The 90,767-nt window shown below is 55.3% G+C and carries 86 protein-coding genes, 1 tRNA gene and 4 pseudogenes; 50 read left to right on the forward strand and 41 right to left on the reverse strand.

Annotated elements, in window-relative coordinates; all coding sequences use genetic code 11:
• Positions 1-637: 637 nt before the first annotated feature.
• Positions 638-1,237: a protein-methionine-sulfoxide reductase heme-binding subunit MsrQ gene (gene msrQ / locus ABJL60_RS11935; RefSeq protein WP_348286648.1), complete on the reverse strand. Its 600-nt coding sequence runs from the start codon at positions 1,235-1,237 to the stop codon at positions 638-640.
• A 146-nt stretch (positions 1,238-1,383) separates the two neighbouring features.
• Positions 1,384-2,292 carry a protein-methionine-sulfoxide reductase catalytic subunit MsrP gene (msrP, locus tag ABJL60_RS11940; RefSeq protein WP_348374361.1) on the reverse strand — a complete coding sequence of 303 codons (909 nt, stop codon included), beginning with the start codon at positions 2,290-2,292 and terminating at the stop codon, positions 1,384-1,386.
• 243 nt (positions 2,293-2,535) lie between these two features.
• Between msrP and ABJL60_RS11945 the strand changes: the two genes are divergently transcribed.
• Positions 2,536-3,015: a fasciclin domain-containing protein gene (locus tag ABJL60_RS11945; protein WP_348374362.1), complete on the forward strand. Its 480-nt coding sequence runs from the start codon at positions 2,536-2,538 to the stop codon at positions 3,013-3,015.
• Between the two features lie 140 nt (positions 3,016-3,155).
• Here the strand turns inward: ABJL60_RS11945 and ABJL60_RS11950 are convergent.
• Positions 3,156-4,128, reverse strand: a pseudogene (locus ABJL60_RS11950) (FMN-binding glutamate synthase family protein); the annotation flags it as partial.
• A 106-nt stretch (positions 4,129-4,234) separates the two neighbouring features.
• Here ABJL60_RS11950 and ABJL60_RS11955 point away from each other — a divergent pair.
• The 4 genes from ABJL60_RS11955 to ABJL60_RS11970 all read left to right on the forward strand — a co-directional run bounded on the left by ABJL60_RS11955 (position 4,235) and on the right by ABJL60_RS11970 (position 7,819).
• Positions 4,235-4,522, forward strand: coding sequence for a hypothetical protein (locus ABJL60_RS11955; protein WP_348286643.1), 288 nt, complete (start codon positions 4,235-4,237; stop codon positions 4,520-4,522).
• A gap of 3 nt (positions 4,523-4,525) precedes the next feature.
• Positions 4,526-4,975: a hypothetical protein gene (locus ABJL60_RS11960; RefSeq protein ID WP_348374363.1), complete on the forward strand. Its 450-nt coding sequence runs from the start codon at positions 4,526-4,528 to the stop codon at positions 4,973-4,975.
• Between the two features lie 228 nt (positions 4,976-5,203).
• A complete protein-coding gene (locus ABJL60_RS11965) occupies positions 5,204-6,406 on the forward strand; it encodes a calcium-binding protein (protein ID WP_348374364.1) in 1,203 nt (400 codons plus the stop codon).
• Positions 6,407-6,649: 243 nt separating this feature from the next.
• A complete protein-coding gene (locus ABJL60_RS11970) occupies positions 6,650-7,819 on the forward strand; it encodes a calcium-binding protein (RefSeq protein ID WP_348374365.1) in 1,170 nt (389 codons plus the stop codon).
• A 9-nt stretch (positions 7,820-7,828) separates the two neighbouring features.
• On the opposite strand, the gene ABJL60_RS11975 is transcribed toward ABJL60_RS11970, so the two are convergent.
• Both ABJL60_RS11975 and clpB read right to left on the reverse strand, forming a co-directional pair.
• Positions 7,829-8,473, reverse strand: coding sequence for an HAD family phosphatase (locus ABJL60_RS11975; protein ID WP_348374366.1), 645 nt, complete (start codon positions 8,471-8,473; stop codon positions 7,829-7,831).
• Between the two features lie 101 nt (positions 8,474-8,574).
• On the reverse strand, positions 8,575-11,190 hold the full coding sequence (gene clpB, locus ABJL60_RS11980) for an ATP-dependent chaperone ClpB (protein WP_108827072.1): 2,616 nt from the start codon (positions 11,188-11,190) through the stop codon (positions 8,575-8,577).
• A 255-nt stretch (positions 11,191-11,445) separates the two neighbouring features.
• Between clpB and ABJL60_RS11985 the strand changes: the two genes are divergently transcribed.
• Together ABJL60_RS11985 and pyrF are read left to right on the forward strand one after the other, a co-directional pair.
• On the forward strand, positions 11,446-11,754 hold the full coding sequence (locus ABJL60_RS11985) for an orotidine 5-phosphate decarboxylase (RefSeq protein WP_348286632.1): 309 nt from the start codon (positions 11,446-11,448) through the stop codon (positions 11,752-11,754).
• A gap of 219 nt (positions 11,755-11,973) precedes the next feature.
• Positions 11,974-12,663 (forward strand): orotidine-5'-phosphate decarboxylase, encoded by a 690-nt coding sequence (pyrF, locus tag ABJL60_RS11990; protein WP_348374367.1) that lies wholly within the window; start codon positions 11,974-11,976, stop codon positions 12,661-12,663.
• A 156-nt stretch (positions 12,664-12,819) separates the two neighbouring features.
• Here the strand turns inward: pyrF and ABJL60_RS11995 are convergent, their stop codons facing one another.
• Positions 12,820-13,257 carry an NUDIX hydrolase gene (locus tag ABJL60_RS11995; RefSeq protein WP_348374368.1) on the reverse strand — a complete coding sequence of 146 codons (438 nt, stop codon included), beginning with the start codon at positions 13,255-13,257 and terminating at the stop codon, positions 12,820-12,822.
• Positions 13,258-13,308: 51 nt separating this feature from the next.
• Between ABJL60_RS11995 and ABJL60_RS12000 the strand changes: the two genes are divergently transcribed.
• On the forward strand, positions 13,309-14,562 hold the full coding sequence (locus ABJL60_RS12000; protein ID WP_348374369.1) for a DNA polymerase IV: 1,254 nt from the start codon (positions 13,309-13,311) through the stop codon (positions 14,560-14,562).
• 114 nt (positions 14,563-14,676) lie between these two features.
• Here ABJL60_RS12000 and ABJL60_RS12005 read toward each other — a convergent pair whose 3' ends face one another.
• Positions 14,677-15,786, reverse strand: coding sequence for a class I SAM-dependent RNA methyltransferase (locus ABJL60_RS12005; RefSeq protein WP_348374370.1), 1,110 nt, complete (start codon positions 15,784-15,786; stop codon positions 14,677-14,679).
• A gap of 36 nt (positions 15,787-15,822) precedes the next feature.
• Positions 15,823-16,683: an N-formylglutamate amidohydrolase gene (locus ABJL60_RS12010; protein ID WP_348374371.1), complete on the reverse strand. Its 861-nt coding sequence runs from the start codon at positions 16,681-16,683 to the stop codon at positions 15,823-15,825.
• Between the two features lie 152 nt (positions 16,684-16,835).
• On the opposite strand from ABJL60_RS12010, the gene ABJL60_RS12015 reads away from it, so the two are divergent.
• Positions 16,836-16,910: transfer RNA gene (locus ABJL60_RS12015), tRNA-Val, on the forward strand.
• A gap of 115 nt (positions 16,911-17,025) precedes the next feature.
• Positions 17,026-17,151 (forward strand): type B 50S ribosomal protein L36, encoded by a 126-nt coding sequence (gene ykgO / locus ABJL60_RS12020; protein ID WP_005850168.1) that lies wholly within the window; start codon positions 17,026-17,028, stop codon positions 17,149-17,151.
• A gap of 93 nt (positions 17,152-17,244) precedes the next feature.
• Here ykgO and ABJL60_RS12025 read toward each other — a convergent pair whose 3' ends face one another.
• The gene (locus ABJL60_RS12025) at positions 17,245-18,099 is read right to left on the reverse strand and encodes a nitroreductase family protein (RefSeq protein WP_348374372.1); all 855 of its coding nucleotides are present in this window, start codon (positions 18,097-18,099) and stop codon (positions 17,245-17,247) included.
• Between the two features lie 132 nt (positions 18,100-18,231).
• On the opposite strand from ABJL60_RS12025, the gene ABJL60_RS12030 reads away from it, so the two are divergent.
• The 7 genes from ABJL60_RS12030 to ABJL60_RS12060 are packed head-to-tail and all read left to right on the forward strand — an operon-like array spanning position 18,232 to position 23,342.
• Positions 18,232-18,981 carry a 2Fe-2S iron-sulfur cluster-binding protein gene (locus ABJL60_RS12030; RefSeq protein ID WP_348374373.1) on the forward strand — a complete coding sequence of 250 codons (750 nt, stop codon included), beginning with the start codon at positions 18,232-18,234 and terminating at the stop codon, positions 18,979-18,981.
• Entirely contained in the window at positions 18,982-19,329 is a 348-nt protein-coding gene (locus ABJL60_RS12035; protein ID WP_348374374.1) for a succinate dehydrogenase, read from the forward strand.
• Positions 19,326-19,676 (forward strand): succinate dehydrogenase, encoded by a 351-nt coding sequence (locus tag ABJL60_RS12040; protein ID WP_348286614.1) that lies wholly within the window; start codon positions 19,326-19,328, stop codon positions 19,674-19,676. The genes ABJL60_RS12035 and ABJL60_RS12040 overlap by 4 nt, the downstream gene beginning before the upstream one ends.
• A gap of 3 nt (positions 19,677-19,679) precedes the next feature.
• Positions 19,680-21,437, forward strand: coding sequence for an FAD-binding protein (locus ABJL60_RS12045; protein WP_348374375.1), 1,758 nt, complete (start codon positions 19,680-19,682; stop codon positions 21,435-21,437).
• The gene (locus tag ABJL60_RS12050; protein WP_348286610.1) at positions 21,434-21,727 is read left to right on the forward strand and encodes a hypothetical protein; all 294 of its coding nucleotides are present in this window, start codon (positions 21,434-21,436) and stop codon (positions 21,725-21,727) included. The genes ABJL60_RS12045 and ABJL60_RS12050 overlap by 4 nt, the downstream gene beginning before the upstream one ends.
• Positions 21,724-22,680 carry a fumarate hydratase gene (locus tag ABJL60_RS12055; protein WP_348374376.1) on the forward strand — a complete coding sequence of 319 codons (957 nt, stop codon included), beginning with the start codon at positions 21,724-21,726 and terminating at the stop codon, positions 22,678-22,680. The genes ABJL60_RS12050 and ABJL60_RS12055 overlap by 4 nt, the downstream gene beginning before the upstream one ends.
• Positions 22,677-23,342 (forward strand): fumarate hydratase C-terminal domain-containing protein, encoded by a 666-nt coding sequence (locus tag ABJL60_RS12060; RefSeq protein WP_348374377.1) that lies wholly within the window; start codon positions 22,677-22,679, stop codon positions 23,340-23,342. The genes ABJL60_RS12055 and ABJL60_RS12060 overlap by 4 nt, the downstream gene beginning before the upstream one ends.
• On the opposite strand, the gene ABJL60_RS12065 is transcribed toward ABJL60_RS12060, so the two are convergent.
• Both ABJL60_RS12065 and ABJL60_RS12070 read right to left on the reverse strand, forming a co-directional pair.
• Positions 23,339-24,082: a sulfite exporter TauE/SafE family protein gene (locus ABJL60_RS12065; protein WP_348374378.1), complete on the reverse strand. Its 744-nt coding sequence runs from the start codon at positions 24,080-24,082 to the stop codon at positions 23,339-23,341. The genes ABJL60_RS12060 and ABJL60_RS12065 overlap by 4 nt on opposite strands.
• Positions 24,079-24,960 (reverse strand): LysR family transcriptional regulator, encoded by an 882-nt coding sequence (locus tag ABJL60_RS12070; protein WP_348286602.1) that lies wholly within the window; start codon positions 24,958-24,960, stop codon positions 24,079-24,081. Before ABJL60_RS12070 ends, ABJL60_RS12065 begins: the two co-directional genes overlap by 4 nt.
• 130 nt (positions 24,961-25,090) lie before the next feature.
• On the opposite strand from ABJL60_RS12070, the gene ABJL60_RS12075 reads away from it, so the two are divergent.
• From ABJL60_RS12075 to ABJL60_RS12085, 3 genes are all read left to right on the forward strand, one after another.
• Complete coding sequence (locus ABJL60_RS12075; RefSeq protein WP_348374379.1) at positions 25,091-26,068, forward strand: tripartite tricarboxylate transporter substrate binding protein; 978 nt, start codon at positions 25,091-25,093, stop codon at positions 26,066-26,068.
• 81 nt (positions 26,069-26,149) lie between these two features.
• Positions 26,150-26,638, forward strand: a complete 489-nt coding sequence (locus ABJL60_RS12080) for a tripartite tricarboxylate transporter TctB family protein (RefSeq protein ID WP_348286598.1) — start codon at positions 26,150-26,152, stop codon at positions 26,636-26,638.
• A complete protein-coding gene (locus ABJL60_RS12085) occupies positions 26,635-28,119 on the forward strand; it encodes a tripartite tricarboxylate transporter permease (protein WP_348374380.1) in 1,485 nt (494 codons plus the stop codon). The genes ABJL60_RS12080 and ABJL60_RS12085 overlap by 4 nt, the downstream gene beginning before the upstream one ends.
• A 25-nt stretch (positions 28,120-28,144) precedes the next feature.
• Here ABJL60_RS12085 and ABJL60_RS12090 read toward each other — a convergent pair whose 3' ends face one another.
• Complete coding sequence (locus ABJL60_RS12090; RefSeq protein ID WP_348374381.1) at positions 28,145-28,834, reverse strand: YafY family protein; 690 nt, start codon at positions 28,832-28,834, stop codon at positions 28,145-28,147.
• 99 nt (positions 28,835-28,933) lie between these two features.
• Between ABJL60_RS12090 and ABJL60_RS12095 the strand changes: the two genes are divergently transcribed.
• Both ABJL60_RS12095 and yghU read left to right on the forward strand, forming a co-directional pair.
• Entirely contained in the window at positions 28,934-29,815 is an 882-nt protein-coding gene (locus tag ABJL60_RS12095) for a DMT family transporter (protein WP_348286592.1), read from the forward strand.
• Between the two features lie 306 nt (positions 29,816-30,121).
• On the forward strand, positions 30,122-30,991 hold the full coding sequence (gene yghU / locus ABJL60_RS12100; protein ID WP_348286590.1) for a glutathione-dependent disulfide-bond oxidoreductase: 870 nt from the start codon (positions 30,122-30,124) through the stop codon (positions 30,989-30,991).
• Between the two features lie 78 nt (positions 30,992-31,069).
• Here yghU and ABJL60_RS12105 read toward each other — a convergent pair whose 3' ends face one another.
• The 5 genes and pseudogenes from ABJL60_RS12105 to ABJL60_RS12125 all read right to left on the reverse strand — a co-directional run.
• Positions 31,070-32,746 (reverse strand): iron ABC transporter permease, encoded by a 1,677-nt coding sequence (locus tag ABJL60_RS12105; RefSeq protein WP_348374382.1) that lies wholly within the window; start codon positions 32,744-32,746, stop codon positions 31,070-31,072.
• A gap of 65 nt (positions 32,747-32,811) precedes the next feature.
• Positions 32,812-34,032, reverse strand: a complete 1,221-nt coding sequence (locus ABJL60_RS12110; RefSeq protein ID WP_348374383.1) for a phenylacetate--CoA ligase family protein — start codon at positions 34,030-34,032, stop codon at positions 32,812-32,814.
• 43 nt (positions 34,033-34,075) lie between these two features.
• Positions 34,076-34,900, reverse strand: a complete 825-nt coding sequence (locus ABJL60_RS12115) for an ABC transporter ATP-binding protein (protein ID WP_348286650.1) — start codon at positions 34,898-34,900, stop codon at positions 34,076-34,078.
• 69 nt (positions 34,901-34,969) lie between these two features.
• Positions 34,970-36,247, reverse strand: coding sequence for an ABC transporter substrate-binding protein (locus ABJL60_RS12120; RefSeq protein WP_348286584.1), 1,278 nt, complete (start codon positions 36,245-36,247; stop codon positions 34,970-34,972).
• A gap of 355 nt (positions 36,248-36,602) precedes the next feature.
• A pseudogene (locus ABJL60_RS12125) lies at positions 36,603-37,580 on the reverse strand (branched-chain amino acid ABC transporter permease); the annotation flags it as partial.
• 183 nt (positions 37,581-37,763) lie between these two features.
• Between ABJL60_RS12125 and ABJL60_RS12130 the strand changes: the two are divergent.
• A complete protein-coding gene (locus ABJL60_RS12130; protein ID WP_348286582.1) occupies positions 37,764-38,084 on the forward strand; it encodes a hypothetical protein in 321 nt (106 codons plus the stop codon).
• Here the strand turns inward: ABJL60_RS12130 and ABJL60_RS12135 are convergent, their stop codons facing one another.
• From ABJL60_RS12135 to ABJL60_RS12150, 4 genes are all read right to left on the reverse strand, one after another.
• Complete coding sequence (locus ABJL60_RS12135) at positions 38,085-39,071, reverse strand: branched-chain amino acid ABC transporter permease (protein ID WP_348286580.1); 987 nt, start codon at positions 39,069-39,071, stop codon at positions 38,085-38,087.
• Positions 39,072-39,086: 15 nt separating this feature from the next.
• On the reverse strand, positions 39,087-39,548 hold the full coding sequence (locus ABJL60_RS12140) for a hypothetical protein (protein WP_348374384.1): 462 nt from the start codon (positions 39,546-39,548) through the stop codon (positions 39,087-39,089).
• A gap of 22 nt (positions 39,549-39,570) precedes the next feature.
• Positions 39,571-40,389: an ABC transporter ATP-binding protein gene (locus ABJL60_RS12145; protein ID WP_348286576.1), complete on the reverse strand. Its 819-nt coding sequence runs from the start codon at positions 40,387-40,389 to the stop codon at positions 39,571-39,573.
• A gap of 63 nt (positions 40,390-40,452) precedes the next feature.
• Positions 40,453-42,423, reverse strand: a complete 1,971-nt coding sequence (locus tag ABJL60_RS12150; RefSeq protein ID WP_348374385.1) for an AMP-binding protein — start codon at positions 42,421-42,423, stop codon at positions 40,453-40,455.
• Positions 42,424-42,718: 295 nt separating this feature from the next.
• Here ABJL60_RS12150 and ABJL60_RS12155 point away from each other — a divergent pair, with 295 nt between their 5' ends.
• The 3 genes from ABJL60_RS12155 to ABJL60_RS12165 all read left to right on the forward strand — a co-directional run bounded on the left by ABJL60_RS12155 (position 42,719) and on the right by ABJL60_RS12165 (position 45,656).
• The gene (locus ABJL60_RS12155; protein ID WP_348374386.1) at positions 42,719-44,626 is read left to right on the forward strand and encodes a PAS-domain containing protein; all 1,908 of its coding nucleotides are present in this window, start codon (positions 42,719-42,721) and stop codon (positions 44,624-44,626) included.
• Entirely contained in the window at positions 44,623-45,324 is a 702-nt protein-coding gene (locus ABJL60_RS12160; RefSeq protein WP_348374387.1) for a response regulator transcription factor, read from the forward strand. The genes ABJL60_RS12155 and ABJL60_RS12160 overlap by 4 nt, the downstream gene beginning before the upstream one ends.
• A 104-nt stretch (positions 45,325-45,428) precedes the next feature.
• Positions 45,429-45,656 (forward strand): WGR domain-containing protein, encoded by a 228-nt coding sequence (locus ABJL60_RS12165; protein ID WP_108827034.1) that lies wholly within the window; start codon positions 45,429-45,431, stop codon positions 45,654-45,656.
• Here ABJL60_RS12165 and ABJL60_RS12170 read toward each other — a convergent pair.
• Positions 45,653-46,840: a hydantoinase/carbamoylase family amidase gene (locus ABJL60_RS12170; protein ID WP_348374388.1), complete on the reverse strand. Its 1,188-nt coding sequence runs from the start codon at positions 46,838-46,840 to the stop codon at positions 45,653-45,655. The genes ABJL60_RS12165 and ABJL60_RS12170 overlap by 4 nt on opposite strands.
• A gap of 87 nt (positions 46,841-46,927) precedes the next feature.
• Here ABJL60_RS12170 and ABJL60_RS12175 point away from each other — a divergent pair, with 87 nt between their 5' ends.
• Together ABJL60_RS12175 and ABJL60_RS12180 are read left to right on the forward strand one after the other, a co-directional pair.
• The gene (locus tag ABJL60_RS12175; protein WP_348286564.1) at positions 46,928-48,631 is read left to right on the forward strand and encodes an Hsp70 family protein; all 1,704 of its coding nucleotides are present in this window, start codon (positions 46,928-46,930) and stop codon (positions 48,629-48,631) included.
• Positions 48,621-49,799, forward strand: coding sequence for a hypothetical protein (locus ABJL60_RS12180; protein WP_348374389.1), 1,179 nt, complete (start codon positions 48,621-48,623; stop codon positions 49,797-49,799). Before ABJL60_RS12175 ends, ABJL60_RS12180 begins: the two co-directional genes overlap by 11 nt.
• 77 nt (positions 49,800-49,876) lie before the next feature.
• Here the strand turns inward: ABJL60_RS12180 and fdhF are convergent, their stop codons facing one another.
• Positions 49,877-52,639: a formate dehydrogenase subunit alpha gene (fdhF, locus tag ABJL60_RS12185; protein ID WP_348286560.1), complete on the reverse strand. Its 2,763-nt coding sequence runs from the start codon at positions 52,637-52,639 to the stop codon at positions 49,877-49,879.
• A 212-nt stretch (positions 52,640-52,851) separates the two neighbouring features.
• Here fdhF and ABJL60_RS12190 point away from each other — a divergent pair, with 212 nt between their 5' ends.
• From ABJL60_RS12190 to ABJL60_RS12200, 3 genes are read left to right on the forward strand one after another with little or no spacing between them, the layout of a single operon-like run.
• On the forward strand, positions 52,852-53,505 hold the full coding sequence (locus ABJL60_RS12190) for a histidine phosphatase family protein (RefSeq protein ID WP_348374390.1): 654 nt from the start codon (positions 52,852-52,854) through the stop codon (positions 53,503-53,505).
• Positions 53,506-53,518: 13 nt separating this feature from the next.
• Positions 53,519-54,136: a glutathione S-transferase family protein gene (locus ABJL60_RS12195; protein ID WP_348286556.1), complete on the forward strand. Its 618-nt coding sequence runs from the start codon at positions 53,519-53,521 to the stop codon at positions 54,134-54,136.
• Entirely contained in the window at positions 54,133-55,188 is a 1,056-nt protein-coding gene (locus ABJL60_RS12200) for a saccharopine dehydrogenase (RefSeq protein WP_348374391.1), read from the forward strand. Before ABJL60_RS12195 ends, ABJL60_RS12200 begins: the two co-directional genes overlap by 4 nt.
• Positions 55,189-55,274: 86 nt before the next feature.
• On the opposite strand, the gene ABJL60_RS12205 is transcribed toward ABJL60_RS12200, so the two are convergent.
• On the reverse strand, positions 55,275-55,631 hold the full coding sequence (locus ABJL60_RS12205) for a dihydrodipicolinate reductase (RefSeq protein WP_348374392.1): 357 nt from the start codon (positions 55,629-55,631) through the stop codon (positions 55,275-55,277).
• A gap of 127 nt (positions 55,632-55,758) precedes the next feature.
• Positions 55,759-56,571: a 4-hydroxy-tetrahydrodipicolinate reductase gene (gene dapB, locus ABJL60_RS12210; RefSeq protein ID WP_348286550.1), complete on the reverse strand. Its 813-nt coding sequence runs from the start codon at positions 56,569-56,571 to the stop codon at positions 55,759-55,761.
• A 91-nt stretch (positions 56,572-56,662) separates the two neighbouring features.
• Here dapB and rbfA point away from each other — a divergent pair, with 91 nt between their 5' ends.
• From rbfA to ABJL60_RS12250, 8 genes are all read left to right on the forward strand, one after another.
• Positions 56,663-57,058: a 30S ribosome-binding factor RbfA gene (gene rbfA, locus ABJL60_RS12215; protein WP_348286548.1), complete on the forward strand. Its 396-nt coding sequence runs from the start codon at positions 56,663-56,665 to the stop codon at positions 57,056-57,058.
• Positions 57,055-57,801, forward strand: coding sequence for a phosphodiester glycosidase family protein (locus tag ABJL60_RS12220; RefSeq protein WP_348286546.1), 747 nt, complete (start codon positions 57,055-57,057; stop codon positions 57,799-57,801). Before rbfA ends, ABJL60_RS12220 begins: the two co-directional genes overlap by 4 nt.
• A gap of 57 nt (positions 57,802-57,858) precedes the next feature.
• Positions 57,859-58,764 (forward strand): tRNA pseudouridine(55) synthase TruB, encoded by a 906-nt coding sequence (truB, locus tag ABJL60_RS12225; protein ID WP_348374393.1) that lies wholly within the window; start codon positions 57,859-57,861, stop codon positions 58,762-58,764.
• 212 nt (positions 58,765-58,976) lie between these two features.
• Positions 58,977-59,471, forward strand: a complete 495-nt coding sequence (locus ABJL60_RS12230; RefSeq protein WP_348286542.1) for a hypothetical protein — start codon at positions 58,977-58,979, stop codon at positions 59,469-59,471.
• A gap of 63 nt (positions 59,472-59,534) precedes the next feature.
• Positions 59,535-60,041: a DUF1643 domain-containing protein gene (locus ABJL60_RS12235; RefSeq protein WP_348286540.1), complete on the forward strand. Its 507-nt coding sequence runs from the start codon at positions 59,535-59,537 to the stop codon at positions 60,039-60,041.
• Positions 60,042-60,153: 112 nt separating this feature from the next.
• A complete protein-coding gene (locus tag ABJL60_RS12240) occupies positions 60,154-61,257 on the forward strand; it encodes a calcium-binding protein (protein ID WP_348374394.1) in 1,104 nt (367 codons plus the stop codon).
• 155 nt (positions 61,258-61,412) lie between these two features.
• Positions 61,413-61,682, forward strand: a complete 270-nt coding sequence (gene rpsO / locus ABJL60_RS12245) for a 30S ribosomal protein S15 (RefSeq protein WP_108827019.1) — start codon at positions 61,413-61,415, stop codon at positions 61,680-61,682.
• Between the two features lie 102 nt (positions 61,683-61,784).
• Positions 61,785-62,501: a hypothetical protein gene (locus ABJL60_RS12250; RefSeq protein ID WP_348374395.1), complete on the forward strand. Its 717-nt coding sequence runs from the start codon at positions 61,785-61,787 to the stop codon at positions 62,499-62,501.
• A gap of 20 nt (positions 62,502-62,521) precedes the next feature.
• Here the strand turns inward: ABJL60_RS12250 and ABJL60_RS12255 are convergent, their stop codons facing one another.
• The 3 genes from ABJL60_RS12255 to ABJL60_RS12265 all read right to left on the reverse strand — a co-directional run bounded on the left by ABJL60_RS12255 (position 62,522) and on the right by ABJL60_RS12265 (position 66,548).
• Entirely contained in the window at positions 62,522-64,486 is a 1,965-nt protein-coding gene (locus ABJL60_RS12255; RefSeq protein ID WP_348374396.1) for an ABC transporter permease subunit, read from the reverse strand.
• Positions 64,486-65,502 carry a betaine/proline/choline family ABC transporter ATP-binding protein gene (locus ABJL60_RS12260; protein ID WP_348374397.1) on the reverse strand — a complete coding sequence of 339 codons (1,017 nt, stop codon included), beginning with the start codon at positions 65,500-65,502 and terminating at the stop codon, positions 64,486-64,488. Before ABJL60_RS12260 ends, ABJL60_RS12255 begins: the two co-directional genes overlap by 1 nt.
• 98 nt (positions 65,503-65,600) lie before the next feature.
• Entirely contained in the window at positions 65,601-66,548 is a 948-nt protein-coding gene (locus ABJL60_RS12265) for an ABC transporter substrate-binding protein (protein WP_348286531.1), read from the reverse strand.
• A 303-nt stretch (positions 66,549-66,851) separates the two neighbouring features.
• Here ABJL60_RS12265 and ABJL60_RS12270 point away from each other — a divergent pair, with 303 nt between their 5' ends.
• The 5 genes from ABJL60_RS12270 to ABJL60_RS12290 all read left to right on the forward strand — a co-directional run bounded on the left by ABJL60_RS12270 (position 66,852) and on the right by ABJL60_RS12290 (position 72,836).
• Entirely contained in the window at positions 66,852-68,102 is a 1,251-nt protein-coding gene (locus ABJL60_RS12270) for a sarcosine oxidase subunit beta family protein (protein ID WP_348374398.1), read from the forward strand.
• Positions 68,103-68,147: 45 nt separating this feature from the next.
• Complete coding sequence (locus ABJL60_RS12275) at positions 68,148-68,432, forward strand: sarcosine oxidase subunit delta (protein WP_348374399.1); 285 nt, start codon at positions 68,148-68,150, stop codon at positions 68,430-68,432.
• The gene (locus ABJL60_RS12280) at positions 68,429-71,368 is read left to right on the forward strand and encodes a sarcosine oxidase subunit alpha family protein (RefSeq protein WP_348374400.1); all 2,940 of its coding nucleotides are present in this window, start codon (positions 68,429-68,431) and stop codon (positions 71,366-71,368) included. The genes ABJL60_RS12275 and ABJL60_RS12280 overlap by 4 nt, the downstream gene beginning before the upstream one ends.
• Positions 71,361-71,933, forward strand: coding sequence for a sarcosine oxidase subunit gamma (locus tag ABJL60_RS12285; protein ID WP_348374401.1), 573 nt, complete (start codon positions 71,361-71,363; stop codon positions 71,931-71,933). The genes ABJL60_RS12280 and ABJL60_RS12285 overlap by 8 nt, the downstream gene beginning before the upstream one ends.
• A 273-nt stretch (positions 71,934-72,206) precedes the next feature.
• The gene (locus tag ABJL60_RS12290; RefSeq protein ID WP_348286523.1) at positions 72,207-72,836 is read left to right on the forward strand and encodes an XRE family transcriptional regulator; all 630 of its coding nucleotides are present in this window, start codon (positions 72,207-72,209) and stop codon (positions 72,834-72,836) included.
• A 6-nt stretch (positions 72,837-72,842) separates the two neighbouring features.
• Here the strand turns inward: ABJL60_RS12290 and ABJL60_RS12295 are convergent, their stop codons facing one another.
• The 7 genes from ABJL60_RS12295 to ABJL60_RS12325 all read right to left on the reverse strand — a co-directional run bounded on the left by ABJL60_RS12295 (position 72,843) and on the right by ABJL60_RS12325 (position 79,150).
• The gene (locus ABJL60_RS12295; RefSeq protein ID WP_348286521.1) at positions 72,843-73,463 is read right to left on the reverse strand and encodes a methyl-accepting chemotaxis protein; all 621 of its coding nucleotides are present in this window, start codon (positions 73,461-73,463) and stop codon (positions 72,843-72,845) included.
• 77 nt (positions 73,464-73,540) lie between these two features.
• Positions 73,541-74,608: a DUF3445 domain-containing protein gene (locus ABJL60_RS12300; protein WP_348286519.1), complete on the reverse strand. Its 1,068-nt coding sequence runs from the start codon at positions 74,606-74,608 to the stop codon at positions 73,541-73,543.
• 12 nt (positions 74,609-74,620) lie between these two features.
• On the reverse strand, positions 74,621-75,583 hold the full coding sequence (locus ABJL60_RS12305; protein ID WP_348374402.1) for a PDR/VanB family oxidoreductase: 963 nt from the start codon (positions 75,581-75,583) through the stop codon (positions 74,621-74,623).
• Positions 75,580-76,176 carry a dimethylamine monooxygenase subunit DmmA family protein gene (locus tag ABJL60_RS12310; protein ID WP_348286515.1) on the reverse strand — a complete coding sequence of 199 codons (597 nt, stop codon included), beginning with the start codon at positions 76,174-76,176 and terminating at the stop codon, positions 75,580-75,582. The genes ABJL60_RS12305 and ABJL60_RS12310 overlap by 4 nt, the downstream gene beginning before the upstream one ends.
• A 66-nt stretch (positions 76,177-76,242) precedes the next feature.
• Entirely contained in the window at positions 76,243-77,394 is a 1,152-nt protein-coding gene (locus tag ABJL60_RS12315) for an aminomethyltransferase family protein (protein ID WP_348286513.1), read from the reverse strand.
• A gap of 158 nt (positions 77,395-77,552) precedes the next feature.
• A complete protein-coding gene (locus ABJL60_RS12320) occupies positions 77,553-77,723 on the reverse strand; it encodes a hypothetical protein (protein ID WP_348286511.1) in 171 nt (56 codons plus the stop codon).
• A gap of 29 nt (positions 77,724-77,752) precedes the next feature.
• Complete coding sequence (locus ABJL60_RS12325; protein WP_348286509.1) at positions 77,753-79,150, reverse strand: ammonium transporter; 1,398 nt, start codon at positions 79,148-79,150, stop codon at positions 77,753-77,755.
• Between the two features lie 203 nt (positions 79,151-79,353).
• On the opposite strand from ABJL60_RS12325, the gene ABJL60_RS12330 reads away from it, so the two are divergent.
• The 5 genes from ABJL60_RS12330 to ABJL60_RS12350 all read left to right on the forward strand — a co-directional run bounded on the left by ABJL60_RS12330 (position 79,354) and on the right by ABJL60_RS12350 (position 85,093).
• Positions 79,354-80,283 carry a glutamine amidotransferase family protein gene (locus ABJL60_RS12330; RefSeq protein ID WP_348286507.1) on the forward strand — a complete coding sequence of 310 codons (930 nt, stop codon included), beginning with the start codon at positions 79,354-79,356 and terminating at the stop codon, positions 80,281-80,283.
• A gap of 2 nt (positions 80,284-80,285) precedes the next feature.
• A complete protein-coding gene (locus tag ABJL60_RS12335) occupies positions 80,286-80,969 on the forward strand; it encodes a protein GlxC (protein ID WP_348286505.1) in 684 nt (227 codons plus the stop codon).
• A 12-nt stretch (positions 80,970-80,981) separates the two neighbouring features.
• Complete coding sequence (locus ABJL60_RS12340) at positions 80,982-82,328, forward strand: FMN-binding glutamate synthase family protein (RefSeq protein WP_108827003.1); 1,347 nt, start codon at positions 80,982-80,984, stop codon at positions 82,326-82,328.
• A gap of 71 nt (positions 82,329-82,399) precedes the next feature.
• Complete coding sequence (glnT, locus tag ABJL60_RS12345; protein ID WP_348286503.1) at positions 82,400-83,728, forward strand: type III glutamate--ammonia ligase; 1,329 nt, start codon at positions 82,400-82,402, stop codon at positions 83,726-83,728.
• Positions 83,729-83,758: 30 nt separating this feature from the next.
• Positions 83,759-85,093 (forward strand): NAD(P)/FAD-dependent oxidoreductase, encoded by a 1,335-nt coding sequence (locus tag ABJL60_RS12350; RefSeq protein WP_348374403.1) that lies wholly within the window; start codon positions 83,759-83,761, stop codon positions 85,091-85,093.
• A 5-nt stretch (positions 85,094-85,098) separates the two neighbouring features.
• On the opposite strand, the gene ABJL60_RS12355 is transcribed toward ABJL60_RS12350, so the two are convergent.
• The 6 genes and pseudogenes from ABJL60_RS12355 to ABJL60_RS12380 form a co-directional block, all read right to left on the reverse strand.
• Positions 85,099-85,533, reverse strand: coding sequence for a hypothetical protein (locus tag ABJL60_RS12355; protein WP_348374404.1), 435 nt, complete (start codon positions 85,531-85,533; stop codon positions 85,099-85,101).
• Positions 85,533-85,928 (reverse strand): hypothetical protein, encoded by a 396-nt coding sequence (locus ABJL60_RS12360; protein WP_348374405.1) that lies wholly within the window; start codon positions 85,926-85,928, stop codon positions 85,533-85,535. Before ABJL60_RS12360 ends, ABJL60_RS12355 begins: the two co-directional genes overlap by 1 nt.
• Positions 85,925-86,323: a cyanoglobin gene (locus ABJL60_RS12365; protein WP_348374406.1), complete on the reverse strand. Its 399-nt coding sequence runs from the start codon at positions 86,321-86,323 to the stop codon at positions 85,925-85,927. The genes ABJL60_RS12360 and ABJL60_RS12365 overlap by 4 nt, the downstream gene beginning before the upstream one ends.
• Positions 86,320-88,692, reverse strand: a complete 2,373-nt coding sequence (locus tag ABJL60_RS12370; RefSeq protein ID WP_348374407.1) for a DUF1989 domain-containing protein — start codon at positions 88,690-88,692, stop codon at positions 86,320-86,322. The genes ABJL60_RS12365 and ABJL60_RS12370 overlap by 4 nt, the downstream gene beginning before the upstream one ends.
• Positions 88,693-88,791: 99 nt before the next feature.
• Complete coding sequence (locus ABJL60_RS12375) at positions 88,792-89,820, reverse strand: helix-turn-helix domain-containing protein (RefSeq protein WP_348374408.1); 1,029 nt, start codon at positions 89,818-89,820, stop codon at positions 88,792-88,794.
• 441 nt (positions 89,821-90,261) lie between these two features.
• A pseudogene (locus ABJL60_RS12380) lies at positions 90,262-90,402 on the reverse strand (IS3 family transposase); the annotation flags it as partial.
• Between ABJL60_RS12380 and ABJL60_RS12385 the strand changes: the two are divergent.
• Positions 90,393-90,767, forward strand: a pseudogene (locus ABJL60_RS12385) (DDE-type integrase/transposase/recombinase); the annotation flags it as partial. The pseudogenes ABJL60_RS12380 and ABJL60_RS12385 overlap by 10 nt on opposite strands.

Consider the following 90,767-nt stretch of genomic DNA (forward strand, 5'->3'; position numbering starts at 1 on the left):
TACAAACAGTGAAGCTGACACCGGTCATCGATCAACACATAAATGCGTCTCTCTACCGGCGTTGATATACAGAAGGTTGATCCATCGAATGAACCAAACCGCCCACATATCTCTTCAGATATTCAATTTTCAAACAACGTGAAAGCTGTGCTTCCGAATTCTCTTGCGTCTCGTTTCCGTCCGTCTGCGTCTCCGCTTCAGTGTGGCCCGTCTGGCGCCCCGTTGTGCATCTCTGCGTCTCCGGTGAGGTGGGTTCTACGGTTAGTGCCCCAGACCCGCAACCCCTTTTTTACAAAAACATCATCTTTTTTGCAGAAACCTGATTTTTCCATAAAAATCAGCGCCCTACGTAAGATAGTTGCTATGACTTACCCTGGCTTTTGCCTAAAATTGCGCGACTCTGTTATCGCTAATTTTGGGCGTGTCTCAACATATAGACTTATCCACAGACATATCCCCAAGACTGGCCATTTTGGGCACCAAATCACTTCGGAATCAGCCCGTTTGATTCAGTGAATCGCGCCCAATGCCATTTCCATTGATGTGAATCACCGCAATGCGCCTGCAAACGGCTGTCTCTGGCCATCGTATCTCTACAATGCGCAGGAAACGCCGGATCTTGGGTGCAAAAATCCCGTTACGCGGCTGGCCTCTTGCGCGGTTTGTAGAAACGCAGCCCAATCAAGGCCAGAATCGTGGCCATATACAGCAACGGCTCAAGTTGAATGCCCCGTGACACCATCAGGAAGTGGGCCCCGCCCAAAACTGCTGCAAGATAAGTCGCTTTGTGAAGCGTGCGCCACTTTGGCCCCAATGTGCGGACAGACCGGTTGTTGGACGTCACGGCCAACGGCACCATCACTAAGAACCCGACCATACCTATAGTAATGTAGGGACGCTTTAGGATGTCCTGCCAGATCTGGCTTAGGATTTGCACGTCCAGCACCAGCCAGACCAACAAATGTAGCGCGACATAGGTAAAGGCCAGCAACCCGATGGCGCGGCGGAACTTCAGAAGGTTCAACCCGATGAAGCGGCGCAACGGCGTAAGACACAGTCCAATAATCAAAAGCTGCAATGCGATTTCGCCCAGCTCGTGTTCCAGTGCCTTAATCGGCTCACGACCCAGACCGCCAGTCATACCCATGTATAGAAGAACAGGCACAGGGATCAGGTACAGCACCCACACCAACCAGACCGGAATTTTGCGGAAGATGGTGTTGAGTGCGTCGATCATGGGAATGCGTCCAGCTTTCGGGCAAGGCACATCGCGAATTGGAAGGCGATGGTTCATCGGATTGTAAAGGCGCCCCTACAAACGCCTCTACTATATAGAACAAATGTCATGTCATCGGGCGAAGCAAGCCATGACGCCCGCGTCGGTCAAAAGTTCTTGGAAAGATCCATGCCTTCATACAGGCTGGCAACGTCATTTTCATACCCGTTGAACATCAGCGTGGGCACACGTTTGGAAAACAGACCGCCCCCCACAACACGTTCACTGGCTTGGGACCAACGGGGGTGGGACACGTCGGGGTTCACATTACTATAGAACCCGTATTCCCGCGCGTTGGCTTTGTTCCAGGACGTGGGCGGTTCTTTGTCGGTCAAGGTGATCTTCACAATGGATTTGATGGACTTAAAGCCATACTTCCAAGGCACCACCAAACGCATCGGCGCGCCGTTTTGGTTTGGAATGGGTTTGCCGTAGATTCCCGTGGCCATCATTGTCAGGGGATGCATGGCCTCGTCCAGACGCAGACCTTCTACATAGGGCCAATCCAAAGACCGGAACCGCTGACCCTGCATTTCCTCAGGACGGTACAGCGTTTCAAAAGCCACATATTTCGCGCCATCTTGCACGCCGGCCAAATTCAACAAGTCCGCCAGCTCAAAACCGTTCCAGGGGATGACCATGGACCATGCTTCAACACAACGAAAACGGTAGATGCGTTCTTCGATTGTCATGGCGTCCATGATGTCCTGCATGGCGTAATCGCCGGGATTGTCGACAAGGCCGCCGATCTCAACGGTCCAAGGGTCCGTGGTCAGGGCTTTGGCATACAATGCCGGGTCGGTCTTGCCTGTGCCAAACTCATAAAAGTTGTTGTATTGGGTGATGTCTTCCCAAGAGTTGGGCACCAACTCTTCCGTGGCGGCCGCAGATGCGCCTGCGACACCGGCCAAACCAAAGCCAGCCGCAGCGCCCGCAATCAATTGGCGGCGGTTCATAAATGTCGCCTCGGGGGTGACGTCTGCGTGGGTCAAAGTGTTGGTCCAGCGATATGCCATTGGGGTCGTGCTCCTCATCCGTTTGGAACGTTATGTAGCAAACTTGGAACCAATTCATGAAAAACCCATGCACATCACACGAAGTTTGGATGTTGTAACAATCGACACCGGGCTTCGATGTGCAGAAAACCGCCACCATAAATAAGTGTGCAATTTTTACACATCCAAAATCCAACAGGCTACGTATCCTTTTTGACTGCACCACTGATGGGGCAGAAATTATGACAACGAGAGGAAAAACCTATGCTTCGCAAGACACTTCTGACAGCCGTTGCCGCCGTCGCCATCGCAGGCTCTGCCATGGCCGGATCGAAAAAAGACATCGTCGACACCGCAGCAGGTGCAGGCACATTTGAAACATTGTTGGCCGCAGCCACAGCCGCAGGTCTTGTGGATACGCTGAAAGGCGACGGGCCGCTGACAGTCTTCGCACCCACAGACGCCGCTTTCGCAGCCCTGCCAGAAGGCACCGTGGAAACACTGCTGCTGCCTGAAAACAAAGACCAGCTGACAGCGATCCTGACATACCACGTTGTCGCCGGTAAAGTGATGTCGACAGACCTTGTGGACGACATGAAGGCGGCCACAGTAAACGGGGCTGATTTGACAATCGATTTGGACAACGGCGTGATGATCAACGACGCAACAGTGACAGCCGCAGATATCGAAACGTCAAATGGCGTGATCCACGTAATCGACAAAGTGATTTTGCCCGCATCCTAAATCCAGGCGAAAGCAAAACAAAGGCGGCTCCAAGCGGGGCCGTCTTTTTGCATCGCATTCACCCACAGACCGACGCTTGTTTTCTTTTCGCCAAAAATATCCCGGGGGAGTCCGCAAGGACGGGGGCAGCGCCCCCCTGACTACTCAGCGGCAATCGGAAGTCTGGGATAAATCTGGTTCATAGGAACAGACACCCCACTGTCTTGCATAATGCGCACATGGCGTCGGCGCATCAGACGGGGTTCTGCCACACCAACCGAATGGGCAATGGGTTCGACCTCTTTTATAATCTCTTTGGCATACAATGCGACACGCTTGTATTTGTCCTGCACGACAAGACCTTTCTAAAAGCGCGGATCATGAGTGGTGATGCCAGTGGGGCAAGTGTTCTTGTTGCACTTTAAGGCCTGAATACAGCCCAGCGAAAACATGAACCCACGCGCCGAAGTGACAAAATCAGCACCCGCAGCCAACGCCTAGGCAATATCACCGGGATTGACCAGTTTGCCCGAAGCAACCAGCCGCACACGTTCTTTTAGACCTGCGGCATCGCGCATGTTGGCCAACAAAGGCAGCGCCTCGCGCACGGACATACCCACCAGATCGATCAAGGGCATTGGGGCAGCGCCCGTGCCGCCTTCGCCGCCGTCGATTGTGATAAAGTCGGGGGTGGCGTCGGCACCTCGGCGCACGATCGTGTCAAAAACCCCTTGCATGCCATCCTCTGATCCCATGACCGTTTTGATGCCAACAGGTTTACCCGTGACCTCGCGGATATGACCAATCAAATCCAGCAGATCATCCCAATCATCGACTTCGGCGTGGCGGTTTGGAAATAGCGCCGTAACTCATGCCCGAGATATTGAAAAATGTCAGCGCCATAAATAGCGTACGCACCCCCACCCCGATGACCATAGGCTCGGTACACGCAAACTGGTTGTCCAAAGGCGGAAAGGGGTCATTGGCAAAGATAGGCGTCCCGACAACACTTAGGTTGCGCGATGATCCAAAGGCAACCGTGTTTCCATGCCCCTCACCTGCCCGTTTCACCCATTCCCGTTGTGCGCGATTGAACGGCAGTTCTTCGCGGTTCATTGCCAAGAAATATTGACGGGAAGACGCAACCTGCGAAGTGCTTGTTAACATTCATGAATTCGACCATCGGCTACTTTTCGGCCAACCGGGGCTGCCACTCCGATGTATATTGGGGACAACGCATATGCCGACAACTTACACCGAAGCACAATTAACCTTTGGGCCCATTGGCGACGAAGACTTTGGACCAACTGCACCTTGTTCTTTGGCCGCAGGTGATCAGATCATGGGTGCTTTGGGTCAAGACATCGACGATCCCGCGGGTGGCACGGACGGGTTCACATTCAATGGCATCGCCGGGCTGGTCTATACCTTTCATGTGATCGCTACCCCCAGCGATCCGAACCCTGCGTTCTTGGGCATTGCTTTCGGCAGCCAGTCCGCAGGCGGTTTGATCGGTGACGGGGCTTAAACCTTGAGCCTCCTTGTGACCGAAAGCGACCCCACCACGCTCGTGATGTTTGGCGACACCGACTATACTGTTACGTTTCAAGGCACCGTTGGCGATCCGCTTGCCGCAACGCCAATGGAAGGGGCTGACGACCTGATGGGAAGCGCCACATCCGACACAATCGACGGCGGTCAAGGGGACGACTTGATGACCGGTGACTTTGGACGTGACGTGTTTGTATTTGATGACCGGTCACGGGCCGATACGATCACGGATTTCAACAATGGCGCAGACCGCTTGGAGTTTACCTTCTTTGGACCGAGCTTTGGTATGGACGACATGACAATCACGCAAATCGGGGCGGATTTGGAAATTCGCACACGCGTGCGCGATACCGTCACGTTGGAAAACTTCGATCTGGCAGATTTGGATGTGTCGGACTTCATCTTCGACGAGATTTTTGTGGTCGGCTAACACCACATCCACAAAGACCAAGACAAAAGGGCGCATCACACGGTGCGCCCTTTTGCGTTTTACCACCTCAGATAGATTGTTTCTTTGTCGCTGAAACAAAAACAATGCGTTTCCCGAAATTGCCTTATTCGCGTCCAATTGCTGTCAAAGATTTTAATCAAATGCTGTTCATCAACCGCCGGGATCATCCGGCAAGTTTAAACCGAGCAGAAAGACAGACATTTTAAAATGGCACATTTTACAGAAACATCCGACACATCCATCAGCGCACATGCAACTGCGAACGCAGGCATTCTGGTCGGTGACAGCTTTTCCGGCACAATGAGTGCATCAGATACCAGTGACGGGGTCAATTTGGGCGGCATGACAGTTGGCGATTCCTATACAGTCTCCGTCGATTTTGGCGATCTCAGCGGCAATTCCTCTTTGGTTCTCATAAACCATGCTGATTTCCATTCAATCAGCTATCACGTGGCCGACGGCGTTTTGCTCGGTGCGAATGAGTGGTCACGATCATTCTTGACGTCAACAAACGCACGGGTCGAGGGCACGTCATTTGTGTTTGACTTTACGCCGCTGACCGCAACCAGCTTTGCACTTCAGATCAACGGCGACGGTTCAAATACAGCTTACAATGTCTCTTTTGAAACCGCTGCCGACCCGATCAACATCATCACAGGTACAATTGCCAATGACGCGTTGTCAGGCACGGATGGTTCCGACCTCGCAACACTCGATGATGGCGATGACCGCTTTCTGGGCGGCGACGGCAACGACGAAGTGAATGGTGGTGCGGGCCGCGATCGCATCAACGGCAACAACGGCGAAGACACGTTGAATGGCGGCGATGATGATGACCAATTGCATGGTGGCTCTGGCGCCGACGAGCTGAACGGCGACGCAGGTCGCGACAATCTGATTGGCGGCAGCGGCGATGACGTGATCACAGGCGGCACAGGCAACGACCATTTGCGTGGCAATTCTGGCAACGACACAATGGACGGCGGCAACAACAACGACCGCATGTTCGGTGGTGACGGCAACGATGTGATGACGGCAGGCCACGGCAACGATAAAATGTGGGGCGAAGACGGCAACGACAACATGTCGGGCGGTGTCGGCCACGACGTCGTCAAAGGCGGGGCTGGCAATGACACAATCGACGGTGGGGCTGGCCGCGACAAGTTGGAAGGCGGCGCAGACGCAGATGTGTTTGTGTTTGGGCCAGGTGCCGGACGCGACATCCTTGTGGATTTCGAGGATGGTATCGACCAAATTGATCTGTCCGCCTACGGCTTTACGGATGTGAGCGAACTGACATTTGTCACCCAAGGCGATGCCGTCCGTGTTTACACAGCGGGCGCAGACAGCTTCCTGATGCGCGACACGGATGTTACCGATCTGGGCAACGACGACTTTATCTGGGCCTGAACGGTCAACGGATCCTGATCAAAGCAACGCCCGCACCCGAAATGTGCGGGCGTTGTAAAGACAGCGGAAGCGGCGGGAAACTGTGTTCAAATTCGCAACACACTATTTCCAAAAATGGCCCAAATCACGCCCAGAGAATGACGAATACAACAATTAAAACAGCACTATAGGCGACCTGCGCCAAAAGGATGGGACCACAAGGTCAACACATGCGCAGGTTATCAAAGCAGAAACGAGGACAACATGGCAACGATTTTTGAGACAGGCGATTCAGACATTTTGGACTTTCCCGGTCAAACAATGACCGTCGGAGATACCTTTGAAGGCATTTCTACCATCAACGACACAAACGACACATTTTTTGTAAGTTTGGTAGAAGGACAAAGCTATACGGTGACATTGACAGGCCTGCCTGCAAACAGCACTGCATTTTCGCTGTTCTATAGCAACTTCACGACCCACACCGGTGACGTAAGCGAAGAAGGTAAAGGCCAGGATACAGGTGAGCTGATCAAGGATCTGGTCATTTCCGAAGACGGTTACAGTTTTTCCTTAACAGCACCCAACACAGGCAACTTCGCCTTCGGACAAGAGCGCGACAATTGGGACGATGGCGATGTCACGTACCAGCTGACTGTCGAAGATTTCACACCCACGGCCACAACGGACGGCGACGATCGCCTTTGGGGGTCAGACATCGCAGAAAATCTGGACCTTGGCCTTGGCCACGACTGGTTTGCGGGCGGCGACGGCAACGATGTTATCGTCGGCAACACCGGGAACGACCGGATTTATGGCAATCAGGGCAATGACACGTTGCGCGGCGGCGGTGACAATGACCAACTCAACGGCGGTGACGGCGATGATATTCTGAACGGCGGCAGCGGCCGTGACAAACTGCGCGGCGGCGACGGAGAAGACCGTTTGCGCGGGCACACAGGCAACGACCACATGCAAGGTGGCAACGGAAATGATTCCCTTGATGGCGGCGATAACAATGACCGCGTACACGGCGGCAATGGCAACGACACAGTCAACGGCGACAAAGGAAACGACAAGCTGTATGGCAACCAAGGCGACGATCTGTTGTCTGGCGGCTTGGGCAAGGACGTTATGATGGGCGGCGATGGCGCCGATACCTTGGACGGCGGAGCGGGTCGCGATGTTCTGACTGGCGGATCAGGCGCTGACGTCTTTGTCTTCGGCACAGACATGCAAAAAGACTTCATCATGGACTTCGAAGACGGCGTCGACATGCTTGATTTTTCAGCCCACGGGTTAACCGACATCACCGATTTGCGGATAGTACAGTCAGGCGACAATGCCCGCCTGTTCATTGACGCGGCCAACTTTGTGACCATCCGCGACACGGATATCGCAGACATCACGGCAGATGATTTGATCTTTGCCTAGAACTTGGGCCTAAACCCCAAGCAAATCCGGCAAATCTGACATCCGCGCAAAAAGCGCGTCGCAATGCGGCGTTAGCTTTTTGCGCGGTGTGTCTGCGTGAAATCCAAAGCAGCGCATTTTGGCCGCCACAGCGGCACGCGCACCTGAGGCGCTGTCCTCGATAACCACACAATCCGCCGGGGCCACGCCTGCGTCTTGCGCCGCTTTCAGGTAAACATCCGGTGCGGGTTTTGGTGCTGCCACATCTTCGCGTGAGTAAATCCGCCCTTCAAATCGCGCTTTGATCGCAGTTTTTGTCAGGGTGATGTCCATCTTGGCGTGTGGCCCATTTGACCCAATTGCATAGGGTATCCCCGCCGCGTCCAATCGGTCCAGAACGGTGTCCACCCCCGCAACAAGTTCCACATCGCGGCTTAGGGCTACAAACATTTCGCCGTAAATCTCATCCAACCAGGCCTCTGGCAATTCCGCCCCCATGTCGCGCGCCAGCTCCATGACGCCTTGCATGGTGCCACCCACAAACAAATCCATGATCTGCGCGATGCTTAGGTTCAGACCATACCCCGCCAGATTGTCGCGCATCACCGCATTGGTGAGTTTTTCACTGTCCACGATAACGCCGTCGCAATCGAAAATAACCAGTTTGGGTCGCATGGAAACCTCATAAGAAAAGGCCGGGACTGCCCCGGCCTTTTCCGTTTCTCACATCTTGGGCGTGTGCGCACATGACAACATGTTGCGCATCGTTTCAGCGGTCAGTGCACCGTAGCTTCGTCCGGCTTGGCGCGGTTTGACGACCCGATGCGATCACCAATGACCAACCCTTCAACACCCGCACTGACGGCAAGCGTATCGCCATCCTTCAAATCCCCCGCCAACAGCATTTCAGCCAACGGATTTTGCAAGGCGTTCTGAATGACCCGCTTCAAAGGACGGGCCCCGAACACCGGATCATAGCCTTCGTCCGCAAGCCATGTACGTGCGCCATCATCCAGATCCAGCGTGATTTTACGCGCCGCCAATCGGCGCAGCAAACGCGCCATCTGAATGTCCACGATCCCGTCCATGTCCTTGCGGTTCAGGCGGTCAAAGATGATGGTTTCATCAAGACGGTTCAGGAACTCGGGACGGAAATGCGCCCGCACCGCGTCCATCACATCGCGCTTCGCATCGCTGGCATCGGCCCCGTCCGGCAACTGGCTTAACGCCTGCGCCCCAAGGTTGGATGTCAGAATGATCAACGTTTGTTTGAAATCCACCGTGCGCCCCTGACCATCAGTCAGAACCCCATCGTCCAGCACCTGCAAAAGCACGTTGAACACATCGGGGTGCGCCTTTTCGACCTCGTCAAACAGCACAACCTGATACGGTCTGCGCCGCACGGCTTCGGTCAAAACACCGCCTTCGTCGTACCCAACATAGCCCGGAGGCGCACCGATCAGACGAGACACCGCGTGTTTTTCCATGAACTCCGACATGTCGATGCGCACCATTGCACTGTCATCATCAAACAAAAATTCTGCCACGGCTTTGGTCAATTCGGTTTTCCCGACACCCGTTGGCCCAAGGAACAGAAATGACCCCAGCGGCCTGTCTTCATCATTCAAACCCGCACGCGAACGACGCACAGCGTTGGACAAAGCCTGAACTGCCTTGTGCTGGCCAATGACACGGGAATGCAATTGGTCTTCCATGCGCAACAGCTTTTCACGATCACCTTCCAGCATCTTGGCCGTTGGAATACCCGTCCAGCGTTCGACAACCGACGCGATTTGTTCCGGGCGTACGGCCTCTGCCACCATAGCTTCGGTTTCGGCCCCTTCGGCTTCGCCTAGTTTGCGTTCCAGTTCAGGGATCACGCCATACGAAAGCTCTCCTGCTTTTCCAAGGTTGCCTTCACGTTTGGCGATGTCCAGCTCTGCGCGGGCACGGTCGATCTGTTCTTTCAGATCACGTGCGCCCGCCATCTTGTCGCGCTCCGACTGCCACTTCGCTGTCATTTCAGCACTGCGGTCCTGCAAATCGGCAAGGTCTTTTTCCAACGTCTCCAGACGGTCCACCGATGCGGCGTCATCTTCCAGCCTCAGGGCTTCCGCTTCGATCTGCTTTTGCAGGATTTCGCGGTCCAGCGCGTCCAGCTCTTCGGGTTTACTGTCGACTTCCATACGCAACCGGCTTGCCGCCTCGTCCACCAGATCAATGGCTTTGTCCGGCAGGAAACGATCGGTGATATACCGATGGCTCAACGTGGCCGCCGTCACCAAAGCACTGTCGGAGATGCGCACACCGTGGTGCAATTCGTATTTTTCCTTGATGCCGCGCAAGATGGACACCGTGTCCTCGACCGTCGGCTCTGCAATCACAACGGGCTGGAAACGTCGTGCCAACGCCGCGTCTTTTTCGACGTATTTGCGGTATTCATCCAAGGTGGTCGCCCCGATGCAGTGCAATTCGCCCCGCGCCAAGGCAGGCTTGATCAGGTTGGCCGCATCCATTGCACCATCAGCTTTACCTGCGCCGACAAGCGTGTGCATTTCGTCGATGAACAAGACAATTTCGCCTGCAGCTTCGGTGACTTCGGTCAAGACCGCCTTCAGGCGTTCTTCAAATTCACCACGGTATTTTGCACCCGCAATCAACGCGCCCATGTCCAACGACAACAGGCGTTTGTTGCGCAACGATTCCGGCACATCGCCGTTTACGATGCGCAAGGCCATGCCTTCGGCAATCGCTGTCTTACCAACGCCCGGCTCACCGATCAGCACAGGGTTGTTTTTGGTGCGGCGCGACAAGACCTGCATAGCGCGGCGGATTTCCTCGTCGCGGCCGATGATCGGATCAATCTTGCCTTCCTCGGCGCGAGACGTCAGATCCTGAGCGTATTTTTTCAACGCATCATACCCGTCTTCGGCACTGGCGCTGTCCGCTGTGCGGCCCTTGCGAATGTCATTGATGGCCGCGTTCAAAGCCTGCGCGTTTACTTTTCCAGCTTCCAAAGCAGTTTTTGCGCCTGACTTCACCATGCAAAGCGCCATCAAAATACGCTCAACAGGAACAAAACTGTCGCCTGCTTTCTTGGCGATGGCCTCGGCTTCGGCCAAAACCTTATTGGTTGCTTGGTCCAGATACACTTGCGCTGCGTCACCGGACACCTTCGGCAATTTATTCAAACCGACGTCGACAGCCGTCAAAACAGCTTTGGGATCACCACCGGCGCTGGCAATCAAATTGCTTGCCAGACCTTGGTCGTCGTCCATCAGTGCTTTTAGTATGTGATCAGGCACCAGACGTTGGTGGCTGTCGCGTGTGGCGATCGTTTGGGCGGCTTGAATGAAACCGCGAGACCGCTCCGTGAACTTGCTTAAGTCCATGGCTATTCTCCTTTTTAAAGCGCCCGTTGTCATATTTCACGCCCGCCAGGCAGCACGTGAATTGTTGGGCCTCGTGCTTGATTTGGACAAAAAGCTGCGCAATTCAAGGGGCTGAAAATGGTTAAAATACCCCTAATAATATGGAATCACACGGCGATTCACAAAAAGTTCACTAAATTCCCCCTACACAGACGGAACAAAATCCCCACATCTATTGGTAGTTAACCAAGATCAAACAAGATACAGGTGTACAAGATGATCACGGCAAAAGTTGAACTGAACAACGTTTTCTACAACGCAGCCAACCAAAGCTTCGAAGCATTGGCCACAGTTTCTGACGGCACAGCATCGCGCAAAATCGCATGCGCCATCGACGCCCCCATCGACATGAGCTTTGAAGACGCCGCCGCTGGCCTGACCACACACGCGCTGCGCAGATATGCTGGCAAACCCGGTCTGGCATCGCACCGCATTGCAGGTCCAATCGCGCCACAACGCGCAGGACGCACCGTTCCAAAGCCAGTCTTTGACGCAATTGCAATGCTGCGCCAGCTTGCAGCCTAACCCGCATTCTCGTCCGCAGGCCTCTGCCAACGCGCGATCTGTCCTCGCGCACCAACGGGCCTGCCTCCAGAGACAAGCTGCCTGCCTGCAACGTCTCTGATACCTGCCCGGTCACCTTTGGTGTACCGGGCCTTTTTATGCGTGAACTGCGGCCAGACATGGACTTGGCCCCGCCCATCCGGTAGCACCCGCCAAAGCATAATTTGAAGGGACACGCACATGGCAGATGACAGATTAATCGTGGCACTTGATGTGCCCAATGCCCATGCAGGGTTGGAGCTGGCGGCAAAAATCGGGGACGCCGTGAGCTTTTACAAAATCGGTCTTGGCATGCTGACAGGCGGCGGACTGGCGTTGGCCCATGAGTTGAAACAAGAACACGGCAAGCGCATCTTCTTGGACATGAAACTGTTCGACATCTCGGCCACAGTCGAAACCGCCGTGCGTGGACTTGCACAGTTCGATCTGGATTTTCTGACAGTGCACGGAGACCCCCATGTGGTCAAAGCCGCCAAAGAAGGGGCCGCCGGTTCAGATATGAAAATCCTGGGTGTTACAATCCTGACGTCGCTGGATCGCAAGGATCTGGATGCGTGTATGATCCAAGCCGGGGACATCCCCGATCTGGTGACAACCCGCGCAGCACGCGCCCTTGAGGCGGGGGCAGACGGCGTTATTGCGTCCCCTCAGGAAGCAGCTTTGATCCGCGCGTTGCCCGAGGCCAATGGCAAGCTGATCGTGACCCCTGGCGTCCGCCCGGCGGGTGCCGCCCTTGGGGATCAAAAACGTGTCGCAACACCAGAGCAAGCCGTGAAAGACGGTGCAAACCATATCGTTGTGGGGCGCCCCGTTTGGCAGGCGGACAACCCGGCGACGGCGGCACGGGCCATCATCGACAGCTTGAAGTAATACTATAGTCTGTGTGATTTGCACCACACGCCACCGTATCTTGATTAGGTCAGGATATCCTGACTAGGTGATTTCGCCTTTTGGTGGTAACTTTGTGTCAGGTGATACTCCCCGACGAACCGCATCTTCCTGAGGTTCGTCAACTCCCCCCGCCAATCAGCGGGGGGGTTTTTCGTAGAAATCCCCCGCGATACCGGACAGATACAGCCGCAGGCGTGCCGCAAATTTTGGCACGGCTTTGGGATGTGCCACAAATACATCCGGCGCCATCAACGCCCAGCGCTGGCCTTCGTCACCAAACACGACGCCATCCGCCAAAACAGCAGGCAAATGCGCCACAAACAACCAAACCTCGCCCTGACCACCTTCAAATCGTTTGCCCCAAGACACGTCTTCGGGCGCGATCGCCAGCCCCAACTCTTCGTATGTCTCGCGCAAAGCACATCCCAACGGCACCTCGTTCCCTTCCCGTCCGCCGCCGGGCAGATCCCAATGGTCCGGGAACGGGATATGGTCAAAATCGTCGCGCAACAGAACAGCCAGATCATCACCCAGAAACAACGCCAGCTTTGCACCGTGAAACGGCATGTTCATCTGTGTATCCCTTCGTTAAACTGGCGCCATCACAGCCAAAGACCTATCCAAATGCCAGCCCTTTGTCGCGATTGCCTGCACGAATTTGACACCGGACGGCGCTGCCCGGCCTGTTCCAGTCCGCGCACAGTACATCACGACGAACTCACAACGCTGTCCATTGCCCATATGGATTGTGACGCGTTTTATGCGTCGGTGGAAAAGCGCGACGATCCAAGCCTGACCGACAAGCCGGTGATCATTGGCGGTGGACGTCGCGGTGTCGTGTCCACGGCCTGCTACGTGGCGCGTATTCGCGGTGTACGCTCTGCAATGCCCATGTTTCAGGCGCTGAAATTGTGCCCTGATGCGGTGATCATCAAGCCCCGTATGCAAGCCTATGTCGACGCATCCAAGGCAATCCGCGCCATGATGGAAGAATTGACCCCTGATATCGAACCATTGTCGCTGGACGAGGCTTTCATGGACCTATCGGGGACCGCGCGGCTGCATGGCGCCCCCCCTGCCGTTATGCTGGCGCGTTTGATCAAACGAATGCGGACCGAATTGGGCCTGACAGGATCTATTGGCCTCAGTCACAACAAATTCCTCGCCAAGGTGGCTTCGGATCTGAACAAACCGCACGGGTTCTCGGTGATCGGAAAGGCCGAAACCGATGGCTTTTTGCGGGACAAACCCGTCAGCATGATTTGGGGGGTCGGGGCCGTCACACGCGCATCGTTGGACAAGGCAGGTATTCGCACCTTTTCAGACCTGTTGCGCTGGGACCGCAGCGACCTGATTGCACGATTTGGCGGGATGGGCGACAGACTTTGGCATCTGGCGCGGGGGGAAGACAAAAGACGGGTTTCGGCACATGAACCTGTGAAATCCATCTCCAAGGAAACCACCTTCAACGAAGACACCGCCAGCACCGACATCCTTGATGGGCACATCTGGCGGCTGGCTGAACAAGTATCAGATCGGGCCAAAGCCAAAGGCATAGCTGGCAAAGTGGTGACGCTCAAACTGAAACGGGCCAACCACAGTTCGCTCACGCGCAGGCTTACCCTGAATGGGGCCAGCAATATGGCGGACACAATCTACCGCACGGCGCGGGCCTTGTTCGATCAGGTGGGTGACGAAGGCCCCTACCGGCTGATCGGTTGCGGCATCTCGCACCTTGTGGACGCAGAGACGGCAGACATGTCGCCAGACCTGCTGGACCCGGAGGCCGGAAAGCGCTCGGCTGCGGAACAGGCCACAGACGAAATCCGCAAAAAATTCGGCCAAGATGCAATCCTCAAAGGCAGAGCACTGAGGTAACACGGCCCCTTTCTCTTTGCGAAAAATATCCTGGGGGAGTCCGCAAGGACGGGGGCAAAGCCCCCTAAAACATGAAATCGCGCAGCGACAACCGGATCAAGAAAAGAAACGGGGTCACAAGGGTCCGGTCTGGAACAGGTTCACCCGCAACCCGCCGTGGGCCACAGGGGCACCCGGTTTGGCAAAGGGCAAACCGGACGCACGGGCCAACCCCGGCTCTGACGTGACCATGCCGACACGCCACCCTTTGAAACGCGTCTTCAATGCATCACCAAGGCCCGCATAGACAGAATACAGCACTTTTTTGTTTCCGATGCGTGCTCCGTAAGGTGGATTGACCATGACCAAACCCGTTGGACCATCCAAAGGTGACGCTTCCGCAAACGGCATCATGGAAAAGGCTGCACACCCGGCGACGCCAGCCCGTTCTGCATTGGCGCTTGCCATACGCACGGCACCTGCGTCACGATCAGATCCGGCGAACTGGACCTGAACGTCATTAAGTTGGGTGTGATGCGCCTTGATCTCTGACCAAGCTGCCGCATCAAACGACGCCAACTGTTCAAACCCGAACGACCGCGCCCGACCCGCAGCAAGCCCCATCGCCATTTCGGCGGCTTCTATAACAAACGTGCCCGACCCGCACATCGGATCGTAGACCGGCACAGTGCCGTCAAACCCCATCTGGCGTAAAAACAGGCTGGCCAGAGTTTCGCGCATCGGTGCTTTGCCAACCGCTTCTTTGTGGCCACGTTTGTGCAAAAGTTCACCCGACGTGTCCAAGCTGATGGTGCACAGATCGTCTTCGATCCGCACCATGATGCGCAATTCTGCGTCCTTGGACACAGTGGCCCCCAGTTCTTCAACCAAAGCCTTTTCAATGCGTTGGGTCGCGGCGCCCGCGTGATAAACACGTGACTTTTTGCAAACGACGTCAACTTTTACCGGCACATCCGGGCGCAGAACGTTGGCCCATGGAAACTTGCGTGCACGTTTGTCCAACTGCGCCAAATGCATGACGCGAAAAGACCCCAGACGCACCAACACACGGTTTGCCCCGCGCAACAGCAAATTGGCACGCCAGACGTCATGCCAACTGCCACGAATGTTCACGCCGCCGGGCACGGCCTCGGACACGGCAAACCCCAAGCTTTCTGCTTCGGCCTGCAAAACTGGTTCCAAGCCCGGCGCTGTGGCCAGAAAAATTTCAAATTCGGTATCCATGCACGCCTTTACCGCGCCAAAGCGCACAAAGCGAGACTACTCTGCCGCCAAAGGCACACGGTCCTGACCAATCGCCGCGACCTCGGCCACGACGGTCCGCAAAGCCTTGCGCACGTCTTCAAAGGACCCGTTGGGCCGAATAAGCTGTTCGTTCATGTAAATGGAACGGTCGATCTCGACCTGCACAGCATGTTGCGCACGTGAAGGGCGCCCGTAGGCTTGGGTGATATAGGCCCCGGCAAACGGCGCATTTCGCGTCACAATAAAGCCCGCCGATGCAAAAGCCGCTTCGATCCGGTCGACAATCTCGCCTCCTGCGGCGGCCCCGAAACGGTCACCCAACACGACATCCGGCCTGCGCATACCACCACGTGCAACACCGTCCATGGCTTCATGCGGCATGGAATGGCAATCAATCAAAACCGTTTGCCCGTGCCGTTGATGCGCCGCATCCAGCATCTTTTGCAACTGTGTGTGATAGGGGTGCCAGTATCGATCGATGCGTTGATGCGCCTCGGCCAAAGGAATTTTGCCCCGGTAGATAGACCGCCCGTTGGCCACCACACGCGGAATCACCCCAAGTCCAGACGCGATGCGCGGGTTGTGCCCGGATTTACGCACCCCTTCGATCAAGGCCGGATCAAGTTCATCAGAGCTGCGATTCAAATCGATAAAAGCGCGCGGCGCACCGGCTTTCAGGAAAGACGCCCCGAACTTGGGGGCGCAGTCAAACAGTTGATCTACAAAGGCATCTTCGGATGAACGGATGGTGTGTTCATCCAACACTGTCTTGCGCAAAAAGCTCCACGGATAATCGCGCCCGGAATGGGGCGATGCAAAAACCACACAGGACGTATGGCGGTCGGGATGCAGAACTTCATAAGCAAACTTGGGCATTTTGGCTCCTGATCTCGACTTTAACATAGACTGAAAGATACATTGTCCAAAAGCCCTTGATCCTGCTTGCGACTCCTTTTATACGCCCCCGTACCGGCGCGTGAATTCGCGCCCCATTTTATTTGGGGCATGGGTTTCGCAAGGGTAAAAGTGGGCGATTAGCTCAGCGGTAGAGCACTTCGTTGACATCGAAGGGGTCACAAGTTCGATCCTTGTATCGCCCACCATTCTTTCTTGTCAGGCTTCGGTCTGACATCCGACACACCGCCAGACCGCAGGGTTTGGCACAAAATTAACCCGGCGCTGGTTCTCGCGCCCAGACAGACAGGAAGGATTCGTACCATGAAGGTTCGCAACTCGCTCCGCTCGCTCAAGAACCGGCACCGTGATTGCCGCGTTGTGCGTCGCAAAGGCCGTGTTTATGTGATCAACAAAACACAGCGCCGGTTCAAAGCGCGCCAAGGTTAAGTCCTTAGCGCTGAACACCACGCTTCAGTATTTTAGAAAAAACCGTTCCTTTTGGGGCGGTTTTTTCGTTTCAGGTCCGCGTCCGGTCCGCGCTTAATCCAAAGCAAAGCCCCGGGCCCTCACAAACTGCGCAAAATCAGCACGTTCCGGTTGGCTGTACTGACGCACTTTGTCTTCCGACCACCCATAGGTATCGCTGTGCCCGAACGTCTCCACAAATCGCTGTTGGGCATATGGTTGGCGCTGGGTCCTGTCGCGGTCATATTTTTCTACGACCTCCTTCACACCGTCTTCACAATAGCGATCTTTGTGCACCGTAACCGCCATCGGCAGGCGCGGTGAAATCTGACAAGGCACGGACGGAAACCCAATGGCAAGCCCGGCGAAAGGAAACACATGCTGCGGCAAGTCCAACATATCAGACACCCCCTGCGCCTGATTGCGCACAGCGCTTATCGGACAACATCCAAGGCCAAGCGCCTCTGCGGCTGTAACGAAAGCACCAAGCGCGATAGCCGCGTCTGTGGCGGCATTGAAAAACGCATCAAGATGATCATTGGCAAACGGCACATCCTGCCATTCATGCAACAGTCTTTGGCGGCGATTGTTGCCGCAAAAGACTGCAATCAGCGGGGCCTGTGCCACCCATGCCTGCCCTGCCACAAGCTGTGCCAAAGCGGCACGCTTGGTTTGATCCTGAACCAGAACGATGTCGCGCTGTTGCAAATCGCTTTTGGTCGGGGAAGCCAAAGCTGTCGCACACAGCACCTGCACCATCGCGTCTGGCACCGGTGCATCTACAAAGCTGCGACACGATCCGCGCCCCGCGATGCCGCGCAAAGTCGGAATATCATGTGCTGCATCCACAGCGGGGGCATCACTATACCTGCTTTCCAAAAGCTGCTGCAATGTCGGGACCGATACTGTCGGAGCCTGTGATGATGACATGATCACCTCTTGATGAGCTGTTTTTTGTTAGGGCGCCTAACGAAAATAGAAAGAAATTGTCGCGTTTATAAAGCGTAACTTTAGTCTACACTGTGCCACAAAACGAACATCTGTTGAAAGACAAAGCCGCCTATGCCCACCGATCCGCCCTTTGACCATCTAAAAGTCACCATTGACCGTGGGCCAGATGCCAATGGCGCACAGACCACATTCAAGGTCCCCGCCTACGAAAATCAAACCGTGCTGGATGTGGTATCTTGGGTTCAGCAAAACGCCGACCCCACCCTAAGCTACCGCTTTGCCTGCCGTGTGGGTATGTGTGGCAGCTGCGCGATGATGGTAAACGGTGTGCCACGCTGGACGTGTCGCACCCACATTTCAAAGGTTCTGGATGGCAACGCCGTCACAATCGGCCCCTTGCGCAACCTGCCCGTTATCAAGGATCTGGCTGTGGACATGGACCCGTTTTTTGACAAATGGGTCGCCGCAGAAGGGGTGCATCACGGCGCATTGACCCGTGACGATCCCATCGCCCCCATCGACGAAACAGCCCCTGCACGGGTTGAGGCGAACGCAGGTATCGAATGCATCAACTGCTCAGTCTGTTACGCGGCCTGCGACACGGTGGCAGGCAACCCCGACTACCTTGGCCCCGCCGCCTTGCAGCGTGCATGGACGCTTTTGAACGACGCAAAAGACGACGGTCGCGTGGCCATTCTGGACGCCATTTCAGGTACGGGTGGCTGTCACAACTGTCATTCGATGGGGTCCTGCACCACCTATTGCCCCAATGATCTGGATCCGATGTCCGCTATCGCGGGGCTGAAACGCGAAACGGCGAAATCCTTTTTCAACACCTTCTTTCTCAAGAAAGACCGTTAGATGCTGACCCTGCGCCTTTACATGCTGCAACGGATCACCGCCCTGTTAATGGCGCCGCTGGTTCTGGGCCATCTGGCTGTGATGATCTACGCCATCCAAGGCGGCGTGTCGGCAGCGGAAATTCTGGGTCGCACCCAAGGGTCGCTGGCATGGTTCTTGTTTTACGGCACCTTCGTGATCGCCGTGTCCGTACATGGCGCAATCGGGCTGCGAACTGTGGCGCATGAATGGGGCGGGCTAAAAGGTCCTGTGCTTGAAGGGGTCATGTGGGGCTTTGGTCTTATCCTGTTGTTGCTGGGCGCACGCGCCGTTTGGGCCGTGACCTTCGCCACAGGTGTCAGCGCATGAGCAAACCCACCATCACATCACGTGCCCACCCATTGTGGTTGGCTTATGTTTTACACCGCCTGTCCGGTATCGGGCTGGCGCTGTTTCTGCCCCTGCACTTTCTGCTTCTGGGTCAAGCCCTGCACGGGGCCGCCGCGTTGGATGCAGGTTTGCAGTTTTCGGAGATGTTTGTCTTCAAACTGGCAGAATTCGGGCTGGTGTTCCTGCTCGCGGTGCACTTGTTCGGAGGCCTGCGCCTGATGGCAATGGAATGGTTGCCCTGGACCCCACCCCAAAAAACACTGGCCGCCTTGGCAACTGCGACATCCTTCGCCGTTGCCTGCCTGTTTTTTATGAAAGCGATCTGACCCATGCGCGTCTCTGACATTGAACGGCACGACACCGACATCCTGATCCTTGGCACGGGCGGCGCGGGCCTTTTCGCGGCCCTTCACGCTGGGCAAACGGCACCGGAAGGCACCAAAATCACCATCGCCGTCAAAGGATTGATCGGAAAATGCGGCTGCACGCGCATGGTGCAAGGCGGCTACAACGTTGCCCTTGGTGGCGGCGACACGGTTGAACGACATTTTATGGATACCATTCAGGGGGGCAAATGGCTGCCCAACCAAGACATGGCATGGCGGCTGTGCGAACAAGCCGTGGTGCGTATCCGCGAATTGGAAAACGAGGTCGGCTGCTTCTTTGACCGTAATCCAGATGGGTCACTGCACCAAAAGGCCTTTGCAGGCCAAACCGCAGACCGCACCGTGCACAAAGGTGATTTGACGGGCATCGAAATCATCAACCGTTTGATGGAAAAGGTCCTCGCTTCTGGCGTGGAAAAATTACAGGAACACCGCGCCGTGGGATTGATCCCCACAAAAGACGGCAGCGCCTTAGCAGGTGTTTTGATGATCGACATGCGCACCGGAAAGTTCCGTTTGGTGCGCGCCAAGACCGTGCTGATGGGCACCGGCGGCGGCCCGACCATGTACAAATACCACACGCCTTCCGGCGACAAAACGATGGACGGGCTGGCGATGGCGTTACGCGCGGGCCTGAAACTGCGCGATATGGAAATGGTGCAATTCCACCCCACAGGGCTGCTGGCGGGGGATCACACCCGCATGACCGGCACCGTGCTGGAAGAAGGACTACGCGGCGCAGGTGGTCAGCTAATTTCCCATGCAGGGCAACGGTTTATGTTCGACTTTGATCCCAAAGGTGAACGCGCCACACGCGATGTCGTCAGCCGCGGCATCTACGCGGAAATGCGCAAAAACAACAATCCCGACCAAGAGGGCGTGTTCATTTCCATGTCGCATCTGGGGCCGGATTTTGTGCGTCAGAAATTCAAAGGCATGGTAAACCGATGTGCAGATTCAGGTTTTGATCTGGCCGCAGGCAAGGTCGAGGTCGTGCCAACCGCGCATTATTTCATGGGCGGTGTGGTTGTGGACGTGAACACACGCACGGCCATGGAAGGGCTTTATGTGGCAGGCGAGGACGCGGGCGGCGCGCATGGGTCAAACCGTTTGGGCGGCAATGGTGTGGCCAATTCCACCGTCTATGGCGGCATCGCAGGCGACACGATGGGGCGTGATATCGTTGGCATGACCCTGCGCGACCCGGATGAGGAAGTATTGGCAGCCGAATTGGAACGCGCCCTCTATCCCCTGACGCAAAAGCCCGATCTGGTGCTGCCACTGCGCAAACAGCTGCAAGATTTGATGTGGGAAGAGGTCGGCGTAATGCGCACCGAAGCTGGCATGAAACGCGGGTTGGCAGGCATCACGCAGGTGTCGGACGCGCTTATGGACGTGGGCGTGGACGACAGCAATCTGGCGTTTAACCTGACATGGCACGATTGGCTGAACCTGCGGTCGCTGTGTGATATTTCCGAAGTCATCACCAAAGCGGGCATCACACGCGAAAACTCACGCGGCGCACATTTCCGCGAAGATTTCCCCGATCCCGGCGCCATGGAAGACAGCGATTTTACCGTGGCACAAATGAGTGGCGATGCAGTCCAAGTCACCCGCGAACCCGTTCAATTCACAATCGTTAAACCGGGGGAAACCGTCTTGCCTGAGGATGCGCCTGAGACTTTGGTGGCAGTACCATGAAGTTATTTACTTTTGTTGTCGATCGAGACGGTGAAACGTATATTTCGCAACAGCGCGAAACAACTTACGAACTCGCAGCTTTGGCATTTGTTGAAGAGTCAGTGTCATGCGAGTTTCGCAATCTTCAGGACAATGCAAAGCCAGATTTGTTCGAGCAGATGGTTGACTATACGCCTATCACCAACACCGAAAACACGTTTTGCGTGAGCTTTGTAGACAACCGCAAAAAGCTTTGGCTCATAACTATTGTCGAAACAGTCCCGGCACAGGAAAAAGGAAACGGAACGTGATCCCTATCGACCTCATCCAATCCACCGCCGAAACCCTCATGGACAAGGCCGCGATTGAGATCCCTCAGGACTACCTTGATGGGTTGAAACAAGCTGCCAAGACCGAAGATGGCGACCTGTCGTCCTTTGTTCTCAAGGCTATGTTGGAGAACTATGAGGCCGCCAAGGAAGACCGCCGCGCGATGTGCGGCGACACGGGCGTGCCGCGCTGGTTTGTGAAGATGGGCAATGAGGCACAGGTCGAGGGCGGCATGGTAGCACTTGAAGCCGCCCTGCGCCGCGCCACCGCCAATGCCACCAACGGCGTGCCTTTGCGCCCCAATCGCGTACATCCTTTGTGGCGCACGGATCACAACAACAACGTTGGCATCGGCGCGCCCGAAATCGAATACGGGTTTGAGCCGGAAGGCGCGTGGATTGATCTGGTCACCGTGCACAAAGGCGGGCTTTTTGGCAGTGATTACAGGATGCTATTTCCTAGCGACGGCATTCAAGGCATCAAACGGTTTTACCTTGATAGCCTGATGGCTTTCGGCAAACGCGGCCTTGCCTGCCAGCCTGCGATCATCGGCATCGGGCTTGGCGGATCAAAAGACATTTGCATGACTTTGGGAAAACGCGCCTCAACGTTGCGCATCGTCGGCAGCCGCAACAGCGATCCCGAAATCGCCAAGATGGAGGACGAGTTCAAAGAACTTGGCAACTCTATCGGTATGGGGGCTATGGGCTTTGTTGGCAAAAACATGGTGATCGATTGCAACATCGAGGTCGGCTATTGCCACACGGGCGGGATGCCGATGTCTGTGCATGCTTTCTGCCTGTCATCGCGCCGCGCCGTGGCCCGCATTCACGCAGACGGACGGATCGAACATCGCACTGACCCCGATTGGTTCACACCTTATCAACGGCGCGAAACCGTCGATTGGGAACCCCTGCAGGAGGCCGCGGAATGAGCTTGCGCGAGGTTGAACTGTCCACCACCCCCACAGACGCCGCCATCGCGGACCTGCGCCTTGGTGATATCGTGTACCTGACGGGGCTGATGTATACCGCGCGCGAAGGGGTCTATATGCGCGCACTTGAGGAAAAAGCCAACATTCCCATGGAATTACCAAGCCAGTCGGCGGCAAACTTCCATTGCTCTCCTGCGGCACGGATCAACGCGGATGGCAGTTTTGACATGGGGGCAGTCACGGCAACCGCGTCTTTCCGTTTTGCCAAATGGTTGCCTGAATGGATGGCCAAAACGGGCGCAAAACTGATCGTCGGCAAAGGGGGCATGACCTCAAAGGACTATAAGGACTACTTCGTGCCCAATGGTGCTGTGTATCTGTCCACCGTGGGTTACGGTACAGGCGCGTTGCTAGGGCGCGGCGTCGAAAACGTAGAAGCCGTGCACTGGAACGAAGAACTGGGCATCGCGCAAGCCATGTGGGTCATAAAATGCAACCGCATGGGGCCTTTTATCGTTGCGTCTGACATGAACGGCGATTGCCTGTTTGAACGTGAAAACGCAAAAATCGCACATAATGTGGAACGGATCTATGAAGGCACACGCCCTGCAACCCTGAAACGGTATGGTGAAAGCGACGACCGCACGGATGAAGTGATCTAAAGCACTTCGCTGACCATAATGCCTATCCCCATCAACAAGGTCAGCCCGATCAAAAGCCGCCGAAATGCGATGTCGCTCAGCCTGCGAAACACCATGATGCCCACTTGCGCCGCAATCAATCCGCAAGGAACCGTAACCATCAACGCTTGAAACGCGACTGCATCGTAGGCCCCTTTGAAGGCCAAAAGCGTGACCGTGGTGCACAGCGTGGCCATGTTATAGGGCTGCAAAACGGCCCGCATTTCCGACTTTGTCCAAGGGCGCAAAGACAACCACATGGACGGGATCGCCCCCGATACGGACGCAGCCCCGCCCAAGACCCCACCAATAAACCCCACAGCTGCATCCAACAGCGGCGTTTTGCGTGAGAACGCGGGCAAAGCGGCCCGAAAAGTGAAATATCCACCATACACAATCAACAAAGTGGCAATCGCGATGCGCAGCAAGCTTGCGTTGATCAGCCCCAACAACAGCAACCCCAACGGCACGCCCACAAGTCCTGGAACAACATAACGCAACAAGCGGCGCGGCTCATTGAAAATCTGCGCCCGCACAATCCAAAGGCCCTGTATCCCAGCAAGCACCGCCATAAAGGCGACAACAGCAACGGCCGTTATCGGCTCTAGCACAAACAGATAAAAGCCCAGCGCGAACAAGGCCGTGCCGGTCCCTGCAAGACCATTGATAAACCCGCCCGCGACGGCCCCAAGCACCAGATAAAGCAGAAGATCAAAATTCATGATCCCGCCTTTTCGACAACACGTTCCAGAATGGCGAAAAGTTCATCCAGAAGGCGGATTTTCAACTGATCTTTGCGATATGCCAGCCCCAATATCCGCGTCGGCGCGTCCTGCCCCAATGCCAATCGCTTCACCGGCACACTTTCCAGCGGTTTGACGGCAAGACTGGGCACGATGGACACCCCAAGGTTGGCGCGCACCATACTTGAGATGGCCTCGGGGCTGTCCAACTCCATGGTTTCGGTCACACGTAGCCCTTTCGACAAAATCCAGTTGTCGATCAGGGTGCCGACCACGGCATTGCGGTTAAATCGAATAAAGGGGCGGGTCTTGAGCAAGGCAATAGGATCATCACCTTGTTCCTCCATGGCAGCGATCAGCTCCATCGGTTCTTCTGTCAGGTCGCGGAACTGAATGCCGTCTGGCATCAGATGCGGTTTTGTAACGATGGCCGCGTCCAGATCACCGCGTGCGACATCGGCCAACAATGTACCCGTCAAACCCGGACGGATGCGCAATCCGACATCGGGAAAATTGGTTTTCAAAATGGCCATGGCCTGTGGCGTCAATCCGGTCAAAGTGGTGCGCAACACCCCCAATGTCACCAACCCGTTCAAGCCGCCATCCCCCAAAACCGACGGCACCAGATTGTCATAATCCGCAACCAGTTTGCGGGCCTTGGCCACAATTTGATGCGCCACCGGAGTTAATTCAGGGGTGCGTGTGCTGCGATTGAAAAGGGCGACACCAAGGTCAGCTTCCAAGGTTTGCATTTGTTGGCTGACAGCCGCGTGGGTCACATGCACGACGCCAGCGGCTGCCGTAAACGTGCGTGTATCGGCAATCGCAATCAAGGTGCGCAACAAGCGAATGGTCATTTCAGGCTCCGACACATCATAAGCTATTCTTTCAGTAGCTGTAAGATATTTTAACTACTTTTAAGCACAGCTTACGCCTACACTTCCCTCAAGCCTGTTTCAACTGGCACAGAACAATAGGGAGGACATCATGACATTTCACAAATTGACATCCGCACTTGCATTGGGCGCGGCATTATCCGCGACGACGGCAGCCGCTGAATACCCCGAGCGGGCCATCAAGATGGTGATCCCCTACGGCGCAGGTGGCGCCACAGACATTTCTGCACGCACCATTGCCGAACCTTTGGGCGATGCGGTGGGCCAGCCCCTGATCATGGCCAACGTGACTGGCGCGGGTGGTGCTACCGGATCCGTGACGGTCCAAAATGCCAAGGCCGACGGCTATACCATGTTGTTCGCCCGTGTCGGTTCCCATTCGGTGAACCCCGCGATGAAAGCCACATTGCCTTACACGCTAGACGATTTTCGCTTTGTAACGGTCTATGAAATCAACCCTGTCGCATGTGCGGTAACCCCTGCGTCAGGCATCAATTCCATGGACGAACTGATTGCCAAAGTCGCCGAAGGTGGCGTCAGCTACAGTTCTTCCGGTGTCGGGTCGTTGTTGCATTTGGCGGGTGCCATGGTGCTGAAGGAATTTGGCGTGGATGATCCCCTTACGGCCGCAACGCATATCCCACAAAAGGGTGGCGGTGCTGCCGCGACGGCTGTTTTGAACGGCACTGCGACGTTTCTATGCACCAACTCTTCCGCTTTGGCGGGCTTTGTGGCCAATGGTCAGCTGAAGCCTTTGATGGTGACAACGCCGGAACCCGTTGTGGGTTTTGACGCCCCGACCGCCAATGATCTGGGCAAAGACCGCCTGAACAAGCTGGTTGGTTGGACAGGCATTGCAGGGCCGGATGATCTGCCTGACGATGTTGCCGCAAACTGGGGTGAATGGATGGCCGCAGCCACCCAAGATGCCAAGTTCAACGAAACCATGAGCGCAAGGGGATCAGTCATCGAATTGATGAACCCCGAAGAAGCCAACGCCTTTATTCAAGGCCAATACACAATCTTCCGCGATCTTGTGGACGAATTGGGTATGCGAATCGAAGGCTGACATCCGGTCATTTTTCAAGCACTGCGACCTGACGCGGCCCCCGACACCGGGCGGCCGCGTCCTTAACAAGGGACAGCTGATATGTCACCAAAAGTCGTTCAGCTTAGGCTGGGGATCGGCGCGTGTATCGCGGCACTTTTTTTGGGGTTTCTTGCGATCCCCACATGGGTGTCATCGCCCAGCAACGTGTCCAACATTGTGCTGTCTCCGACATTTTGGCCTTATGTTCTGACGGGGCTTACGGGATTGATCGGTTTGGGGCTGATCCTTGTGGGGCGCTTCGCCAGCCCTGACGTCACACCGGATGCAGCAACCGAAACCGATGGCGCGTCATGGCTGCGTTTGGCGGCATTGGCAGTCATCATGGCGTTGACCATGTTGGCGCTGCCCCGCCTTGGCATGGTCTGGACCACCATGCTGGTCTTCTTCGTCACGGCGATCCTGTTTCGCACACGGCACCCACGCATCGCATTGGCCTGCGCAATTCTGATCCCGTTGGGATTGTACATTTTCTTTGCGCATGTCGCCGGTGTCGCCATCCCGCAAGGCAACTTTGTGAGACTGCCATGAGCTTTGCCGACAGCCTTATGACAGGGCTTGGCCTTGTCGCATCATTCGAAGCCTTTCTGGCGCTTTTTGCGGGCATCTGCATCGGCGTTGTGGGTGGCGCCATTCCGGGTTTGTCCGCGACGATGGCTGTCGCGTTGACCTTGCCCTTTACGTTTTCACTGCAACCCATCACCGGCATTTTGTTGCTGTTGGGTGTGTACAAAGGCGGCATTTTCGGGGGATCGATCCCTGCCATCCTGATCAAGACACCGGGCACGCCCGCGTCATCGGCCACAATTCTGGATGGTTATCCCATGGCCGAAAAAGGCGAAGCGGGTCGTGCCTTGGGTATGGCGCTTTGGGCGTCTTGCACCGCCGATTTGGTATCAAACCTAGCGCTGATCCTGTTTGCGGGATGGCTGGCATCCTTTGCCCTTAGTTTCGGACCGCCGGAGTTCTTTGCACTTATTCTGTTTTCACTGACCATCATCGCGGGTGTGTCCGGCGAAAGCCTGTTGCGTGGCGCTTTGTCGGCGATGTTGGGGTTGCTGCTGGCGACTGTGGGCCTTGATCTGGTCTATGGCACGAACCGTTTCACATTTGGCGATCCCAACATGATGGGCGGTTTGAATTTCATCGCCGTGTTGATCGGGTTGTTTGCCATCCCCGAAATCATCGCAATGGCGTGGAACCCTGTCGCACATTTGGGAAAGGCCCGCGCTTTGGGCCAAAGCAAGGTCAGCTTCAAAGACTACCGCCGCAGCTTCAAATCCATCATCCGTGGCAGCATGATCGGGGTGTTCCTTGGTTCTATTCCAGGCATCGGCGCCGCCCCGTCTGCGTTTCTGAGCTATTCAGAAGCCCGGCGAAAATCACCCAACAAAGACAAGTTTGGCATCGGTGAAATCGAAGGCGTTGCCGCCTCTGAGGCCGGCAACAACGGCGTGGCAGGGGCGACGCTGATCCCGTTGTTGGCGCTTGGCGTGCCCGGTGATGTCATCACGGCCATCATCATCGGCGCCTTTATGGTGCATGGCCTGCAACCCGGACCCATGATGTTTTTGCTGAACGCGGATATTGTCTATGGGTTGTTCATCGGTTTGATCGTCAGCTCGGCCTTTTTGTTCGTGGTCGGCAGCGTTGCCATCAAGGGGTTCCGCTTTGTGGCAGACGTCCCCAAACGCATCCTGATGCCTGCCGTTTTGGTGCTGTGCATTTACGGCGTGTACGCGGTAAACAACAACATCTTTGATGTGGGTGTAATGTTCGTCATGGGTTGGGTCGGGTATCTGATGATGCGGTACAGCGTCCCCGCAGCGCCTTTCCTGATTGCATTCATTCTTGGCCCTTTGCTGGAAGACAACTTTCGACAATCCATGTTGATGTCGGGCAGCGACCCCGCGATTTTATTGCGTGGCCCAATCACATGGTTCTTCTGGGGGCTGACCGTGCTGACAATCTTTGCGATTGTGCGGGCTTTGGTAAAAAGCAAAAAGGTCTGAGCCGGTCGCGAGTCAAAGCCTAGGGTTATGACCCTCTAAGCGCACGGGTGGACACCGTTTCATCCTTTTGGGTGGCTTCCCAAAGCGCAAGCAATGCGGCCCCTTGTCCCGCGAAATGGTGTTCTGTTTCAACGCATGTGGGCATGCGATCCATGCGAAAGTGTCGTAGACCACAGCGCAATTCACACCACGCGACAGCCATAGCAGCGTCCATGTAATAGACCATTGCGATGGGCCAAATCACACGTTCGGTCCGGTGGTCGTTCACATCACTATAGGTGATGCGCAGCTTGCGTTCATCGCGGATGGCGCGACGCACCAACCCCAAATCCACCGGCGTCGCTTCGACCCCGTAGGACGACGCCACAAGCTGGCGCGTGCCCGGGGCCACCTGATGCAATTTACGTGCAGCCCGCACCGCCGCACGCCACAGGCCAGCATCACCGGTCCGTGCAATCATGCTGAGGCCCACAGCGACAGCTTCGGCTTCTTCCATATCCAGATTGAGACTTGGCAAATCATACCCTTTGCGCATGACATAGCCTACCCCCGCTTCCCCATAGATCGGGGTCTGGCGGGCCTGCAACGTCGCAATATCACGGTAGATCGTCCGCACCGAAACCTCTAACGCATCGGCCAAGTCCTGCGCCAACACCGGTCGGGAACTCATGCGCAACATTTGAATGATTTCAAAAAAGCGATTGGTTTTAGACACAGGCTTGTCCCTTTTTTGTGCCCTCATAGACTAACACCACTGACACGCAGATGTCAGGAGACATGCATTATTGCTGCTCTAAACAACAGGACAGCACCTATGCCAGATCATCAACAACACCCCCAACACCGCATCGGTGTTATTCTTGTCATTGTCTCAGCGATGGTTTTCTCAAGCGCGGGTATCTTCACCAAAGGCGTAGAGACCGCCGCATGGGACATCATTTTCTGGCGCGGGGTCTTTGCTGCGGGTTTCACGTTGCTGTACCTTGGGCTGCGCGGTGCGTTGCGTCGGGAAGTTCGGGCAATGACCCGGCCTGCCTACGGCGCGGCCTTGCTGCTGGCCTCTGGCACAGCGGCCTTCATTCCGGCCTTCAAGCTGAGCACCGTGGCCAATGTCGCCATCATCTACGCTGCTGCCCCTTTTGTCGCCGCCGCTTTGGCGTGGGGTCTGATCCGCGAAGCGCCCACAAAAACCGTCATGATCGCAAGTACCGCAGCGTTTGCAGGCGTGTTTGTCATCCTGTCAGGCTCACTTGGATCGTTGCACATTGCAGGGGACGCGCTGGCTTTGTGGATGACATGTATGATGGCAGGCAGCATGGTCATCTACCGTCGCTTCCCCGAAACGCCAGCAGCGCTGCCAGCAGCACTGTCTTCCATCATTCTGCTGCCCATCGCCGCCATTCTGGGCGCCCCGTTTGAGGTACCAGTTTCGGATCTTCCCGTTCTGGCAGCGTTTGGACTGGTGTTTGCCGTTGCATCCGTCACCTTATCTGAAGGCGCGCGACGCCTGCCTTCGGCAGAAACCGCATTGCTTTCAATTTTGGAAATGCCGCTGGCCCCGGTTCTTGCCCTGCTGATCCTGAACGAACACCCTGCCCTACAAACGCTTGCAGGCGGGGCGATCATCTTGATTGCAATTGTCTGGTCGCAACGCAAAGGGGCCGCTTCTGGCGGGGGGCAGGCCAAAGCCCCCTAGAACCCGATGGCCCAAGGCGGCCAGCATCATCCCCCCAATCAAGAAAGCCAGCGTGGGCTTTTGCATCTGAGCGATGATCGTGGTGGCAACGTCTGCAAGCATACCCATGGCGCGTTCCTTTATGTGCGTTGGAACACGATGTAGCTGTGATCAAGTCATTATAAAAATATAACTTTTTGAGATTTTTGTTCACTTTAATAAATCAATGACGCGACGGATGTTATCACTTCTGCGTGCCACCCTCCTTGCGCCGCGCACCACATGACATAGGTTAGGCCGACAGAATTTACCCGAAAGGCACGTCACATGAGCGACCCAACATACACCCCCCCCGCAGTCTGGACATGGGACACGTCTTCAGGCGGGAAATTCGCCAACATCAACCGCCCCATCGCAGGGCCCACCCACGACAAGGAACTGCCGATCGGCAAGCACCCCTTGCAGCTGCATTCACTGGCGACGCCAAACGGCGTTAAAGTGACCGTACTTTTGGAAGAGCTTTTGGAAGCGGGCCACAAGGGCGCGGAATATGACGCCTATCTGGTGAACATCGGTGAAGGGGATCAATTCGGGTCCGGTTTTGTCGACATCAATCCGAATTCCAAAATCCCCGCTATGATGGACCGATCCGGCGACACACCTGTGCGCTTGTTCGAAAGCGCGTCGATTATGCTGTATCTGGCGGAAAAATTTGACGCCTTCGTCCCGACAGACGCAGCAGCCAAAGCCGAAGTTATGAATTGGGTGTTCTGGCAAATGGGCAGCGCCCCGTATCTGGGCGGTGGCTTTGGGCATTTTTATGCCTACGCGCCAGAAAAGTATGAATACCCCATCAACCGTTTCACAATGGAAACCAAGCGCCAGCTGGATGTGTTGGACCGGCAACTGGCGGAAACGTCTTACATCGCGGGCGAAGACTATACGATCGCGGATATGGCGATTTGGGCCTGGTACGGCCAGTTGGTGCTGGGACGTCTTTATGAGGCCGCTGAATTCCTGGATGTGAAAAGCTACAAGCACGTCGTGGCTTGGGCCGAAAAAATCGATGCACGACCTGCCGTGACGCGCGGACGTATGGTGAACCGTCCGTTTGGCGAGCCGTCCATGCAATTGCATGAACGTCACGATGCGTCAGATTTCGAAACCAAGACCCAAGACAAAATTGGCGACGCATAGAACGGAATGCTGGGGGCTCTGCCCCCGGCGTTTCACGCCTCCCCCGAGATATTTTTAGCGAAAAGAGGCACGGGTATCTTAAGTTTGCCGTCCGACCTGTCGGCAAATCAGAATAACGGGCAACAACCCCATTGCCACAATCACCAAGCTGGGGACCGCGGCCCCATCCAACCGTTCATCCGATGCAAGCCGATATGCCTGTACTGCCAATGTGTCATAGTTGAAGGGGCGCATGATTAAAGTTGCAGGCAATTCTTTCATCACATCCACAAATACAATCAGCAATGCCGTCAACAAACTAGGTGTCAGAATCGGCAGATGAACCCGTCGCAATGTACCGATTGGCGTTTGCCCCAATGACCGACTGGCTGCATCCATATTTGCATGCACCAGCGCCTGCCCCCCTTCATATGCCCCCAGCGCCGCCGCGGAAAAGCGCACCAGATAGGCGCCAATCAACAACCAGATAGACCCTGTAATCAGCAACCCTGTCGACACATCAAACGTCGCACGCATCCAGCCGTCCAGCGCGTTGTCAAAGGCCGCAAATGGCACCAGAAGCCCCACGGCAATCACGCCGCCCGGCACAGCATATCCCAACCGTGCCGCATAAGCCGCACCCGCTGATATACGCCCCGGCTGCAAACGTTGGTAGAACCCAACGACAATCGCAGCGCACACCGTGACCACGGCTGCAGTTCCCGCCAATGTCAGCGAATTTTGCAAAAAGCCCAGATAGCGGGCGCTTAGCAAATTCTGCTCTGATCCCAGCCCCATCCAAAACAAGACCGCAGCCGGAAGCAAAGCCCCCAGAACCACGGGCAACAGGCACGCAGCACACGCGGCCCAACCGGCCCAGCCCTTTAGTAAAATGAGCGTTTTGTCCTGAGACCGTCGCGCAGGGTCATAGTATTTTGAACGGCCGCGTTGCATGCGTTCCAACACGGCCAACAACAAGGCGAAGCTAAGCAAGCACAAAGCCAGTTGCGCAGCCCCTACCCGATCCGCCAATGAAAACCAGCTTGTGTAGATCCCTGTGGCAAAGGTCTGCACGCCAAAATAGGCAACGGTTCCGAAATCCGCGATGGTTTCCATAACCGCCAACAATACCCCCGCGGCAATTGCAGGTCGTGCCAACGGCAAGCTGACGCGAAAGAAAGCTGACCACGCAGAGCTTCCCAACGCACGCGCCGCCAGAAATGTCGTGCCGCTTTGCTGCAAAAACGATGCCCGTGCCAAAAGGTAAACGTAGGGGTAAAGCACCAGAACCAACATCAATGCAGCCCCCCCCAAAGATCGGATTTCAGGGAACCAATAGTCGCGCGGACCGTAGCCCATCACATCACGCAATGCCGTTTGAACAACGCCGGGATGATCCAGAATATGGGTGTAGGCATAGGCCAGAACATAGGCTGGAAACGCCAACGGCAGAACCAGAACCACCTCGATCCAGCGCACGCCTGGGAAGCGGGTCATCGTCACAAGCCAAGCCGCACCTACGCCAATCGCAAAAGTGCCAAACGACACAATCAAAGCCAACAGCAACGTGTTGCCCGCATACCGCGGCAACACAGTGCTTACCAAATGCGCAACCGTATCTGTGCCCCCGCTAAAGGCCGCCACGACAACGGCAAGCATCGGCAGCAAACACACCATCGCCACACCAAGCGCTACAACGCTAAGCCCGCGCGGCGCAAAGCGCGCACGGCGATGTGGCCGGACGCGCGGTGTGTCGGGAAGGATTTGATCAGTCATACCGCTATTTCGACTATTTTAGTCAGAATATCCAGTGTAAGAAACCGCACCTCAAAACAAGGTCCTCAGTCGTAACTGCGTTGGTCCTCAATAACCAACCCGTCTTTTGGCAAACTACCGGGCGCGCAAATCTCTATGCGGCCTTTCATTTTCAGGGTCTCGATGACGCTGGATGCATAGGTGTCCACTGTGCCGCCGCTGCTTTCAACATGGACCGTCAGCACGTCCATTTCACCCTCACGAGAGGCCACGACGCGCGCTTTACCCACCTCAGCGTGGCGGGCCACAAGGGCCGCGACTTGTTCGGGACGCACAAACATCCCCTTGATCTTGGTGGTTTGATCGGCCCGCCCCATCCAGCCTTTGATGCGCATGTTGGTGCGGCCACACGGGCTTTCGCCATCCATCACCGCGCTCATGTCGCCGGTTGCAAACCGGATCAGCGGATAATTGGGGTTCAAAGACGTGACGACGATTTCGCCCACCTCGCCCGGCGCCACAAGATCACCTGTGCCCGGAGTGACGATTTCCACGATCACGCCCTCGTCGACGATCATGCCACCTGTCGCATTGCTTTCATAAGCGATGTTGCCCAGATCGGCGGTTGCATAGCATTGCAAACACGCGATACCGCGGTCCGCATACCAGCTGCGCAACGATGGAAACAACGCACCGCCACCGACGGCGGCTTTGGAAATGCCCAAGGACACACCCATCTCGTCGGCTTTTTCCAGAATGATCTTCAGATAGTCAGGCGTGCCCGCATAGGCCGTGGCACCCACATCCCGACCCGCAATGACCTGCAATTCTGTTTGGCCGGTACCCGCAGGCAAAACGGTGGCGGATACGGCCCGCGCACCGCTTTCAAACATGTGGCCCGCAGGGGTCAGGTGATACCCAAAACAGTTTTGCACTACGTCGCCCTGTCCGATGCCTGCGGCATGCAGAAAGCGTCCCATGCGCCACCAGTCAGCACCTGTGTGGCCCGGTTCATAGATTGGTCCCGGTGATTGAAACACATGGGAAAACCCGGCAGCAGGCGCCGCAGCAAACCCCCCAAACGGGGCGGCAGCGGCCTGTGCGGCACCCAATTCCGATTTGCGCAGCACAGGCAATGCCGCCAATGCTGCGGCATCCGTGACGGACGCAGCATCAACACCTGAAAGGCTTTGGGCATACCCCGCCAACGCCTGTGCACGTGCGATTTGCTGCGGCAAAGCCACCGCCATATCCGCAGCCCGCGCATCAGCGCTGCGGCTTTCTAAATCATCAAAATACGCAGACATTGGCGTCACTTTCTTTGAAACGGTCAGGTCAGGGAAAAGCGGATTAGCTCAGCCAACGCTTGCGACGGCGGTAAGACCGGACATCGCGGAAAGACTTTCGACCTTCGTCCGACATACCCAGATAGAATTCTTTCACGTCGGGATTTTCGCGCAGTTCGGCGGCAGGACCGTCCATAACAACGCGACCCGATTCCAGAATGTAACCGTAATGCGCAAACCGCAGCGCCACATTGGTGTTTTGTTCAGCCAGCAAGAATGTCTTGCCTTCGCCTTCATTGATCGACTTCACGATCTCAAAAATCTGTTCCACCAGTTGCGGCGCCAACCCCATCGACGGCTCATCCAGCAGGATCGTTTCCGGACGCGACATCAGGGCACGGCCAATGGCACACATCTGCTGCTCACCCCCCGATGTGTAACCCGCCTGGCTTTTACGACGCTCACGCAGACGCGGGAAATAGTCGTAGACCATCTCAAGATCTCGCGCGATGGCTGCGTTGCCATCCTTGCGGGTGTAGGCACCTGTCAGAAGGTTTTCTTCCACCGTCAGGTGTTCGAAACAATGGCGGCCTTCCATAACTTGCACGACGCCGCTTTTTACGGTCTCAGCGGGATCTTGATGCTGGATGATGCCACCACGGTACTTGATGGAACCCTTGGTGACTTCGCCACGTTCGGATGCCAAAAGACCAGAGATCGCTTTCAGAGTGGTCGTCTTGCCCGCGCCGTTGCCGCCCAACAAAGCGGTGATACCGCCTTTGGGCACCTTCAGGCTCACGCCTTTCAACACAAGGATCACGTGATTGTAGATCACTTCAATGTTGTTGACCTCCAACAAGGCCTCGTCTGTATGTGCGCCGTCCAGCATGTTCATCTCATCCCAAATACTCAAAGAGCCCCGGCGGCAACGACAGGTCGCCGCCGGGTGTAGTACAGCTTAGTTGCAGCTTGCTTCGATGTTGTTCTCGGCTGCGTAGGCGGCTGAGTCTTCGTCGATCAGTGGCTGAATAACATCCATGTCGGATGGTGCGAAGTTGTTGATCAAAGACCACGTTTTCGCAGATGCATCCCATTGCGTCATACCCACAAGGCCCGGGCCGCCGTGGTTTTCACAAGACACGTTGAACTCAGGACCAAAGCCCGGCAAACCAAGGGCCGCCATCTTTTCTTCGGTGATGACCAAAGCTTCCATACCGTCGCGCATCATCGCAGGTGTGATGTCTGCCACGCCATGGATTTCTTGGGCCGTTTTGGCAGCTTCTGCAGCCAGCATCGCGGCATACAGACCACGGTTGTACAAGACAGTACCGATCTGGTCACCGTTGCCTGCGGCATTGCCCGCATCCACAACGTGCTTCTGGATGTCCGCAAAGACAGGGAAGTCATTGCCAACGCCGTGGAAAGTCAGTGCTTTGTAACCGTTGGCTTTTTCGCCGGCGGGCAGCACGTCGTTCTCAGAACCTGACCACCAGATGCCGATGAAGTTTTCCATGTCGTAACGGATGTTTGCAGCTTCTTGAACCGCAACCTGGTTCATGACGCCCCAACCATACATGATGACATTGTCTGGCTTTTCACGACGGATCTGCAGCCACTGGGATTTCTGTTCCTGACCGGGGTGGTCAACAGGCAGCAAGACCAATTCAAATCCGTGCTTTTTGGACAGTTCTTCCAAGGTGCGGATCGGTTCCTTGCCATAGGCAGAGTTGTGATAGACCAACGCGATTTTCTTGCCCGCGATGTCACCTTGTTCCATCAAATAGTTGATGGCACCGGATGCACCGTTCCAGTAGTTCGCAGGGTAGTTAAAGACGTTCGAGAACACTTTGCCGTTTGCGGCAGAGGTACGACCATAACCCATGGAGTGGATCGGAATACCGTCCGCTGTGGCTTTTGGGATCAACTGGTACGTGATGCCTGTGGACAGCGGTTGATACACCAACGCGCCTTCGCCTTTGGTGCTCTCATAGCATTCAACGCCTTTTTCGGTGTTGTAGCCGGTTTCACATTCCAGAACGTTGGTCATAACGCCACCGATGCCGCCATCGCGTGCATTCAGCATGTTGAAATAGTCAGCGTAGCCATCTGCAAACGGGATACCGCCCGCAGCATATGGGCCAGTCCGGTAGCTTAGCGATGGAAAGACAAGGTCCGCCATCACAGGGCTTGCGGCCATCACTGCCGCAACTGCGGCTGTTCCTAGTTTCATTTTCATCGGTATTCCTCCCTTGGTGTTCCGATTTGTCGTAAGGTGGGGTTCACCCCACCCATTCTTGGTGGACGCGCCCTTAGTGCGGGAACGGCCACAATCTCAGTTTCTCTTTGGCCACGCGCCACAACTGGGCGATGCCATGCGGCTCAGCGATCAAAAAGATGATGATCAATGCGCCAACAATGACAAGCTGCAAATGCGCGACGATGTCCGTGGGCCAGCCCATGCCGCCAATGGTGATCGTGTATGCGATGAAGGCCGCGATCATGGCAAAGATCCAACCCACCATGCCGTTGTCGGGCACACCGCGTTTAAAAATGGCGGCCCGCAACATCATAATGAAGCTGACCAACAAAGCGGCCAGGAACACATAGCCAAAGGCGTATTGCAGGGTAGAGATATCTCCATCCGAATCCGCCAACATGATTTTCAACAACACCGGCAGCACCACCAAAAAGGCGGCACCGGCAAAGGCGCCAAAGATTGATCCAAGGCCACCGATGATGATCATGAACAACACGATAAAGGATTTCTGGATGCCGAAGGCCTCACCAACTTCAACAGCTCCCAAATACACCGAGAAAAACAGCGCACCGGATATGCCGATGAAGAAAGAACTGACAGCAAAGGCGCTCAACTTCGACGCTAAGGGATTCACACCAATGATCTCGGCGGCAATGTCCATATCACGGATGGCCATCCATTTGCGCCCAAATGACCCGCGTGTCAGGTTGCGGGCAATGACAGCGCTCAGCACCACAAAGAACAGACAGAACATATACTCTGCCCAAGCGGATGAATTGGGACCTGTGATGATGACACCAAAGACCTCGCGCTCGGGGGCGTTGATCTGACCTGAGGCGGAATAGTTGTAGAACCAGGACACACGATTGAACAACCAAACCAAAAAGAACTGCGCAGCCAGGGTCGCAACAGCCAGATAAAAGCCTTTGATGCGCAACGACGGCAAACCGAACAACACGCCGACGCCCGCGGTAATCAGCCCGGCAATCAAGACATGGATCAACATGCTGACATCGGGAAAGGCGGTCATCAGCTTGTAACAGGCATAGGCACCCACAGCCATGAAACCACCGGTGCCCAAAGACACCTGCCCGCAATAGCCTGTCAGGATGTTCAGCCCGATGGCAGCGATCGCATAGATCAGGAAGGGCAGAAAAATGGCGCTGACCCAATAGTCGTTTGCCAGCAACGGAATGACAACGGCTGCAACAAACAGCACAAAATAATACCGGTACCGGTCGAACTTGATCGGAAACGTCTGGCTGTCTTCAGGATATGTGGTGCTGAAATCACCTGCTTCACGGTAAAACATTAACCCATTCCTCCGCAGATCACATCGGATCCATCTTCATCTGGCAAATTAAACCTCGGGGTTTGGGGCAGGGCCCCAAGTCCGCAGCGCACCGCATTAACCAACAGTTCAGGTTTCCGCGTTTTGCCACATTCTGCCCCATTTCCTTTGGCACCTTGGCCACGGGAAAAGTGAGTGGATGCCATGACGGCAATTTTAAAAGAACTGCGGCTGCTGGAAGCCGAACACGCGCGTGGCCGGATCACCGACGCGGACCTCGCGCGGCGCAAATCTGCGTTGATGCAAGAAATCCCCGACGCATTCGAGGTGGCCAACACAGATGTTGAACCCAAACCTGCATCGGAAAACAATTCGTGGGACATGCTTGTGCTCTTGCTCATCGCCGCGGCCCTCTGCGGATCAGCCGTTTTGCTCATCGTGGGAGATATCTTCATGGCAATGACCTTCGGCATCACCGTGCTGGCCGCGCTGACCATCAAGCTGTTCCTATCCATCGAGGATTGATCACACACGTTCAATGATCTTCTCCCCGAACAGGCCCTGCGGACGGAACACCAAGAAAATCAGCGCTAGAACATAAGCGAACCAGTTCTCGGTCGCACCACCCAACATCGGGCCCAGCGCAAATTCAAACAGCTTCTCGCCCACACCAATGATCAAGCCACCCACGATGGCGCCTGGAATGGACGTAAACCCACCCAACATCAAAACTGGCAAAGCCTTCAATGCGATCAGGGACAGCGAAAACTGCACGCCGGATTTTGCGCCCCACATGATGCCCGCGACCAAGGCGACAAAACCGGCAACAGACCAAACCAAAATCCAAATGTAGTTCAGCGAAACCCCAACAGACAGCGCCGCCTGATGATCATCCGCCACAGCGCGCATCGCGCGCCCCTGCTTTGTATACTGCGAAAACAGCACCAGAACCGTGACCAAAAGAATGGCGATAACCGTCGCAACAATATCCAGATTGTCGATGAAAAATCCGTAGTCAAAGATGACAAAAGTGGTCTCATCAATCCACTCATTGATGCCTTGGGGCAGACCCACATCCATCTTCTTGATCTCGGACCCCCACATCAAATCGCCCACACCTTCAAGGAAATAGGCAAGGCCGATGGTGGCCATGAACAGAATAATCGGCTCTTGCCCAACCAGATGGCGGAAAATCAACCGCTGCACCAATATGGCAAACCCGACCATCACAGCCATGGTTAACAGAATGGCCAGCAACGCAGGCACCTCCCAGCCAAAGTGGTGAATCTTGGTCCCGAATGTCGCGTTGATCAGATGCGCAAAGGGCACCTGCCCCTCCATAATCCCGACCAAGGTCAGGGCGGCAAACAGCGCCATAACACCTTGGGCATAGTTGAAAATGCCCGATGCTTTGAAGATCAAAACAAACCCCAAAGCGACAAGCGCATACAGCACCCCGGCCATCAGACCGTTCAGGAACACCTCCATCGCAAAGATTAACTGCTCAGGCATAGGCCCACTCTCCCATTAACTCTCAAGTTCCGTCTCGATGACGTAATATTGCGTGATCTCGTTGGACCGATAGATTCTGACGGCAATCCTAGGCTCAATCCATTCATTGCTTGCAAACCAATCGTCGTTGTCGATCATCATCGGCACATACCGCCCACTTTTGAGACTGGCTTCTACCCAGCCCTCCGCTTTGTCCGGACTATTTTCGCGACCAATCACGGCGCAAAATCGTGTTCCTGCAATGTCGCCTGTCGACATGCTGATAAACGGCTCATCGAACCCGCGAAATGCGGCAACGGTCCCATCTTGCAATCCCAAAACAAGACCATCCACATCCGCCGACGCCTGTTTCTCAAACGGCATCAAACATCGAGCCTCAAATTCAACCCACGCACCAGCCTGCGCTGTTGCGCCGAACATCGTTGCCGCGCACGCAGCGGGAATACAAATTCCATACGCATGGAATACGCGGATCATACCCCTTATTCCGGCCAAAACCCTAGTCATGCGACACGCCTAGATAGGCATCAATCACGTCTTGGTTGTTGCGCACCTCGTCCGGCGTGCCGTCGCCAATCTTCTTGCCATAATCCATGACCACAACGCGGTCGCTGAGGTCCATAACCACGCCCATATCGTGCTCGATCAGGGCAATCGTGGTGCCAAATTCGTCATTCATCGACAGGATAAAGCGGCTCATGTCCTCTTTTTCCTCGACGTTCATCCCCGCCATCGGCTCATCCAAAAGCAAAAGGTTCGGTTCCGCCGCCAAGGCACGGGCCAATTCTACACGCTTCTTCAGACCATACGGCAAACGCGCGACAGGGGTTTTGCGAATGGCCTGAATTTCTAGGAAATCGATAATCTTTTCAGCAACTTCCCGGTTCTCGGTCTCTTCCGCCTCAGCACGCCCTTTCCAAAGCGCCTGTGAAAACATACCCGTCTTCATATGGGTCAAACGCCCGGTCATAACGTTGTCCAGAACGCTCATGCCCTCAAACAAAGCGATGTTCTGAAAGGTCCGCGCGATACCTTGCCGCGCAACCTCGAACGGTTTCATCGAGGGACGCGGTGCGCCCTTATACAAAACTTGCCCCTCTTGCGGGACATAGAAACCAGAAATCACGTTCAACATGGATGATTTGCCAGCACCGTTGGGGCCAATAATTGCGCGAACCTCGCCCTCACGAATATCAAAAGAGATATCCTTGATCGCTTCGACACCGCCGAACCGCAGGGTAATATTTTGCATTTCCATGACAACAGGCCCAATCTGGCGCCCATCCGCGGTCACATATCCGTCCGCCTGATCAAGCATGAAACCGATCCCTCTTCATCTCGCTAAATAAACCTCCGCCGGAGGCTCCAACGTCAAAATCCATCATTCCGCAGCCATTTTTTGCGCCACGGGTTGCACCGCCGCACTGCGAATATCCAACGTCGCGGAAATCGCACCTTTGCGACCGTCCTCATACGTCACTTCCGTGGTGGTCGAAACGTCAGTGGAGCCATTGTAGAGGGCATCAATAATATCCGAGAACTTGTCCTCGATTATCCGGCGACGGACTTTTTGCGTCCGGGTCAGTTCGCCGTCGTCCGCGTCCAACTGCTTGTGCAACACAACAAAACGATGGACCTGGCAGTCCGACAACATCTCGTCCTGCGCAACAGAGGCGTTGACCTCCTCAACATGGGACTGGATCGTTGCAACGACCTCAGGGTGTCCGGCCAGTTCCTGATAAGACGCATACGCAATGTTGTTGCGTTCCGCCCAGTTGCCGACTGCATTCAAGTCGATGTTGATAAAAGCCGTGCATTCATCGCGCTCATTCCCGAACACAACCGCTTCCAGAATATTGGGGAAAAACTTAAGCTTGTTCTCGACATACTTAGGCGCAAACATCGACCCAGACGCCATTTTTCCCACATCTTTTGCACGGTCAATGATGCGCAAGTGACCCGAGCTTTCTTCGATGAAACCCGCGTCTCCCGTCGCAACCCAACCTTCGGCATCTTTGGTGTCGGCGGTGCTGTCTGCGTTTTTGTAGTATTCAACAAAAACGCCGGGGCTTCGGTAAAACACCTCGCCATTGTCTGCGATACGCAGTTCAACACCGGGGCACTGCACACCGACCGTATCAGATCGCACCTGGCCATCTGGTTGCGCTGTGATGAACACGGTGGCCTCGGTCTGACCGTAAAGCTGTTTCAGATTGATACCCAAAGACCGGTAAAAATCAAAAATTTCGGGCCCGATTGCCTCACCCGCAGTATAGCCGACGCGGACACGCGAAAATCCAAGGGTATTCTTCAATGGCCCGTACACCATCAACTCGCCGATGTTGTACAACAGACGATCAGATGCGCTGACGCTTTCGCCGTCCAAAATCGCAGGTCCCACGCGACGTGCCACGCCCATGAAATAGTCAAACAGACGCTTTTTGAAAGGTGACGCGTCTTCCATGCGGATCATCACATTGGTCAACTGGGTCTCGAAAACGCGGGGCGGTGCGAAATAATAGGTTGGTCCGATTTCACGCAAATCTGTGTGCATGGTTTCGGCGCTTTCAGGGCAGTTTGTACAAAACCCTGTCCACAACGCCTGCCCCACAGAAAAGATAAAATCACCGACCCAAGCCATCGGCAGATAGGCCAAAATGCTATCAGACTGGCGCAAACCATCGAATTCGGATGACGATTTGGACGTCTCAATCACATTGCGGTTGGACAAGACGACGCCCTTGGGCTTGCCGGTTGTGCCGGATGTGTAAAGCATCACGCAAGTGCTGTCGTAATCCAGCTTCGCGATGCGAGACTTCATCTCTGGCTCAAGGGCGCTGCGCTTGTCACGGCCCGCAGCCTGCACTGCACTATACTGCGTCAGGGCGGAATGATCGTATTTGCGCAGACCGCGTGGGTCCAGATAAATCATAGCCTCGAAATCAGACAACTCTGCCTGAACTTCCATAACCTTATCGACCTGTTCCTGATCGCCTGCGATGACAAAACGCGCACCACAATGGGATAAGGTATATGCCATCTCCTCGGCGGCGGCGTCCTGATACAAGGGGACCGGAACCGCGCCGACCATTTGCGCGGCCATCATGGACCAATACAAATAGGGGCGATTGCGCCCGATCACGGCGATAAAATCACCTTCTGCAACGCCGAGGTCCAACAAACCAAGCGCCAAGGCCTCAACCTCTTCGCAGGTTTGCGACCATGTCCAGCTTTGCCAGATGCCGAACTCTTTTTCACGATACGCAGGCGCGTTACCGAATTCGGATGCGTTGCGATACAAAAGCGCCGGTACGGACACCAGCCCGTTTGCGCCATCAGACGTTTTAGACAATTCTACTTCCTCCCAAACCAACCACTCCCACGGTCGGCCCCGATCGCTCAGGCGATTCTTTGATCCCCCAAGGATGATGAGAACAGACTGGGCGTCAACTTTTTCCTGAAGTTTTCCCAAACCTTTCGAATTGTAACAGGGCAAAATCGACGCTTGATCTTAAGCGGAACAGCCCCTCACAGTACCAGCACCCGACTGCGCCCAAAGGGCAAAGACGGGGACGTGTCATGCGCGTCAGCGCCCCTTTTCTTCAAACAGCCACATCAAAGCATGTGCATCACACAGGGTCCAAGCATTGCCCCAAACCCGTTCAGACACACAGACGTTGACTGCCGCAGGCCTCAATCTGATCGGGCAGGCTTTGACCATTTACGACCACGACCTGAAACTTGCGGTATGCAACGCACCGTTCCAGCAAATGTTCAATTTACCCGACAAGCTTGTGACACCCGGCGCTACGTTTGAGGAAACAATTCACCACCTTGCGACACTGGGCGAATATGGGCCTGTCGACGATGTCGACGACTTTGTGCGTGAACGCGCCGAAGTGGCCCGCGCATTTCACCCCCACTACATGGAACGCACCCGCGCGAACGGACGCACAATTTCTGTCGAAGGATCACCCCTGCCAAACGGCGGATGGGTGACAGTCTACACCGACATAACACCCAGCAAACAACAAGAGGCGCTTTTGCGCGCACGTTCCGAAGAACTTTCGGATCAGGTGTTGGCACATGCAGAAGAACTGGCCTCGACCAACCGTGCGCTTGCCGCAACTGTAGGGGCGCTCGAAGAAACAAAGCGCCACCTGACCGATCTCGAAGCGCGGACCCGCCTGACAACCGAAATGATGCCCGCGCATATCGCGCATGTCAGCAAAGGCGGGCACTATACATTCTCCAACAACCGCCTGTCCGGCATCGTGCCAGGTCGCCCCAGCGATATCCTGGGACACCATATTGCAGACATTCTTGGGCCATTCATTTATGCCCGCATCGAAGATCAGCTTGCCTTGGCCTATGCGGGACAGGACGCATTGACCGAATTCACAGACGTAGACAGCGCCCGCAGGATCAGGGTGGCCTTTGCGCCAGATGCAAACGGCGGGGCCTATATTCTATCGACAGACGTGACAGAAGAAACCCAAGCCCGTGTCGCCCTTCAGCAATCACGCAGGCGCGCATTGGCCGCGCAGCTGACATCGGGATTGGCGCATGACTTTTCCAATCTTTTGACGATTATCCTTGGGCTACAATCCAAGCTGGCCCGTATGGGCACTCTGCCCGACGACGCCCATCCCTTGGTTGAAGGCACAATGGCAGCCGCAAAACGCGGCGGGCAACTGCTTGGAAGTATTGCCGACATGACGGGACAGCGCATTCCACGCCCGCGTGCCACGCATCTGGAAAGCTTGTTGCAAGACTTGCAAACCCTCACAGAGCCTACGCTGCCACACGGTGTGACACTGTCGATCCACAACGCAGGGCCGCAATCGCCTGTGTTGGTCGATCCAGGTGCCGTTCAAGACAGCCTTGTCAATTTGATCCTGAACGCCCGCGATGCTTGTGGGGCAGCAGGAGAAATCACTTTGGACGTTGAAACGGTGCAGGACACATGGATTGACTTTACTGTCAGCGACACCGGTTCCGGATTTTCTGACGCGGCACTGGAGCAGGCATTTGATCCGTTTTTCAGCACCAAAGGCAGCGAAGGATCCGGGCTGGGATTGCCCATGGTCTATGACATCACCAAACTGGCGGGTGGCGATGTGCGTGTGCGCAATACAGCAAAAGGCGGGGCAGCGGTACATATGCGTTTGCCGCTCAGGTATAGCCCCTCCACCCAAGGTGGATTGGCCTTGCTGGTCGAAGACAACAGCGCGTTGCGGGATCTTTACCGCGAAATGTTGATGAACCTGCGCTTCTCGGTCATTGAGGCGACCAGTGTCGACGAAGCTGTAGCGCTTGTCGCTGACTTGCCTGATATCGCATTGGTGCTGTCGGACATTCGATTGGAAGGACAAGCGACAGGTCTGGATTTGGCGGACAGATTGAAAGCCGCGCAAATTCCGGTAATTTTGATGACTTCGCTTCCAATGTCGGACCCTTTGCACCAAACCGCACAAAAGTGCGCTCCGGTGTTGTGCAAACCTTTTGACGAGGCCGCCCTGAAAATCCTGTTGACCCCGAAAGCTGCGACATGACCAAACCACTGGTAACTATTCTGGACGACGAACCTGCCATCCGGACAATGCTGGCCGATGCATTGGAAGACGCCGGGTTTCGAACGATCGGGTTCGGGCGGGCGCGTGAATTTGAAGCCGCCCTAAAGCACCAGACACCGGATGTGTGCCTTGTGGATCTGTCGCTGCCCGACACAGACGGGCTGACGGTGGTGCATAAGTTGGCACTGGAAAAAGGGGCCATCGTCATCATCATATCGGGGCGCGCCAAGGTGCAGGACAAAGTGACCGGACTGGAACTGGGGGCGGATGATTACATCATCAAACCCTTCGATCCGGCCGAAGTCGTGGCCCGCATCAGGGCGCGGCTGCGATCTAGCAAAGCAGAACAACAAAGCAGTAACTCAGCCATCTTCAACGGATGGGTGGCCCATTTCGACAGCTATCTCTTGATCGATGCGCAGGGGGTTGAGACACCGTTTTCACATGCAGAAGGCGAAGTGCTACGCCTGTTTCTCAATAGCCCGAAGCGTCTGATCAGCCGCAGCCAAATGCAGCAAAGCCTTGGGGGGGCCGCTGGCGAAAGCTTTGACCGTGCCATGGATGTACGAATCTCACGATTACGGACAAAATTGCGCGAAGATCCCAAAAACCCACAATTGATAAAGACGATCTATGGGGCAGGATACATCTTCCTCGGCGACGTCAGTTGGACATAAGGGCCAGGGCGCAGTTTCTTTTCGCCAAAAATATCCCGGGGGAGTCCGTAGGACGGGGGCAGAGCCCCCTTCACATCGCCAAAATCGCTGCTAGAATCACGACAATGCTCGACGTTGTCCTATATCGCCTTGGCCGCGCAGCCAGACCGCATTTCTACCGGGTGGAAATCGCAATGAACCTGTTTTCAGAAGTTTCGGTGTTGCGCGAATGGGGCATGCAAGGCGGTGCCCCCCGCGAGGTCATCACCTGCTATGGCAATCTGCGCGATGCGTCGGTCGCTGCGGATACGTTCCGCAAAAAGGCTTTGAAACGCGGATATGAACGCGGTTAAAGCGCTGAAACCGCATCTGCCAGAACAGACAAGCCCGCGACCAGATCCTTGCGCTCAGTGTCTTCCGCAAAATCGTGGCTGATCCCGTCAATCGATGGCACAAACACCATTGCCACAGGCATAAGACGCGCCACATTTGTAGCGTCGTGCAATGCCCCTGACGGCATCGTTTGCCAGGCATTTGGCGCGGCACGTTGCGCCGCCAGCTCCAACGCGCCGCGCAAACGCGCATCCATCGCGACAGGCTCAAGCCCAAGCATGTCGCCGAACTCAACCGTAAATCCACCAGCCTCAGCCACTTCAATGGCGGTGTCGCGCACAATCTTTTCCATCTGCGTCAGACGCTGCACATCCGCGTCACGCCATTGCATCGAAAACGTCGCACGGCCTGGTACAATTGACGACGCATTGGGGTGCAATGTGACATGCCCGATGGTCCAAACCGTTTGTGGCGTTACAACATTGCGAAACCGATCATTCAGCACTGCATTGAATTGTGACACAGCCTGAAAAGCGTCGCGGCGCAGCGCCATGGGTGTAGTCCCTGCGTGGTTTTGCTGCCCTCCAAAAGTGATCTTCATATCGCGAATACCCACGATGTCTGTCACAACACCAATCTGTAATCCACCTTGGTCCAGCGCCGGACCTTGTTCGATGTGCATTTCAATGAACCCGGTAAATCGGGACGGATCAACATGCGCACCCGCAACCGAAGCCATGGCTTTTCGCGCGTCCCCCAAAGCCACACCCGAATGATCGGTCAACTGATCCGCCATATCCAAAGACAACAGGCCAGACCAAACCGCACTTCCTGTTGTCACGCCAAACCGGCCCTCTTCATCCTGAAAGGAAACCACAGACACAGCAGGGCCGCCTTGTTCACGAGACGCCCGCGCAATTTCAAGCGCTGCAACAACACCCAAGGCGCCGTCCAGCCAACCGCCTTCGGGCTGGCTGTCGCTATGTGACCCCAGCAAAAGGGATGGACCATCGACCAAACCGAACAGATTGCCCATCGCATCGAACACCGGCGTCAATCCTGCGTCCTCCATCCGCGTCGCCAACCAGTGACGCGCCGCAATGTCTGCGTCCGAATACGCAGGGCGCACAACCCCGGTGCCTTGCGCCCCAAAGCTGCGCAGGTGGTCCAGATCTTGCAAAAAACGGTCTGCATCAACGATCATTTGGCGCAATTCCTTTGGATTGGTTGACCCGGTGAGACGGGCAGTAAATAACGAAGGCACACTAACCGCGCATGCAAAGGCCTGTCTATGGAACATCCACCCATCGGGATTGATCTGGGAACAACAAATTCGCTGATTGCGGTCTTTGAGAACGGGGCGCCGCGACTGTTGTCCAATGTTTTGGGCCATCCACTGACCCCGTCCGTGGTGTCCATGGATGGCAAGGACGTGTTGGTCGGTGAAGCGGGCCGCGACCGTTTGGCCACGCATCCACGCGACACGGCGGCGGCCTTCAAGCGATCCATGGGGACCGACAAAGTGTTTTCGTTGGGTGGCAAACGCCTGCGTGCAGAGGAATTGTCTGCGTTGGTTCTGCGCAAGCTGAAAGAAGACGCGGAACAGGCCTTGGGGATGCCCATCCGCGATGTGGTTGTGTCGGTACCGGCCTACTTCAACCAATCCCAACGCCAAGCGACGATGGCGGCTTGCGCTATGTGCGAATTGAACCCCGTACGGTTGGTCAATGAACCGACAGCTGCGGCATTGGCGTATGGCTTGCAAGACCGGGACGGCGAAAGCCAGTTTCTGGTGTTCGATCTTGGCGGCGGTACATTTGATGTGACCGTATTGGAACATTTTGATGGTGTGATGGAAGTCAAAGCCTCGTCTGGCGACGCCTTTTTGGGCGGAGAAGATTTTTCCGAAGCCTTGGCCAAAGGGCTGGCCGACAAGATCAACAGCCCATGGGCCAAACTCGGCAGCGATGACCAGAACCAGTTGCGCTTTGTGGCCGATGGGCTGAAACGGCGTCTGGGGACAGCGGACAGCCACGACGTCACCTTGAAACTTGGCGGCGAAAGCCACGATCTGACAATCACCCGCACCTTCTTTGAAACTGCGTGCTCCGGTCTATTGAAGCGGCTGTTGCGCCCGATTGAACGCTGCTTTTATGACAGCAATGAAAGCATGGAGACGCTGGACCGTGTCGTTTTTGTCGGCGGTGCCACCCGCATGCCGATGATCCGCCAACTGGTGGCCCGGCAATTCAAAAAACTGCCTGATATGTCCATTGATCCGGATCACGCCGTGGCACTTGGGGCCGCCATTCAAGCGGGGCTTGTCGCTGAAGACCGCGCATTGGACGATGTGGTCATGACAGATGTTAGCCCTTTTTCCGTCGGCATCGAAACCGCAACCCAATTGCGCGACGGATCTTCCATGGAAGGGTTCTTTACCCCAATTATTGAACGTAATACTGCCCTGCCCGCCAGCCGCGAGCGGTCATTTTCCACTATGGCGGACAACCAGACGGTGCTTGGGGTTGATGTCTATCAGGGCGAAGCCCCAATGGTGTATGACAACGTCCATCTGGGGCGTTTCGACCTGACGGTGCCCCGCGCCAAGGCCGGCATGGAAAGCATGATGGTGCGGATCACCTACGATCCGTCCGGTCTGATCGACGTGGAAGCCGTATCCACATCAACCGGCAAAAAAGCAGGTGTTGTGATCCGTGACAACGTCGTGGGCCTTAGCGACGCTGACATAAAGTCCAAGCTGAAAGCGATGCAAAAACTAAAGCTGCACCCGCGTGAAGATGAAGAAAACACAGCCCTTCTGGCGCGGATCAAACGCCTTTATGAAATGGCGTCCGGCGATGATCGCACCATGGTGCAAAATCTGTTGGTTGAATTCGAAACCGCATTGACCAAACAAGACCCTGACCTGATTGAAACGACCCGCGGCGAAATCTCCGAGGTCCTGAACCGCATCGACGACTACTATGTCAGCTAAATGGCCGTGGTCCGAATTGGATCTGGACGGGCGAACCGATGTGCGATCGGTCAAACGCGCCTACGCCCAAAAACTAAAAACCATCGACCGCAACGACGCCAATGTCTTTCAAAGCCTGCGCACGGCCTTCGATGAGGCAAAGTTTCTAGCCAGCCCAAGCCCCAAAAAACCCAGCATGCGGCAAGCAGCAAACGGGGTGGAAACCGTGCCTGGCGTTGTGTCTTACACCTTAGATTTCGACGACCTTCCGGCAGCATCGCAGCCCGAACAAGACCCCAACCCGCAATCCGAAGGACCTGACCTTTCCAAGGCGCCACCGGAGGACTTGGACACAGAAGACACAATCGTTCCCCTTCCTACCGCCCCCCTTCCTACCGCGATGTCGACCGCATCCAACCCTTGGTCCAAACCAGAAGAAGAACCACAAAGCGACGCGGACAAAGAAGCCGATTTTTTCCGGGATCTCGCAGCAACTTATAACACAGGCGTGTGGAAGCTGACCCCGCTTCAAAACTTACTTGAACGCGACATCGCCATGGATCGTGGCGTACGGGATCACGCAGAATATCTATTGTTTGACCGTCTGCGCGAAGCTGTTGTGGAAGAGGGACGTTCCATTTCGCAAGGTGTCGCTAAGCTGATGGAACAGAACTTTGGATGGGCCAGCGACGGCGTTCGGTTCAACAAGAAATTTGGCTGGCATGAAGGCTCTGAGCTGGTGGCCTATGACGTTGCGCGGGCCGTGCAATCGCAAAACGTCAAAGCCCAACCGCGCCCACAAAAGACACCGCTACATGCCAAGCGTGCCCGCATTTTCATGTGTTTGATTATGTATATGGGGGGCGTTTTTGTTCTTTATCCAGATGGACTTACGGCGGAAACCTTTCTGTTCGGAACCTTCGTTGCAGCCATCAGTTTTGGCATCATTTGGTGTTTCGTTTTGTTCCTCTATCACTGGGGCAACGCCCTGATCAGCGCGGTTCGTCGAATTGGTATGATCGACCGATACATCACACGGGTTTGGCAAGCGTCCGTGGAACGCGCCGCATGGTTCGACCGCATTGACACGGTCCTTCACTTGCCGGGTCCAAGGTCTACAATGTTGTTTAGCGTCTCCTGCGCAGTGACGCTTTTGGTGCTGATCTCTTGGGGTCTGTCGCGAATTTAACGGTCTGATGCTACGTCAAAAACAAAGATGGCGCAGAGTGTCCCCCGCGCCATCTTTGTAAATTTTTCCGTGTAGGATCACTCAGCCGCAATCGCACCTTCCGCTTTCTCGACCTTCACAGCAGAGAATTTGAATTCCGGAATTTTGCCATAGGGATCAATCGCAGGGTTCGTTAAGATATTGGCCGCCGCTTCAACGAATGCAAATGGCAAGAACACCATGTCCGGGGCCACCGCACGGTCCATCCGCGCCATGATCTCGATGGAACCGCGCTTGGTGGTCAGGCGCACATGTCCACCCGGCTCCACACCCAACTTGCGCAAGGTGGAAGGGTGCAAGGAACAGTTTGCTTCAGGCTCTAACCCGTCCAGCACACTTGCACGGCGGGTCATGGACCCCGTGTGCCAATGCTCAAGCTGCCGACCTGTGGTCAGGATCATCGGATACTCCGCATCCGGCGTATCATCCGGCGCAATCACGTTTGCAGGGGTGAATCGTGCGCGCCCTTCGGGACGCGGGAAGCCGTCACCAAACACAACGGCTTGGCCCGGGTCGGTCGGCGTCAAGGACGGATAGGTCACCGCCTCAGTCGCCAAACGGTCCCAGGTGATGTTGTCCAAGCTGCGCATGTTCACCTTCATTTCGGCGAACACCTCAGAGGGGTCCGTGTAGGTCCAAGGCAATCCGCAGCGCTTGGCCAGCTCAACCTCGATCCACCAATCTTCACGCGCGTCGCCGGGGGGCGTGACCGCAGGGCGCACGCGCTGCACTTGACGGTTGGTGTTGGATACTGTGCCTGATTTTTCATAAAGCGCCGAGGCTGGCAAAATTACATCCGCATAGTTGGCTGTTTCGGTGATGAAAATATCCTGCACCACCAGATGATCCAGCTTTGCCAAAGCATCGCGTGCATGTTCAACATCGGGGTCCGACATGGCGGGGTTTTCGCCCAAGACATACATCGCCTTGATGTTGCCCGCATGCACGTCATCCATAATCTCGGTGACGGTCAGGCCTTTTTCGGCTGAGAAGTCATCGGACCCCCAAACTTCGGTAAAGGCAGATCGCACACCATCATCCATGACCGACTGATAATCCGGCAAGAACATCGGCACGAGGCCCGCATCAGACGCCCCTTGCACGTTGTTCTGACCACGCAATGGGTGCAGACCCGATCCCGGACGGCCCACTTGGCCCGTCATCAGCGCCAAGGAAATCAAGCACCGCGAATTGTCGGTGCCGTGGATGTGCTGGCTGACGCCCATACCCCAGAAAATCATACCCGCCTTGGCACCGGCAAAATCACGGGCCACAGCGCGCAGCGTCTCAGCATCAATGCCGCAAATCTCGGACATTTTCTCGGGGGTAAAGTTCTTCAGATGCTCTTTTTCAGCGTCCCAGTTTTCGGTGTAGGCGTCGATGTACTGCTGGTCAAACAGACCCTCTTCCACGATCACATGCATGATCGCGTTCAACATGCTCACATCCGCGCCCGGGCGGAATTGCAGCATATGTGTCGCAAAGCGTTTTAGCGCCTGACCGCGGGGGTCCATCACGATCAACTTGCCGCCGCGTTTGGTGAACTGCTTGAAATAGGTTGCCGCAACGGGATGGTTTTCAATCGGGTTCGCCCCGATGACGATCGCTACATCGGCGTTTTCAATCTCGTTGAAGGTCGCGGTCACGGCACCCGATCCTACGTTCTCGATCAAAGCAGAAACGGAAGACGCATGACAAAGCCGCGTACAGTGGTCGACGTTGTTGTGCTTGAAACCCTCGCGGATGAATTTCTGAAACAGATACGCTTCTTCATTGGTGCATTTCGCAGAGCCAAAGCCCGCTACTTCACGGCCACGGCCCTTCAGCCCGTTAGCTGCGGCATCCAAGGCCTCGTCCCAAGTTGCTTCACGAAAATGGGTTTGCCAGTTGCCGGGATCGACGTTCAGGCCCTTGGCAGGCGCATCATCACGGCGGATCAAAGGTTTGGTCAAGCGGTGGTTGTGGTGGATGTAGTCATAGCCAAAACGGCCTTTCACACACAGACGACCTTCGTTCGCAGGGCCATTGATGCCCTCAACGTATTTCACCTTACCGTCTTTGACCTTGATCGAAATCTGGCACCCAACACCACAAAACGCACAAACGCTTTCGGTCTCGGAATCAAAATCCTTGCTGTCGCCAACCCCTGCGCCTTCCGTCACGGCTGCAGGCATCAAGGCACCCGTTGGGCAGGCTTGCACGCATTCACCGCAAGCCACACACGTCGAGGCACCCATGGGATCCGCCATATCAAAGGTGGGATAGCTGTCGTGACCACGGCCAGACATGCCAATCACATCGTTGACCTGAACCTCGCGGCACGCACGGACACACAAGCCACATGAAATACAGGCGTCCAAGTTCACTGACATCGCAACGTGGCTGTCATCCAACAGCGGAATGCGGCCTTCTTCCAGTTTTGGAAAGCGGCTCTCAGAAACGCCATTCAAGTCCGCCATGTCCCACATGTGCGCGGACTTGTCATGGGCCACATCGCGGTCGGGAAGATCAGAAACCAACATCTCGACAACCATCTTGCGGGCACTTTCGGCGCGCGCAGAATTGGTCGTCACAACCATGCCCTCATTGGGCTCACGAATGCAGGACGCCGCCAATGTGCGCTCGCCCTCGATCTCGACCATACACGCGCGGCAATTGCCATCGGGGCGATACCCCGGCGCCGGTTTGTGGCACAAATGCGGGATCACCAGGCCACGGCCATTGGCCACTTCCCAGATGCTTAGACCTGCGTCCGCTTCAACTTCCACACCATCCAGAGTGAATTTTACCGTGCCAGACATGCCGCGCTCCTTATGCCGTCGCGCCCTCATAGCAAATTTAACAAAGCGTAAGGACTCCCAATCCCGACACAGAGGGCCGAATTTGCGCCACGCTTGTTTCCGATATGGCACATTCCTCCCTGCTTCATCTCGCAAAATAAACCTCCCCCGGAGGGTCCAGCACCTTCCGCACGCGCCAACACTGGCCTATCAAGGAAAAAACAGGAGCCCCAATGTCGCACATAACGTTGATCCGCCACGGACAAGCCAATTCGGAAGCCAAGGATGAAGCCAGCTACGACCAGCTCAGCACATTGGGTGCACAGCAATCCAAATGGCTTGGGCAGCATCTAAAACAGACCAAAAGCCATCATATGCGACTTTTCACAGGGACGCTTCAGCGGCACATAGAAACCGCAAACAACATGGATACAGGGTTAGATCCGATACGCGACAAGCGGCTGAATGAGCTGGAATATTTCACTTTGGCGCAAGCCTTGGAAAAAGAACACGGCGTTCCCATGCCAACCGCACAGCCAGATTTCGCACACCACCTGCCCAAGGTATTTGCAGCGTGGAAGGACGGTATTCTGAACGGTGCGCCCGAAACCTTTGAGGCGTTTGAAAACCGGGTAAACGGCGCAATCAATGACATCGCTCAGGGCGATGGCCCTGCATTGGTGGTCACTTCCGGCGGTCTGATTTCAATGGTGATGCGCCAGCATCTGAAACTGGACATATCGTCCATGGCAAATGTGGCTTTGGCGATTATGAACACTTCTATACACCGGTTGTATCCGGTGGGCGGCACGTGGTCTCCTGTGATGTTCAACGCCGTGCCTCACCTTGAAGATCCAACGCGGCACCACGCACAAACACACGTCTGAAGGATGCATCCGCATGAAGTTATATTTCGCACCAAATACAATCGCAGTCGCTGTGGCAGTGACACTTGAAGAAGCAGGGCAAAGCTACGATCTGATTCCGGTGGATTTTGCCAATGGCGCACAAAGCAGCCCCGCATATCTCGGGGTCAACTCCAAAGGGCGTGTCCCGGCGTTGGTTGTTGGCGATACTGTGTTAACCGAAACAGGGGCTTTGCTGGACTATATCGCCGCATTAAATCCAAAGGCCAACCTTGTGCCAAGCGATCCGATGGACGCGGCTAAAATGCGATCCGTTATGTATTATCTGGCTTCTACGGCACACATCAACCACGCCCATAAAATGCGCGGTCATCGCTGGGCCGACACCGAAGCCAGCTTTGCAGACATGAAGGCGAAAGTTCCAGAAACGATGACAGCAACAGCGCAGTATCTTGAAACCGAATGTCTGGCCGGACCGTTTGTTTTGGGTGCGCATATCTCGATCGCTGACTTCTACCTTTATACAGTGTCCCGATGGCTGGAAGGAGACGGCGTGAATATGGCTGATTTCCCAAGAATAACGGCATTCCTGTCCATGATGGAACGCCGCGACAGCATTCAGGCCGTGCGCGCAGCAGGAGTCATTACATGACACATGTTTGGGTGCGCAGCGAACAACGCAACTTTGAAACCCGCGTCGGCCTCACCCCCGAAGGCGCCGCCAAATTGATCGCATCGGGCATCAAAATCACAGTTGAGCACAGCACAAACCGTTGCATTCCCTTGCAAGGTTACATTGATGCAGGCTGCGACGTGGCCGAAGAAAACAGTTGGCCGGATGCCCCCAAGGATGCGATTATCTTTGGTCTGAAGGAACTGCCCGACGATGGAACACCCCTGCATCATCGCCATATTATGTTCGGTCATGCCTATAAGGGCCAGCCATCCGGAATCCGGTTGCTACAGCGTTTCAAAGACGGCGGTGGCACACTCTATGATCTGGAATATCTTGTAGATGACAACAACAGACGCGTAGCGGCCTTCGGCTATTGGGCGGGATACGCGGGGGCGGCGGTGGCCCTAAAGTGCTGGGCCGCACAGCAACGGGGCCAAGTGGCAGGTGCAGTCAGCAGTTACGATGGATCAACACAAATGTTGCTAGATTTGCAATCAGAACTGGTGGCACTTGGCACGCAACGTCCCATCGGGCTAATCATCGGCGCGTTGGGGCGCGTCGGCGCCGGGGCTGCAGACCTGTGCACGGCCATGGGGGTTGCGACGACGAAATGGGATATGGCAGAGACCGCAAGCGGTGGCCCCTTTCCCGAAATCTTAGCCCACGATATCTTCTTCAATTGTGTATTGGCGCGGCCGGGCACCCCGGCTTTCGTGCCCGAATCAGCCTTATCCGCACCTCGCCAGCTTTGCGTGGTCAGCGACATTGCGTGTGATCCAGACAGCGATTTTTCCCCTATCAAAGTATACGATAGGGCCACGACTTGGGACGCGCCAGCGCTCCGGGTGCATACGACGCCGGTTCTGGATGTCACTGCCATCGACAATCTTCCGTCGATGCTGCCTGTTGAAAGCTCAGAGGATTTCGCAGATCAGCTTCTGCCTTCCCTCACAGGGGTTGGCCAGCTTGATGAAGGTGTGTGGGGGCGTGCCGCTGAAACGTTTCGAACACACGCGGAACGGATTTGACGGCGGCTGCAACATGAAAGGCATCGGTCTTGCGCCAAATCAGAATGAAACGCGTCCCCGAACAGGGGGCGCACCGCTGGATCAGGTTACTTCACACGGAACTCTGCGGAATCGCCATTGCCCTTGTCCGACGTGAATTTAACACGGCCTTCGCGGACAGTGACCTCCTGACAGTTGTACCCCAGCGGGTCCCCACCCCAGAACAAGTCACGGCAAAAATAGCCGTCTCGCCATGCCCATTGTCCCGTCACATCCCAACGCGCACCGCGCCCTGATATTGTGCCATCCTTGGACACTTCCAGTTTCACGAAAGGACGCGTTAGGGTCTTGCCGGCAACCAGATCAACGAATTGACGCTTGTCTTGCACTTTGGCGACATCTGCGGCAGCGGTGTGGGCAGATACACAGGCAGCGACAGCAATCGTGGCGAAAAACTTTTGCACAGGGCACACCCTTTCAACAGAACTTACCAAACAATACGCAGCACACTGCGATCTGGATCAAAATCTAGATCAAAAGTGTGACCGCACCCTCAACGTCAGCATCTATTTTGGGCGGTTTTTAGCCAAGTTAGCTTAATCCAAGCACATCCAACATGTCATAATGACCCGGAGATTGATCCAGCCCCCAAAGGGCCGCCTTCAATGCGCCGCGGGCAAAGATCCCCCGATCCGTCGCCATATGGCGCAAAATAATGCGTTCGCCGGGGGCCGCAAACAACACGTCATGTTCACCGACAATATCGCCGCCACGGATGGCCGAAAATCCGATGTCGCCGCGTTTACGTGCACCTGTGATCCCGTCTCGCCCGCTGTCACTGACATCTTTCAACGCAACGCCCCGCCCTTCGGCGGCGGCTTCACCCAACATCAAAGCCGTACCTGATGGCGCATCGACTTTGTGGTGGTGGTGCGCTTCGATCACTTCAATATCAAAGTCTTCATCCAGCGCCGCAGCCACCTTTTTAGTAAGCTGCGTCAAAAGATTGACACCAAGGCTCATGTTTCCGGCACGCACGATCACAGCATGACGCGACGCAGGTTCCAGATTGGCGATGTCATCGTCCGTCATGCCTGTTGTTCCGATCACATGCACAGCGCGGGCTTGGGCGCACAGGGCCGCAAAGGCCAATGTCGCAGCAGGGGCCGTAAAATCAATCACCACTTGCGCTTTTGAAATCGCTTCCAGGGCATCGTCAGTGACGATAACCCCGTTGGCTGTGCCGCCCATCGCCTCGCCCACATCGCGCCCGACCCAGTCATGGCCTTCACGCTCAATCGCCCCCGCAAGATGTGCACGATCACTGTCCAGTATCGTTTTAATCAGCATTTGCCCCATGCGCCCGGAGGCCCCTGTGATTACAATTCCCGGTCCATTGCTCATGTCATGTTTCCTTCCGCGCAAATCTGCCTTCATCTGTTACCCCGCAAGGCTGCGCTTGGCAAAGCCTGCGCGGGGCCTTACATGCACATTTATGGCAAAGAACAAATTTCAGGACGGCTCTGGCCCGTCACAAAGACAATTGCGTGTCGGTGAAACCATCCGCCGCGCTCTTTCCGATGTGCTGTCGCGGGGCGATGTGCATGACAGCGACTTGAACCGCATGTCGATCACGGTGGGCGAAGTGCGCGTGTCATCCGACCTTAAAATTGCGACAGCTTACGTGTTGCCGTTGGGGGGCGAAGGACAGGAAGACTGTTTGAAACTGCTGGCTCGCAACAAAGGCGAATTGCGCCGTTTCATGGGCAAGCGGTTGGCTTTGAAATTCACACCTGACTTGCGGTTCCAGTTGGACACCACATTTGACCGCATGGACGAAACCCGCCGCATGCTGGATCAGGCGGACGTGCGCCGAGACACGCAGGAATGATTTTCCGCATTGCCCTGATATGGTTGCTCAGTGCCGGGGTGGTTCAGGCCGCCACCTGCAAAGACGTAACCTATGAGGGCGCCGGATATTCCGTGTGTCATGTCGATATGGCGTCCGAAGACCTGCGATTGTTCCTGTATGATCCAGAAGGTGCGCCGTACGGCCAATTCGACGCGATCAACCGCGCCCTTAAAGCCCAAGGCAAAACACTTGGCTTTGCCATGAACGCCGGCATGTATCATGACGACCGCGCCCCTGTCGGCCACTACGTCGAGGACGGCAAAGAACTGATGCGCGTCATTCCCAATTCAGGTCCCGGCAACTTTGGCCTTTTGCCGAACGGCGTCTTATGCATCCGCGAAGGCCGCGCCGATGTGATAGAGACACTGCGATTTGTGGACGAGGCCCCAAGCTGCATCCACGCCACACAATCAGGTCCAATGTTGGTCATCGACGGTGCCCTGCACCCCCGCTTTCTGCAAGACGGCACATCGCGCTATCTGCGCAATGGCGTTGGCACATCTGCAGATGGCAAAACAGCAGTTTTTGTCATTTCCAAAGGGTTTGTGAATTTTCACTCTTTTGGATCGTTTTTCCGCGACCACTTAAAACTGCCACAGGCGCTGTTTTTTGATGGCAACGTCAGCCGGTTGTATGCGCCGGACCTGAACCGCAATGATTTTGGCCGCCGGCTTGGTCCAATCATCGGCACCGTCATTAGCACGGACACCCCTGCGAATTGACAGCATGTGCGGTGCAAGATAGGCCGCACGCTCTGAAACCTCCACAAAGGCAATCCCATGGCACGTAAACGCAAAGGTCGCGATATTTCCGGTTGGCTTGTGGTCGACAAACCGGCGGGTCTGACATCCACCGCTGTGGTCAATAAAGTGCGTTGGGCAATGGATGCCAAGAAAGCAGGCCACGCAGGCACTTTGGATCCGGACGCAACCGGTGTTCTGGCCGTCGCCCTTGGTGAAGCCACCAAGACCGTTCCGTTTATCACCCACGCCTTGAAGGCCTACACATTCACGGTGCGTTTGGGCCAAGCCACCAACACAGACGACGCGGAAGGCGAAGTGATCGCGTCAAGTGATCTGCGCCCCGAAGACGCCGCGATCAAGGATGCGTTGGGCGCTTTCGTGGGTGACATCATGCAAGTGCCGCCCAAATTCTCTGCTGTGAAGATTGATGGCCAACGGGCCTATAAACTGGCGCGTGACGGCGAAGACGTCGAAATCGCGGCACGTCCTTTGTGGGTCGAGGAATTGGTCATGACCGACCGCCCCGACGCAGATCACGTCACGCTTGAAATGACCTGTGGCAAGGGGGGCTATGTGCGCTCAATCGCGCGGGATCTGGGCGAAGCACTTGGATGTCACGGTCACGTCCGCGAATTGCGCCGTATCTGGTCAGGACCCTTCGATGCCAGTGACGGCGTCACCCTTGAACAGGTAGACGCTTTGGCAAAAACACCTGACCTTGATGCGTTTCTGCGCCCCTTGGAAGAAGGGCTGCAAGAGCTGCCCGAGGTCCGCGCCACAGATGAAGGGGCCGCCAAGATGCGCAACGGCAACCCCGGCATGGTCTTTGCCTCAGACGTCGAATATGGTGACGAATGCTGGGCGTCGTTGGATGGAAAAGCCGTAGCCGTTGGGCGTTTCAAGTCTGGTGAATTACACCCAAGCCGCGTGTTCAACACCTAAACCACCGGCCTTTTGTTACAACGGACGCATTTACGTTACAGATGGAAACACCGCTCACAGGTCTGTGAGCGATGCGCCACGTTTGTGTCAAAAACTATATCAAATCTTAACGATCTCATCAGAGAAGCGTGATCGAAGCTGTTTCCTGACACATTCGGAACCAATTGTTAAAACAGTTGCGACACACCGGAACCCTAAAAAAGGACAGACACATGACACAGCTTCGCACAATCACCACCGTACTGACTGCAGGCGCTTTTGCCACCCTTGCGTTTGACACGTTTGGACAGGCGATCAGCCCGTTGCTGGGCTACTCAAAACTTGCGCCAGTGGGCCTTGCTGGCGCGACCTTGAAATCTGTCTTCGGTGCCAATCCATCTGGCGCCGCCCATCTTCTACATGTCCTGACTGGCCTTGTCTTTTACGCCGTAGGGTACTTTGCAATTGCACGCCCCGTTCAACGCGCCATCTTACCCCGTTTGCATTGGTCCGTGACAGCCGCCGTTTACGGTGTCGCCCTATGGGTTTTGGCCCTTTATGTGGTGGCCCATTTGATCGCGGGCAATAAGCCTTTCCTTGGCTTCACCGGCATCACTTGGGTCGCGCTTTGGGGGCATGTTCTTTACGCCTTCGTTGCGGCTTACATCATGGAAGCCAAGGGGGCAGTATTGGAACTGCCAGGCCGCATGAAACCAGCAACCATCTGAAAACCTGTATAAAACCAAAGGCTGCACCATTGAAGTGCAGCCTATTTACTGGCACCAAGGGCTATGATCACACGTTCTCACACCAAAGGCGACGCACCATCGGTCGCTGTTTATTCAGATTGCGAATGCTACCGGTACAGCCTGACCCGAAACTGGGACACCTCGGGCCGCAAAGTGTTGTTTGTGATGCTTAACCCTTCGACTGCCACAGAAGTGCAAAACGACCCTACCGTGGAACGCTGTGAAAGACGCGCCCGAACGCTTGGGTTCGGGGCGTTTCAAGTCACCAATATCTTCGCTTGGCGCGACACTGATCCGAAGGGAATGAAGGCAGCAGCCGACCCCGTTGGGCCGCACAATGACGCCGCCATTCTTGATGGGGTTGCCTGGGCCGATGACGTGATTGCGGCGTGGGGTACACACGGGGCGCATTTGGCACGCGGAGCCGCTGTAGAAACGCTTCTTCGATCCACAAATCGCCCCCTGTTCCACCTTGGTTTGTCCAAGGCAGGCCATCCCAAACACCCTTTGTATCTACCTTACGTCCAGCAGCCCGAGGCGTGGCTTTAGTCCGTTTTCCAGCCTTCATCATCTGTTAACCAACCATCGGTTCGGGCTTTGGATCGAATCGTGATACGTGTTATGCAGCCGGTGGTAAATTCCGGTATGTGGGAAGTGTTTTATGCTTTGGTTGGCAGGTTTGATGGGTTTGATGGCAGTTGGTGCCGTAACATTCGTTGAAATGGACGAGACCGAAGAAGAAGCAGAAGAAACGCAGAACCCTACTGTGCGCCTTGAAAACGAAGAACAAGACGCATTGGAATTGGATGCCGCCACCTCCGAAAATGTGGCGGAAGATACAGACACCACCGTTGCTGACAGCGAAACAACTTACCCGCAAGATACCGACACCTTAAACGATGACATCCCCTACGACATCGCAAGTGATGACGCCGAAATTCTGGCAGGCACCGATGGCGCCGATGAATTGGACGCTATGGGTGGGAACGACCAGGTCGGCGGCCGAGGGGGCGACGACACCCTGTACGGCGGCGACGACAATGATGTCATGTACGGAGGTGATGACAACGACCTGGTCCATGGCGATGCAGGCGATGACACCCTGCACGGTGAGGACGGCAACGATACGTTGAATGGCGGCGACGGGGCCGATGCCCTGTTTGGTCACAATGACAATGACACGCTGAACGGCGGAAGTGGTAATGACAGTCTTTATGGATCTGCCGGTGACGACCTACTTTCTGGTGACGCAGGGGATGACGCCCTTCAGGGGGGCGACGGAAATGACATCTTGAAGGGTGGCGCCGGGTCGGACGCCTTGTTTGGCGACGACGGAGACGATGTGCTGAGCGGTGTAGAAAATGATCCCGCCACAACAGGCCTTAGCGACAGCGACGACAGTGACTTTCTGAATGGCGGCCAAGGCGACGATGAAATCCTGATGGGCGCGCAAGACATCGCCACGGGCGGCGCCGGTGCCGACACCTTCATCGCTGGGAACTGGATCACGGAAGGCAATGCCACATCGATTACCGATTTTAATGTGATGGACGATAATCTGATTCTGATCTGGGATGACAGCCTTGGGGAAGAACCCATGGTGGACCTTGAAGTTGATCCCGAAAACGAAGCCGTGATGTTTGTCAAAATGGACGGCGTGGTGGTGGCCACTGTCGATGCGGATACAGGATTTGATTACTCCGACGTATCCCTTATCCCGATGAGTGTGGCTGCAAGCGCTGGCTTTGCAAGCCTAGCGGCCTGATCAGCGCCTTTCACATCCAATTTCTCTTTGCCATTTGGCGCGAAACTTCCTATACGCGCCCATTGCTTGTGGAATCATAAGCAATACCTCCATGGGCCTGCACTGGACGACATCCCGGGCTGCGCCATCACACCAACCTTTTAAAGGAGACCCCGATGTCGATTACGCCAGAAGAAAAAGCACGACTGATGAAAGAGTTCGCCATCAAAGAAGGCGATACAGGTTCCCCAGAAGTGCAAGTTGCTATCCTGTCTTCGCGCATCGCGACACTGACAGAGCACTTCAAAACACACAAAAAAGACAACCACGGCCGTCGTGGTTTGTTGAAAATGGTTGCGACACGTCGGAAGCTGCTGGACTATGCCCGCGCCAAAGACGAAGCCCGTTACCAAGACCTGATCAAACGTTTGGGCCTGCGCCGCTAAGCGTTTTCCCAAAAGTGAAATCTATCAAAGCCGCGCAGTCCTCTGTGCGGCTTTTTGCTTTGATGGGTTGTCAAAGGTGGCCCACAACATGATCGTGACTGAATGGTTGGAATAATCATACTGGCCGACCTCGCCGCGGCCTTGACCGTTGTCGCTTTGACCCTGCTTTTGACCAGCGTTGTGTTTGGAATTGCCTTTGTGGTTTTCAAAACCTCTTTGCCGCCCAAAACCACGCGAGCTGTCATGGGGGTCTTGTGCTTGACTGGCCTTGTGTTTTTGTTTGTGGCCTATCGGTATCTGTCCGGGGATCATGCCCCGAAAAGCGCCAGTGACGCTGCCATTTTATTCTACTTTGCAGGTATCGCTGCAATGCTGTCGACCTCAGTGGCAGCAACCTTCCTGCGCCTTGCCTTAATTGTCATGCGGAATAAGGTTTTGGACGGCAGAACAAAGGCCGTTTTGGTCTCAGGCGCAGTCGTTCTGGGATATGTCTGCGGTTTCGTTGGTATGGTGATCCTAGAGCGCAATTTGGCGCAAAAATTCGCGCCCCCTGCCCCGATCACGCTGTCCTATGGCGCTGGCAAAACCCATTGCGTGCTGCCCAATCAGTTGACGTTTCACGAAGGACCAAGCACAACCTTCCCGCAGGCCTTTGCCCTTGGTCGCGGTGACCGGATGCGCTTGCAACCGGCCGCCAATGTTGAAACGCGCGGCTGGGTTGCTTTTGAGATCACAGACAGCGACCAAATCAGGGTCGTTTACGGGTTGGGGCGTCATATCAGGCAACTGCAACAAGGCCGCTGTCCTGGGGTAGACTAACGCCCCGAACCATTGCTTCGTCAGTCCCCTAACCCCAAGGCTTTCTTCTGATCTGACGCCCATTTGAGGATGGTCAAATCGAAGGTCAAAGCCATCAAGGACACGCAAATCCCAAGCACAAAGTTTTTGCCTAAATCGGTACCTGCCAATGTGCGTTGAAGTTCTTGGCCCAAATCTTGCGTGCCGATGAATGCCGCGATGATCACCATGAAAAATGCAAACATAATCGCCTGATTGAACCCGACAGCCATGGTCGGCAAAGCCAAAGGCAATTGCACTTTCCACAATTTTTGCATGCGGGTGGCCCCTGACATATCGGCGGCTTCGGTCATTTCTTCGGGAACAGATCGCAGCCCTTCGATGGTGTAGCGGGTCAGTGGCACCATCGCAAAAATAAGGATTGAAAAGATCACAGCAATGTCCGTGATCCCGAACAACATGATGGCAGGGATCAAGTAAACAAAGCTTGGGAATGTTTGGGCGGTATCGCAAACCAGCAGAATCCGGTTTGACCACCTTTCAGTCCGCGCCGCCCAAATGCCCAAAGGCAATCCGATCAGCATCGCCAAGGCCACGGCGGAAATCACGGAATACAGCGTGATAACGGACCGATCCCACCACCCCGAGAAAGCGACCAAAGAAAAGAAGATTGCAGCCAGCACCGCTTGCCGTTTGCCACCCAACCACAAAGCGAACGCAACAATCAGCAGAATGAAGGCTGGCGTCGGGATGGACAGCATGAAGTTTCTGAACGGAATCAACACCTGCACGTTCAGAAATGCCCGTAAAAACCCTGTCGTCGCTTTCACGGCATCAATGTTTAGAAAACCCTTGATCAGCGTGTCGATTTCCTTGCCTTGGCTAAAGTTTTGTTTACGCCCGATCGTCGATGCAACCTCAATGAATTGCGCCACTCCAATGAAAAGCACAAACAAACCCACACCCAAAAGCAACATTAAATGACGCTTCCACCACGGTGTCCCTTTTTCAAAATGCTCCGGCTGTTTGACAACCCACGCCTTGGACATGCGGTCCAGGGTCACGGCAAGCAACACGATCGTGACGCCAATCTCAAAAGATCGACCCAATTTGAAACTGCCCATCATCGCCAGCAATTTTGCGCCAAGGCCCGGCATACCGATGAAAGCGGTCAGAACCACCATAGCCAGACACAGCATGATGACTTGATTGACCCCCACCAAAATCTCGGTCCGGGCAGAGGGCAAGTAGACGTGGCGCAGCAATTGCCAACGGGTGCAGCCGCTCATTTCACCAGCTTCCACAACTTCGGGTGAAACTTTTTGCAAACCCAGTGTTGTCATCAAAATCATCGGGGGAATGGCGTAGATCGTGGTCGCCACAGCCCCCGCGGTTGGTCCCACTTTGAAGAAAATGACCGCTGGCAACAGGTAGGTGAAAAACGGCAAGGTTTGCAGCACAGATAATATCGGCTTAAGCGCCCGGTTCACCCACGGTTTGCGCCACGCCAAAATGCCCAGCGTCAAGCCAATCATAAAAGCCAAAGGCGCTGCCACAACAAGCACCGACATCGTCTCCATGGCAATTTTCCACTGGCCGATCAACGCCGTCCAAATGAATGTGCCGCCCGCCAGCGCAGCCATCCGCCACCCCCCCAGATAGTAACCGATCACAGCGCCAACAGCAGCAACAGATGTCCATGGAATGGGCCCAAGGTTTGGCCAACGGCGTTTGCCAAATAACAAGTTCGCAGTGACATCCAGCAGCCACTCCAAGCCTTCTGTCAATGTGCGGGTCAGTTTCAGCAGACCCAGGTCGTCTTTTACAAAGTTAAAAATAGCGTCAAGCCATATGGCAAAAGGGGGCACCAAACCTTCGGGCACCCGAAACAATACCTCGGGAAGTAGGCCCAAATAATGCACAGCCGTCATGAAGACGGCGACTGCCACCAGCACAAGTGCTGTTTTGGAACGATCCAATTCGCGAGAGGCGCCAGCGCCAGCCATTATTCCGCCCCCAAAAGAATGCCCAGCGCATCCTGTCGATGCAAGCCACCGATCACAACGCCATCACGGGCCACGGGAATGACATCGCGTGTATCCTGAACCAGCAGTTTCGCCATTTCTTTGACGGTCGCGGCGGCATCAACGGGATCGCCGCTGCCATGATCCTCGGATTGAACCAAGGTTTCAGCATGAATAACGCGCGCCTTGTCGATTTCTTCTGTGAACTTGCGCACGTATTCTGTCGCAGGGTGCAACACGATCTGATCCGGCGTGTCGCATTGTTCCACAGCGCCGTCTTTCATAATGGCGATACGATCGGCAAGACGCAAAGCTTCGTCAAAATCATGTGTGATGAACACAATTGTTTTGTTCAGCATCTGTTGTAGACGCAAAAATTCGTCCTGCATTTCCCGGCGGATCAGCGGGTCCAACGCAGAAAACGGTTCGTCCAAAAACCAGATATCGGGTTCAATCGCCAGCGATCTGGCGATGCCGACCCGCTGCTGTTGCCCCCCGGATAACTCGCGGGGGAAGTAATCTTCGCGCCCTTCAAGACCCACCAGTTTGACCACCTCAAGCGCACGGGCACGGCGTTCATGTTTGTCTTGTCCGCGCATTTCCAACGGGAAGGCCACGTTGTCCAGCACCGTGCGGTGCGGCAACAACCCAAAGCTCTGAAAAACCATGCCCATTTTATTGCGGCGCAATTCGATCAAATCTTTTTCGGACAGTTTCATGATGTCCTGACCGTCTACTTCGATCGTGCCGCCTGTGATGTCGTGCAACCGCGAAAAGCACCGGACCAGCGTGGATTTACCGGAGCCGGACAGCCCCATGATCACCAGCATCTCGCCTTTGTTGACTTCGATAGAGACGTCTTTGACACCCGCAATGTAGCCATCCGCGCGAATATCATCAAAACTATGATCCTGCGGCATCTTTTGCAGATACCCTTCTGGATCGGCCCCAAAAATCTTCCAGACGTTCTTGCATGAAATGACGGGTGCGGCGGTCATAGAGTGGCTCTTTTCATCGGTAAACAGATCAGTTTTGTCAAAAACACCCGCCCAAATTTACTTTGGACGGGTGCGTGTCGTCTTATGTCAGCAAGCCCTTAGGAGTTGCCCAACCAAGGCTTCCAAACGTCTGGGTTGGCTTCCAGCCAAGCTTCGGCTGCTTCTTCCGGCTCCATTTCATCGACATCGACAAACTTTGCCATTTCAGCGATTTGTGGGTTTGTGAAAGAGATTTTGGTCAACACGCCGTAAGCCGCAGGCCATTTGGCTTCCATGCCGTCCCATGCCGCTTTTTTCAGGTACCCTTTGGCAGGGTTGCCGCAATCATAAAGCGCGTCTTTGTTTGGGCCAACGGCTGGATCCTTGTCGCAACCGTCTTCCCATGCCGGGAATTCAACAAACTCGCCCGGCCATACGGCTTCGGCAAAGTTTGGCGTCCAGTTAAAGACGACAACAGGACGCTTGTCCGCTTCGGCAGATCCGATTTCAGCCCAAAGCGCCGCAGCAGATCCCGCGTTCACAACAACAAAGTCCATATCCAAGGCCGCAACACGTTCCTGACCGTGCTTCAACCAATCGACGGGACCATCCAGATAACGACCCTTGTCGCCCGTCTCGGCCGTTGCGAAAACAGCCGCGCAATCATTCAAAGCTTCCCAGCTTGGCAAACCCGGGCAGGCTTCTTTGGTCCACATCGGGTACCACCAGTCTTCGCGTGTCACCGCGTTGTGGTCCCCAGCGTCAACAATGCCACCTTTTTCCATGGCCGCGCGGTAAGATGCGCCAAATGCGCCTTCCCAGACTTCCAGTTCCAGCGTGACGTCACCAAGACGCACGGATTCGTACACCGCTTGGCTGTCCGTTGTGACATATTCGACGTTGTTGCCCATCTCTTCAAAGATCTGGCCTACGACGTTCGACATCACGATCTGCGATGACCAGTTGTGAATTGGAATAACAATCGGATCACTGCTGTCTTCGGCCAAAACGGCCAGTGGGGCAAAGGCAAGAACGCCCGATGCCAGAGCTGTTGTAAACTTATTCATGTGTTTCTCCCGGTTGGTGCGGCCTTTTGAAACCGCTTGGCTTATGGAAACGCCGCGTTGTGCGATCTTGCGTCGGGTGCCGGTTCTTGGGCACTGCCAATCTGAATTCCATGGTATACACAGTTGCACATTTTTCCTATCAATCAAGTTTTTTTCTTACAGGGGCGCAAATTTTCCAAATCCGGGTTTGAACATCCAGCCAACAAAATCTGCAGGCAGGTCCGATTTCAATGCACAGATGTCGCGTTTCGGGACGTCATGCACGTCGTTTTCTGAGAGTCTACGGCAAAGGAGACTGATTCCATGGGATATTCCGGTTTCAAAGTCATCAAAGAAGCCTTGTTGGGCCACAAAGGTTGGACACCAGCGTGGCGTGATCCTGAGCCAAAAGCCCACTATGATGTCGTCATCATAGGCGGGGGTGGGCACGGATTGGCCACTGCGCATTATCTTGCCAAAGTTTACGGCGTGCGCAACGTCGCGGTCATCGAAAAAGGGTGGATCGGCGGCGGCAACGTTGGGCGCAACACAACCATCATTCGGTCCAATTACCTATTGGACGGCAACGAACCGTTTTACGAATTTTCGCTAAAGTTGTGGGAGGGCTTGGAACAGGATCTGAATTACAACGCCATGGTCAGCCAGCGCGGCATCATGAACCTGATCCATTCCGACGCCCAACGCGACGCCTTTATCCGACGCGGCAATGCGATGATTTTAAACGGGGCGGACGCCGAGTATCTGGACGAGGCGCAAATTCGTGCTGAATACCCATTTCTGAATTTTGACGATGCGCGCTTCCCCATCAAGGGCGGTCTGGCCCAACGCCGTGGCGGTACAGTGCGCCATGACGCTGTTGCCTGGGGCTATGCGCGGTCAGCCGATCAGCACGGCGTCGACATCATACAAAATTGCGAAGTCACCGGTTTTCGCATCGAAGGTGGCAAATGCCTGGGCGTTGAAACCTCCAAAGGGTTTATCGGTGCGGGCAAAGTCGCGTCATGTGTGGCCGGATCTTCGGGTCGCTTGATGGCCAAAGCCAACATGCGCTTGCCCATCGAAAGCCACGTTTTGCAAGCCTTTGTCTCCGAAGGGCTGAAACCGGTACTGCCCGGCGTCATCACCTTTGGGGCGGGCCACTTCTATGTCAGCCAATCCAACAAAGGCGGCTTGGTGTTTGGCGGTGATCTGGACGGCTACAATTCATACGCCCAGCGCGGCAATCTGCCTGTGGTCGAAGACGTCTGCGAAGGCGGCATGGCCATCATGCCCATGATCGGGCGGGCGCGATTGCTGCGAATGTGGGGCGGCATTATGGACATGTCCATGGACGGCTCTCCCATCATTGACCGCACCCACATTGACGGGCTGTATTTCAACGGCGGCTGGTGCTACGGCGGCTTCAAGGCTACGCCAGCATCAGGCTATGTTTATGCCCACTTACTGGCCAACGATGCCCCCCACCCCACAGCCACAGCGTATCGGTTCAACCGTTTCCAAACAGGTGACATGATCGACGAAAAAGGCATGGGAAACCAACCCAACCTTCACTGACACGCGTAGTATCTAAAGTTTCCTCTGCCCCAAAAGGCCCCGCTTATGATTATCAATCACCCCCTCCTTGGCCCCCGCGACAGCGCCGAATTCGTCTATCTTGGCGACGCCTCGCTGATCGACCGTCCCGATCCTGAAACGGCCACCCCCGAAGATTGGCACGCCTATGCCTACCTGCGGGACAACGTGGCCGGCGACATGCGCGAACTTTGGTTTCATGAAGGCGGTGATCGGTCGTGGTTGGTGGTCACACGTAACACTCTGACCCACGAAATCAGCAAGGTCGAAATGGCATGCGATGTGGCACGCGCCCAAGGAAGGTCAAAATGACCCAGATAAACCGTGTATCCGGCGGCCAGATTGACCGGTCCGCAACCTTCAAGTTCAAGTTTGACGGTAAAAGCTATACAGGCCATCCCGGTGACACGCTGGCGTCTGCGCTGCTGGCCAGCAATGTACGACTTATGGGGCGATCCTTCAAATATCACCGCCCGCGCGGACCGCTCACGGCAGGGTCCGAAGAACCCAACGCCATCGTAGAGCTTGGCGAAGGGGCGCGCAAAGAACCAAACACCCGCGCCACTACAGCAGAACTTTTTGACGGGCTGGTTGCCAATTCACAAAATCGCTGGCCATCCTTGGCCTTTGACGCGATGGCCATCAACGACCGCTTTTCCAACTTTTTGACAGCGGGTTTTTATTACAAAACATTCATGTGGCCTGCCGCGTTCTGGGAAAAGCTGTATGAGCCGATTATTCGCAAGGCTGCGGGACTTGGGTCGCTGTCCATGCAAGAAGATCCCGACGTTTACGACAAGGGCTTTCGCCATTGTGATTTGCTGATTGTCGGCGCCGGTCCTGCCGGGCTGATGGCAGCCCTAACCGCCGCGCGGTCCGGCCAGCAAATCATCCTTGCAGATGAAGATTTTGCCTTTGGCGGACGTCTTATATCCGAGACTTTTTCCGTAGACGACGCGCCCGCCCTTGATTGGGTCAAAGCCGCAATCGCCGAACTGTCATCCTGTCCAAATGTACGCCTGATGCCCCGCACAACGGTGATCGGGGCCTTTGATCACGGTATCTATGGCGCTGTTGAGCGGATCACGGACCATCTTCGGAATGCCCCTGCTGGCACGCCACGTCAAATTCTGTGGCGCATCTATGCCAAGCAAACACTTCTGACTGCAGGGGCGACCGAACGCCCCATCGCTTTTGACAACAACGACCGCCCCGGGATCATGCTGGCAGGCGCAATGCGCGCTTACGTGAACCGCTTCGGCGCAGCCCCCGCAAAACGCGTGGCGATTTTCACAAATAACGATGATGGACATCGCACCGCAGCGGACTTGCATGCAAAAGGTGTAAAAATCGCCAGCGTCATCGACACCCGACCTGACGCGCCGAAGTCTTACGACTATGAGGTGCTTTCGGGGGCGCAAGTGGTCAATACCATGGGGCGTCTTGGGTTGACCTTTGCAGAGGTCAAACTGGCCGATGGCACAATGCGCACTGTCGAATGTGGTGCTTTGGGCGTATCCGGCGGCTGGAACCCCAATGTTCATTTGACGTGTCATCAACGTGGTAGACCCACATGGAACACCGATCTTGCGGCCTTCGTGCCCGGAGGTACTTTGCCCCCTGGAATGCGGGTTGCGGGTGCCGCACAAGGCATTTTTTCGACACAGGGCGCGATGCAATCAGGGGCGCAAATCGCAGCGGACATGCTTGGTACACAGGCAGCACCTTCACCCACCACCGAAGATGCGCCGACCAGCCAAACGCCTTTCTGGTATGTCGAGGGATGCAGCCGGGCATGGTTGGATCAGCAGAACGACGTGACCGTCAAAGATGTGAAACTAAGCCATCAGGAAGGCTTCAGATCTGTTGAACACCTAAAGCGCTACACGACGCTTGGGATGGCAACAGACCAGGGCAAGACATCAAACATCGGCGGGCTGGCGATCATGGCGGAATTGGCAGGCAAGGCCATTCCCGAAGTGGGCACAACGATTTTCCGCCCTCCCTATACTCCGACAGCTATTGGGGCTTTGGCTGGCAGAATGCGGGGCAAGGACTTTCATCCGACGCGCCTGACGCCATCGCACTATTGGGCAAAGGAACAAGGTGCTGTTTTTGTCGAGGTCGGCAACTGGCTTCGGGCGCAATGGTTCCCCCGGCCCGGCGAAACGCATTGGCGTGAAAGCGTCGATCGTGAAGTACGGCAGACGCGGGCGTCCGTGGGCGTGTGTGATTGCACGACTTTGGGAAAAATCGACGTACAAGGCACCGATGCGGCGACGTTCTTGAACAAAATCTATTGCAATGGCTTTGCCAAATTGGCGGTTGGGAAAACCCGTTACGGTTTGATGTTGCGCGAAGATGGCATCGCCATGGACGACGGCACAGCAGGACGTTTGGCTGAGGACCATTTTGTTGTCACAACGACAACCGCAAATGCCGTAAAAGTATACCAGCACATGGAATTTGTGCGCCAGTGCCTGTGCCCCGACATGGACGTGCAGTTGATTTCCACCACCGAAGGCTGGGCACAATACGCGGTTGCGGGACCCAATTCACGCAAGTTGTTGCAAAAGATTGTTGATCCTGAATTCGACATCTCAAACGACGGCTTTCCTTTTATGGCCTGTGCCAACATCACTGTTTGCGGCGGATTACGTGCACGGTTGTTCCGGATTTCCTTTAGCGGTGAACTGGCTTTTGAAATCGCAGTGCCATCGCGATACGGCGACGCGTTGATGCGGCGATTGATGGCCGAGGGCGAAGAATTCGACGTCACCCCCTATGGCACCGAAGCCTTGGGTGTGATGCGCATCGAAAAAGGCCACGCCGCGGGCAATGAGCTGAACGGCACAACCACCGCGTTGAACCTGGGCATGGGCCGCATGGTGTCAAAGGCCAAAGACAGCATCGGATCAAAACTGTCGGAACGCGACGGGTTGAACACGGCAGACGCCCTGATGCAGATCGGGATCAAACCAGTAGACGCCAACGATAAAATCACTGCGGGAGGTCATTTAATGGCCAAGGATGGCCCTGTGGATGCCGCGCACGATCAGGGCTATGTGACGTCTGCCGCCTTTTCACCGTCTTTGGATAGCATGATTGGCTTGGGCTTTTTGAAAAATGGCAGCACACGCGTTGGCGAAAAAATGCGACTTGTATCGCCTGTCACAAATTTAACGGTGGATGTGGAAATCGTGTCCCACCACTTTGTAGACCCAGAGGGGGACCGTGTTCGTGCATGATCTAACACCCATCACCGCATTGGGCGGCGCGACCCCGCAAGTGGAAACCGTAGGCACAGTCACCCTGTCCGAGAACCCCGGCCTTGCGCTGGCGTCCGTCATGGCGCGCGTGGGCTTCGAGACCGAATGCGCCAAGCATTTGGCCGACCTGCTGGACGGCGACGCACCGGGCCCCGGCAAATGCCGGTTGCATGATCCGGAAGCGGCATTCTGGATGGGTCCGGACCAGTGGATGGTTGGTGCCCCTTATGACACACACGAAACATTGGCCGATGACCTGAAAACACGTTTCGAAAACACCGCATCCGTGACAGAGCAATCCGACGCTTGGGTTTGCTTTGATCTGCGTGGGGCCAAAATGGAAGCCGTAATGGAATTGTGCTGCAATCTAAACATCCGTGCCATGCAAACAGGTGATGCGCAGCGCACATCTATCCATCATTTGGGATGTTTTGTGCTGCGTCGGGATCCCGAAGACGGGGTGCGCATTTGGGGGCCGCGGTCGTCCGCAGGTAGCCTGCATCATGCGCTAAAAACAGCGATGGTGTCTGCGAACCTGCTTTGAACCGCCTTTAGAAAGTACGCTTAGACGTTTCAAAAGAGACGACGATTTGTGGCAATACAGGCCACCGACAGGATTCGGCAAAATGCCTTGTCCAAATGAGCTACGTTCAAAAAGTTTAGAAAACTGGCATTTTTTTCACTCAGGTTCATATTTTTTGCAATTTATGAAAACTTCAGCTACAATTAAGTCAGTGGGACTGGGTTTTAAATTGTTGCTTCGGTGACAGCTGCATAAAAGGCATGCACCTTGAACTTTGAAAAGCATAACTCAGATATGGTTGCCCCCCTTTCCCAAGACCCGCATCGCACACGCGACAATGAGCGCGAAAAAGTGCTTGAAGTCGCCATCGGCCGGGAAGTGCGCAACTATCGGCGTCAGCAAGAAACCACCGTGGCGGAACTGTCTGGAATGACGGGTATTTCGATTGGCATGTTGTCAAAAATCGAAAACGGCAACACATCCCCGTCACTGACAACGCTACAAGCCCTCGCCAATGCGCTTTCTGTGCCGTTGACCAGTTTCTTTCGCCGTTTCGAAGAAACACGGCAGGCCGTTCATACCCCTGCGGGCGAAGGCGTGGAAATTGACCGTGATAGCACGCGCGCAAATCACCACTACACTCTTTTGGGCCACATCGGATCAAACGCATCCGGCGTCGTGGTAGAGCCGTATCTGATCACTTTAACAGAAGAATCCGACGTCTTTCCAACTTTCCAGCATGGCGGTATCGAAACGATCTACATGCTTGAAGGCAAAGTGGACTATCGGCACGGTGATGCGGTGCACAGCTTGCAGCCCGGAGACACGTTGTTTTTTGATGCCGACGCGCCACATGGCCCTGAGCGCCTGATAGAACTGCCGGCGCGTTACCTATCGATCATCAGCTATCCACAAAGCACATAGATCCAGCTAGGAATTCAATCGTAGCTCGTCTGAAATGGCGCGGGCCCATGTTGCGTTTTGATTGGCGAGGGCTTTCATCTCTGTGGCGACAACGGCAAAACCACGCCCCGCTTCGCCACTGCGCGCGGCCTCAACGCTGGCGTTGATCGACAACATGTTCAATTGGCGCAAAGATCGCGTAATCTGCGATACGACCTGCCGAACACGATCGTTCTTTGTTTGGCTCATATGCAACATATCGTGCATTTCATCGCGAAGATCGACTTCGGCTTGGGCGCCGACAATCAACCCTTCCAAGTACACCAGTTCACCATCTTGAAACACGGCATTGCCGCGTTCGCGCACAGGCACTAGATCGCCGTTGGGACGCACAAGCCTATAGGCCACATCCCAGTTTTTGCCTGCTTCAATTGCCGCATCAATTTCGGCAAAAACCTTTTCTTTGTCTTCTTCAAACATCAGTCCGACAAATGACACCTGGGCGTTGCCCAAAATTGCATCCGGCGCGTAACCCGTAATCAATTCCACGGCGCCGTGCATTTCCTTCATCGTGTAGTCGTCATCGTTCACACATCGATAGGCAAACACTTCAACTGACGAAAAAATGCTATCCAACACATCCTTCATTAGGTCACTCCGATTTCGATGTGGCCACAATGATGCTGTTTCCTGATTTTTCAGTTAATGGACGCCAGATTTCCGGATCACTTTTGCAATGGAGGTTCTGTCTCAAATTCAGGCCAGATACCGTTGGACGTCGGCAGCCCGTCATCGAATTGCGACAGGTAGTCCAACATCATGGGACGGTTGTCGATGAACCCTTTGTACGTCGCCAGTTCTTCGGGCAAATCACGGATCACACGGTGCAAACGCCGCCCCCATTTGGGCGCAGTCATCAAGTCCTGAAAGCTGCACAAGTAGCACCGGATCGGAAACACCAACGCATTGGACCGCGGCAGGCGAAAGAATGTTTGCAGTTCAACACGCAAGTGCTGTTTCGCGCCAATGTTTTCAGGCGTTAGCGACGTCTTTTGAATGCCCCATTTGTGGTAGTTTTCCGGGCTCGTGTCCAAAAGCGGGTTCACTGTCATGGTCCAGTTCAAACGCCGCGCGGGCGCCCCTTGCTGGATGTTCAGCAGAAACTTCAACGCCCGAACAAAAATCCCCTTTTCATGTGCCAATGGCACCGGCGCATGCCATTCAAAAAAGTTCATACCGATGTCAAAATCCAACGACCAGTCAGCCTGCGTCGTGATCATGCCTGCGTCCATCCACAGATTGTCATCGCGTTGATCAAGCACTGCGAAATCACCCTGCGATTGGCGCGTGATGTATTCCATCGGGCCGTAAGGCAGCGTGGTTTCGTCCATGAAGGTGAATGTATCGTCAATGCCAAGCGGCTTGTTGATCCAGCGCCATTGGTCGCCGTCGCGGTGCAGTTCAAACAGATCAGGATAGTCTTCGGATTTGGACACCATGATCAGTTCCAGCAAATCCCAACCTGCAAGCGTCATGTGCGGCAAGGATTGGCAGCGCAACGGATCATCCGCCAAAACTTTGGCGCGATCACGCATTTCGGAAACATAGTGTTCGTCCACATCAAACCGCTTTTCGTAAACGGAATCCGCAGGCCCGCCGCGATGCTGTTCCATGTTGACGGCGTACATGTAGCTGTCTTTGTCGAAGGGAAACGGAAAGCGCCGGATCGCACGGTCTGAGTTGTGGAAAGAATAGTCGTCGCGGAACGTCTCGTCGTTGAATTGAATGGTCATCAGCGGGCCTCCCTAGCGGTCCAGCACGAGGGTCTTGCCCTCAAATCGTGATACGCAGGGCATGATCTTTTCGCCGCTGCTGTGTTCATCGTCTTCCAGCCAGTGATCACGGTGGACGAAGTTACCGGTGTAATCGATCACGCGGGTTTCGCACATGCCACAGGCACCACCACGACACAGATAAGGGGCATCAACACCGACCCGTTCCATCGCTTCCAGCAGGCTTTCCTGTTCGCCAACCTGCACAATTTTGTTGGACACAGCCAGTTTCACCTCAAAGGGTTTGCCCGGTTGCGGCGCAAGGAATTCTTCGTAATGCACAGCCTCGCGGGGCCAACCAAGGTCTGCCGCCTTACCGCGCACCCAATCAATCATCCCTTTGGGACCACACACATAGATATGCGTGCCCAAAGGCTGTCCATCAAACAGGGTCTCCAGATCAATCGCCTGCCCCTGATCGTCATAGTAGACGTTCACATCATTGGGGTGGGTGGTTGTCAGATAATCGACGTACGATCCCAACGCCTCAGAGCGGCACGCATAATGCAGTTCCCAGTTCCCATGGGCGCGGTCCAATTGCTTGATCTGCGCGAGAAAAGGCGTGATGCCGATACCACCTGCAATCATCAGGTGCTTTTTCGCCCGCAAATCCAGGCTGAACAGATTGACCGGGTTCGAGATCACCATCTCGTCGCCCACATTCACGTTCTTATGCAGGAACAGTGACCCACCCCGGCCTTCGTCATCACGGCGCACCGAAATAGTATAGGCGGATTGGTCAAAAGGGTCCGACATCAGCGAATACGGGTTCAGGCGCGTAATGGCACCATCCTGCATCTCAACAACCGTGTGGGCGCCACCGGAAAACGTGGGCAACAAGCCGCCATTCACGGGTTCAAAGCGAAAGCGCGTCACAAGATCGTTCAATTCGGTCTTTTCAGTGACGCGGATATTGATTTTCTCGGCACCGCTCATTCGTAAATTCCTTTTGGTGCAGGGACGTTGCCGGGATCTTCGGCGTCGATACATACCCCCTGATAGGCGGCCAAACGGCGTGAATAGTGATCACGCACAAACAGGTTCAACCCGCAATGAGCGCACACAAAAGGATCCGTTTCCACATCTTCGGTGATGCCTTTACAGTGCACACATTGCATACGCCGCGCAGTTGAGCCGCGGTGTTCTGTCTGAATGGCTGTGTGCGGGATGCCGGCTTGCATGGCTTCATTCTGGGCTTGGCCCATCAGGCCTTCGGTGCCCGTCAAATACAGCTGCAACCCCATATGAGCATCTTGCAAAACGCGGCGAATGCGCTGCACTGAGGCTTGATAGGTCGGCCCCTCATAGAACTGCGCAGGGTTCAAGCCGCGCAGTTTACCGGCAAAATCCGTGCCGCGCGGGATAAAGATGATATGGGTTTTCGCCATCAGCTCCGGGGTGGCCACATCCATGATGGCCTCGGCCCCTTCAGCGTCTGCGATCATCAGGTGGTGCTTGCCAGGGCGTTCTTCCAAAGTGCCATAGACAGGGCGGCTTCGGATGGACGGGGGGAATTCGAATTTCGACATTGTCGTCCTCGGGTCACAGAAAAACGGGATGCCACGCACGGCGCGACACCCCTTTATTGATTTGGTTCAGCCTTTTGCTGTGCGGACCTTTTTGTCCTGATCGTAGAACGGCATTTCCTCTGCGGTTGCTGCCAGCTCTGTGCCATCCAATTGCACAACCGTCAGCTTGGTGCCGGCTTTGGCCGCGCTTGGGTCCAATCGTGCGATGGCCACGGAATAGTTGTTCAGATCAGAGGACAAACCATAGGTGATGACACCCACGTCTTTGCCATCCTGCATGATCCGCGCACCCATATCCATTTGCGCCATGCCGCCATCAGACAGCTGCACACCGTAGATTTTGAAGCGCTCTTTGCCTTCCAAAGCATAGTGGTTTTCCGCGCCGATAAAGCCTGTCTTACCGGGGGATACCGTGAACTCCAGACCCAATTCCCAAATAGTGTCGCCGCACAGATCGTTGTCGAAGGGGAAGGTTTCGGAATTGTCGCCCGGATAGAACAGCAAATAGCTTTCGATGCGCAACATATCGAGCGTCGAGAATTGCACAGGGCGTACACCCATATCTTTGCCTGCATTCAGAATACTGTCCCACAAATGCGTGGCATCCTTACCCCGGCAGAAGATTTCGTAGCCACGCTCACCGGTGTACCCCGTGCGGCTGATCATGACATCACGACCAAACAGACGCGTTTGCATGATGCCGAAATACGCCAGATCGCGGATGGCAGGAATTTCGGCGGCCAACAGATCCACGGACACCGGACCTTGCAACGACATGTCGTGCAGATCGTCGTCAAAAAGAACGGATACGTTTTTGCCGGCGGCAACGGTGGTCAATTGCTCCATTCCGATGCCTGTGCCGTGCACAACCAGCCACGTGTTCACTGACAGATGGTAGATAATGCAGTCATCCACGAATTTGCCATCGGCGTTCAGCATGGATGCATATGTGGACCGGCCAGGCGCGATTTTTTCGACGTTGCGCGTGGTGACACGGTCAATGACATAAGCGGCATCCGGACCGACCAGATGTACCTTTTTCAAACCCGAGACGTCCATCAATCCCGCCTTGGTGCGGATGGCCTCATAGTCGGCTTTTGCGCGTTCGGGCGTGTCGTCATAGAACCACGCAGTGCCCATGCCGTTCCAGTCTTCCAACTCTCCGCCGATTTCGGCGTGACGGTGCGCAAGCGCGGAATGTCTCCAAAGAATGGCCATGATGTTCTCCCTGTTCTATTCGAGTCTTTTGTTGCCAACATTGAGCCTCAGCTTGCTTTGAAAAGCAACATTCTCGTGCAATTTATTTTCCTGTCAGGCAAATTAAGGCGCAAAAAGCCGCCCAAATGGGCGGCCTTCCGTTTCAGTATGCGTCCGACTTATTTGTCGAATTTCTTGGCTTTCGCCGTTTCCGACTTTTGTCCGATCACCAGAACCACGACGCAGATTGCTGCTGCGACGAATGTTGCGATCCCGGGCAAGGCGCCGCCCCACCCCATAAACATCGCGCCGTCTACGACACTCCATGAGGCTTCTTCATATGGAAACATGATGTGTTCCTTTCAATTGAGTGTTGAGATTATTCGGCAGGTGTCACAGGAACATCATTGTCCCACTCGGGATACCCCGCAGCCGGAACCTTCACGAGGTCCATACCCGCAAGTTCCGCCCCTTCACGGATACGCAGCATGCCGAACATCTTAAGGATGTAAGACACAACGTAGCCCGGCACGAACCCAAGCAGGAAGAAGACAACCGCACCGATGATCTGACCCATCAAATTGATGGTTGGCACTTCGCCCGCAGCGCCTTGAAGGGCAGGATAACCCGACCCCCAGATGCCCAGCATAACAACACCATAAAGACCGATTGTGCCGTGAACTGTCACCGCACCCACCGCGTCGTCGATGCCGCGGCGTTCCAGCCAATCCGCACAAGGTTTCAGGATGATCCCAGCCGAGAACGCGATAATGAAGGCCAGCGCAGGGAAGTAGATGTCCAGACCGGACGCCGTGGAAATGATCCCTGCCAATGCGCCCGACATCATCCAGAACGGATCACGGGTGAACAACCAGCTGCCGATAATGCCGCCTGCAACCGCCATCAAAATGTTGAAAGACAGCGCCGACAGCGTGATGGGTGTGCCGTAGATTGTGGCGGCTTTATCGCCGAACCAGCTCCACGCTTCGCCGGGAACAATGACACACGCCATAAGGAAACCCCAGAAGCCCACGATGATCAGCATCAAGCCGACAACCGTCAAAGGCATGTTGTGACCCGGAATGTGGTTGGCCGAACCATCTGCGTTGAACTTGCCGATGCGCGGCCCAAGGTTAATCAGAACACCCAAGGCAAAGAATCCGGCAACCGCATGCACAAGGCCTGCCGCACCAAAGTCATGCAAGCCAAATTTCGTGACCAACCAGCCATCTGCGTGCCAGCCCCAAGCGGCGGCGACGACCCAGGCAAAGCTGCCCAGCACAACGGCCAGAATGATGAAGCCGACAGTTTGGATACGTTCAATCACAGCACCTGACATGATGGATGCCGTGGTGGCTGCAAACAATGCAAAGGCGCCAAAGAACACGCCCGATGCCTGATCGGCAATGTTCGGCCCCATGTATTGCGCCGCATCACCCCAGCCCAAAGCGATGGAACTGGCATAGGCCGCGCCTGAAATGCCTGCAGGGCCTTCGGAAAAGGTCAGGCCTGTGGGGAAACCCCAGTAGATCCACCACCCAAAGAAATAGAACGTGGGGATCATGAATGCGAAAGCGAGGATGTTTTTCACACCGGAACTCAGCACGTTTTTAAGTCGTGACGCGCCCATCTCATAGGCGAGAAACCCTGCGTGAATGATGATCATCAACGGGATCGTCAAATAGTAAAACGTTTCGGCAAACATACGGTTGGTCGTACTGCCGCTCCCTTGTAACGCCGCAATTTGGGCGGTTAATTCTGCAATCTGTTCTTCCACGTTTCGTCCCCTGTCGTTGTCATAGCTTTTGTTCACCGCGGTATACCGGACGCGGTGTTAATCAAAAATGAAACACGAGACGGAAATCAAAGCGACTCTTTTTTTCACGTAGGTGAAAAAAAGTTTCCTAAGTGTTGAGCGCCAGATTTTTTGATGCTAGCGTTTGAGTCGATGAATTCACCGACCCGAGGGGGAACTTTGCTATGTGCGGTATCGTAGGACTATTTCTAAAAGACGCCTCTTTGGAGCCGCAGCTTGGTGACATGTTAACAAACATGCTGATCACCATGACAGATCGCGGACCGGACAGTGCCGGAATTGCCATTTATGGCGAAGAAACAAATGGTAAGGCGAAGCTGACGGTCCAATCAGACAGCCCAGAAGACGACTTCAAAGGCCTTGATTCAGCCTTGCGCAAACAGATCAAAGGCAATGTTTCAATGCAGGTGCAAGACACCCATGCAGTGCTTGAAATGCAAGCTGACCAGATCCCTGTTGCACGCGCGGCACTTTTGGAAATCAACCCACGCGTTCGGGTGATGTCGCACGGTGAAACACTGCAAATTTACAAAGAAGTCGGGTTGCCTAAAAATGTGGCAGAACGCTTTGATATTCGCAAAATGAGCGGAACACACGGCATCGGCCACACCCGCATGGCCACCGAATCTGCGGTCACAACCATGGGGGCGCATCCGTTCAACACCGGTGTGGATCAGTGCCTTGTTCACAACGGCTCGCTGTCCAACCACAACTCTTTGCGGCGCAAGTTGCGCCGTTTGGGTGTCCACATCGAAACCGAGAACGACACCGAAGTGGGCGCAGCTTACCTCACGTGGAAAATGCAAACAGGATCAACCCTGGGCGAAGCCTTGCAAAGCTCGCTTGATGATCTGGACGGGTTCTTTACCTTCGTCGTCGGCACCAAAGACGGCTTTGGCGTCGTGCGTGATCCAATCGCTTGCAAACCCGCCGTCATGGCCGAGACCGATCAATACGTGGCCTTCGGATCCGAATATCGCGCGCTTGTCGATCTGCCGGGCATCGAAACCGCCCGTGTTTGGGAACCCGAACCCGCAACCGTCTATTTTTGGAGCCACAACGCGGCCCCAACCTCTACCGAAAAGGCCGCTTGAACATGCAAACAATAGATCTGTCAGACGTAGGTCTGCGCGAAACCAACAAAACGCTGCATGATCAGTCCGCTGACACCAATCAAACGGCCTGGGAAATCGTAAACCCGCGCGGCGCACATGCCATTGCTTGCGGTCTGGATGCCCCAATCGAAGTGACGGTCAAAGGATCCACCGGCTACTATTGCGGCGGCATGAACCAGCAAGCCACTGTCAAGATTGACGGATCTGCCGGTCCGGGCACAGGTGAGAACATCATGTCCGGCAAAATCGTCATCGAAGGGGACGCCAGCCAATATCTGGGCGCCACGGGCCATGGCGGTCTGATTGTGGTCAAAGGCAATGCGTCGTCGCGCTGTGGCATTTCCATGAAAGGCGTGAACATCGTCGTTCAGGGCAACATCGGACACATGTCCGCATTCATGGGCCAGTCGGGCAATCTTGTGGTGTGCGGCGATGCAGGTGACGCATTGGGCGACAGCTGCTATGAGGCCCGCTTTTTTGTGCGCGGCTCCGTAAAGTCACTGGGTGCGGATTGCGAAAAGAAAGAGATGCGTGAAGAGCATCTGACGCTGTTGCAAGGCCTTTTGGACGAAGCCGGTATAGATGCCGATCCAAAGGATTTCACGCGCTATGGGTCCGCCCGTACATTGTACAATTTCGACGTCGACAACGCCGGCGCATATTAAGGACACCCGACAATGAACAAACATGACCCCAAGGGTATCCCCCACACAACGCCGCGCCAGTCCGCGACGTTTACCCAAGATATAAACAGCGACATCCGCCGTGCGGCCGCAACCGGCATCTACGACATCCGTGGTGGCGGCGCGAAACGCAAAGTGCCATCATTTGACGATCTGCTGTTCATGGGCGCATCCATTTCCCGCTATCCTTTGGAAGGCTACCGCGAGAAATGCGAAACCAATGTCACCATCGGCGGTTTGCACGCATCCAACCCGATTGAACTGGATATTCCGATCACGATCGCGGGCATGTCCTTTGGCGCGCTATCCGGCCCCGCCAAAGAGGCATTGGGCCGTGGCGCATCCATGGCTGGCACATCCACCACCACAGGCGACGGCGGCATGACACCCGAAGAGCGCGGCCATTCCAGCAAGCTTGTCTATCAGTACCTGCCCAGCCGCTATGGCATGAACCCCGATGATCTGCGCAAAGCAGACGCCATCGAGATTGTTGTGGGCCAAGGTGCGAAACCCGGCGGCGGCGGCATGTTGCTGGGGCAAAAGATCAGCGACCGCGTGGCAGAAATGCGCAACCTGCCCAAAGGCATCGACCAACGCTCCGCCTGCCGTCACCCTGACTGGACCGGTCCTGATGATCTGGAAATCAAAATTCTGGAACTGCGTGAAATCACCGGTTGGAAAGTGCCAATCTATGTGAAGGTTGCGGGGGCACGTCCCTACTATGACACCACGCTGGCCATCAAAGCAGGCGCAGACGCGGTTGTTCTGGACGGGATGCAGGGCGGCACAGCGGCCACGCAGGACGTCTTCATCGAACATGTGGGCCAGCCAACATTGGCCATCGTGCGCCCTGCCGTTCAGGCGCTTCAAGACCTTGGCATGCATCGCAAAGTGCAGCTGATCCTGTCCGGTGGTATCCGGTCCGGCGCAGATGTGGCCAAAGCCATGGCACTTGGCGCGGATGCAGTGGCAATCGGCACCGCGGCCCTGATCGCCTTGGGCGACAACGACCCCAAGTGGGAAGCAGAATACAACGCATTGGGCACAACCGCCGGCGCCTATGATGACTGGCACGAAGGTCAGGATCCTGCAGGCATCACCACGCAAGACCCGGAACTGATGAAACGCTTTGACCCGATCGAGGGGGGGCGTCGCCTGAAGAACTATCTGAAGGTCATGACGCTTGAGGCCCAAACAATCGCGCGGGCTTGCGGTAAAAACCACCTGCACAACCTTGAACCCGAGGATCTGGTGGCGCTGACAATGGAAGCCGCCGCCATGGCAAAAGTGCCTCTGGCAGGCACCGATTGGTATCCGGGCAAACCCGGCACCTCTTACTAAATCACACCACAACGAAGGGCGCGGCAGCGATGCACGCGCCCTCATTTTTTCAGAACGACAGGGAACTTAAAATGGCCACCGACCTTGCAAAATTCGCCGAAGACAATGGCGTAAAATACTTCATGATTTCGTTTACGGACCTCTTTGGCGGACAACGCGCCAAGTTGGTGCCGGCGCGTGCTATCGCAGACATGCAAGAAGACGGCGCCGGGTTTGCGGGCTTTGCGACATGGCTTGATCTGACACCTGCCCACCCCGACATGTTGGCTGTGCCAGACCCGGAGGCCGTGATCATCCTGCCTTGGAACCGCGAAATCGCTTGGGTGCCCGGAAACTGCGTCATGGAAGGCGAAGACGTGGCCCAAGCGCCCCGCAACGTCTTGCGCAAACTTATCGCAGAAGCCGCCGAAGAAGGCATGCATGTCAAAACGGGTATCGAGGCCGAATTCTTCCTGCTAACCCCCCAAGGCGAAGAAATCAGCGACAGCTTCGATACCGCCGCCAAGCCTTGCTATGACCAACAGGCCTTTATGCGCCGCTTGGATGTGATCCGCGAGATCAGCGATCACATGTTGGAAATGGGCTGGAACCCCTACCAGAACGACCACGAAGACGCCAACGGCCAGTGGGAAATGAACTGGGACTTCGATGATGCCCTAAAGACCGCAGACCGCCATTCGTTCTTCAAGTTTATGACCAAATGCGTCGCGGAAAAACACGGCTACCGCGCGACGTTCATGCCCAAGCCCATCGAAGGGCTAACAGGCAACGGATGCCATGCGCATATCTCGGTTTGGGATGCACCGGGGGCAGATGCCAAAACAAACGTCTTTGCGGGCGAAGGCGAAGGCCAGACCGGCGAATTGGGCCTGTCCGAGCGCGGCAAGCATTTCCTTGGCGGTATCATGAAACACGCCAGTGCCTTGGCCGCCATCACCAACCCCACCGTCAACAGCTACAAGCGCATCAACGCGCCGCGCACGATGTCAGGGGCCACATGGGCGCCCAACACCGTCACGTGGACGGGCAACAACCGCACCCACATGGTGCGCGTCCCCGGCCCTGGCCGCTTTGAATTGCGCCTGCCCGATGGTGCGGTGAACCCCTATTTGTTGCAGGCCGTTATCATCGCGGCGGGTCTGTCGGGCATCCGGTCCAAAGCAGACCCCGGCAAGCGCCACGACATCGACATGTACGCAGAAGGCCACAAAGTGCGCGGTGCACCCAAGCTGCCGTTGAACATGCTGGACGCCTTGCGCGAATACGACAAAGACAAAGGATTGAAGGCGATGATGGGTGAAGAATTCTCAGCCGCTTATCTGAAAATGAAGATGCAGGAATGGAATGATTTCACATCCTTCTTCAGCCAGTGGGAACGTGACAACACCCTCGACATCTAACGCTGGTTTTTTTGAAATACGGAGACACCCATGACTAAAAGAATAGCCATTATCGGCGCGGGCCCTTCCGGTCTGGCGCAGTTGCGCGCCTTTCAATCCGCCAAGGATGCAGCGGCAGATATCCCGGAAATTGTTTGCTTTGAAAAACAATCCAACTGGGGTGGCTTGTGGAATTACACATGGCGCACAGGCGTCGATCAGTACGGCGAACCCGTACATGGTTCGATGTACCGCTACTTGTGGTCCAATGGCCCGAAAGAGGGTTTGGAATTTGCCGACTATTCCTTTGAGGAACATTTCGGCAAACAAATCGCAAGCTACCCGCCCCGCGCCGTGCTGTTTGACTACATCGAAGGCCGCGTCAAAAAGGCAGGTGTGCGTGATTTGATCCGCTTTGAAACTGTGGTGCGCCGCGTTGATTTTGAAGATGGCAAGTTCACAGTCACGGTCAAGAACTTACCGGCTGACGAAGAGTACTCAGAAGAGTTCGACCACGTCATATGCGCACCCGGTCACTTTTCGACGCCGAACGTGCCGGAATTCAAGGGCTTCGAAAGCTTCAAGGGGCGCGTTTTGCATGCGCATGACTTCCGCGATGCGCTCGAGTTCAAAGATCAGGACATACTGATTGTCGGCACGTCCTATTCCGCCGAAGACATCGGATCGCAATGCTGGAAATACGGCGCGAAATCCATCACCGTGTCACACCGCACCGCCCCTATGGGCCACGACTGGCCCGACAACTGGGCCGAGGTGCCGCTGCTGACCCATGTGGATGGCAACACAGCCCATTTCAAAGACGGCACAAGCCGCCATGTGGACGCCGTACTGCTTTGCACGGGCTACCAGCACCATTTCCCTTTCATGGCCGAAGATCTACGTCTGAAAACCGCCAACCGACTGGCCACTGCCGATCTGTACAAAGGTGTGGCTTGGATAGACAATCCGGCGCTGTTTTACCTTGGGATGCAAGACCAGTGGTTCACGTTCAACATGTTCGATGCGCAGGCTTGGTGGGTGCGCGATGTGATTATGGACCGCATCACCCTGCCCGATCGTGCCACAATGGAAGCGGATGTCACGGACCGTGTCGCACGCGAAGATGCGGGCGAAGATGACTATGATGCCATCTGGTATCAAGGCGACTACATCAAGGAACTGATCGCGGAAACCGATTACCCCTCCTTTGACGTAGAGGGTGCGTGTCAGGCGTTCAAAGCGTGGAAAGGCCATAAGAAGGCCGGCATCATGACTTTCCGCGACAATGGCTACAAATCTGTCATCACAGGCACCATGGCCCCCAAACACCACACGCCATGGAAAGACGCACTGGATGACAGCCTTGAGGTCTATCTACAAAACTAGGGTCGTCAGTCCTTGACGGTTAAAAAGACAAGGGTTTGCTGCAAAGCGCCCTTGTCTTTCAGTGACACGGCGACACCCCGATCTTGCAACGTGAACTGACGCAAATCGTATGAATCTGGATGGTTGACGCCTTGATCCAATTGCTCTGCGACATCTCCACATGCAGCCACTTTGGCCACAAGAATCTCAAACGCTTTTTTCGCATTTGCCGCCCGATAATCGAAACGCCATATGCAATGCAACGACCTGCCACCATCCAGATTCAGCGATACAACGCACCCCGCCGCATGAGCTGACCTGTCAGGCATGGCGAACTTTTGATCGATGTCTTCGTTGGTCACTTCCAAATCGGCTAACGTGGTGCAAATGGGGTGCGCCAGCGCGGGATTTACCATAGCAGCAAGCCCCACAAACGCGATGGCACCCATACCGCGCCGCATTACTCTACACCCAACTGTTGACCTTCGATCACTCGAAACGGCGTTGGTGGGGTGGTTTTGCTAACCCAATAGAAGGCGCCTGCATATTCCATCACATACCATCCTTCCCAGTCGGCATCTCGTGGCCAGATGCTTTGGTATTCGGCGCGGTCTTCATCAACGCGCCATTGCCCAAGGGTCGATCGTGCGCCCTTTTGTGCATAGATGGTGGAACCGTCTGCATCAAAGTATTGGCGGTACTTTGCGCCGTCCCATTTGCCCACAGCGGTATTACCGGACAGCAAAGCGTCAATTTCGTGAGCCTGAAGTTTCACCGACTGCGCCATGGCGCCCGTGGCCAATGTCATAACCGCAGCGGCCACACATACAGATTTTACCAGTTTCTTGAGTATCATGCGCCTGCGACCTCTCCGTTGTTGACCAGCATCAAAGCGACACGGCGCAGTGTGGTTCTAAGCCTTGTGGTGGCCGGTGTCATATGCCCCAGATCACGCAGCGTATTGTCCATCATTGTCAGCCACAGTTCTGCATCTTCTTGAAAAATCGGCACATGCGCGTGAAATTCACGCACGTTCATATGACGGTGTTTTTCCAGATAATACTGACGCCCACCCATGAAACCCGACATAAAGTTGAATTGTTCTTCACGGGTGTGCGCAAGGCCGTGGCCGTCCATGTGCAATTCCAGCAAACGGGCAGCCGCCGGGTCGCTTTCGACCAGATCGTAGAAGTGTCCGACCAATTCGCGCAGGCCGTCTTCCCCTCCGATTTGATCGATCATCCGGGTCATGAACGCGGGCGTTCCTTGCCGGGATCAAAGGCCGCCACCGCAGGTGAGATCACGGCAGGCAAACGCTTTTGATGGCCATCCAGTTTGCCGATTTCCAGCTCTGTCCCAACGGCCGCATGGGCCACATCAACGCGGGCCAACGCAATATTTTTGCCCAATATCGGCGACCGCATCGCAGAGGTCACTTCCCCAACCTGCGCACGCCCCACATGGACACAATCGCCGTGGCCCACATCAATGGCGCTGTCGATCTCAAGTCCCACCAACTTGCGCATCGGGTGTTCCTTGCGCCGTATCAACGCATCACGCCCGATAAAATCATCCGTTTTGGACTTCAAAGGCACGGTGAAACCGATCCCTGCCTCAAACGGGTCCGTTTGGTCCGTAAAATCATATCCCGCAAAGATAAGCCCTGCCTCAATGCGGACCATATCCAGCGCCTCAAGACCCATGGGTTTTATGCCATGATCCTGACCTGCCTCCCAGATTGCGTCAAAAATTTCTGGGGCGTCTTTGGGGTGGCACATCACCTCGTAGCCCAGTTCACCTGTGTAACCCGTGCGCGACAAAACAAAGGGGGTGCCGGATTCGTTGTGCAACCGCGCGGGCGTAAAACGGAACCAGCCCAACTGGTCCATTTCGGGATTGTGCGGGGCGGTCCAAACGATCTTGCGCAGTAAATCGCGGCTTTCCGGGCCTTGCACTGCCACATTGTGCATCTGGTCGGTCGAGGCACGCACCAACACTTTCAAACCCAGTTTTTCGGCTTGCTCGCGCATCCATTCGCCGCCGTAGTCATTGCCCCCGATCCAGCGGAAATTGTCCTTACCCAAACGGAACACGGTGCCATCGTCGATCATGCCGCCGTGTTCATAACACATGGCGGTATAAACCACGCCGCCCACAGCCAACGTCTTCATGTTGCGGGTGAAAATATACTGGCACAGCGCTTCTGCGTCAGGCCCCATAATTTCAAATTTGCGCAACGGGCTCAGGTCCAGAATGACGCATTTTTCGCGGCAGGCGTGGTATTCTTCAATAGGGCCTGCGTCGGCGTAGCAGTTGGCCAACCAATAGCCGTTGTATTCGATAAAGTTGCGCGTGTGCTGGGCGAACTTGTCGTGGAAACCGGTTTGTTTGGTCATTTTAGGCTCTGATTCTGGTGTTGGGCGATAGGCGACGGACCGTTGGAAGGTTTCTTTGCCGGAATAGGTACGCACATGGATGTCGGTTGGGTTCCAGCCATTGGCCGGGCTGGTGTCATCGGGGCAAGCCGAGGACACACACACAATATCCGTGAGCGCACGCAGCAGCACATAATCGCCGGGCCGTGACCACGGCTCATCCGAATACATCACCCCGTGATCATCAAGGAAAGTGTTGAAAAAGAAATTGATCGCCATCCACCCGGGACGGCCCGCAACATTGAACTTGGACAAGGCGCTGTTGAAGTTGTCAGAACAATTCACATGCCCCGGGTAGCCGATGTCGTCGTAATATTTGGCGGAACACGCCAGCGCAAATGCGTCGTGGCGCCCGCAGGTGTCTTGCACAACTTCAACCAGAGGCAACATTTCCTGATCGTAGTATTTCGCATGTAAACCGGGCATCGGATAGGCATGCCCCATCAGGGTACGTGTGGTTGTGACGTCCAACGCGTGCTCGATACCCTTATCAAGCTTTCGCGCAGAGAAGCATTCAAAATCAGTGCATTGCCGCCCATCAACGTCCAAGATCTGAATGTAATCACCAGCTTTAACAAAATACGCTTCGGCAGTTTGTGTATGGACACGAATATCGTCAAGCGGATCGGCAAGCGGGTCCGGCAGTTCAAAACCGACATGTTGTTTCAACACGGCCCGCTTCACCATAACCGTCAAAGGGGTCGTGGTGTTTTGCAGTTCAATGTCCATGGGTGCGCCTGGGGCCGCGACTATAACGCTGCCGTCGCGCGTGACGCGCACGGTCTCTTGGGCTTTGGCCGTTGCCTGCGGATCAAACAGGCGCAAAGCTGGTGCCTCGTGCAGGTTGATACCGCGCGCATCCAACCCCATACGCAGCCCGCGCAGCGACTGGTCACTGCCTGTCAAAAGCCTGCGCAATCCGTCGGCTTGGCTGTTGGCTGGGGCATCCAGGATGCTTGGATCGACTTTACCGTTTTTCGCGGCTGCGACGATCTCACATATTTGCGCCCCTTCGTCATTGATGACTGTGATCTGGTCCCCTGCAGACACAGGGATAAGCGCCGCGCCCATTCCTTCGATGGTGTAGCGTTCTGTACCGGGGGGCAGCGTGAACTGGCTTGGCACAAACATTTTGCTTGGGCGTGGGGCGCCGGGCCGCACTTTGGCATAGGGTTCGTCAAGCATGATGCGCTCCGTCAAAGGCGTGTTGCACGGGTGGAATATTTATTTACCGTGAAGAATATAGCCTGCCCTGCGTATTGCAAGAAAAACTGGTCCGCTGACCTAAGCCGCTTCGAACCGCAACAATTGCACCGATTTGCGGGCCCGCATTTTAGATGGGGTCAGGCCATATTCATCTTTGATCGCCTTGGACAAGGTGTTGTTGGACCCAAAGCCCGTGGCCACCGCGATCTCGACCAAAGGCAGCAGTGTTTCTTCGATCATAACCCGCGCCCGTTTCGCCCGCAGTCGCTTATAAAATTTTGCAGGCGTTTCATTCAACGACGCTTTGAAGGACCGCTCCAACTGACGGGTGGAAATTCCAATCTCATCGGCAAGGGCAGACATCGGCAAAGGATCCGCAACACTGTCTTCCATTTTGCGCAATACCTGAGTGATCTGTGCATCAAACAGGCTTGTGTTGTGCGCGATGTGTTTGGGTTGTTCCGCGTCACTTTGGCGAATGGCACCCAAAAGCAAACGGTTGCCAAGTTCAGCCACCTGTTCAGAGGTCAAAAACGGCGCGATCAACCCGATGATCAGTTCCGATGTCGACGCCCCCCCACCAGCGGCGGTGATAACACCGTTGCTCTTTTCAGAGAATCTGGTGCTTAGGGCGGGGTAGCACCCTGTTTCTTCCAGCTTGGCCGCCTCACGCCAGTGCGTCGTGACTTTGCCCGATGGATTGGTTTGCCGGATGTAGTTGGTCGCAGCCTCCGACAACAAAACGACAGTCAGCATTCTGCGCTGCATTAACCGCATTTTGCGGGGCCAGACGTGATTTTGCTCCACTTCGCCGCCGACCACAATCATAGTCTCGGCGGAAACCGCGTCGTCTATACAAGGGCTCGCGTCAACAATCATGCCGCCCCTGCTTCTCACATAACCTGGCGTGTCGGACACACATGTCCACGAAAACAATGGCTGCGCCAGAACGCTGTTGGCCGTCCGCAATGTTGTTATGACCGAAGACACCTCGGCTTCGGCAAATCCAGGGGTGACAAAAATTTCAAAAGCGCACTGGCGTGTGCTGTCTCCGAAAACTGGCTTCATCTGAGCAACACTGTCAAAGTTGGTTTCCGGGCGCCCCATCTTATGTATCCCTCTGTGCAGTTCGACCGCCTGATGCCGCAAAACGCTTATTACCAAGGCACCGGCCTAAAGTTTGATCATCAGGTGTAGTTTTCATTACAAACTCACATTCGCTTATGCAAACAGTGATTCACGACTTTCCTCATGATAAAAATTTATTCCCACGTGTCAAACCAAATGCAGCTACCAGCCCGGACAATGTCGACAATTTGAAACGTTTTTGAACATATTCCGTCACACAAGTTCAAGTTAAAGCGCAATTCTAGACACACTCAAAGTCACAGCACCTAAGCAAAAGCAGCCTTTGGTGTGCAGATTTTTGAGGCCCCCAAAAGCTGTTGTTTGGGTCTTGCCGATATCGTTAGGAAACGCCTTAACCAGCGCCAGTCCCACCATGATGAAGGCTGTACATATGCAGCTCACTGAGGTGCCCCTAGCTTCCTAGACGCTTGCCTCGTTCATTTTCCTTTGTTTGATCTCATAGTCAACCGGCGACAGCATGCCGTTGTTTGTGTGCTTGCGCCTTGGATTGCAAAACATCTCGATGTATTCGAACACGTCCCGCCTTGCATCGTCGCGTGTGGGGCTGGTTCTATCTCAGCACGGTCCTCGACGATTACAGCCGCTACATCGTCTCATGGAAACTCTGCTACCACTGCCCCGCAGGGTATTGCGCAGCAATGTCCCGAGAGGGGAACATGCGGGCAGAGGACGTGACCGACACGCTGGACCTCGCATTGCAGGCGTCTAGATGTGATCAGGTGCATGTCGTGCACAAGCTGCGACTGCTCAGCGATAATGGGTCCAGCTACGTCTCTAGCGACTTGGCTGAATGGCTGCAGGGCAAGGGCATGAAGCATTCTCGCGGTGCGCCGTATCACCCTCAAACTCAAGGCAAGATCGAACGATGGCATCAAACCTTAAAGAACCGCATCCTGCTGGAAAAC

Origin of the sequence: Ascidiaceihabitans sp. (assembly GCF_039986515.1) — a bacterium.
Taxonomy (GTDB): domain Bacteria; phylum Pseudomonadota; class Alphaproteobacteria; order Rhodobacterales; family Rhodobacteraceae; genus Ascidiaceihabitans.

Coding starts and splice junctions, on each gene's coding strand:
- ABJL60_RS12250 (WP_348374395.1), top strand. CDS start 61,785: ATGGTTGGAATAATCATACTGGCCGACCTCGCCGCGGCCTTGACCGTT.
- ABJL60_RS12330 (WP_348286507.1), top strand. CDS start 79,354: ATGTGCGGTATCGTAGGACTATTTCTAAAAGACGCCTCTTTGGAGCCG.
- ABJL60_RS12375 (WP_348374408.1), bottom strand. CDS start 89,820: ATGGGGCGCCCGGAAACCAACTTTGACAGTGTTGCTCAGATGAAGCCA.
- ABJL60_RS12175 (WP_348286564.1), top strand. CDS start 46,928: ATGGAACATCCACCCATCGGGATTGATCTGGGAACAACAAATTCGCTG.
- ABJL60_RS12000 (WP_348374369.1), top strand. CDS start 13,309: ATGCCAGCCCTTTGTCGCGATTGCCTGCACGAATTTGACACCGGACGG.
- ABJL60_RS11985 (WP_348286632.1), top strand. CDS start 11,446: ATGATCACGGCAAAAGTTGAACTGAACAACGTTTTCTACAACGCAGCC.
- ABJL60_RS12240 (WP_348374394.1), top strand. CDS start 60,154: ATGCTTTGGTTGGCAGGTTTGATGGGTTTGATGGCAGTTGGTGCCGTA.
- ABJL60_RS12110 (WP_348374383.1), bottom strand. CDS start 34,032: ATGTCTGCGTATTTTGATGATTTAGAAAGCCGCAGCGCTGATGCGCGG.
- ABJL60_RS12200 (WP_348374391.1), top strand. CDS start 54,133: ATGACACATGTTTGGGTGCGCAGCGAACAACGCAACTTTGAAACCCGC.
- ABJL60_RS12070 (WP_348286602.1), bottom strand. CDS start 24,960: ATGACCATTCGCTTGTTGCGCACCTTGATTGCGATTGCCGATACACGC.
- ABJL60_RS12260 (WP_348374397.1), bottom strand. CDS start 65,502: ATGACCGCCGCACCCGTCATTTCATGCAAGAACGTCTGGAAGATTTTT.
- ABJL60_RS12075 (WP_348374379.1), top strand. CDS start 25,091: ATGACATTTCACAAATTGACATCCGCACTTGCATTGGGCGCGGCATTA.
- ABJL60_RS12080 (WP_348286598.1), top strand. CDS start 26,150: ATGTCACCAAAAGTCGTTCAGCTTAGGCTGGGGATCGGCGCGTGTATC.
- ABJL60_RS12170 (WP_348374388.1), bottom strand. CDS start 46,840: ATGATCGTTGATGCAGACCGTTTTTTGCAAGATCTGGACCACCTGCGC.
- ABJL60_RS12095 (WP_348286592.1), top strand. CDS start 28,934: ATGCCAGATCATCAACAACACCCCCAACACCGCATCGGTGTTATTCTT.
- ABJL60_RS12270 (WP_348374398.1), top strand. CDS start 66,852: ATGGGATATTCCGGTTTCAAAGTCATCAAAGAAGCCTTGTTGGGCCAC.
- clpB (WP_108827072.1), bottom strand. CDS start 11,190: ATGGACTTAAGCAAGTTCACGGAGCGGTCTCGCGGTTTCATTCAAGCC.
- ABJL60_RS12320 (WP_348286511.1), bottom strand. CDS start 77,723: ATGTTTCCATATGAAGAAGCCTCATGGAGTGTCGTAGACGGCGCGATG.
- rbfA (WP_348286548.1), top strand. CDS start 56,663: ATGGCAAAGAACAAATTTCAGGACGGCTCTGGCCCGTCACAAAGACAA.
- ABJL60_RS12265 (WP_348286531.1), bottom strand. CDS start 66,548: ATGAATAAGTTTACAACAGCTCTGGCATCGGGCGTTCTTGCCTTTGCC.
- ABJL60_RS11965 (WP_348374364.1), top strand. CDS start 5,204: ATGGCACATTTTACAGAAACATCCGACACATCCATCAGCGCACATGCA.
- glnT (WP_348286503.1), top strand. CDS start 82,400: ATGGCCACCGACCTTGCAAAATTCGCCGAAGACAATGGCGTAAAATAC.
- ABJL60_RS12295 (WP_348286521.1), bottom strand. CDS start 73,463: ATGAAGGATGTGTTGGATAGCATTTTTTCGTCAGTTGAAGTGTTTGCC.
- ABJL60_RS12135 (WP_348286580.1), bottom strand. CDS start 39,071: ATGCCTGAGCAGTTAATCTTTGCGATGGAGGTGTTCCTGAACGGTCTG.
- ABJL60_RS12195 (WP_348286556.1), top strand. CDS start 53,519: ATGAAGTTATATTTCGCACCAAATACAATCGCAGTCGCTGTGGCAGTG.
- ABJL60_RS12115 (WP_348286650.1), bottom strand. CDS start 34,900: ATGCTGGACGGCGCACATACAGACGAGGCCTTGTTGGAGGTCAACAAC.
- ABJL60_RS12120 (WP_348286584.1), bottom strand. CDS start 36,247: ATGAAAATGAAACTAGGAACAGCCGCAGTTGCGGCAGTGATGGCCGCA.
- ABJL60_RS12180 (WP_348374389.1), top strand. CDS start 48,621: ATGTCAGCTAAATGGCCGTGGTCCGAATTGGATCTGGACGGGCGAACC.
- ABJL60_RS12085 (WP_348374380.1), top strand. CDS start 26,635: ATGAGCTTTGCCGACAGCCTTATGACAGGGCTTGGCCTTGTCGCATCA.
- ABJL60_RS12130 (WP_348286582.1), top strand. CDS start 37,764: ATGACGGCAATTTTAAAAGAACTGCGGCTGCTGGAAGCCGAACACGCG.
- ABJL60_RS11955 (WP_348286643.1), top strand. CDS start 4,235: ATGCCGACAACTTACACCGAAGCACAATTAACCTTTGGGCCCATTGGC.
- ABJL60_RS12230 (WP_348286542.1), top strand. CDS start 58,977: ATGACACAGCTTCGCACAATCACCACCGTACTGACTGCAGGCGCTTTT.
- ABJL60_RS12035 (WP_348374374.1), top strand. CDS start 18,982: ATGCTGACCCTGCGCCTTTACATGCTGCAACGGATCACCGCCCTGTTA.
- ABJL60_RS12340 (WP_108827003.1), top strand. CDS start 80,982: ATGAACAAACATGACCCCAAGGGTATCCCCCACACAACGCCGCGCCAG.
- ABJL60_RS11945 (WP_348374362.1), top strand. CDS start 2,536: ATGCTTCGCAAGACACTTCTGACAGCCGTTGCCGCCGTCGCCATCGCA.
- ABJL60_RS12315 (WP_348286513.1), bottom strand. CDS start 77,394: ATGGCCATTCTTTGGAGACATTCCGCGCTTGCGCACCGTCACGCCGAA.
- dapB (WP_348286550.1), bottom strand. CDS start 56,571: ATGAGCAATGGACCGGGAATTGTAATCACAGGGGCCTCCGGGCGCATG.
- ABJL60_RS12290 (WP_348286523.1), top strand. CDS start 72,207: ATGGTTGCCCCCCTTTCCCAAGACCCGCATCGCACACGCGACAATGAG.
- ABJL60_RS11970 (WP_348374365.1), top strand. CDS start 6,650: ATGGCAACGATTTTTGAGACAGGCGATTCAGACATTTTGGACTTTCCC.
- ABJL60_RS12355 (WP_348374404.1), bottom strand. CDS start 85,533: ATGCGGCGCGGTATGGGTGCCATCGCGTTTGTGGGGCTTGCTGCTATG.
- ABJL60_RS12365 (WP_348374406.1), bottom strand. CDS start 86,323: ATGACCCGGATGATCGATCAAATCGGAGGGGAAGACGGCCTGCGCGAA.
- ABJL60_RS12280 (WP_348374400.1), top strand. CDS start 68,429: ATGACCCAGATAAACCGTGTATCCGGCGGCCAGATTGACCGGTCCGCA.
- ABJL60_RS12300 (WP_348286519.1), bottom strand. CDS start 74,608: ATGACCATTCAATTCAACGACGAGACGTTCCGCGACGACTATTCTTTC.
- yghU (WP_348286590.1), top strand. CDS start 30,122: ATGAGCGACCCAACATACACCCCCCCCGCAGTCTGGACATGGGACACG.
- ABJL60_RS12360 (WP_348374405.1), bottom strand. CDS start 85,928: ATGATACTCAAGAAACTGGTAAAATCTGTATGTGTGGCCGCTGCGGTT.
- ABJL60_RS12025 (WP_348374372.1), bottom strand. CDS start 18,099: ATGTCATCATCACAGGCTCCGACAGTATCGGTCCCGACATTGCAGCAG.
- ABJL60_RS12255 (WP_348374396.1), bottom strand. CDS start 64,486: ATGGCTGGCGCTGGCGCCTCTCGCGAATTGGATCGTTCCAAAACAGCA.
- ABJL60_RS12220 (WP_348286546.1), top strand. CDS start 57,055: ATGATTTTCCGCATTGCCCTGATATGGTTGCTCAGTGCCGGGGTGGTT.
- ABJL60_RS12350 (WP_348374403.1), top strand. CDS start 83,759: ATGACTAAAAGAATAGCCATTATCGGCGCGGGCCCTTCCGGTCTGGCG.
- msrP (WP_348374361.1), bottom strand. CDS start 2,292: ATGGCATATCGCTGGACCAACACTTTGACCCACGCAGACGTCACCCCC.
- ABJL60_RS12045 (WP_348374375.1), top strand. CDS start 19,680: ATGCGCGTCTCTGACATTGAACGGCACGACACCGACATCCTGATCCTT.
- ABJL60_RS12160 (WP_348374387.1), top strand. CDS start 44,623: ATGACCAAACCACTGGTAACTATTCTGGACGACGAACCTGCCATCCGG.
- ABJL60_RS12030 (WP_348374373.1), top strand. CDS start 18,232: ATGCCCACCGATCCGCCCTTTGACCATCTAAAAGTCACCATTGACCGT.
- ABJL60_RS11995 (WP_348374368.1), bottom strand. CDS start 13,257: ATGAACATGCCGTTTCACGGTGCAAAGCTGGCGTTGTTTCTGGGTGAT.
- ABJL60_RS12010 (WP_348374371.1), bottom strand. CDS start 16,683: ATGCCCAAGTTTGCTTATGAAGTTCTGCATCCCGACCGCCATACGTCC.
- ykgO (WP_005850168.1), top strand. CDS start 17,026: ATGAAGGTTCGCAACTCGCTCCGCTCGCTCAAGAACCGGCACCGTGAT.
- ABJL60_RS12310 (WP_348286515.1), bottom strand. CDS start 76,176: ATGTCGAAATTCGAATTCCCCCCGTCCATCCGAAGCCGCCCTGTCTAT.
- pyrF (WP_348374367.1), top strand. CDS start 11,974: ATGGCAGATGACAGATTAATCGTGGCACTTGATGTGCCCAATGCCCAT.
- ABJL60_RS12105 (WP_348374382.1), bottom strand. CDS start 32,746: ATGACTGATCAAATCCTTCCCGACACACCGCGCGTCCGGCCACATCGC.
- fdhF (WP_348286560.1), bottom strand. CDS start 52,639: ATGTCTGGCACGGTAAAATTCACTCTGGATGGTGTGGAAGTTGAAGCG.
- msrQ (WP_348286648.1), bottom strand. CDS start 1,237: ATGATCGACGCACTCAACACCATCTTCCGCAAAATTCCGGTCTGGTTG.
- ABJL60_RS12370 (WP_348374407.1), bottom strand. CDS start 88,692: ATGCTTGACGAACCCTATGCCAAAGTGCGGCCCGGCGCCCCACGCCCA.
- truB (WP_348374393.1), top strand. CDS start 57,859: ATGGCACGTAAACGCAAAGGTCGCGATATTTCCGGTTGGCTTGTGGTC.
- ABJL60_RS12005 (WP_348374370.1), bottom strand. CDS start 15,786: ATGGATACCGAATTTGAAATTTTTCTGGCCACAGCGCCGGGCTTGGAA.
- ABJL60_RS12065 (WP_348374378.1), bottom strand. CDS start 24,082: ATGAATTTTGATCTTCTGCTTTATCTGGTGCTTGGGGCCGTCGCGGGC.
- ABJL60_RS12145 (WP_348286576.1), bottom strand. CDS start 40,389: ATGCTTGATCAGGCGGACGGATATGTGACCGCGGATGGGCGCCAGATT.
- ABJL60_RS12050 (WP_348286610.1), top strand. CDS start 21,434: ATGAAGTTATTTACTTTTGTTGTCGATCGAGACGGTGAAACGTATATT.
- ABJL60_RS12040 (WP_348286614.1), top strand. CDS start 19,326: ATGAGCAAACCCACCATCACATCACGTGCCCACCCATTGTGGTTGGCT.
- rpsO (WP_108827019.1), top strand. CDS start 61,413: ATGTCGATTACGCCAGAAGAAAAAGCACGACTGATGAAAGAGTTCGCC.
- ABJL60_RS12140 (WP_348374384.1), bottom strand. CDS start 39,548: ATGATCCGCGTATTCCATGCGTATGGAATTTGTATTCCCGCTGCGTGC.
- ABJL60_RS12275 (WP_348374399.1), top strand. CDS start 68,148: ATGATTATCAATCACCCCCTCCTTGGCCCCCGCGACAGCGCCGAATTC.
- ABJL60_RS12335 (WP_348286505.1), top strand. CDS start 80,286: ATGCAAACAATAGATCTGTCAGACGTAGGTCTGCGCGAAACCAACAAA.
- ABJL60_RS11975 (WP_348374366.1), bottom strand. CDS start 8,473: ATGCGACCCAAACTGGTTATTTTCGATTGCGACGGCGTTATCGTGGAC.
- ABJL60_RS12305 (WP_348374402.1), bottom strand. CDS start 75,583: ATGAGCGGTGCCGAGAAAATCAATATCCGCGTCACTGAAAAGACCGAA.
- ABJL60_RS12235 (WP_348286540.1), top strand. CDS start 59,535: ATGATCACACGTTCTCACACCAAAGGCGACGCACCATCGGTCGCTGTT.
- ABJL60_RS12165 (WP_108827034.1), top strand. CDS start 45,429: ATGCTCGACGTTGTCCTATATCGCCTTGGCCGCGCAGCCAGACCGCAT.
- ABJL60_RS12060 (WP_348374377.1), top strand. CDS start 22,677: ATGAGCTTGCGCGAGGTTGAACTGTCCACCACCCCCACAGACGCCGCC.
- ABJL60_RS12190 (WP_348374390.1), top strand. CDS start 52,852: ATGTCGCACATAACGTTGATCCGCCACGGACAAGCCAATTCGGAAGCC.